Raw genomic sequence first — 115,343 nt, 5'->3', positions numbered from 1 at the left:
GCTTCCCTCACCTTCTACGTTGCCGAGGGCGGGTCCGGCATGCTCGATCCCGTGGCCATGGCCGAAGCCATCCAGGCTGATCTGAAGGCGGTCGGGCTCAATGCCCGGATCGAGACCTATGAGTGGAATACCTTTCTTTCCAACGTCAATCCGGGGCTCGCGGGCAAGGCCGACATGGCCGAGATGGCGTGGATGACCAACGACCCCGACACCTTGCCCTTCCTGGCACTGCGCAGCGATGCCATGCCGGAGACGGGCGGTTTTAATGCGGGCTATTACGCCAACGCCGAAGTCGATCGCCTGCTCGCCGAAGCCCGCCGGACGACCGACCCCGCAGCTCGCGGCGCCCTCTACAACCGGGTGCAGGCGATCATCCACGAGGATGCGCCTTGGGCCTTCATCGCCAACTGGAAGCAGAACGCCGTCGCCACGACGGCGATAGAGAATTTCGACCTGGAGCCGAGCTTCCTCATGCTCCTGCGCGGCGTCTCCAAGGGGTAGCTCCCCCGGCAACCGGCATCGGCGGGCGGCGCGCTCGCCGATGCCGGACTCCGTGCGCCCTCGGCCGACAAATCATCTGCCGCAACACAAGCAAAACCAAGCAGATCGGATTCTTTGAACGACTCTAAACTGGACTTTAAGAGTTGACTTTACACCGGCCCAAGTTCTAGCCCGAAACGACAGTCACGGGCTGACGGCTCGCCCCTGGCAATTTGGCAGAAGCCGGACAGGCGTTCGGCCAGAACTGGAGCACGACCATGAACTCTCTCCGCCCGATGGCCCGAACCGGCCTCGCCGCCCTTTCCGGCGTCTTCCTGCTGGCAGTTGCCCCGTCGGCCCTCGCCGCCGACGACGCGCCGGACAAGGCCGCGGTTCTCGCGAACTATTCCGACATCGCGCTTGCCGGCTATCAGGACGCGCTGGCTGCGGCGAAGACGCTCGACGAGGCGACCGACGCCCTGATCGCCGATCCCAGCGAAGCGACCCTGAAGGCCGCCCGTGACGCATGGCGCGCTGCCCGGCCGAGCTACCAGGAGACCGAGGCCTTCCGCTTCGGCAATCCGATTGTCGACGACTGGGAAGGCCGCGTGAATGCCTGGCCGCTGGACGAGGGGCTGATCGATTACGTCGCGGGCACCTACGGCACCGAGTCCGACGCGAACAATCTCTACACCGCCAACGTCATCGCCAACCCGTCGATCACCATCGGCGGCGAGACCATCGACGCCTCGACCATCACGCCCGAACTCCTTCAGGACAAGCTGCAGGAAGCCGGCGGCGTCGAGGCGAATGTCGCCACCGGCTACCATGCGGTCGAGTTTCTGCTCTGGGGCCAGGACCTGAACGGCACGGATGCCGGCGCCGGCGAGCGCCCGCACACCGATTTTGCCAGCGGCGACGACTGCACGGGCGGCAATTGCGACCGGCGCGGCCAGTATCTCGACGCGGCCACAGACCTGCTGGTCACCGATCTGGAAGAGATGGTCGGCAATTGGGAAGAGGACGGCGCGGCCCGCAAGGCTCTGCTCGATTCCCCCGAGAACGGCATTTCCGCGATCCTCACCGGCATGGGGTCGCTCTCCTATGGCGAACTGGCCGGCGAGCGCATGAAGCTCGGCCTGCTGCTGCACGATCCGGAGGAGGAGCATGACTGCTTCTCCGACAACACCCACATCTCGCACCTCCACGACGCCATCGGCATTCGCAACGTCTATACCGGCCGCTACGAGCGCACGGACGGAACGATTGTCGAGGGCCCGTCCGTTTCCGACCTCGTTGCCGCCAGCGCGCCGGAGATCGATCAGGAGCTGCGCGCCAAGCTCGACGCGACGGTGTCCGCGATGGAGACGATGGCCAAGGCGGCCGAGGACGGCGAGGCCTACGATCAGCAGATCGGCGAAGGCAACGACGAGGGCAACGCCCGCGTCCAGGCCGCGATCGACGGCCTGGTCGACCAGACCCGCGCCATCGAGCGTGCCGTCGCGGCGCTCGATCTGGGCAATGTCAGCATCGAGGGCTCCGACAGTCTGGACAACGTCAACGCCGTCTTCCAGTAAGCTGCAGCGCCACCGCCGGCGGCCCCAGGGATCGTCGGAGGTGGCCTTGACCGCGCCGACGAGACCCTTCGCCGCAGTGCGGCTGGCGCGATAATCGACAATACCGGGGCGCGGCGGGTTCGCCGCGTCGATATCGGGAGAGGCGAATGCGCTTCGCCGCAGGCATGGCAATCTTCGCGGCGGCGCTGACCGTGCCGCTGGCGCTTCCGATCGGCGCCGCCATCGGGCTGGACCGGCCGGTCCGCGATGACCTGACCCCGAAGGATCTGGCCCGTGTCCGGGTGGTCACGGCCCCGACCAGCGACTTCACCAGACCGGAAGATTTCGAGGCGATGCCCGGCGGTGGCGCGACCTCGACCAAGCTCGTCAATCGCGATTCCTTCAGCCAGGTGTCGGCCAACCAGACCTTCGCCGGCGAAGACCGCTTCAAGCTGGGCAATGCCCTTTTCCGCAAGCTCTGGGTGTCCTCGCCCTCCTCGACCGAGGCGTCCGATGGTCTCGGGCCGCTGTTCAATGCCCGCTCCTGCCAGAGCTGCCATATCAAGGACGGTCGCGGCCGCCCGCCCCGGCCCGGCGAAGACGCGGTCTCCATGTTCCTGCGCCTGTCGGTGCCCCCCTCGACGGAAGAAGAGCGCCGCAAGCTCGCCACGCACGAACTCAGCCGCATTCCCGAGCCAACCTATGGCGGCCAGTTCCAGACCTTCGCCACGCCGGGCCTGAAGCCCGAGGGCCGCGTCGTCATCGACTATGACGAGCGCGACGTCACCCTTGCCGACGGCACCAACGTCTCGCTGCGCCACCCGACCTATTCCGTCGCCGATCTCGCTTATGGGCCGATGGCCGGGAATGTCCTGATGTCGCCGCGGGTCGCCCCGCCGATGATCGGGCTCGGCCTCGTCGAGCAGATCGAGCCCGCCGACATCCTCGCCTTCGCCGACCCGAACGACTCCGATGGCGATGGTATTTCCGGCAAGCCGTCCATGGCGCGTGACCCGAAGACCGGCGAGCCGGTCCTCGCCCGCTTCGGCTGGAAGGCGACCATCCCAACCATAGAGACCCAGACGGCCGAAGCCTTTTCCGGCGACATCGGGATCTCGACACCGCTGGTCACCGATGCCTTCGGCGAATGCTCGATTGCCCAGACCGTCTGCCGCGACGCGCCCTCCGGCGTGCAGCCGCGCCTCGGCGAGGTGGAGGCGCCCGATCCGATCCTCGGGCTCGTCACCTTCTATTCGCAGAATCTCGCGGTCCCGGCCCGGCGCGACGTCGATGCGCCGGAGGTCCTGAAGGGCAAGCAGCTCTTCTACGATGCCGGCTGCGCCGCCTGCCACACGCCGAAATTCGTCACCTCGCGCAATGCCGAGGACAAGGCGCTGCGCTTCCAGCTGATCTGGCCCTATTCCGACTTCCTGCTGCACGACATGGGTGACGGCCTTGCTGACGGCCGCCCGGTGGGCGACGCGAACGGCAAAGAATGGCGCACCCCGCCTCTGTGGGGCATCGGGCTCACCGAGACCGTCAACGGCCACACGATGTTTCTGCACGACGGCCGCGCCCGCAATCTGACCGAAGCGATCCTGTGGCATGGCGGCGAAGGCCAGGCCGCGCGCGACGCCTATGCTGCGATGGACAAGGCCGACCGCGACGCGCTGCACGCTTTCCTGGAGTCCCTATGATCGCCTCTCTGTCCCGCCGCGCGCTTGTCGGCCTTGCGCTCCTGTTTGCCGGCGCCACGGCCTCGCACGGCCAGGAGGACGGCACGGCCGAGCCGTCCCGCGCGACGGAGGCCGAGAAACTGGCGGTCGTCGCCAACGCCATCGACGGCTTCATCCGGCCCGGCTATGCGCGATTCCACGACCACGCCGCGGCCGCCGCGAGCGCCATGGATAGTCTCTGCAGCGAACCGGGCGACACCACGCTGCAGGACGCCCGCGACCGCTTCGCCGATCTCGCGGCGAGCTGGTCGCGCATCGAGTTCGTCCGCTTCGGCCCGGTCATGGCCGACAACCGGCTGGAGAAGATCCTGTTCTTCCCCGACCGCCGCGGCATCGCCCTCCGCCAGATCCAGGGCATTCTCGGCGGCGAGGACGAGACAGCGACCACGCAGCAGCGCCTCGCCGACAAGTCGGTCGCCGTCCAGGGGCTGGGTGCGCTGGAATTCGTCCTGCACGGGACGGATGCCGAGACGCTCGCAACGGATCGGGGCGGCTTTCGCTGCATCTACGGCCGCGCCATCGCCCGCAACCTTTCCTCCATCGCCGGCGAACTCGACGCCGCCTGGTCCCCGGACGCTGGTATAGCCGCCCGCCTGACGGCGCCGGACGCCGCCGATCCGGCCTGGCGCAGCGCCGAGGATTCGCTGCAGGAAATCGTCGGCATCTTCATTCATGGCTTCGAGGCGATCCGCGACCTGCGGCTGCGCCCGGCAATGGGCGAAAGCGCCGAGGCTGCGAAGCCCAATCTCTTCCTGTTTCGTCGCTCCGAACTCGCGCTGGCGTCCCTGCGCGCCAATTTCGCCGGCATGAACGACCTTTTCGCCGCATCGAAGCTCGCTGCCCTCCTGCCCGCGCCGCAGGCCTATCTGGCAGATTCGATCCTGTTCGAATTCGCCAACGCCGACCGCACCCTGTCCGAACTCGCGCCGCCGCTGACGGACGTCGCAAGCGAACCCGACAAGCGTCAGGGGCTGACCTATCTCCTGATCGTCACCGACAGTTTGCAGAGCCAGTTCGCCGAACAGGTCTCGCCCATTCTCGGCCTGTCCGCCGGCTTCTCGGCCCTCGACGGCGATTGAGGGGCGCTCACGCCGAACCAACGCAGGCGCTGCCCATGGCAGGCGCCGGGAATTGTCTCATGTCCATCCGCCCGCATCCCGCCAGCCGCGGCATCCTTCTCGACCGTCGGCGCTTTCTCGCCGGTGCCGGAGCCGCCTTCGTCGGGGGCTTGACTGCCCGTTCTGCCGCTGCACTTGAGCGAACCGACGCCCTGTTCGGCGCCTCCTGCCGCCGGCCGGACGGCAGCTATGGCTGTGCGATCTTTTCCGAGCGCGGCGAGATCGTCTCGACCGTCTCCCTGCCCGATCGCGGCCACGACGTCGCCTACGATCCCGTCCGTCGCCGCGCGGTGGTCTTCGCCCGCCGCCCGCGCACCTTCGCCATCGTCTTCGATCCCGTCAGTGGCGAGACACTCCAGACCCTGACCTCGATCGAAGGCCGGCATTTCTTCGGCCACGGCTTCTTCTCGCCCGACGGCGCGCTGATGTACGCCACCGAAAACAACTACGACGCGGCGCACGGCGTGATCGGGGTCTACGACGTCGCGGCCGGCTACCGGCGCATCGGCGAGTTCGATTCCCACGGCATGGACACCCACGAGGCGCTGCTGATGCCCGACGGAGAGACCATCGTCGTCGCCAATGGCGGCATCGAGACCCACCCCGATTACGGCCGGCAGAAACTGAACCTTGCCACCATGGAGCCGTCCATCGCCTTCATCGATCGGCGCAGCGGCGACCTTCTCGACCGGCAGCTGCTGCCCTCGCATCTGCACAAGCTGTCGCTGCATCACATCGCCGTCGATGCGCAGCACCGGGTCTGGTTCGGCGGCCAGTATCAGGGCGCATCCGGCGACGCGCCGCCGCTGGTGGGCTTTGCCGAAGCCGGCAGGCCGTTGGCCCTCACCGCCATGCCGGAAACCGATCTCGCCGGCCTCGGCAATTATATCGGCTCGGTCGCCACCAGCCGCGACGGCGCCCGCGTCGCGGTCTCCTCGCCGGTCGGCAATACGATGCTGATCCTCGAGGCCGCCACGGGCGACATCCTCTCCCGCCATGCCCTGCGCGACGGCTGCGGCCTCGCCGCTGCCGGTTCCGGCTTCATGGCGACCAGCGGCGCCGGCGACATCGTCCGTCTCGAAGACGACGACACCCCGACCCGGGCCGACCTCGAATGGGACAACCACATCCTGACGCTTGACGCGGTGGGCTGACCCGGCGGACGATCCTCCTTCGCAATCAAGGAGGTCACGTCCATGTCCCTGCTCGTTCCCGTCATCCTCGGCTCGGTGCGCACCGAACGGCAGGGCATCAAGGCGGCGAAATTCGTCATCGCGAAGCTGCGCGAACGTGGGCACGAACCGGTGCTGGTCGACCCGATGGAGCTCGACCTGCCGCTCCTCGACAGGATGTACAAGGAATATCCGCGCGGCGAGGCACCGGAGAAGCTGGAGCGGCTGGCCGACCTCTATCGGCGGGCCGACGGCTTCGTCGTCGTCAGCGCCGAATACAACCAGTCGGTTCCGCCGGCGCTGAAGAACACGCTCGACTATTTTCTCGAGGAGTATTTCTGGCGCCCCTCGACGATCGTCTCCTATTCCGCCGGCCGGTTCGGCGGCGTCAGGGCGGCGATCGCGCTGCGCCCGATCCTCGCGGAAATGGGCATGCCCAGCCTGCCGTCGATCCTCGCCATTCCCTCCATCGGCAAGTCGCTGGGCGAGGACGGCGCCGCCACGGAGGACTGGATCGACCGCTCGGCTGCAAAATGGCTCGACGAATTCGAATGGTACGCCACGGCGCTGAAGGCCAAGCGCGAGGCCGACGGCACCCCGTCCTGAGCCAGGCCGGCAGTAACTTCCCCTCGTCATCGCACTCTGCCATGATCGCCCCGGATGCAGGGCCATGGTCGGGAGACGGACGATGCCGGGTCGGCTGACATTCTACCACAATCCACGCAGCCGGGCCGCGATGGTCCGGTGGATGCTCGAGGAAGTCGGCGCCGAGCACGACATCGTGCCGATCGATTTCGAAGCGGGCGACAATCGCCGCCCGGACTTCCTGACAATCAATCCCATGGGCAAGATCCCGGCGCTGGTGCTGGACGACGGCACCGTGATCACCGAGACGCCCGCCATCATCGCCTGGCTCGCCGATGCCTATCCCGCCGCCGGCCTCGCGCCCCGTCAGGACCGCCCCGAGCGCGGCAGCTATTATCGCTGGCTGTTCTTCGGCGGAAGCTGCTTCGAACCGGCGCTGACCGAGACGATGATGCGCAAGGATGCCGTCCCCCTGTCGAAATCCACCGTCGGGTGGGGCTGCTACAACGACGTGATCGACACGCTGGAAGCCGCATTGTCGCGCGGCCCCTACCTGCTGGGGGAGCATTTCTCCGCCGCCGATCTCTATATCGGCGCGCAATTGAGCTGGGCGGGCATGATCGGCGCACCCCGTATCGGCGACAGCACGCCCATCCAGGCCTATGTCGAGCGAGTCATCGACCGCGACGCCTTCCGGCGGTCGATGCGTCCGCTCTGACCCGTCTCACACCGCCGGAGCGCGGCTCGCCTCGGCCAGGAACGTCCAGACATAATCGGCGAAGGATCGCCAGCACTCGATCTCGAAGCGCTGTTCGCCGGTCCGCCACAACACAATCTCCGCCTTCGACAGCACCGTGCGGCTGCAGGCCCCGACCGGAAAACTGACCGGCCGGATATCCTGCGGACAGCCGGCGGCAACGACCGCTTCGGCGGCCGGCCCGTGGGCCACGATCGCGACATTGCGATGGGAAATATCGACCACGGCGATACCGGAGACCGCGACGAGCGACTCGGCCAAGGGCCCATCCGACGCGGCGAGGGATTCCGCCGCCTCGCTCTCGTCAATAATCAGCCATTCGTCCGGTCCGAGCCAGAGCGCCGATACGCCGCCCTGCCGGGCGCTCGTCTTCGGCCGCACGGGCAGTTCCAGGCCGAGCGCGGTACCGGCGACGGCGATGGCATCGCCCCTCGCCCGCAGGATCAGACGGCGGCGTGGCGCGGCCGGAACCAGCGTCACGCCGGGCCCGCTGGCCTGGCGACCGTCGAGCGGCGAGAGCCGCCGCGGCATGTCGCCGGTCCTGCCGGCCCCATGCGCCGGCGTTGCCCCCTTCGGTCCATCCGTCTGCGCATCAACCATGCAGTCGCTCCCCGTCCGGATCGAAGAACACCGGCTCCGTCACTTCCACCGCGATCGTCTCCGTAGGCATGGGCACGTAGAGGGTCTGGCCCACCAGCCTGCGCCCGTCCTTGACCATCGCCAGCGCGATGGACCGCCCCAGCGTCTGCGAGCGATAGGCCGAGGTCACATGGCCGAGCATCGTCATCGGCACGCGCTGGTTCAGGTCGGCAACGAGCTGCGCGCCCTCTTCCAGAACCGTCAGCGGATTGGCGGTCTTCAGGCCGACAAGCTGCTTGCGGCCCGGGCCCGAGAGGTCCGGTCGCTCCAGCCCGCGCTTGCCGACGAAATCCGCCTTCTTGCGCGACACCGCCCACGCCATGCCGGCGTCGGCCGGCGTTACCGTCCCGTCCGTCTCCTGGCCGACGATGATGTAGCCCTTCTCGGCCCGCAGCACATGCATGGCCTCGGTGCCGTAGGGCTCGACGCCCAGGCTGCGTCCCCGTTCGCGCAACGCATCCCAGACGCTGCGGCCGTAATCCGAAGGCACGTTGATCTCGAAGCCGAGCTCGCCGGTGAAGGACACCCGGAACAGCCGGCAGGGCAGACCCATGAAGCGGCATTCGGCGACGGACATATGCGCGAAGGCGTCCGGCCCGATGTCCAGCCCTTCGACGAAGGGCGCGATCAGGTCCCGCGCCCGCGGCCCCTGCACGGCGATCACCGCCCATTGCTCGCTGATCGAGCTTGTCCAGACTGCCATCTCCGGGAATTCGGTCTGGCGGTAATCCTCCATGAGGTTGAGCACGCGCGGCGCACCGCCCGTCGTCGTGGTGACGTGAAAGCGGTCCTCGGCGATCTTCGCAACGATGCCGTCGTCGATGATGAAGCCGGCCTCGTTCAGCATCAGCGCATAGCGGCACTTGCCCACGGCGAGCCGCGACAGCGGCGTCGCATACATCAGATCGAGAAACGCTCCCGCATCGGGGCCGACCAGTTCGATCTTGCCGAGCGTCGAGGCATCGAAGAGACCCGCCGCCTCGCGCACTGCGCGGCATTCGCGGTCCACCGCCGCGTGCTTGTCGGCGCCGCGCGGGAAATACCAGGCGCGCTTCCACATGCCGACATCCTCGAAGACCGCGCCGTCTGCCGCCGCGCTCTCGTGGATCGGCGTCTGCCGGGTCGGATCAAACAATGCCCCCTGTGCAAAGCCCGCAATGGTGCCGAAGGACACCGGCGTGAAGGGCGCGCGGAAGGTGGTCAGCCCCACCTCCGGCATTGGCCGGCTGAGTGTCTCGGCCGCGACCCCAAGCCCGTGAATGTTCGACGTCTTGCCCTGGTCAGTCGCCATCCCGGTGGTGGTGAAGCGCTTGATATGCTCGACCGACCGGAAACCCTCGGCGACCGCGAGACGGATGTCGCGGGCCGTCACGTCGTTCTGGAAGTCGACAAAGGCCTTCACGGCCTTGCCTGGACCGGCCGCCGGCGTCGCCCCGGCCATGCCGCCCCCGAACCCGGCCGCGCCGTCAACCGTGACCGACTCCGCCGCAGCGTCATCACCGCCAGCGGCGGCGCGACCGGCGCGGCGTGCGCCCGCAATGGTTTCGGCGAGATCGAACTGGCCGGCAGCCGCCCCGACGCTGACGCAGGCCTGCACCGGCTCGGAGGGCACATAGGCCTGCAGGTCGGCGTCGAAGGCGAGCTTGCCGCGCGATTGCGAGAACAGATGCACCGACGGCGTGAAGCCGCCCGACATCAGCAGCGCATCGCAGTCGAAGCTGCGATTGTCGTGGCCCGAGCGCAGCTCCTCGATGGTGATCCCGCGGATCCGGCGCCGGCCGCGTACGCTCTTCACGCCATAGCCGCAGAGCACCTCGATGCCCTCAGCCCGCGCTGCGCCCGTAAGACCCGCCCCCGGTTCGTCGCGCAGATCGACGATGGCCGGCACGTCCACACCGGCGCGCTTCAGATCCAGCGCCGTGGCATAGGCGGCGTCATGGGCTGTGAAGACGCAGACCCGCTCGCCCACCGCGACGCCGTAATGGTTGAGATAGAGCCGCGCCGCACCTGCCAGCATGATTCCCGGCCGGTCGTTGTCCGGAAACACCAGCGGCCGCTCGATGGAGCCGGTCGCCAGCACCACCTGTTTCGCCCGCACCTGCCACAGCCGCTCGCGCGGCAGGGCCGGGTCAGGCTGCGCCAGATGCTCGGTCACCTGTTCGCAGAGCGCGACCATGTTGTGATTGTAATAGCCGAAGGCGGTGGTGCGGGGCATCACCCGCACATTCGGCATCGCCGCGAGACGGGCCACCGCATCGGCGACCCAGTCCATCGCCGGCACGCCGTCGATCGTCGTGCCGCTTTCGGCCCGCAGCCAGCCGCCGAAACCGGCATTCTCGTCGCAGATCAGGACGCTTGCCCCGCTCGCGCCGGCCTCGAGCGCCGCGGCAAGACCCGCTGCGCCCCCGCCCGCAACGAGCACGTCCACATGCGCGAAGCGATTGGCGTAAGTGTCGGTGTCGGGCGCATCCGGCGCCCGGCCAAGCCCCGCGGCGGCCCGGATATAGGGCTCGTAGACCCGGTGCCAGAAGGTCTTCGGCCACATGAAGGTCTTGTAGTAGAAGCCCGCCGTCAGGAAGCGCGAGAACAGACCGTTGACGGCGCCGACATCGAAATCGAGCGACGGCCAGCGATTCTGGCTGACGGCCTCCAGCCCGTCATGGAGCGGCTGCATGGTGGCGCGGATATTGGGCGTGCGCCGTGCCGCGTCGCGGCGGATCTCGACCAGCGCATTGGGCTCCTCCGGCCCCGAGCCGACGATGCCGCGCGGCCGGTGATACTTGAACGAGCGGCCGGTCAGATGGATGCCGTTCGCCAGCAGCGCCGAGGCCAGCGTGTCGCCTTCGCGGCCCGCATAGCGCTGGTCGTCGAAGCTGAAGGCAATGCGCCGGGCATTGCCGAGACGGCCGGCCTCGGGAAGTCGCCGCGACGTCATTGGCCCGTCTCCCTGCCACCGACATTGAGCCCGTCGGCGCCGATGGTTGCCGGCGTGGCGCCCGCGCCGAGAGGATCGAGGGCAAGGCCATGCTCGGCGGCGATGTCCGGCTTCGGCTCGCCGGCCTTGTAGAAGGCGAGAAACCGGTCGGACACGGAATGCCGGGCGGCGTTGAAGAAGCGACCGCAGCCATGCACATGCCGCCAGCGCTCGAACACCACGCCGCGCGTGTTGGTGCGCAGATAAAGGGATTCCGCGACCGCCCGCCCGGCGTCGAGCTCCGCGGAGGGCCGCGCGATATGCGCTTCGCCGGCATGGCGGAACTCCGGTTCCGGCCGGTCGTCCTCGCAATAGGGGCAGTGGATCAGCAGCATCGTCCGCCTTTCCGCGCTAGTGGGCGACGGCGGCCGCGGCCGCCTCGTCGATGAAGCGCCCGGTCTCGTAGCGGTCGAGGCTGAAGGCGGCATTGATGGGATGCGGCTCGTCCCGCGCGATCGTGTGGGCGAAGACATGCCCGGAGCCCGGCGTCGCCTTGAAGCCGCCGGTGCCCCAGCCGCAATTGACGTAGAGCCCCGGCACGGGCGTCTTCGACAGGATCGGCGAGCGGTCCGGCGTCACGTCGACGATGCCGCCCCAGGTCCGCAGCATCCGCATGCGCCGGAAGATCGGGAACATCTCGGCGATCGCGTCGAGCGTGTGGTTGAAGATCGAGAGGCTGCCGGTCTGCGAATAGGACGGATACTGGTCGGTGCCCGCCCCGATCACCAGCTCGCCCTTGTCCGACTGGGAGACATAGGCGTGGACGGTGTTCGACATCACCACGCAGGGAAAGCACGGCTTCACCGGCTCGGAGACCACCGCCTGGAGCGGGAAGCTCTCGATCGGCATGCGCACGCCGGCCATGTCCATGACGACGGAGGTGTTGCCCGCCGCCACGACGCCGACCTTGCGGGCGCCGATGAAACCGCGCGAGGTCTCGACGCCCGCCACACGGCCGTCGGCGCTGCGCCGGATGCCGGTGACCGTGGTGTTCTGGAGGACATGCACGCCGCGGGCCGAGGCCGCGCGGGCATAGCCCCAGGCGACGGCGTCATGCCGGGCGGTGCCGCCGCGCCGTTGCAATGCGCCGCCGATCACCGGATAGCGCGTGTTCGTCGAGATGTTCAGCGGCGGGCAATAGGCCTTGCACTCGTCCGGCGTCAGCCATTCGTTGTCGACGCCGTTCAGCCGGTTGGCGTGAATGTGGCGCTGGGCGCCCTGCCGGTCGTGCTCGTTGTGCGACAGCATCAGGACGCCGCGGGGCGAGAACATGACGTTGTAATTGAGGTCCTGGGAGAGGCCCTCCCACAGATTGACCGCGTGGTCGTAGAGCGCGGCGGATTCGTCATAGAGATAGTTGGAGCGGATGATCGTGGTGTTGCGGCCGGTGTTGCCCCCGCCGAGCCAGCCCTTCTCGATCACCGCGATGTCGGTGATGCCGTGCTCCTTGGCGAGATAATAGGCCGTGGCCAGCCCATGGCCGCCGGCGCCGACGATGACCACGTCGTAGGTCTTGCGCGGTTCGGGCGAGGCCCATTGCTCGGTCCAGCCGGAATGGCTGCGCATCGCTTCGCGTGCCAGCGCAAAGGCCGAAAATCGTCGCATAATTCGCCCCGCATCCGAATGGCGCACGATCAAGGACACCGTCCGCCCGTCAGGTGTAGCGCCGCCCTGCCCGCTGGAGCAATGGCCGCACTCCTCATGTCTAGCGGGGATCGCGCCGCACCATGCTCCGATTGCGACGGCCGGTGACGCAGCGACGAAATGCCGGCGGCGACGGCGCGGGGTCCGCGATCGCCGCCGGCCCTGGCGCTCTTACATCACCGGTCGGCGGGACCGGCCGACGAAACCGCCGGCCGCGCCGACCAGCAGCCCGAGCAGCAATGCGACGAAGGCACCGAAGGAGGCGGAGGACACCACCTGCGCCGCCTCGGCCGCGGCGCGCCGGGCATCGCGCTGCGCCTCGTCGAAACGCTGCTGGAACGCCTGCAGCCGCTGGCGCGCCTGCGCCGTCGGGATGCCCGCTCCGTCGGCAATCGCCTGCACGGCGGCCGTGCGCTCGTCGGACGTGGCATCCTCGGCAAGTCCGGCGGCGATCGTCGTCACCGCGCCGGCAAGATCGACAGACCCGGCCGGCGCAGCGGGGCTCGCTACATTCGCCTCACCGTCGCCCGCCACGCCGTCTTCGCCGTCAGGTCCTGCGGCGTCGGTCGCCGCCTGCGGGGCCGGGGCGGCCGCCGCGCGATCGAGAAGCTGCGCGACCTCGCGGCGGATCGGATCGGGAAGCCCCGAATCCGATCGCGGTGCGGCCGTGGCGGCGGCCTGGGTCAGCCCCTGAATCGAGCTGCCGATCGCACCGAAGGCGCCGCCCACCACGGCCGAGGCACCGCTGGTCAGGAGAAACACCACCACCAGCGTGGAAGTGGCCCAGGTGATGACGCCGTGCAGAACTGCATCGGTTCGAGAGACGCTGCCGGACAGGCGGCCGGCAGTATAGGCGCCGACGAACAGGCCGATCAGGACCACCGCGATGGTCCACAGCCCCCCGGCGGACAGGAGCGCACCTGCATCCCCGGCGGCGGCAGCCTCGATGCTGGAAAGGCCGATGCCCAGGCCCAGCAGGCCGAGCATGAACTGCAGCGCCATCGCCAGCAGCGAACCCGCGACGATCGCCCCCCAGGAGATGCGCGGCAAGGCCTGTGCAGAGGCCGAAGCCATTGTCCGCTCGCGTCGAATGTCACTCATGTTATGTTGTGTCCCGCTCAGGTGGCCTAGGGTCAGTTTCGCAACCCTAGGCAATTTTGCACTGCACTTGAAGCAGCGAAGGCTGCGCGGGCGCATATACTCTTGGTGGATACGATATCCATCGTGAAATCGCGATTGCCTGCCGGCCCCTGTTCTGGGGCGGACACGGCGAGACCGATGCAACATGGCCGGAACACCGGCGGGTGGGCGAAAGGACGGAGAAACCAGGAATGAACGGATTTCCACGCAAGCTCGCCATCGGCCTCGCCGCCGGCCTCATCGCCGTATCGGCCACGGGATCTGCCGCGGCAAACAGCGATACGCCCCGGATCGCACTCGCCAACATCTACTATCTCGATACGTCCGGCGAGCCGGGCGACAGGACGGCGGAACATGCCGCACGGATCGCGCTGTTCGAATCGAAACTCGGCGAGGGCCTCGCCGACCGCGCTGCCTACGAGGTCGTCGCGCTGACCTGCGGCCAGCCCGAATGCAGCGTCGGCACGCTCAGTGTCGAAAAGGCGGTCGAGGCCGCGGCGGCGCTCGAGGTGGACTATCTCCTGCTCGGGGCCTTCCAGAAGGTCTCGACGCTTGTCGGCATGGGCCGCGTCGACATCATCGACATCGAGGATCGCAGGGACGTCTTCAGCCGCGTCCTCTCGTTTCGCGGCGACACCGACGAGGCCTTCGTCAGGGTCGCCGACTTCGTGGTGACGAATGTCTCCCAGGCCGATTTCGATGCCGCTGGCCCCGGTCCCGCCGGCGCTGCGAACCGCTGACGCGATTCGGCACGGCCAGTGTGGCCGGACGACCTCGACAAGAAGGCGATCATCTGCTATCGGCCAGCGCGCTTCGAAGCAACACGCTCCGCGGCACAGCTTTTCTCGTCCCTATACGGCCCGTCCACACTTCAGAAACGGAACACCCCTGTGCAGGTAGTTGTACGCGACAACAACGTCGACCAGGCGCTTCGCGCGCTCAAGAAGATGATGCAGCGCGAAGGAATCTTCCGCGAAATGAAGATGCGCGGCGCGTTCGAGAAGCCCTCCGAGAGGCGGGCCCGCGAGAAGGCCGAGGCGGTCCGCCGCAGCCGCAAGCTGGCCCGCAAGCAGGCCCAGCGCGAAGGCCTGCTGGCCGGCGGCCGCGTTCACTAAGCAGCCGTAATTTCGACCGTTTTGGCGATTCAAGTGCGGCGGCCGGCCTCCGGCCGCCGCCTTTCGTCGTTTGCGGCGCAACCGCATGCATGGCATAGGACAGTTCGGTTTGCCGTCGCGCGGGGCGAGCGTCCCAGGCGATCCGAACGTCCGAACCGTCTCTTGAGGAACAGTCCGTCGATGCCGCAGCTTTCCCACCCGATCGCCCTTCACCCGGCCGACCATTGCGCGCCGCATGAACCCGCCGGTCGCGCGGCTGGACTTCTGCGGGCAACCGCGGCGCTCGGGCTGATCGCGATTCTCTCCGCCTGCCAGACCGCCGACGGCCCCGCCGTGACCGCGATCGCGCTCGACCAGAACCAGGGTCTCGAGCAGAACCTGGCTTCGCTCAGCCAGACGGTGGACGCCAATCCGCGGGACCCCGAAGCCTACAATGTGCGCGGCACCGCCTATGGCCGCGCCGGCAACTACAAGGCCGCGATCGCCGATTTCACCATGGCGTTGCAGCTCGACCCGAATTTCCATCAGGCCTATGCCAACCGCGCGCTGGTCTACCGTCAGACCAACGAGCCGCTGAAGGCCGTCGAGGACTACAACGCCGCCCTGCGGATCAACCCGAACTACGATTCCGCCTATATCGGCCGTGGCAATGTCTACCGCGTGGCCGGTCGCAACCGCGAGGCGCTGGCCGACTTCCAGCGCGCCATCGACCTGAACACCACAGACCCGCGCGCCTATCACAATCGCGGCCTGCTCTATCAGAAGGACGGCCAGCACAAGCAGGCGATCGAGGACTTCTCGACGGCCATCTCGCTGCAGGCCAACGCCTCGGAGCCCTATTCGGGACGCGGCGTCTCCTATCTCGCCCTCGGCGACGAGGAGAATGCCTTCACCGACTTCAATACCGCCCTGAAGCTCGACGACACCAAGGCCGAGTACTGGACCAACCAGGCGCTGGTCTATGAGCGGCGCGGCGAGACCAAGCGCGCCTTCCAGTCCTATGCGCGCGGCGCGCAGATCGACCCTAAATACGTGCCGGCCAAGGACGGCATGGCCCGCACGCGCGGCGGCAACGCCGCCTGATCAATACGAAGCCCGGCCGCGCAAGCGGTCGGGCCGGCTCTCCCCGGCGATCGGGAGAGCGTCCGTGACCTCCGCGATCACGGCCATTTCAAAATGACATCATCCGTCACGGAACAGGAAGGCTCCTGCGCTGTTCTCCCCGGCGAACGGGACAGAACAATGCAAGGAATGCCCTTATGATTTCCAGAATTTCGAGCCTCGCCATCGCAGCCACGCTCGCCGCGGCACCGTTCGCCGCAACCTCCGCCCAGGCGGCAGAAGTGAAGGCCGGCGTGCTCGGCTGCCACAGCGACGGCGCGACGGGCTTCATCGTCGGATCCTCCGAGGATCTGGTCTGCGAGTTCACGCCGGCCGGTGACGGCCCCGTCGAGCTCTATGCCGCGACCCTCGACACCTTCGGCCTCGATGTCGGCGTCACCGGCCGCACGGTCATGACCTGGGCCGTCGTCACGGCCGACGGCTACACCTACCAGCCGAACGGCCTCCAGGGCACCTATGTCGGCGCCACGGCGGATGCCTCGACCATCGTCGGCGGCGGTGCCAACGTGCTCGTCGGCGGCGCGCAGGACAGCTATTCGCTGCAGCCGGTCAGCGTCCAGGCGCAGGAAGGCATTAACGCCGCGATCGGCGTGTCGAAGTTCACGCTGACGCCGGCCGAGCCGGTCGTCACCGAGCCGGCCACGGTCGCGGTTCCGGCCGTCCCGGCAGGCCCGGGCGAAGTCCGCCCGAAGTAAGCCGCCCGACCCACGGTCCAGAAACGGAAAAGGCCCTGCCGGCATCGCCGGCAGGGCCTTTTCACATGGGCAGAGCGAAGGGTCGCGAAGACCCTAGTCGTTCAGCGACTTGACGATGTCCTCGACCATCTTCTTGGCGTCCGAGAACAGCATCATCGTGTTGTCCTTGTAGAACAGCGTGTTGTCGATGCCGGCATAGCCGGAGCCGAGCGAGCGCTTGATGAACAGGCAGGTCTGCGCCTGGTCGACGTTCAGGATCGGCATGCCGTAGATCGGCGAGGCCTTGTCGTCGCGCGCCGCCGGGTTGGTCACGTCGTTGGCGCCGATGACGAAGGCGACGTCGGTCTGGGCAAACTCGGAGTTGATGTCCTCCAGCTCGAACACGTCGTCATAGGGCACGTTGGCTTCTGCCAGGAGCACGTTCATGTGCCCGGGCATGCGGCCCGCCACCGGATGGATGGCGTATTTCACCTCGACGCCCTCTTCCTTCAGCTTGTCGGCCATTTCGCGCAGCGCGTGCTGGGCCTGTGCCACCGCCATGCCGTAGCCCGGGACGATGATGACCCGGCCGGCATTCTTCATCAGATAGGCAGCGTCCTCTGCCGAGCCCTGCTTGACCGTGCGGTCGCCCAGATCGTCGGCCCCGGCCGGACCGCTCTCGCCGCCGAAGCCGCCGAGAATGACCGAGATGAACGACCGGTTCATGCCCTTGCACATGATGTAGGACAGGATGGCGCCGGACGAGCCGACCAGCGCACCGGTGATGATCAACGCCAGGTTCTGCAACGTGAAGCCGATGCCCGCGGCGGCCCAACCCGAATAGGAGTTGAGCATCGAGACGACCACCGGCATGTCGGCGCCGCCGATCGGCACGATCAGCAGCACGCCGAGCGCCAGCGCCACCAGGACGATCAGCCAGAACATCACGTGGCTCTCGGTCACGGCAAAGCCGATGACCAGCGCCACCATGACCACGCCGAGCGCGATGTTGATGAGATGGCGCGACGGCAGCATGATCGGCTTGCCGCTCATCCGGCCGTCGAGCTTCAGGAAGGCGATGATGGAGCCCGTGAAGGTAATCGCACCGATCGCCACGCCGATCGACATCTCGACCAGCGCCTGGCCGTGAATGGCGCCGACCGTGCCGATGCCGATGGCTTCCGGCGCATAGAGCGCCGCGGCGGCGACCATCACGGCGGCCAGACCGACCAGCGAGTGGAAGGCTGCGACGAGCTGCGGCATCGCCGTCATCGGAATGCGCTTGGCGACGATCGCGCCGCCGGCACCGCCGATGGCGATACCCAGCACGATCAGCACCAGGCTACCGAAGGACGGACCGGCCAGAAGCAGCGTGGTGACGATGGCAATGGCCATGCCGACCATGCCGAACATGTTGCCCTGACGACTGGTCGTCGGGTGGGAAAGGCCCCGCAGCGCGAGGATGAAGAGCACCCCCGAGACGAGGTACAGGAAGGCGGCGAAATTCTCTGTCATCGGTCGCTACCGCCTCACTTTTCTTTTTTCTTGTACATCGCCAGCATGCGCTGGGTGACGAGGAAGCCGCCGAAGATGTTCACCGACGCCAGGATCAGCGCGATGAAGCCGAAGGTCGTCGCGATGCCCGAGGCGGAGATGCCGACGGCGAGGATCGCGCCGACGATGATCACCGAGGAGATGGCGTTGGTGACCGACATCAGCGGCGTGTGCAGCGCCGGGGTCACCGACCAGACCACGTAGTAGCCGACGAAGATCGCCAGGACGAAGATCGCCAGGTGAAAGACGAAGGGATCGATGCCGGACACGGCATGGCCGACGGCGCCTGCCGCCTCGCCATAGCCTTCGCCGAGCATGCGTTCGACACCGGTGCGCGCGTCGCGGATGGCAACACTGGCATCGTTCAGACGCTGCAGCGTCGCCTGAGCGGTTTCCTCGGCCATTACGCCTCTCCCCCTTCGGTCTTCTCTGCCGCGTCACTTGCCGGCGTGGCAGGTGCGGCCGGCGCCTCGGCGGCGGCGAAGTTCGGATGCACGACCTTGCCGTCGCGGGTCAGCAGCGTCGCCTGCACCAGCTGATCGTCGAAGTCGATCTTCAGCGCCTTGGTTTCCTTGTCGATCATCGTCTCGAGGAAGGTCGCGAGGTTCTTGGCATAGAGCAGCGAGGCGCTCGCCGCGATGCGACCCGGGACGTTGAGATGGCCGATGATCTTGGCCGGCCCGACCTGCGTGACGGTGCCAGCTTCGGCACCCTCGATATTGCCGCCGCGCTCGACGGCGAGATCGACGAGCAGCGATCCCGGCTTCATCGATTCCACCATCGCACGGGTCACGAGGCGCGGTGCCGGCCGGCCCGGGATGAGTGCCGTGGTGATCACCACGTCCTGCTTGGAGATGTGCGATGCGACGAGCTCGGCCTGCTTGGCCTGATACTCCTTCGACATCTCCTTGGCGTAGCCGCCGGCAGTCTCGGCGGCCTTGAACTCGTCGTCCTCGACGGCGATGAACTTGCCGCCCAGGGACTCGACCTGCTCCTTCGCCGCCGGCCGCACGTCGGTGGCCGTGACGATGGCGCCGAGGCGCTTGGCGGTCGCGATGGCCTGCAGACCGGCAACGCCGGCGCCCATGACGAAGACGCGCGCGGCCGGAACTGTGCCCGCCGCAGTCATCATCATCGGAAAGGCCCGGTCGAACTCGGCCGCCGCGTCGATCACCGCCTGGTAGCCGGCGAGATTGGCCTGCGACGACAGGATGTCCATGGACTGGGCGCGGGTGATGCGCGGCATGAACTCCATGGCGAAGGCGAGGACGCCGGCCTCGGCCATGGCCTTGACCTCATCGTCGCGGCCATAGGGGTCCATCGCGGCAATGACCAGCGCGCCCGACTTGTATGACTTCAGCTCATCGGCCGACGGGCGGCGGACCTTCAGCACGACATCGGCGTCGCCGGCATCAGCGGTCGAACCGATGGTGGCGCCGGCGGCCTCGAAGGCCGCGTCGGTAATACGCGAATCGGCGCCCGCGCCGGTTTCCACGACGACCGTGGCGCCCAGACCGGTGAGTTTCTTCACCGTGTCGGGCGAGGCAGCGACACGGGGCTCGCCCGCCTCGCGCTCCTTTGGCACGAACAGTTTCAACGCGTAGGCCTCCCGGAATTGTATTCAGTCATGGGGCAGCCGGCGCGCGGATCGCACCGCTGGCTGCCCGAAGTCGCAACGATCGTCTCAGGCGACGAAGTAGGCGATCACCATGAGGGCGATGAAGGTGCCGAAACCGCCGATGAAGCCACCGCCGGCGAGCAGGCCGACGAGCATACCAAGCATGATCGCGATGACGGCGATCGAGCCCCACTTGGTCGCGACGAGGAAGCCCTCATAGGTCCGCTCGTGCTCGGGATAATCCATCTCGGCCGGATGATCGGTGTCGTAGGTCGGCAGGCCTGCCATTCGAAATTCTCCTGATCGTCAGTCGCTCGGCACATACACGATCCCGCCACAATGTGGCAATGGCAACCGCAATGCAGCATGATCATCCACCGATGCGAAAGCGACCCCTTCCACCTGCGACGGGCTCCGCAACCAAGCGACTGGCATACAAAAATGGCCGGCGCCCGAAGACGCCGGCCATGACGATCGCGGTTGCAATCGGCTGAGAGAGATCAGGCGACCTTGCGGTCCTCGTGACGCCCCTCTTCCACTTCTTCGATGATCTTGGCGACGAAGGCCGGGATGTCGCCCGGGTTGCGCGAGGTGATCAGCGCCTCGTGGACGACGACCTCCTGGTCGAGCCAGTTGCCGCCGGCGTTCTTCACGTCGGTCTTGATCGAGTTGTAGGAGGTGATGTCGCGGCCGCGCACGACGTCCGCCTCGATCAGCAGCCACGGTGCATGGCAGATCGCGGCGAGCGGCTTCTTGGAGTTGAAGAACTCGCGCACGAAGCTGACCACCTTCGGGTCGGCGCGCAGGGCGTCCGGGTTGATCTGGCCGCCCGGCAGGACCAGTGCGTCATAGTCGGTCACGCGCACTTCCGAGAGCGTCTTGTCGACCGTGATCTCCTTGTCCCAGTGATCCTGGTCCCAGCCCTTGATGGTGCCGGATTTCGAGGAGATCACATGAACCTCGGCGCCGGCTTCCTTCAGCTTGGCCAACGGTTCGGTCAGTTCCACCTGCTCGAAGCCGTCGGTGGCCAGAATGGCGATCTTGGATTCCTTGATGCTTGGCATGGTCGTGTCCCTTTCATTCGGCCGAGCGCCGACACGCCATCCTTGAGGGAAAGGCTGCGGACCGGCTCGGCGAGATGTGACGTTCCCCCACCAAACGGGGCCTGGGGCGCCAAGTTCCGCTACTCAACGATCCTGAACGTGTCCGGTGCGTTGAAGATCAGCGAACACGTCTTGGCGTGCAGCGATGTTCCCGCGATAAGCTGTAAGAGGAGGGGGCAGCCGCTGCCGGATTCGGCGGCCGTCCCGAACACGCCAATGCCAGGGGACCGGCCTTTGGGTTTCTCGGATCTCTCGCTGGTTCTGCAGATCGTCGCGGGCCTCGCGTCGCTGTGGGTCAGCTTCGCCTTCGTCGCCGTATGCTTCGTGAATATCCTCGAAGTCCGGCGCCGGCCGACGGCCGTGCCGCGGACGGCGCGCACGATACTGTCCCTGGCTCCGGTCTGGCTGTTCGCGCAGGGCTACATCGCCGCACTGGCCAAATGGTTCACCATCCGCAACGACATCAGCCTTCCGGCCGTCGGCGAACTGGTCCTCGCCCTGACGCCGGGCGTGAACGTCGTCTATGGCTGGGACTGGTTCGTCGACATCCTGTGGTTCAACGGCAAGCTGCTCGCCGCGCTCTTCGGCGGCGATTTCGGCTGAGGAGTTGAAGCGCCACCGGCCTGCTCACTCCGGATCCGGCAGATCGTCGATCGCCGCCACCGCATCGGCAAAGCCGAAGCCCGCCCGTACCATGGCGGCAACGTCGCGATCGCGGCGCTCGGCGCGGTTGCGCAGCCGGTGCGGACCCAGCCGCCGGCGCCGTGCATAGGCAAACGCCGCCTGCCGGTCGCTGGTCTCGTCGGCGGCGAGGAGTTCCTCCACCAGATCCCGCTCGACGCCCTTTTCCGACAGCTTGGCCGCGACCATGCGCTGCGAGGTGCCGCGCCGCCGCAGGCTGAGCACCCGCGCCTCGCCATAGGCGCGGTCATCGACCAGCTTCAGCTCGACGAACTTGGCGACCGTTTCGTCGATCTCGTCCGAAAACGCGCCCGCATCCTCGCCGCGTGCATGGGCGCGGCGCATCACCTTGCGCTCCAGCACCCGGCGCAGATTGGCGGTCGAGGAGGAATAGCGTTCCAGGTAATACGCCGCGGCCCGGAACAGCCATTCGCGCGTTATCGGCCGTGGCGGCTTGGGCGTATCGCCGGCAGTGTCGGCCCGTTTCGAGGTCATGGGGCCTTCTAGCCCTTGGCAAGCGGCAGCCGCAACGCCGCCGCTCGCTTGCTCCTCGCTCTATTCCGCCGCTTCCGCCATCCGTCCCGCATGGTCGAAGGCCGACAGCGCCGCCTCGCGCCTGGTCGCGGCCTCCGCGGCAAAGCGCCGACGCACCGGCCCGAAGCCCTTCAGCGTCTCCGGCCAGCGCGCCAGCGCCACCGCGGCGTCGTGATTGCCCGGCGAAAGCTCGGCCAGAATGCGATCGAGCGTTGCCTCGTACTGTGCCCGTTCCCCGCGCTCGGCCCGCCGCTCTGCGGTGCGCGCGAAGGGATCGAACAACGTGCCGCGCAGGCCCTTCATGGCCGCCAGCACCTTGAAGCCGGTCATCATCCAAGGCCCGAAGGCGCGTTTTTTCGCGCGCCCCTTCGGCCCGGTCTCGCCCATGATCGGCGGCGCGAGATGGAATTCCAGCCGGTCGTAGCCGTCGAAGCGGTCGGAGATCTGCGCCGCGAAGCTGCCGTCCGTGTAGAGCCGCGCGACCTCATATTCGTCCTTCACCGCCATCAGCCGGTAGAGCTGGCGGGCGACGGCGTCGGTCAGGTCGCTCCGGCAGGGCGCCATCCGCTGCTCGGCGGCCCGGACCGCATCGACGCGCCGGCGGTAGCGCTCGGCGAAGGCCACATCCTGATAGGCGGTCAGATCGGCAATGCGCCGTGCAATCGCCTCGTCCAGGGTCTCGGAGACGCGGCGATGTTCCAGCCGCTCATCGCCGCTGTCCTGCGCGACCGGCATGTTGGCAGGATCATGGGAGATGGCCCGGCCCCATTCGAAGGCCGAGAGATTGGCCGCCACCGCAACCCCGTTCATCTCCAGCGCCTTGCGGATCGCTGCGCGCGACACCGGCAACGCGCCGGTCTGATAGGCCATGCCCAGCATCAGCATGTTGGCGAAGATCGCGTCGCCGAACAGCGCCACAGCCAGTTGTTCGGCGTCGACGATATGCAGATGGTCGTCGCCTGCCGCCTCGCCCAGCGCCGAGATCAGTCGCCGCGTCGGGAAGGAGAAGTCCACATTGCGGGTGAACTCGCCCGACAGGGTCTCGTGGCTGTTGACGACGACCTCGGTCCGCCCCGCCGCGATGGTGGCGCGCACCTTGGCCGAGGCGGCGGTCACCATGTCGCAGCCGATCACCAGCCCGGCGTCGCCGGCCGCGATGCGGATCGACTTCAGCTCCGCCGGCGTGCGCGCGATCCGCACATGGCTCATCACCGCGCCGCCCTTCTGGGCAAGGCCGGCCATGTCGATGATCCCGGCGCCGCGTCCGTCGAGATGCGCCGCCATGCCGATGATCGCGCCGATCGTCACGACGCCGGTGCCGCCGACGCCGGTGATGACGATGCCCACCGGCTGATCGAGGTCGCGGGCCGCCGGCTCCGGCACCTCAGGAGCCTCGGCGCTCCTGCGCGCGCCCTTCTTCAACGCGCCGCCATGTACGGTGACGAAGGAGGGGCAGAAGCCTTCGAGGCAGGAGAAATCCTTGTTGCAGGCCGACTGGTCGATCTGGCGCTTGCGTCCGAACTCGGTCTCGACGGCGGTGATCGCCACGCAGTTGGACTGGACGCCGCAATCGCCGCAGCCCTCGCAGACCCGCTCGTTGATGACGACGCGCTTGTCCGGATCGGGAAACCTGCCGCGCTTGCGCCGGCGCCGCTTCTCGGCGGCACAGGTCTGGTCGTAGATCAGCACCGTCAGGCCCTCGACCTCGGCCAGATCGCGCTGCACGGCGTCGAGCTCGGATCGATGGTGGATGGTGATCCCCGCCGGCAGACCGGCATTGCCGCGGTGCTTCTCCGGCTCGTCGGAGACGATGGCGATCCGCTTCGCCCCCTCGCCGGCCACCTGCGCGGCGATCGAGGGTACCGTCAGCCCGCCCTCATGGGCCTGACCGCCGGTCATGGCGACGGCGTCGTTGTAGAGGATCTTGTAGGTGACGTTGGCGCCCGAGGCCGCCGCCGCCCGCAGCGCCAGCGCGCCCGAATGGTTGTAGGTGCCGTCGCCGAGATTCTGGAAGACGTGGCGACGCGACGAGAAATGATGCTCGCCGATCCAGTTGGCGCCCTCGCCGCCCATCTGGGTGTAGCCCTCGGTCGACCGGTCCATGGCCTGCGCCATGAAGTGGCAGCCGATGCCGGCATAGGCTCGCGCGCCTTCCGGCACATGCGTCGACGAGCTGTGCGGGCAGCCGGCGCAGAAATACGGCGTGCGCAACGCGATTTCGGATGTCGCCGCGGTGTGGCCGCACAGGGCTTCGAGGCTTGCCAGATGTCCCGCCAGCGCTTCGCTCGGGCTGCGCTCGACGACGCGCCGGCCGATCGCCACGGCGATGTCGTTGGCGTCGAGCGAGGCCTTCGGGGTGAACAGCGTCCCGCCCGCTTCGTCTGTCTTGCCGATCACCAGCGGCGCATTGGCCGTGCGGTAGAGGATCTCCTTGACCTGCCCTTCGACGAGCCCGCGCTTTTCCTCCACCACGATGATCCGGTCGAGCCCGGCGGCAAAGCGCCGCACGAAGTCCGGATCGAGCGGCCAGGGCAACGCCACCTTGCCGAGCCGGACGCCGAGATCGGCGGCCGCCACTTCGTCGATGCCGAGGCTCGCCAGCGCCTGCTCGACGTCCAGCCAGGACTTGCCAAGCGACAGGATGCCGGTCTTTGCCCCGCGCCCGCCGGAATGCACGATCCGGTCTAGGCGGTTCGCCGCGATGAACGCCCGCGCCGCCGGCAGGCGGAAATCGTGCAGCATCGCCTCCTGCTCCAGCGGATGGGCGGCGCGGCGGATGTTGAGCCCGCCCGGCGGCATGTCGATCTCGGGAAATTCGAACCGCAGGCCGGACGGGTCACAATGGATCGTGGCGGTCGATTCGATGTTGTCCTTCACGCACTTCATCGCCGTCCACAGGCCGGAGAAGCGCGACAGGGCGAATGCCGCGAGGCCGTAGTCGAGGATCTCCTGCACGCCGGCCGGATTGAAGATCGGGATCATCGCGTCGACGAAGGCGAACTCCGACTGGTGCGCCGTCGTCGAGGATTCGCAGGTGTGATCGTCGCCCATCAGCGCCAGCACGCCACCATTGCGCGAGGTGCCCGACAGATTGGCGTGGCGGAAGGCGTCGCCGGAGCGGTCGACGCCCGGCCCCTTGCCGTACCAGATGCCGAAGACGCCATCGTGGCGGCCCTCGCCGCGGATCTCCGCCTGCTGCGCGCCCCACAGGGCCGTCGCCGCCAGATCCTCGTTCAGCGCCGGCTCGAAGATGATGCCGTTCTTCGACAGCACCGGCTTGGCCCGGGCGAACTGCTGGTCGAGACCTCCCAGCGGCGAACCGCGATAGCCGGTGACATAGCCGGCCGTGTCGAGCCCGGCCCGGCGGTCCCGCGCCGCCTGCATCAGCGCCAGTCGGACGATCGCCTGGCTCCCCGACAGGAAGACGTCGCAGACGTCGAGATCGTACTTGTCGTCGAGCGAAACGGTGCGTGTGGTCATGGCGCGATGTCCTCCCCTGGCCGACATGCCGGCGAAGGATCGCCGACACGCTCCAAGCATTCTGCCTTGCTTACTGTTTTGCAGCCCGGCGCCGTCTCCGTCAAAGCCTTTCGGGATCATCCCGCAAGGGACCCGGCGGGGCTGCCCGCCAGCCGGCGAAAAGCCTGTTCGTCCGACATGGTATCACCGGGCGCGGCTCTTGCGCTGCTTCGGGATTTTCCTTAACGACGGGCGAATTCCCAGGCTTCGGGCAGACTGTCGGCGCAGCGCTTTCGAGCGGCTTCGCCCGTCGAACGCGTCGCGGGGACAGAAACGGGGGCGAACCGGGCCGAAGCTCACTTCACGGCGCGCCAGGGCACCATGGGGAGATCCGGCCGGATGTCAGCTCTTCTATCGTTTTCGCGCGGCGTCGATCGCGTCACCACCTTCGTCGGTCGGGGCGTCTCCTGGCTCGTCCTGCTGGTGGTGCTGGTCAGCGCCGGCAATGCGGTGATCCGCAAGCTCTTCGACATCTCGTCCAATGCCTGGCTCGAGCTGCAATGGTACCTGTTCGGCGCCATATTCATGCTCGCCGCGGCCTGGACGCTGCTGAAGAACGAACACATCCGCGTCGACATCGTCTCGAACATCCTGTCGAAGCCCACCCGCGACTGGATCGACTTTCTCGGCCACATCCTCGCATTGCTGCCCTTCACCGGCCTGATGATCTGGCTGCTGACCCCTTACGTCCTGCAGTCGTTCAATCGCGGCGAATATTCGCCGAATGCCGGCGGCCTGATCCTGTGGCCGGCCAAGGCGCTGCTGCTGGCGGGCTTCATTCTCCTGTTCCTGCAAGGGCTGTCCGAGCTGATCAAGCGCGGCGCGATCCTGTTCGGCGGGATGGAGGACACCACCCCCATGGCCTCCAGCCATGCCGAGCCGGTCGAGCTGGCGGCGCTCGCCCCCGACCGTCCGGAAGGCGGCACCGAACCTCCACCCCTTGATGACGACGCCCGCAACGGCGGTTCGGGAGCCATCCGATGATCGAGTTCGTCGCCCACAATCTGGCGCCGATCATGTTCGGCTCGCTGGTGATCTTCCTGCTGCTCGGCTACCCGGTGGCGTTCTCGCTGGCTGCCAACGGCCTGTTGTTCTTCATCATCGGCGTCGAACTGGCGCCGCTGTCGCCCGACATCAACCTGTTCTGGCCGCTGCTCGGCGCCCTGCCCGACCGCTTCTTCGGCGGCGTCATGGCCAACGAGACGCTGCTGGCGATCCCCTTCTTCACCTTCATGGGACTGATCCTCGAGCGTTCCGGCATGGCCGAGGACCTGCTCGACACGATCGGCCAGCTCTTCGGCCCGCTGCGGGGCGGCCTCGCCTATGCGGTGATCTTCGTCGGCGCGCTCCTGGCGGCCACCACCGGTGTCGTCGCCGCCTCGGTCATCGCCATGGGCCTGATCTCGCTGCCGATCATGCTGCGCTACGGCTACGACCGCCGGCTGGCCAGCGGCGTCATCGTCGCCTCCGGCACGCTGGCGCAGATCATTCCGCCGTCGCTGGTCCTGATCGTCCTCGCCGACCAGCTCGGCCGCTCGGTCGGCGACATGTATTCCGGCGCGCTGGTGCCGGCGCTGGTGCTGACGTCGCTCTATGTCGGCTACGTCTTCATCCTGACCATGCTGCGGCCCAATGTGGCGCCGGCCCTGCCGCCCGAGGCCCGCACGCTCGGCCGCGGCGTCACCTCCCTCGCCATCGCAGCGGCAGCCGCCGTCGTCATCGCCTATGGGATGACGGTCTATCTCGACGGCAAGGTCGCGCAGGGCGCCGGCATCTGGGGCGCAACGGTCGCGGTTCTGGCCGTCTACGTCGTGGCCGTCGCCAACAAGGCGCTCAAGCTGCCGCTGATGTCCTACCTCACCCAGCAGGTGATCATCGTCCTGATCCCGCCGCTGGCCCTGATCTTCCTTGTGCTGGGCACGATCTTCCTCGGCGTCGCCACGCCGACGGAGGGCGGCGCCATGGGCGCGGTCGGCGCGCTCATCCTCGCCTTTGGCAAGCGCAAGCTGAACCTGTCCCTGATGACCCAGGCGATGGAATCGACGACCAAGCTGTCGGCCTTCGTCCTGTTCATACTGATCGGCGCGCGCGTCTTCTCGCTGACCTTCTACGGCGTCAACGGCCATATCTGGGTCGAGGAACTCCTGACCTCGGTGCCCGGCGGCGAGACCGGCTTCCTGATCGTCGTCAACATCCTGGTCTTCTTCCTGGCGTTCTTCCTCGACTTCTTCGAGCTCGCCTTCATCATCGTGCCGCTGCTGGCGCCGGCGGCGGACAAGCTGGGCATCGACCTGATCTGGTTCGGCGTGCTGCTCGGGCTGAACATGCAGACCTCGTTCATGCATCCGCCCTTCGGCTTCGCGCTGTTCTACCTGCGCTCGGTCGCGGCCCGCGTGCCGTATCTGGACCGCATCACCGGCAAGCGCATGGAGCCGATCACCACGGGCCAAATCTACTGGGGCGCGGTGCCCTTCGTCTGCATCCAGATCATCATGGTCGCCCTGACGATCATGTTCCCGCAGATGGTCATGCGCTACAAGACCGAGGTCCCACAGATGGACCCGTCCGAGATCCGGCTGCAGATGCCGTCCTTCGACGGCGGCCTCGGCCTGCCGCCCTTGGGTGGCGCATCGGGAACCGGCGGAAATCAGCAGAACAACCCGCTCGGCCTGCCGCCCCTGGGCCTGCCGCCCATCGGTGAACCCGGCGCTCCGGCGGGTGGTCCGTCGGCCCCGGCACAGCCTGGCGCGACCGCTCCCGCCCAGCCGGCCTTCGGCCTGCCGCCACTGGACTTCAATTCCGGCCTTGGCGGCGGCCAGGCTCCGGCGACGGGCACCGCACCGGCAGCGCCCGCAGCCGAACCCGCAGCACCGGCCGCCCCGAGCGGCGAGCCCGCTCCGGTCGACCTGTCGCAGCCGCCGGTCATCCAGTAACCGGCGGCGCGTCATCCTCCGCGTTGGCGGAATGACGCTTCCGGCCGCTCCCGCTGCAGGCTAGTCTCGGCCCCAAACGGGCCGGGAGACACGCGCATGACGATCACGCCAGACCGGGCAACGGCCCTTGCCGCCGTCGCTATTCTCGCCCTTACGAGCAGCGCGCAGGCCAACGACACGACGGCCAATCTGGCGGCGGGCGGGCTGGTCTTCACCACCACCGACGCCATCGCCATGCAGCGCGAGGAGCTGTTCATCTCCGAGGAGCGCATTTCGGTGCGCTACGAGTTCGTGAACGCCGGGGCCGAACCGGTGACGACGACCGTCGCCTTCCCCATGCCCGATATCCGCATCGATCCCTATGGCGGCGACGTCTCCATCCCGTCGGGCGACCCGGACAACCCACTGGCCTTCTCGACCCGCGTCGACGGCGAGCCGGTCGCCATGCGCCTCGAGCAGAAGGTCTTCGTGGACGAACGCGACGTGACGGCGACGATGCGGCAACTGCGCCTGCCCCTCGCCCCGCAGGCAAGTTCGGCGCGCGACGCACTCGACGCACTGCCGCCCTCCGACCGCGCCATCGTGCTCGACCTCGGCATCGCGATCGAGGAAACCTACGATATCGGCCAGGGAATGGAGACGCATCTGGCGCCCGACTGGACGCTGCGCGCCACCTATCACTGGGAGCAGACCTTCGCCCCGGGCAGGACGATCGTCGAGCATGACTACGTCCCGTCGGTCGGTGGCGGCGTCGGCGCCATGCTGGGCCAGCCATGGGCCGGTCCCGACGATGTCGCCGCCCAGCGGGAGCGCTACTGCATCGACGACGACTTCATGGCCACCGTCGAGCGACGGACGCGGGCGGCCGGTCCCGATGCCATGCCCTTCCAGGAGCGCTGGATCGACTACATCCTGACGACGGGCGGCAACTGGGCGGAGCCGATCGGCGACTTCAGCATGGTCATCGACAAGGGCGCGCCGGAGAACCTCGTCAGCTTCTGCGCCACCGGCGTCACCAAGATCGCGCCGACCCGCTTCGAGGTCCGCAAGCGCGACTACACGCCGACGGAAGACCTGCACGTCCTGATCCTGATCCCCACCGGCCGCTGAATTTCGTCGAGGGCCAACGCAAAACGGCCCCGCGCGTCGCCGACGCCGGGGCCGTTTCATGGCGAAGTCTGCCGATGGTCAGGCGGCGGTGCGCAGACGGGCTTCGGCGGCCGGTACGACCGGTGCGGCCGGCGTCTCGGCGACCCGGCCCAGAATGCCGAGCTCGTAGGCGAGCGATGCCGCTTCCGCGCGGGCGCGGTCAAGGCCGGGCGCGACCTCGTCGGGCAGGGTGAAGATCGTGCCGCCATGCAGGAACGGCGCCTCGTAGGCGGCGCGCTGAACGAGACCGATCGGCAGGCGGCGGGTCTCGCTGGTGCCGATGATCGCCTCGACACTGCGGGCCACGCGGCTCGGGATCGCCGTCACGGCGCTGGCCACGAAGCAGCGGTCGCGGCCCTTGCGGCCGGTTCCGGCATCGGCCGCCAGAAGCTGGTCGGTCAGGAGCGCCGAATAGGCCGACAGCGGCGAGAACCGCACCGGGATCAGCGCATGATCGGCAAGACGCGCGCAAAGCCGGATCATCTCACCCTCGTCCCCGGCGTCGATGATCGCCGCGTCGCCGCGGCGGCGCGCCGCGCGAACGAGCTGCTCGATGACCAGCGGATCGTTGGTCCGCTCCACCGTGACCTTGGCGGGCAGGCCGGCCTGTGCCCAGGCGGCCAGATCGCCGTCCCGCGCGGCGTCGATGACGATGACCGGGATCTCGGCGGCCGCAGCGACGCCCGCGAGCGTCATGGCCAGGGTGGACGTGCCGGAGGTCTTCAGGGAGCCGACGGAAATGACAGGGATCATGGGAAAGCCTCGTAGCGGAACGCGAAGCGATCATTGTCCCGACATGGTTAACAGCCGGTTAACGGGCCGGCCGCGGCTTAATCATTCGGCAAGGAAAAGGCCCGGCGCGCTGACGCACCGGGCCTTCGGTCTCGGATCGGATCGTCAAGCGATCAGTTGCCCTGCGGCACCAGCGCACCTTCGCGCTGCTTGATCATCATGAAGGTGTCGAAGGTGTATTCGGCCACCTGCTGCCAGAGATAGGTATCGTTGCGATAAGCAACCATCGAATCGTAGATCTTCTTGAAGGCCGGGTTGCTGCCGTTGATCTCGGCATAGACCTCCTGCGTGGCGTCGAAGCTCGCCTGCATGATCTCCTGGCTGAACGGGCGCAGCTGCGCGCCGCTCTGGACCAACGTCTTCAGCGCCGTCGGATTCTTGTAGTCGTATTCCGACAGCATCTCGAGCGTGACGGCGCGCGACGCGGTGGCGAGGAGGCTCTTGTAGGCCTCGGGCAGCTTGTCGTACTCGGCCTTGTTGGAGAAGAAGCACAGCGCCAGGCTGCCTTCCCACCAGCCGGGATAATAGTAGAACGGCGCGACCTTGTAGAAGCCGAGCTTCTCGTCGTCATAGGGTCCGATCCACTCGGCGGCGTCGATGACGCCCTTTTCCAGCGACGGGTAGATGTCGCCGCCGGCGATCTGCTGCGGCACCACGCCGAGCTTCTGCAGCGCCTGACCGGCGAGACCCGCAATGCGCATCTTCAGGCCGTTGAGGTCCTGGACCGTGTTGATCTCCTTGCGGAACCAGCCGCCCATCTGCGTGCCGGTGTTGCCGCCCGGCAGATAGTGCAGGCCCTCGGTGTTGAAGAACTCGTTCAGCAGACCGAGGCCGCCGCCATAGTAGAGCCAGGCGTGCAGGCCGCGGGCGTTCAGCGTGAACGGCACGGTGGCGCCCAGCGCGTAGGTCGGGTCCTTGCCGACATAGTAATAGGATGCGGTGTGGCACATCTGGACGGTGCCGTCGCTGACCGCGTCGGCGGCCTGCAGGCCCGGCACGATCTCGCCGGCCGCGAAGACCTGGATGTCGAAATTGCCGTCGGTCGCCTCGCGCACGAACTTCGCCATGTCCTCAGCACCGCCATAGATGGTGTCGAGCGATTTCGGGAAGGACGAGGTGCAACGCCACTGCACCTTCGGCGTCGACTGCGCAATGGCCGGGGCTGCGAGCGAGCCGGCGCCGGCAACGCCCAGGGCGCCGACGGTGGAATTCCTGATGAACTTACGACGATCCATATCGAACAAGACCTTAGACTGCGCCAGGGGACACGGGGGTCCGGCGCTGGGGAGCGAACGTCTGGCCTCGGGCCGGCGCGAGCGGCCGTCCATGCCAGCACGACAATCCCGCCGGCGGGTGCCGACGGGCATTACGGTCGGACAACGGCCCGCCACGGCGGGTGCCATGGCGGGCCGTTGCCCGGAACCATCGATCGGCGCCGCCTCGGGCGGCACGCGACCTTTCGATCAGAGCGCGCCTTCGCGCTGCTTGACCATCATGAAGGTGTCGAAGGTGTATTCGGAGATCTGGCTCCACAGATAGGCGTCCCGCTTGAAGGCGTTCTGGCTCTCCAGAAGCTTGCGGTAATCCTCGTTCTCGGAGGCGATCTCCTCGTGGAGTTCCTGCGCGGCCGCGAAGCTCGCCTGCATGATCTCCTGGCTGAACGGACGCAGTTGAGCGCCACCCTCTGCCAGCCGCTTCAGGGCCAGCGGATTGCGATAGTCGTAGCTGGCCATCATCGAGCAGTTCACCGCCCGGCTGGCCGCGCTCAGCATCGCCTTGTAGCTGTCCGGCAGGCTGTTCCACTTGTCGGCATTGACCATCAGGTGCAGCGCGGCGCCACCTTCCCACCAGGCCGGATAGTAGTAGTAGGGCGCCACCCGGTAGAAGCCGAGCTTCTCGTCGTCATACGGACCGACGAACTCGACGGCGTCCAGCGTGCCCCGCTCCAGCGCGGCATAGATGTCGCCCGCCGCGATCTGCTGCGGCACGACGCCGAGCTTTTCCACCACGCGGCCGGCGAGACCGGCGATCCGCAGCTTCAGACCCTTCAGATCCTCGACGCTGTTGATTTCCTTGCGGTACCAGCCGCCCATCTGCGCGCCGGTATTGCCGGCCGGCATCGCATGGACGCCGCTCTTGGCGTAGAATTCGTTCAGCAGTTCGTTGCCGCCGCCCTCGTAGAACCAGGCGTTCTGCTGGCGTGCGTTCAGGCCGAACGGCACCGCCGTGCCGAAGGCGAAGGCCGGGTTCTTGCCGACGTAGTAGTAGGACGCGGTGTGGCCGAGTTCGACCGTGCCGCCCTGCACCGCGTCGAGCACCTGGCCGCCCGGCACGATCTCGCCGGCGGCGAAGAGCTGGATGTCGAACTGGCCGTCGCTGATCTCGCGCACATGGTTGGCGAGCGCTTCGGCCGTCCCGTACAGCGTGTCGAGCGACTTCGGGAAGGACGAGGTGAGGCGCCACTGGATCTGCGGGCGCTCCTGCGCGATGGCGGGAGCCGCGAGGCTCGACGCGCCAAGGCCGGCCACGCCGGCGCCGATCGCGCCCTTGGCCGCACCACCGATGAATTTGCGTCTGTCCATGAGATGCCTCCCCGAATGCAAGGCGCCGCCTCGTCGGCGGCGTGAATCCATGCTGGCCGGGTCCTCCCGCCAGCCGTCGCGCGGGATCGTAAGCATCGAGGATCAAAAGGCAAGCGCGCATCGCGATGCTCGGGTGCCCGGCCGGGAGAGCTGCCGGCAGGACGCCCCCGCCCCGCGCCTCAGCCCTGGAGCTGAAACGCCTCGAAACTGTGCAGCGCGTCCTCGATCGGCTGCGTGTGGCGAGACGGCTCACCCTCCCCCACCCAGCTCCATTGCTGCGTCAGCAGCCTGCCTTCGGTGCGGTCGGTCTTCAGGTCGATGGCCGCAACGATCCGGTCGCCGACGAGAACCGGCAGGGCGAAATAGCCGAGAACCCGCTTCTCCTTCGGAACATAGGCCTCGAAGCGGTGCTCGTAATCGAAGAACAGGGCCAGTCGCCGACGCTGGATGATCAGCGGGTCGAAGGGCGACAGCACATGGACCACCGGCGCGGTGGCCTCGGGGATCGTCGCCAGCGTCTCCGGCTCGGCCCAGTGCTCGACCTTGCCGGCGTCCTCGACCGCCACCGGGACCAGCTCCCGGCTGCGCACGCGCGCCGCGATCAGCTCGCGGATCGCCGGCTTGCGGGCCGCGGAAAGATGGCAGACAGAATCGAGGCTGACGAGACCCTGCGCCCGCAGCGCCCGATCCAGCATATAGGCGGCGACCTGGCGCTCGCTCGCCGGGCGCGGCCGCCGCTCCCAGCCGAAATGCCGGTCCATCAGCTCGTAGGTCTTCAGCATGCCGGTGCGCTCACTGACCGTCAGCGCGCCGGTGTAGAACGCCATCTGCAACGCCCGCTTCGACGGCTTGCGGCTGGCCCAGGCATGATCCTTCTCGACCAGAACGTCGTCCTCGATATCGCGGATCGACAACGGCCCCTCCTTGCGGATGAGCGTCAGCACCTTCTTCAGGTCGGCAGGGCTCACGCGCTCGAACCAGCGCGACGGCGCTTCCCGATGCCGTTTCATCTCCGGCAGGAAGAAGCGGATGTCGCGCGTCGGGACATAGGACAGGGCGTGCGTCCAGTATTCGAAGACGCTCTTGTCGAGGCTCTGGGCCCGGTGCAGATCCGCCCGGCGATAGCCGGGAATGCGGCTCCACAGGATGTGATGGTGGCAGCGCTCGATGACGTTGATCGTGTCGATCTGGACGTAGCCGAGATGCTCGACGGCGGCGCGGGTCGCGTCCGGCCCGTCGCCGAACGGCGCGGCGACGTCCAGCCGCTGGGCGCGCAGCCAGATCCGCCGGGCTTCGGCCTTGCTCAGGGAAACGGGCGGTCGGGAGGCAGGCGGCATGGGGCGTGTAGTCTCTCGGCAGGCAAAGCGGCGGCGCGGCAAGTCTAGCCTTCGCCAACGCCCCATTGCCAGCACGGTTGCCGCAGCCGGGCCACCCGGAAACCCGGCGTCATGGCCGGGTGGCGAGCCAGATGACATGGCGCGCACCGCGCTTTGTCTGCCGGGCCCGCACCTTGACCTCCTCGACCGCAAAGCCCGTGCGCTGCAGCCGCGTGGTGAAGCTGCTGTCGGGTCCCGACGACCAGACGGCGAGAACGCCGCCCGGCCGCAGCGCCGCATAGGTCCGCGCCAGGCCCTTGGTGTCGTAGAGCCTGTCGTTCTCGCGGCGCGTCAGCCCTTCGGGGCCGTTGTCGACATCCAGGAGAATCGCGTCGAAGGCTTCCTTCTTCGCGGCGATCAGCTCGCCGATGTCGCCCTGCGAGATCGACACGCGCGGATCGTCGAGGCAACCGTCGAACAGATCGGCCATCGGCCCCCGCGCCCAGGTCACGATCGCCGGAACGAGTTCCGAGACGGTCAGGCGGACCTTCGGCCCGGCGACGGCGAGCGCGGCGCGCAGGGTAAAGCCCATGCCGAGCCCGCCGATCAGCACATGCGCCTCGGGCCGGTCGGCGATCCGCTCCTGCGTCAGCGTCGCCAGCGCCTCCTCCGACCCGCTGAGACGGCTGTTCATCAATTCGATGGTGCCGACCATGATCGAATATTCGGCGCCGCGGCGCGACAGCTTCAGCTGGCCGCCAGCCGGCACCTCGGCCGTATCGAGACGTTCCCAGGGGATCATGCGTCACTCATCGTTCGGGCGGTCAAAGGGCTGTTCGTGCACGCGCGCTAGCACAGCCCAGCCGGTTTGGCGAAGGCCGATCAGGTGCCGCAGAAGGTCTGCGTCACCCGTTCCTCGGCCCGTGGCGCCTCGGCATAGGCGGCATGCTCGGGCTGGTCCTCATAGGGATTGGCCAGCACTGCCAGCAATTCCTCGAAGGGCGCGTAGTCCTGCCGCTCGACCGCCGCGACGATCGCCGCCTCGACGCGATGATTGCGCGGGATGAAGGCCGGATTGACCCGCCGCATGGCAGCGGCCCGCTCGCCGGCCGGCCGGGTCTCTTCGGACAGTCGCGCACGCCAGCGCGTCGCCCATTCGTCATAGGCCGCCGGATCGTCGAAGAGCGCCCGAACGCCGGCATCCGTGTCCTCGCTGTCCGCCGCATTGCAGAGGCGGCGGAAGGTCAGCGTGTAGTCGGCGGTATTCGCGGCCATGCGCTCCAGCAGGTCCTGCGCCAGTTCCAGATCGCCCTCGCGCGCTTCGCCGAGGCCGAGCTTCGCCTGGAGCCCGCCGACATAGGCGGCGTTGAAGCGGTCCGAGAAGCCGGACAGCGCGTCGCGCGCCTTGGCGATCGCCGCCTCCTCATCCGTGTCGATCAGCGGCAGCAGCGTCTCGGCAAGCCGCGTCAGGTTCCACAGCGCGATGCTCGGCTGGTTGGCATAGGCATAGCGGCCCTGCCGGTCGATGGCGCTGAAGACCGTGCCGGGATGATAGGCGTCGAGGAAGGCGCAGGGACCGTAATCGATGGTCTCGCCGGAGATCGCCATGTTGTCGGTGTTCATCACGCCGTGGATGAAGCCGAGATTGAGCCAGCGCGCCACCAGTTCGGCCTGCCGGCCGGCCACGGCCGCGATCAGCGCCAGATACGGGTCCTCGGCCTCCGCTGCTTCCGGGTAGTGGCGGGCTATCGCATGGGCGCTCAATTCCCGCAGCGCCGCCTCGTCGCCGCGGGCGGCGAAATACTGGAAGGTGCCGACCCTTATGTGGCTCGACGCCACCCGCGTCAGGACCGCGCCGGGCAGCAGCGTTTCGCGAAACACGCTCTCGCCCGTGGTCACGGCGGCGAGCGCCCGCGTTGTGGGAACGCCCAGCGCCGCCATCGCCTCGCTGACGATATATTCCCGCATCACCGGGCCGAGCGCCGCGCGCCCGTCGCCGCCGCGCGAAAACGGCGTGCGCCCCGCGCCCTTCAGCTGCAGATCGCGCCGCCGACCGGCCGTGTCGACCACCTCGCCCAGAAGGATCGCCCGGCCGTCGCCGAGCTGCGGCACGAAATGCCCGAACTGGTGTCCGGCATAGGCCATGGCGATCGGCTCGGCGCCCTCGGGCAGCCGCTTGCCGGCCAGCATGTCGACGCCCTCGGGCGTTTCCAGCATGTCGGCATCGATGCCGAGTTCGGCGGCCAGTGCGCGATTGACCTTGATGAGCTGCGGCGCGTCCACGACGGCCGGTGCAACCTGCGCGTAGAAGTCGGCCGGCAGACGGGCGTAACTGTTGTCGAAGGGGATCTGGGCGTTCACGGGGCCGCTCCGTGGTCTGGGCGATCACGGCGTCCGGCGGCGGCTGCAGTCTCGTTGCAGCACGCGGCACCTGCGCCGGTCACAAGATGGCGGCGCGATGTCGTCAGGATCATGCGCGCGCGTTATCCCGGACATGGCGTCCGCCCGGCCCGATTTCCAGACATCGCGTGGCCGGGCACAGATGATGTCGGCCATCCCCCATGGCATTGCCGGGCGCCGGCACATGCCGGGCCCGGCCATGATCACTGCATCGGCTACATCGTGCCGTTGCGCTGCTGGATCATCATGAAAGTGTCGAAGGTATATTCGCTGAGCTGCGCCCAGAGAAAGGCGTCCTTCTTGAAGGCCAGCTGGTTCTCGTAAATCTCCTTGAACTTCGGATTCTCGGCGGAGATTTCCGCATAGGTCTCCTTGGCCGCATCATAGGCCGCCTGCAGAATCTCCTGGCTGAACGGCCGCAGCTGCGCGCCCTGCTGCACCAGGCTCTTGATCGCTGCCGGATTCTTGTGGTCGTAGGACGCCATCATGTCGCAATTGGCCGCCTGGCAGGCGGCGCGCACGATCTCCTGATAGTGCTTGGGCAGGCCGTTCCACTTTTCCAGATTGATCATGGTGTGCAGCGCCGGGCCGCCTTCCCACCAGCCAGGATAATAATAGAACGGCGCGACCTTCACGAAGCCGAGCTTCTCGTCGTCATAGGGGCCGATCCATTCGGCGGCGTCGATGACCCCCTTCTCCAGCGACGGGTAGATGTCGCCGGCGGCGATCTGCTGCGGCACCACGCCGAGCTTCTCGATGATCTTGCCGCCCATTCCGCCGATCCGCATCTTCATGCCCTTGAGATCGTCGAGGGTGTTGATCTCCTTGCGGTACCAGCCACCCATCTGGACGCCGGTATTGCCGCAGGGCAGACCATAGAGACCCTCGGTCTCGAAGAACTCGTTCATCAGCCGCGTGCCGTCGCCGTAATAGAGCCAGGCGTTGGTCTGGCGCGCGTTGAGGCCGAAGGGTACCGCGGTAGCGAGCGCATAGACCGGGTTCTTGCCCCAGTAATAATAGGACGCCGTGTGGCACATCTCGGTGGTGCCGGAGGCGGCGGCATCGGCGGCTTGCAGCCCCGGCACGATCTCGCCCGAGGCGAAGACCTGCACGTCGAACTTGCCGTCCGATGCGCCCTTGATGAAGGCGGCCATTGTCTCGGCGGCGCCATAGATCGTGTCGAGCGACTTGGGAAAGGACGAAGTGCACCGCCAGGTCAGCTGCGGGCTTTCCTGCGCGATGGCCGGCGCCGCGAGCGTCGAGGCCGCGGCCGCGCCAAGGCCGGCACCGCCCGCCTTCTTGATGAAAGAACGACGATCCATATCATACCCTCCACTTATTGTTCACATCGCAGAACAATTCTGCCGACCGGAAGTCACGGCGATCACTCCTCCCGATCGCACCCGACATTTACTGATTAGCTTACTGCGGAGATCAGCGAAAGCACCGCGCGCGAAAGCTCATTCCGGCCCCGCCTTCGCAGCGTCACCGCCTGCGGCAGCACGGCATTCGACATTCGGCGGCGGTCACCTTATCTGCCGGGAAACCCTGTCGCCGAAGGCCCCTTCATGACCGCCTCCCCCATCCTCGTCGCCGTGCCCGCCGACGTTCGCAGCTTCGAGAACTACGACTGGCACGCCACGCCCGACACCTATCTGAAGGCACTGACGCGGGTTGCCGGCGCCACTCCGGTGATCGTGCCGGCCCTGTCCGGCGAATTCGACGTCGACGCCCTTCTGGGCCGCGTCGACGGGCTGCTGATGACCGGCTCGGCCTCCAATGTGCACCCCGATCGCTACGGCGTTCCGCCGAGCCGGGCCCACGAGCCCTTCGACCCGGCCCGCGACCGGCTGACCGAGGCGATGATCCGGGGGGCATTGGCGGCCGGCGTGCCGATGCTGTGCGTCTGCCGCGGGCACCAGGAACTCAACGTCGCCCTGGGCGGAACGCTGGCGACCGAGATCCAGGAACTGGATGGCCGCATGGATCATCGGGCAACGCCCAACAAGGACCAGCGCGAGCGCTATGCCACGCGCCATGCCGTGGCGGTGACGCCGGGCGGCGTGCTCGCCGGGATCGTCGGCAGTAACGAGATCCGCGTGAACTCGCTGCACCGGCAGGCGATCGACCGGCTGGCCGACGGCCTCACCGTCGAAGCGAGCGCCCCGGATGGTACCGTCGAGGCCGTCTCGGTCGAGGGCGCGAAGGCTTTCGCCCTCGGTGTCCAGTGGCACCCCGAATACTGGGCGGAAACGGACGCTGCCTCCACAGCGATCTTCAAGGCCTTCGGCGATGCCTGCCGCGCCCATGCGGCGCGACGCGCCGACGCGCCGCGATGAGCGAGCTGACCGTCTGGTACGATGGCGGCTGCCCGCTCTGCCGCCGCGAGATCGCGATGATGCGGCGGCTCGACACCGCGCAGGCGATCGACTTCATCGATGTCGATGATGCGAGCGCCGATTGCCCGATCGACCGCGGCGACCTGCTGGCAAGGTTCCACGCCCGCGAGGACGGCACGCTTCTGTCGGGCGCCGCCGCCTTCGCGGCCATGTGGCGCGCCATCCCGCGCCTGCGGCCCTTGGGCCTCGCCGCCCGCAACGGCGCCGTCCTCTGGGTGCTCGAACGCGCCTACCGGCAGTTCCTGCGGATCAGGCCGCGGCTGCAGGGGCTGGCCCGGCGCGCGGACAGTTCCGCCCGCATCTAGGACGGCACCGGGTCAGCCGCAGATGTCCGCCTTGCAATCGCGGAATTCGGCGCGGGCATCCTTCTTGCAGTCGCGCCGGTCGCGGCCTGTGAATGTCTCCTGACACGCATCGATCGCATCCCGCTTCATCTCGCGGCATGTCTTCCGGCATTCGCGAGTCAGCCCTCGCGCGCACCGGCGAGCCTGCCTGTTGCAATACCGCCATTCCGACCGTGACGTTGAGTCTCCGATGCATTCCATCACGCTGGGGCACGTTTGCGCGAATGCAGGCATACTCGACTGCGGCAGGATGAACATAAAAGCCAATAACGAGGCAATAAAATAAGTCTTCATTGCGAATATTCCCAATATTGATTGCAATACGGGAACACAGAGAGCGCAACACCGGAACGTCAACTGTTGATCAGGACGTTTTCCCTTGGGTCATAAAAGGCGCATATCGGGTTGACTTCACCTGATGTGCGCCAGACAGCCCGCCGTCAGGTCTGCTGCACGGTGTTTCACCTGAAAGACCCGTCGGATCACACGGTCTGCAGCGCACCGCCGAGCAGGAGCAGGCCGACCAGCATCAGGAACAGCGCGCCGGCGATTTCCAGGCCGGCCCCGATCCAGCGTCCGCGGGCTCCATCGCCGCCGAAGCGCAGCGCCGTGCCCTTGGCGAAAACGGCGAGGGAGGCGATGGCGGAAACGGTGATCGCAGTGCCCAGCGCCATGGCGAACACCGAGAGAATGCCGCCGAGATACAAGCCGTTGACCAGCCCGAAGGTCAGAACGACGATCGCGCCCGAACAGGGTCGCAGCCCCACGGCGATCACCGCGGACAGGGCCGAGCCCAATGTCATCCGGTCGTTCAGCGCCTTCGGATCGGGCATGTGGGACCGCCCGCACCCGCAGAGTTCCGCATCGTCGGTACAGATCTCCGCGGCAAATCCCGACGAGGCCGGCTGCATCAGCGGCGCCGATCGGGTCCGCTCGGGGGCCGCGAAGGCGAGGCCTCCGACCGCCCCGCCGCTTCGCGAGGCGGCGAAACCTCCGGGCGATGCAAATGCAAGCGCGCCGCCCGTCGGCCGCATCCGCCGCGCCAGCCCGACGAGCTTGCGGATCAAAAGCCACGCACCGAAGCCGGCGATCAGGGCATAGGAGGCGATCTCCAGAAGATCGGTCGCGTCGGTCATCGACACTGCGGTGCCGCGCAGCAGGAACCAGCCGGCGCCCACGACGACGATCGCCGAAATCGCCTGCACCAGCGACGAGGCGAAGGAGAGGACGATCCCGCGGCGCAATTGCACCTCGTTGGCCAGCATGTAGGCCGAGATCACCGCCTTGCCGTGTCCCGGGCCCGCGGCATGGAAGACGCCGTAGACGAAGGACAACCCGACGAGGAACGGCAACGCCGCGCCATCGGTCTTCAGCGCCACCAGCGCATGGCGCAGCGAGGTGAAGAACTGGCGCTGATAGACGGCGATCTCGGTGAAGATCGCGCCGAAGAAGCCGCCGGATGGCTGCGCCGTCACTTCGGCGCTGCCGATGCCGAGCGACGATTTGGCCAGCGCCGGATCCACCGCCATCGCGGCGAGGAGCACGGCGCAGAGGACGATCAGCTCGCGGCCGCGCACGACACCTCCACCCGCGTCGCCAGCGCCTGCGAGTAATTGATGCCGTCCTCGGGAATGCTCTCGTCGGGCCCGAGGCTCGCGACCGATTCCATCCATTCCTTGGCGGCGGCATCCTGGTCCGGCACGACCAGCTGCTTGGCGCAGCTCTTCGGCATGTCGATCATCAGGAAGTCGTCGGCGCTGGTGAAATCGAAGGCGACGAAGAAGGTCTCGTCGAAATTCGACACGGTCAGCTTCGACTTGGAGAGATCGACGGTTTCGGCGGCCGGCATCTCGAAGAACATCAGCAGCTGACCGTTCTCCCAGAGGGTGCGGATCTCGTCCGGCGGCGACATCGCCACCTTCTTTCCGTCGGCCTCGACGAAGGTGTAGAAATCCCACTCCGCGATGGATTCCTTCACGGTGTCGCCCACCGCGACGAGCTCGCCATCCTCGAGCTGACCATTGGCGTTGGTGTCGAAATCCACCAGCACCGACGAGGAGAAGAGTTCGTCCATGCGCCAGATGTTGCGGATCGCCCCAAGGTGTCCGTCCGGCGTGCCGACGATCTCGACATTGGCCTCGGCGAAGACATGCGGATGGGCAACAGCAATCGTCGGCGTCAGTGACACCGCCATCACTGCCAGCGCAGCAGCCAAACCTCGGTCGATCATCGCCATCCCTCGTGAAGTCCCGCCAACCAGAACAGGACAAGCATGGCCGAAATTTGAACCGGGAGGCTTTCGCGAAGCCGAAGCCGTTAGCGCAGGACGAGGACCTGGGCGCCGACATGCACCCGTTCGAACAAATCCTTCACGTCGGCATTGCGCATCCGGAAGCAGCCGGACGAGGCGGCGCTGCCGATCGAGTTCGGCGAATTGGTGCCATGGATGCGGTAGGCACCCCAGCCCAGATTGATCGCGCGCTCGCCCAGCGGGTTCTTCGGACCCGGCCCGATCGACTGCGGCAGCCGCGGGTTGCGCGCCCGCATCGAGGGCGTCGGCGTCCAGGTCGGATGCTCGCGCTTCTTCGACACCCAGCTCTTGCCGAACCATTGCTCGCTCGGCTTGCCGACGGCGATGTCGTAGACCAGCGCCCGGCCGCCTCCGGTCACCAGGTAGAGCTTGCGCTCCCCGGTCTTGACGATGATCGTGCCGGAATCGTGCTCGGCCGCGAAACTGATCTCGCGTGCCGCGCCGCCTGCAAGGCTGTAGGCGGGCGACGACGCGGTGGTGAGGACGACGGCCGCGAAGGCCGCGAGAAGGGCGCGGTTTTGCATGCCGCCAGACTAGGCCGACATCGCTGAATCTTCGGTAAAGGCCGCGGTGCTAGAGCCCCCTTGGGAATGGCCTCTCAACTGTCCGCCGTCAGGTCCGGTCGTCGCAGCTGAGGCCCTGCAGGCGCCGGGAATCGCACTTCTTGAACCAGTTGGCGAGGTAGTCGACGAACAGGCGGACGCGGGCCGGCAGATGCCGGCGATGCGGGAACACGGCATAGATGCCGGCCTCGCTCGGCATGTAGTCGTCGAGCACCGTCACCAGCCGGCCGCTTTCCAGATCGCGCCGGACGACGAAGGTCGGGCTGAGCGCCAGGCCGAGCCCGGCAATCGCCGCAGCCCGCACGGTCACCGGGCTGTTCGCGGTGAACTGGCCCGACACCGTCACCGGGATGGTTTCCTTGGTCTGCGGATCGCGGAAGACCCAGTTGGAGAACATCCGCGAATTGGAATCGATGACCGCCGGATAGCCGGCGATCTGCGAAGGGTGATTCGGCCGCCCGAGACGCTGCAGCAGTTCCGGGCTCGCCACGATGGCGAAGTCGAGCGAGGCCAGGCGGCGGGCGATCATCGCGGAATCGGCCAGGCGCGTCATGCGGATGGCGACGTCGAACCCTTCCTCCACCAGATTGACGAAGCTGTCGTCCAGGTGGATGTCGAGCCCGATATCGGGATGATCCTTGGCGAAGTCGACGAGGCTGAGGCCGAGCTCGGCGTCGCCGAAGGTGCGGGCCGCCGAGACCCGGATCGTCCCCTTGGCCTCGCCGGTCGCCTCGCGGGCCTCCTCGTTGAGGCTTTCCAGATCCGACAGGATCGCCGAGGCGCGCGACAGATAGACTTCGCCGGCGGCGGTCAGCGCGATCTGCCGCGTCGTGCGGTTGATCAGGAGCGCGCCGAGTTCGTCCTCCAGCTCACGGACATATTTCGACAGCAGCGCCTTGGATCGCCCGGTCTTGCGGGCCGCCGCCGAGAACCCCTCGTTCTCCACGACCGAGATGAAGGCGCGCATCCGCGTCAGAGTATCCATGGTGCACCTTCTGAAGGCTTGGCATCGCTGCTGCCGATCGGCGGCCGGCCCCCTTCCTTGATCGGACCGGACCAAAAATCAACTCCGGGAACTTTTTCCACTTGCATATGACGAATCCCGGGCATAGGTCTCGCCTTGCCCCAAGTCGCACGTGCCTGTGGGCGTCCCCCGGTCCTCGAATGCGAGGGTTGCCGGGACGGTACCTGGATCTGACGATCCAGTCGGTTTCGCTGCTGGCGAAATCGTGGACGCCTTGAAGCAACGACGGTCCGGGCCTTTCTGGTCTCTCCTGGTCTCCACCGCCGGGAAAACTGAAGAGGCACACCATCATTGCCTGAAGTGCGGCGGGTCCAAGCCCTCCAATCCATGGCAGACTTTACCCGGCAACGGCGCGTAGCGCTTGCAGCCGGTCATCGTCGCGTCTCGCAAGGGACCGCTGCGGCAGCCTTTCGGCGGCCATCGCGGGCCTGTGCGTGCGCACACCATCGATTGCCCGGTCCGTGACGGCCGGGACCATGGGAGAGACCCAATGGCCACGCAGCGCATCCTCGACTTCCTCGCCACCCGACGTCCGGACGGCCCCTGCCTCATCGTCGACCTCGACATCGTCGAGGACAATTTCAACGCCTTCCGCAAGGCGCTGCCGGACTCCGCGATCTTCTACGCCGTCAAGGCGAACCCGGCCCCCGAAGTGCTGAAGCTGCTCGCCGGTCTCGGCTCGAACTTCGACTGCGCGTCGGTGGCCGAGGTCGAGATGGCGCTGAACGCCGGCGCCACGCCGCGCCGCATCTCCTACGGCAACACCATCAAGAAGGAGCGCGACATCGCCCGCGCCCATCAGCTCGGTGTGTCGCTCTTCGCCGTCGATTGCGTCGAGGAAGTCGAGAAGGTCGCCCGTGCAGCGCCCGGCGCCCGCGTCTTTTGCCGCGTCCTGACCGATGGCGAGGGCGCCGAATGGCCGCTGTCGCGCAAGTTCGGCTGCGTTCCGGCCATGGCAATCGACGTGCTGGTCCACGCCAACGCCCTCGGCCTCGTCGCCACCGGCGTGTCCTTCCATGTTGGCTCGCAGCAGACCGACACTGGTGCCTGGGATGCGGCGATCGCCGATGCGCGCTTCGTCTTCGAGGCGCTGGCCGAGAAGGGCATCGTCCTGACCCTGGTCAACATGGGCGGCGGCTTTCCGACCCGCTATCTCAAGGACGTCCCGGCAGCCGCCGAATACGGCCGCGCGATCTTCGCCAGCCTGCGCAAGCATTTCGGCAACCGCCTGCCCGAGACGATCATCGAGCCGGGCCGCGGCATGGTCGGCGACGCCGGCGTGGTCAAGGCCGAGGTCGTGCTCGTGTCGAAGAAGTCCGACACCGACGCCAATCGCTGGGTCTATCTCGACATCGGCAAGTTCGGCGGCCTCGCCGAGACCATGGACGAGGCCATCCGCTACCCGATCGTCACCCGGCATGACGGCGGCGACACGGAGCCCTGCGTGATCGCCGGCCCGACCTGCGATTCGGCCGACGTCCTCTACGAGAAGACCCCCTACCCGCTGCCGCTCGCTCTGACGGTCGGGGACGAGGTGCTGATCGAGGGCACCGGCGCCTACACGACGACCTACGCCTCGGTCGCCTTCAACGGCTTCGAGCCGTTGCGGTCCTACGTGATCTGAGCGCCGCGATGATGCTCTCGACCCGACGACGGAGCCTGGAACTCCGAAGCTGACCCGGCGCTGCGGCGCCGGGGTTTCAACCCGCGTCGCCCGATCTCCGGCTCCGCTCCTGTTCGCCTCCTTCCATGTCGTGGGGGTCTTCATGTCCGCTTTTCCGCACGCCGCTGCCTTCGAGAATGCCGCCCGGCTGTTCGCCATCGGCGCCGAACAGCCCCACCAGATCGACGCGCGCGAGGCGCTTCTCGATCGGGCCATGGGTCCGGGTCGCACGCGCAAATCCTCGGAAGCGATCCGCCAGGGTCGCCTGCCGGCCGAAGGCCTCGCCTTCAGCGCCACCGCCGCGGACGGCGCGCTGATGGGCACGGTGCGCCTGTGGAACATCGAGGCCGGTGCCCGCGACGGCAGTCCCGTTCCGGCGCTCCTGCTCGGGCCGCTGGCGGTCGATCCCCAGCTGGCCGGAACCGGCATCGGGGCGGCGCTGATGCGCCACGCGATCGCCGAGGCGGCACGGCGCGGCCACGCCGCGATCCTCTTGGTCGGCGATCCGGAATATTACGCGCGTTTCGGCTTTTGCGCCGACGCCACCGCGACACTGGCCATGCCCGGCCCCTTCGAGCCGCGGCGTCTTCTGGCGCTCGAACTTGCGCAGGGGCATCTGCATGGTGCGTCCGGCATCGTCGCCCCGTCCGGTCGCCCGGCACTGCCGGCGCGCGCGAGCGGCCGGACGCCTCTTGCCGACGTGGCCTGAGGCCGCGCAGGCTTCCATCGCCTGAGCGAATTGTCGTTTGAAATGAGGCCTTTGCGTTCACGAGTTGCTTGTCCGACTATTGCGGAAATGCGATACGACAGAACGTAAGCGAAACAGATGGCGTTTCGGAGGGGCACCTTCCCTCGCGCCGGTTTCCGGTGCGCAGATTGGGCGGCATGGCGTTCGCAGATGAAGACCGGGTGGCCGCCCTCCTGGCCGAGAACGAAGCGCTGCGTCGCAGGCTCGACGAGCGCGAGTCCGGCGTCCAGCCGGAGCTCGATAGCGCCCGCGACGAGATCGCCGCGCTCAAGCGCACCCTGCATGGCACCGAATCCCGCTACCGCCTGATCGTCGAAAGCGCCGTCGATCACGCCATCATCGTCGCCGACCTCGATGGCGTGATCTCCACCTGGAACGACGCCGCGCAGCGGGTCCTCGGCTGGACCGAGGCTGACATGATCGGCCAGCCCATCGCCAGGATCTTCACGCCGGAAGACATCGAGGCCGGGGTCCCCGCCAAGGAAATGCGGCTGTCGCTGGAGCGCGGAAAGGCCCAGGACAATCGCTGGCATCTGCGTTCGGACGGAGGACGCTTCTTCGCCAGCGGCGAAATGATGCCGCTACTGGGCGATGACGACGCGCCGGCCGGCTTCCTCAAGATCCTGCGCGACAAGACCCGCGAAGTCGCCGAACGCGAGGAGCTGGAAGCCAGCCGCGAACGGCTGCGGCTCGCCCTGGAAGCCTCGGATCTCGTCGGCACCTGGGACTGGGACATCCCCGGCGACATCGTCTATGCCGATGCGCGCTTCACGCGGCTGTTCGGCCTCGACCCCGAACAGGGCGAAAGAGGGCTGCAGGTCCAGGACTTCATCGCCGGCATCCATCCCGAGGACCGCGAGCGGGTCGCAGCGGCGATCACCGTTGCAGTCGAGGAATGCGGCAGCTTCGCCCAAGAATACCGGACCGTCGATCTGAACGGTGACAGCCACTGGATCTTCGCCCGGGGGCGCTGCTTCGCCGACGCGCAGGGCCGCGCGGTCCGCCTGCCCGGAGCGATCGTCGACCGCACCGTCGAGCGCACACGCGAAATCCGCCAGGCCGCGCTCCTGCGACTGAGCGACGAGCTCACCCGCAGCGAGGGCGCCGGCAGCGCCACGCTGAAGGCCTTGCAGATCCTTGGCGAGACGCTCGGCGCGTGCCGGGTCGGCTATGCCACGGTCGATCCGCAGGACATGTCCGCCCGCATTCTCGGCGAGTGGACAGACCGGCGCACGCCGCCCCTGTCCGGGCGCTATCCGCTGGCCCATTACGGCCAGCAATTCCTCGACGAGCTGCATTCCGGCATCGTCGTCATCGAGGACACCGCCGACTATTCGCCGATCCCGGAACAGGCGGCAGCCTGGGCCGCCATCCAGGTGCGCTCGCTGGTCAACATTGCGGTCATCGAGAACCAGACGGTCAAGGTTCTGCTCTATCTGCACTCCGACACGCCGCGCCGCTGGGTCGAGGAAGAGATCGCCTTCATCCGGGAGGTTCTCAACCGGGCCTGGGCCTTCAGCCAGCGCCGGCGCGCCGAGCAGACGCTGATCGAGACCGAGACGCGGCTGCGGCTCGCACAGGAAGCGGCGCAGATCGGCACCTTCGACTTCGACGCCCGCACCGGCGCGCTGGTCTGGGACAACCGGTGCCGGGCGATCTTCGGCCTGTCGCCCGACGTGCCGGTGACCTACGAGACCAGCTTCCTGGAGGGGCTGCATCCCGAGGATCGCGCGCGCATTGCGGCCACCGTCGAACGGGTCCTCGACCCGGCCTCGAACGGCATCTTCGACGTCCTCTATCGCACGATCGGCCACGAGGACGGCGTCGTCCGTCACGTCAAGGCGAACGGCCAGACCATCGTCGAGAACGGAGCGACCACGCGCTTCGTCGGCGCCGTGCGCGACGTGACCGACGAGAAGGAAGCCGAGGAACGCCAGCTCCTTTTGACCCGGGAATTACAGCACCGTGTCAAGAACACCCTCGCCATGGTCAATGCGCTGGCCAACCAGACCCTGCGCCGCGCGGCGAATGTCCAGGACGGGCTGGCCGCCTTCTCGGCGCGGCTCATTGCCCTCGGCCATGCCCACGACATCCTGACCCAGACCAGCTGGACCTCGGCCCCGATCGCCGCCATCGTCGACAATTCGCTCAAGACCCATTCGGCCGACGACAACACCCGCATCGTCGCGTCCGGCCCCGATCTTCGGCTGACCGCACGCCAGAGCCTTGCCTTGGCGCTGGGTCTGCACGAGCTGGCGACCAATGCGATCAAATACGGCTCGCTGTCCAACGATACCGGGCGTGTGGCGATCGAATGGGAGCTGGCGCACCAGGCAGGACAGAAGCACCTCAGCTTCGTCTGGCGCGAGATGGACGGTCCTGTCGTCGAAAAGCCGGCCACCCGGGGCTTCGGTTCGCGGCTGATCGAACAGGCCATGGCCGCCGAGTTCGGCGGCGAGGTGACCATCGACTACAAGCCTGACGGTCTCGTCTGCACCATCTCTGCCGACATCAGCAGCGACATGGCCGAGGCCGACAGCCCCAACCTCATCTGACGGCGGGCGGCGGACGCAAGGCCGCGCCGCCGCTCCCGCCGATAGGTGAACTGCGTCCGGGATCAGCCGGCGATGTCGATGATTCCGGCTTCGCCGCCCTCGCTGCCGAAGGCCAGCCGCTCGCCCTTCGCGTCCCATGCCAGGGTCCGCACCGGGCTGGCGCCGCCACGGCGCAGCAGCGCTTCCTTGGCGTCGGCGAAACGCACCGCCAGCACCATGCCGTCGCCATAGCCGATCGCCATCATGTCCTCGGCCGGGTGACAGGCAACGGCGGTGACCATCGTGTCGCCGCGGGTGCCGAGTTCGAGCGGCGCCTTGCCCATGGGCCCGTCCTTGCCGGAGAACGGCCACAGGATCGCCGCCGGTGCGCCGGAGGTGGCCAGGAACTTGCCCTTGGCCGACCAGGACCAGTCCTTCACCTTGGAAGGATAGCCGGTCATCCGCATGTGCTTGCCGTCCTCGATCCGCCAGCCATGCAGGGCATTCTCCTGCATGGTGGTGACGAGGAAGCGTCCGTCCGGCGAGAAGTCGACGCCCAGATGGGCGCCCTTCCACTCCAGCGTGGCCGGTGCCGCACCGGTGGCGGGAAAGAACATCGAGGCGCCATCATAATGGGCGGTCGCCGCGCGCACCCCCTTGGGGGCGAAGGCGATGTCCTCGACGGTACGCTCGTGGCGGATTTCCTTCAGCTCGCCGGCGCCGAGCCGCACATAGGCGGTCTTGCCGGACGCGAAACCGACCGTGTTCTTCGGCCCGCCGGCCACCGCGTCGATCCATTTGCGACCGATGGAGGCGAGTTCCTCGACCGCGCCGTCGGCGGCGATGGCAAGCACCCGCCCATCCTCGCCGCCGGTCAGAAGACGCGGCGCATAGCGATCGAGCCGCGCGGTCAGGAGGCCGCCGGCATGGGCTTCCACCGTCCGGTCGCCGCCAGCCGGAAACCGCACCGTACCATCGGCGACCGCGAAGACCGCCTGGTCCTTCAGAAAGACCGCGGTCTCGACGAAGTCGCCGAAATCATAGGACGCGATGGACGGCATCAGGCATCGGCCCGCTGGCGGGCGGAACAGGCTTCGAACTCCGCCGACAATTCGTCGGCGTCGAGATTGCGGCCGATAAACACCAGCCGGCTCTCGCGCTTTTCGTCGTCGCGCCAAGGGCGCTGGTGGTCGCCCTCGACGATCATGTGGACGCCCTGCACGACATAGCGCTCCGGATCGTCCTCGAAGGCGATGATGCCCTTCAGCCGGAGGATGTTCGGACCCTGCTCCTGGGTGAGCGCCTGGATCCAGGGGAAGAACTTCTTCGGATCGAGCGTCGCGCCGCGCAGCGACACCGACGTCACGGTCACATCGTGCAGCTCGGCGACCTTGCCATGGTGATGATGGCCGTGATCGTGGCCCGCATGGTCGTGACCGGAATGATCATGCCCGTCGCCGTGGTGATGATGATGCCCGTGATCGTGATCATGGCCGCAATCCGGCCCGCAGGTCTCGTCGTGGACGTGTTCCGCTTCCGTCAGGAACTCCGGATCGGCGTCGAGCACGCGCTTTAGATCGAACGCCCCCTGCCCAAGGACACGCTTCAGATCGATGCCGGCGCGCTCGGTCCGGTGGATGACGGCGTAGGGGTTGATCGCCCGTACGGTCGCCTCGACCGCGGCCAGTTCGTCTGGGGTCACGAGATCGGTCTTGTTGAGCAGCACCACGTCGGCGAAGGCGATCTGGTCCTCGGCCTCGCGCGAATCCTTCAGCCGCAGCGGCAGGTGCTTGGCGTCGACCAGCGCGATCACCGCATCGAGCTGGGTCTTGGAGCGCACGTCCTCGTCCATGAAGAAGGTCTGCGCCACCGGCACCGGATCGGCGAGCCCCGTGGTCTCGACGATGATCGCGTCGAAGCGGCCCTTGCGCCGGGTCAGCCCTTCCACCACCCGCACGAGATCGCCGCGCACCGTGCAGCACACGCAGCCATTGTTCATCTCGTAGATTTCCTCGTCGGATTCGACGATCAGATCGTTGTCGATGCCGATCTCGCCGAATTCGTTGACGATGACGGCATAGCGCTTGCCGTGGTCTTCCGAGAGGATGCGGTTGAGGAGCGTCGTCTTGCCGGAGCCGAGATAGCCGGTGAGGACGGTCACGGGAATCTGGTCGGGCGTCACGCTGGGCGTATCGGACATGGAAGCTCTCCGTCTTGGGTCGGGCACGATATAGGCGCCACGCGGCGAGAATGCACGGGGGTGGTGAACGCCCGAAAGCAACTCCCCGCCGGCGGCGAAAATCAGACGAGCCGCGCCGTATCGAAGGCGAGGACATCGTCGAGAAGCGCGGTGAAGGCGTCGGCCTGATGCGCGGCGATGGCGGCGCCGATCTCGGCCGTCGCCAGACGGGCATCGCCGACGACGCCGGCCGGGTTGAGATCCTGGGCCATCCAGCCAAAGCCGATCCGGCCATGGGCCCTCAGATGGGCCGCCGAGCCGCCGAGCTCGTCCTGCAGCGAATCGAAAGCCGCGATCGCCTGCCGCCGGACCATGTCGGGGCGCAGATGCAGCATCAGCGCGGTCTCGACCGCACCGCCATGGATGCCCGAGGCGATCTCTTCCGGCGGCAGAAGGCCGTCGGGGTAGCCGAAGCGCAGCCAGGAGCAGGTCGCGACCAGAAGCCCGTGGCGACGGCGCAGTTCGAGGGCCGCCGTGTCCATCACCGGCGTGTTTCCGCCATGAGCGTTGACGATCACCAGCCGCCGGAACCCCGCGGCGGCCAGGCTCGCCCCGACGTCGATCAGCGCCGACGTCGCAGTCTGCCATTCATGACTGAGCGTGCCGGGAAAGGCCGCATGTTCGCAGGATTTGCCGATCCGCAATGTCGGCAGGAAGGTCACCGGCCGGTCTTCCGGCAGGCGCGCGATGACCGCCTCGACCATCGCATCGGCCAGCATCGCGTCGGTTCCGAGCGGCAGATGCGGCCCGTGCTGCTCGATGGCCGCGATCGGGACCACGGCGACGGCACCGGCCAGACCGGCGCCTTCGGCGCTCATCTCCGTCGTTGTCATCTCCTCGTAGCGACGCCGCATCATTCCTCCGCAAGGGTCGACAAGCCACCGCGCAGCGGCCAACAAGGTGGACAACATAGCGGGGCTTCGTCATTTTTGCCCCCGTGAAATCGGATCGGGGTTCCATGGCCAGCAAGAAAACCGGGAAGCGCTCCGTGACGACGCAGTTGAGCTTGGCGGCGCGCGGCGCCCGCACGGCCCTGTCCCAGCGCCTGGCGCTGCTCGACGTCTATCCCGGCCAGGATGCGGTCCTGCTGGCGATCGGCGAGGAAGACGGGATTTCCCTGCGCGATCTGGCCGAACGCCTGTCCGTACGCCCGCCGACGATCACCAAGACCGTGACCCGGCTGGCGGCGCAGGGCCTCGTCGAAAAGCGCCTCTCCAACAGCGACGGAAGGCAGAATCACGCCCACCTGACCGAACGCGGTGCGGCGCTCGTCGATGCGGTGGGCAAGTCCCGCAAGCGGGTCGAGCGTGATGCGCTGAAGGGATTTTCCAACAAGGAGCGCAAGACCCTGCGCAAGCTCCTCGAACGCGTCACCGCCAATCTCGGCAATGCCGCCCCGGCGCCTGCCGGCTCCAGCTCCACCGCCGAGGACGATGACTGACGCAACCATTCCGTCCTGCAACGACATCTGCGGGCTTTGCGTGGCGGCCAGTCTGGGCCATAGATCGACTGGGCGTCGGGAGGAGCCCGCGTAAGTGGCGCAAAAGGTCAAACTTTCGACGATTGCCGATTCGCTGGGCCTGTCGACGGCGACAGTCTCGCTGGCGCTGCGCGACAGTCCGCTGGTGGCCGAGGTCACCCGCGAACGGATCAAATGCGCGGCCCGCGAACTCGGCTACATCTACAATCGCCGCGCCGCCTCGCTGCGCACCTCGCGCTCGGGCATCGTCGGTGTCTGCGTCCACGACATCATGAACCCGTTCTTCGGCGAGATCCTGAAATCCGTCGAGAACGAGTTGGACCGGCAGCGCCAGACCTTCATCCTGTGCAATCACCATGACGACCTCGCCAAGCAGCGCTCCTTCGTCGACACGCTGCTGCAGCTGGGCGCCGACGGGCTGATCCTGTCGCCGGCGATCGGCACACCGGCCAGCGACATCCGCCTTCCCGAGGAGAATGACCTGCCGGTCACGCTGATCGCCCGCACCGTCGAGGGCTCGGGCGTCCTCGGCTTTCGCGGCGACGATTCCTACGGCATGGGGCTGGCGGTCGATCATCTGGTCGCCCTCGGCCATCGCCGCATCGCCATGATCGGCGGCACGGCGCTGACCTCGACCGGCCGCGATCGCGAGGCCGGATATCTGGCCGCGCTGGAGCGCGCCGGCATCGAATTTCGCCCCGAATGGCGGATCGAGGGACCGCGCAACCGTCATTCCGGCTTCGACGCGGCCGCGACATTTCTTCAGATCGAGAACCGCCCGACGGCCGCGGCCTGTTTCTCCGACCTCGTCGCCCTCGGCTTCATGTACGGCCTGTCGCGGGCCGGACTGCGTCCCGGCGTCGATATCGCGGTCACCGGCTATGACGACATCGACGAGGCGGCGATCGCCACCCCGCCGCTATGCACCGTGTCGAATGGCCAGAGCGAGGTCGGCCGCCGCGCCGCCGAAGCGCTGCTGGCTCGCCTGGCCGGCCAGCCCGCCGCCGACGAGACCATCCTCATTACCCCCGAGCTCCGTGTTCGCCAGTCCAGCGACTACAGCTGGCCCGACTGAGCCTGTCCGGGTTTCACCACACGAACGACAACACGCAGAAGAGGAAGCCTACATGTCAGACCTGTCCGCCGTTACCATCCTGGTCCCCGGCAAGATGAACCCCGATACGCTGGATACCCTGAAGGCGACGTTCGACGTGGAGCATCTCGCCGGCCGCAAGCTGGAGGATCTGTCGGAGGAGCGCCGTCAGGCGATCCGCGGCATCGCTCAGATGGGCCAGGTGCCCGCCGCGATGATCGACGCGCTTCCGAATCTCGAGCTGATCGCCAATTTCGGCGTCGGCTATGACGGCGTCGACACGGCCCATGCCACAAAGAAGGGCGTCGTCGTCACCAACACGCCGGAGGTCCTCACCGAGGAGGTTGCCGACATCACCCTCGCCCTCGTCCTGATGACGACGCGCGAACTCGGCGCCGCCGAACGGCACCTGCGCGAGGGCAAGTGGGAGAGCGAGGGCCCGTACCCGCTGACCCAGACGACCCTGCGCGGGCGCACGGCCGGCATCATGGGCCTCGGCCGCATCGGCCTTGCCATTGCCCGCCGTCTGGAAGGCTTCGACGTCAAGATCGAATACCACAACCGGTCGAAGCGCGACGACGTGGCCTATCCTTATCACGCCGACCTCCTGAGCCTGGCGAAGTCCGTCGACACGCTGATCGTGGCAGCCCCGGGCGGCGCGTCGACAGAGAAGGCGGTCAATGCCGAGGTCCTGAAGGCGCTCGGCTCCGACGGTATCCTGGTCAATATCGGCCGCGGCACCACCGTGGACGAGCCGGCGCTGATCGAGGCGCTGGAGAACGGCACGATCCGCGCCGCCGGCCTCGACGTCTTCGAGAAGGAGCCGCATGTGCCCGAGCGGCTGAAGGCGCTGCCGAACACCGTGCTCCTGCCGCATGTCGGCTCGGCCTCGCGCCACACCCGCGCCGAGATGGGCAAGCTGGTCGTCGGCAATCTGGTCGAATGGTTCTCGGGCCGCGCGCCGGTAACCCCGGTCTCCGAATCGGTCGAGGCCGGCATCGCCCGCAAGGGCTGAGCCATGCGGCACCGCACCCGTCGAAGGGTGCGGTGCCGAACCAGACCTGAACACATTCCTAAATTCGAGGGTGGTCATCAACCTTCGCTTAAGGTTGTTCGCATCATAATGGATCCTGACGAAGAAAAGGGCCCTCCATGAACTTCGCCGCAACCGCTCTTGGCGCCGGAATTGCCGCCGCCGTAGTCATCGCGCATCTGCAGGGTGCCCTGACGCCTGCGTCCGACGCCTTCACCGGAGCGACGGTCATCGACGCACGGCTCGATCCCATGACCACGGCCTCCATCGCGCCTGCCGCCAGCGACACGTCGCGTCCGGCCGCGATCCGGCTGATCGACCTGCGGAGCGGCGTGACCTGCAAGATGGCGACGCCCGAGAGCGCGGCACGGCATTTCGCGCCGGCGCCGATCGGCCCCGACTGCGCCGGCTCGCCCGATCTGCAGAATGTCGCCCTCTGGCGCTCCAGCAGCGACGGCTCGCTGGAACTGGCCGACAGCGATGGCCAGACGATTCTCCGCTTCATGCCCGGCGATGGCGTTCTCTACGAATCCATCTATCCGTCCGAGGCGATGGTGACGATCGTCCGTTCGCGCGGCTGACCGGAACGCGCCTTTCGCGCATTCCCGTCCATTTCGCTCCTGCTGAGCTCGCCCCGACTGGCGGGGCGCGCGCAGACGCACACGCACTAGAGCAGGCCGGCGACAGTTTTTGCTGCAATGCAGCATCGGGCCATTGAACCGGCCTGACCACCCTTCCATTTACCGCTCTGGCGAATGGTGATGTGAAGCACGATCCATTGGCCGCAGGAGGCCGGCGCGTGGGACGATCGAAGGATCGTCCGCCCCGTCCCTTCACGAAGCCACGCACCATCCGTGAGGCCTGGGGTCTCGATGGTGACGCGGCGCGGCAGCAAAGGATCGAGCCCATGCATATTCCCTCCCCGTCCGACATGGCGGAAGTCACGCGCCTGACCCGCAGCGGCCGCCTGCGCGAGGCGATGGCGCTGCTGCGCAAGGGCCAGGCGCCTGCATCCGACGCTGCGCACACGCCGGAGGCTTCGAATAGCGACACCGCCATGCCCGATCCCGGCGAAGTCGCCCGGTCCATGATGGGTGCGATGTTCGGCAACGCGCCGGATGCCGCGGCGTCGCCTACGGCCGCACCGGCACAGTCGCGTTTCCGCAGGGCCAGGGCCAAGCCTGCCCAGGACGATCCGCGCTTCCGCACGCGCCGCTACAGCGCCGTCGCCGGCAGCCGCGACTACAAGCTCTATGTCCCGGCCAGTCTTCCCACGGGCCCGGTGCCGCTGGTCGTGATGCTGCATGGCTGCACCCAGTCGCCGGACGATTTCGCCGCCGGGACCCGCATGAACGAACTGGCCGAAGAACAGGGCTTCCTCGTCGCCTATCCGGCCCAGTCCAAGGCGGCGAACGTCAAGAAGTGCTGGAACTGGTTCTCCGCTGCCGACCAGATGCGCGAACAGGGCGAACCGTCGCTCATCGCCGGCATCACCCGGGAGATCATGGCCGAGCATGCGGTGGATCCGGACCGGGTCTATGTGGCCGGCCTTTCCGCCGGCGGCGCTGCCGCGGCGATCATGGGCGCGGTCTATCCCGAACTCTACGCGGCCGTCGGCGTCCATTCGGGGCTGCCACGCGGCGCGGCTCGCGACATGGCCTCGGCCTTCGCCGCCATGCAGGGCGCGAATGTCGCGACGGTTCCGGTCTCCGGACAGGTGGTCCGCACCATCGTCTTCCATGGCGATGGCGACAAGACCGTGCATCCCGCCAATGCCGAGAGTGTCATCACGCAGGCCAGCGCTGGAAACCGCTTTACCGTCACAAACGAGGACGGCCGGGCCGCAGGCGATGTCGCCTGGCAGCGCACCCTCCATACCGACGCCGATGGTCGCGCCGTGCTGGAAAACTGGACGATCAGGGGCGCGGGCCATGCCTGGTCCGGCGGCAGTTCGGCCGGAACCTACACCGACCCGAACGGCCCCGATGCCAGCCGCGAAATGCTGCGGTTCTTCTTCGCCCGGACGGACTGATCAGCGATCTGCGACAACGGCACGGCGCATGTCTTCGAGACTGCGCCGTTGCCGTCCTGCAGCGTCGAAATTCTCCGGCGCCAGCCAGGCCTCGAAACCGGCGCGCAGCGCCGGCCATTCGCCGTCGAGGATCGAGAACCACGCGGTATCGCGGTTGCGTCCCTTGACGATCATGTGCTGGCGAAAGAGCCCCTCATGGGTGAAGCCGAGCCGCAGCGCGGCGCGCTTGGACGGCGCGTTGCCATCGTCGCATTTCCATTCGAAGCGCCGGTAGCCGAGTTCATCGAAAACCCGGCCCATCAAAAGGAAGAACGCTTCCGTCGCTGCGACCGTGCGCTTCAGCGACGGCGCCAGGCAGATATGGCCGATCTCGATCACGCCGTTCGGCCGGTCCATCCGCATCAGTGCGGCGACGCCCTCCGCCCTGCCGCTCGTCGCCGGCACTAGCGCATGGAACAGCATCTCCCCGAACAGATAGGTGCGGTTTGCCCATTCCGAGAACGCCGCCGCATTCGTGAAGGGCCCGTAGGGCAGGTAATCGTAGAGGGTTTCGTTGCCCGGTTGGCCGTAGGCGGCGAAGAGTTCGCCGAACCGACGGTCGTCGGTGATCGGCTCGACGGTCACCGATCGCCCGACCAGCGGCGTCGTTCCGGGCGCCGCCCGGCTCCCGTAGCTTGAAAGCGCACTCACCGGGCGGTCTCCTGATGGCTGCGCTCGCGGATGAACAGCAGCGTGCGGTCGCGGATCGTCTCGTCGTTCAGCGGCAGGGCCGTGGCAAAGGACGTGATCGCCCCGATATGATCGACGCCCGGATAGATGATCTCGGTGGCATCACCGCCCTGTGCGCGCACCTTGGTGGCCAGCGAGCGGGTGTTCTGCGGATTGACCGTGGTGTCGTCCTCGCCGGCGATCAGCAGCATCGGCGGCTCGTCACCATCGACGAAGTTCACCGGCTGGCTGGCCGAGCGGGTCTCCTGCGGGAAGATCTGCTTGTAGCGATCCTCGGTCAGCGGCAGGAAGTCGTAGGGTCCGGCAAGGCCGATGAAGCCGGCGAGCGTCTCGATCTCGGTGCCCTCGCGTGCCAGCCAGTCGCCATTGGTCGCCAGCAGGCCGGCGATCTCCGCTCCCGCCGAATGCCCCATCAGGAAGACCGGGTGCGCCCCGCCCGGCATGCCGTAGGCCCCGCCGCGCACCGTGGCGATCGCCCGCGCCGTGGCCTCGGCGGCGTCCTCGACGAAGCCGGGAAAGCGGACCTCGGGATAGAGCCTGTAGTCGGGGATCGCGACGATGATGCCGGCGCTGGCCAGCGACTGACCGACGAAGAGATAGGTCTCCTTGTCGCCCGAATCCCAGCTGCCGCCATAGAGGAAGACGACGAGCGGCGTCGTCTCGGTGACGGTCGCGGGAATGTAGAGGTCGTAGCGGCCGCGCTCGCCGCTGCCATAGGGAATGTCGCTGACGACGCCGTAGCCGTCGCCGCTGGTCGCCGCGTTGAGAACGGCCGCACACCCGGACAGGGCCAGCCCAACCGCAAGCGACAGAAGAATCGCGGCGCGCCGCGGCCAGCGAGACGGCAATGCACGAAGGAACAGGTCAGCTCTCATGACGCCGTGATGTAGCGCCGCGCCCGACCGCAGCAATCCTGCCATCGGGTTGAATTGATTGAACTTCCTTAATTCTCGGCAAGATGGGTGCCGATCCGCTCCAAGGACGCTGCGGCTTCGTTCAGCGTTTCCACGAAACGCGCCCGTTCGGCCTTCAGGCTATCCTCGTTCTCGCCCGACTGCGCCGCGTTCGCGGCAATACCGGATTCCAGCTCGGCGATCCGCCGCCTTGCTTCCGCCAGTTCGTCCATCGCCATGATCGCGGCCATGACGGTCAGCCGCAGATCGCCGATCTGTCCGAAACTGTCGCGCAGTCCGGCAATCTTGCGGTCCACCTCCTTCGCCAGCTCGGTCAGATGGGCTTCCTCGCCATCACCGCAGGCCATGCGATAGGTCTTGTCGTCGATGGTCACGACCACCTGGGGCATGCGACGCTCTCCCGCTTAAGCCGATTTGTGCCGGTCGAGGACGGAGCGCACGCGCTCCATCGCATCGACCAGACGCCGCGAGACGTCCCGGTTGGCGCGGTCCAGCCGTTCGCCACGCGCCAGCGCCGTGTCCAGCTCCTTCGCCAGCCGGCCCCGGTCGGCGGTCATGCGCTGGATCTCGACCGCGGCGTCGCGCACCGCGGCCTCCCGCTCACGGCGCAGCTCGACCAGATCGTCCAGACGTTGGATCGCGGTTCGAAGGCGCTGTTGCGCCGCCTCGAAACCCTCCTCGGCCGACATGGCTCCATCTCCCCTCGCGACCGGACAGGCCGGTCCCCAAACGCATTTCCATCATGTTCCGCCGTCCCTTGCCGGCGAATGTCCATGTGGAGCACTAAACCATTGCCGCCAAAAGTGCAGGCGATTTTCGGGCGGTGCAATCTCTTCGTCCCGCGCTTTCGCAGCCACCCGCCTGGCGAATGGCATCACCCGACCGGCGCGGCTGCGGCGCGATCTGCGACTTTGCCTTTGTTGACAGCACGATGCCCGTATGATGTTTGCCGCCGGTCTCGGCACCGCCGGAACGCCCAGCTTCCAAGCGCTACCGGAGCAGAACATGACGTCACCCGACACGCACCGCGACATGGCGAATGCCATCCGCTTCCTGTCGGCCGACGCCGTGGAAGCGGCGAATTCCGGCCATCCCGGCCTGCCCATGGGCGCGGCCGACATCGCCACCGTCCTGTTCTCGCGATTCCTGACCTTCGATCCGCGCGCCCCCCACTGGGCCGACCGCGACCGCTTCGTCTTCTCGGCCGGCCACGGCTCGATGCTGCTCTACAGCCTGCTCTATCTGCTCGGCTATGACGGCGTCGGCATCGACGATCTCAAGGCCTTCCGCCAGCTCGGCTCGAAGACCGCCGGCCATCCCGAATACAAGCATTGCGAGGGCATCGAGACGACCACCGGCCCGCTCGGCCAGGGTCTCGGCAACGCCGTCGGCATGGCGCTTGCCGAGCGGATCATGAACGCCCGCTTCGGCGATGCGATCGTCGACCACCGCACCTATGTGCTCGCCGGCGACGGCTGCCTGATGGAGGGCCTCAGCCAGGAATCCATTGCGCTTGCCGGCCATCTGCGCCTGTCGAAGCTGATCGTCCTGTGGGACGACAACGGCATCACCATCGATGGCGACGTCGCCCTGTCGGATTCCACCGACCAGATGGCCCGCTTTGCCGCCTGCAACTGGAACACCCTGCGCTGCGACGGCCACGACCCGGAAGCCATTGCCGAGGCGATCACCGCCGCGCAAGGCAGCGACCGCCCGACCCTGATCGCCTGCAAGACCACCATCGGCCATGGTGCGCCCACCAAGGCCGGCAGTGCCAAGGCCCATGGCGCGCCGCTCGGCGCCGATGAGATCGCCCAGATGCGCGAGGCGCTCGGCTGGGAGCACGCGCCGTTCGAGATTCCCGCGGCGATCCTCGATCGCTGGCGCCTCGCCGGCCTGCGCTCGTCGACCCACCGAAAGGAATGGGAGCGTCGCTTCGCCGAGATCGACGCCGAGACCCGCGGCGAGTTCGAGCGCCGGGTCCGCGGCGACCTGCCCAGCGGCTTTACCCAGGCGCTGCAGCGCTGCAAGCGACGCTTCAACGAGGAGCGGCCGGAGATCGCCACCCGCAAGGCGTCGGAACTGGCGCTCGAGGTTCTCAACGCCGTCGTCGTCGAGACCATCGGCGGCTCGGCCGATCTCACCGGGTCCAACAACACCCGCACCAGCCAGACCGAAGCGATCGTGCCCGGCGACTATGCCGGCCGCTACGTCCATTACGGCATCCGCGAACACGGCATGGCCGCCGCGATGAACGGCCTCGCCCTGCATGGCGGCATCATTCCCTATGGCGGCACCTTCCTCGTCTTCTCCGACTATGCCCGCGGCGCCATGCGCCTGTCGGCCCTGATGGGCCTGCGGGTCGTCTATGTGCTGACCCATGATTCCATCGGGCTCGGCGAGGACGGCCCCACCCACCAGCCGGTCGAGCATCTGGCCTCGCTGCGCGCCATGCCGAACATGCAGGTGTTCCGCCCGGCCGACGCGGTGGAAACGCTGGAATGCTGGCAGCTCGCGCTGGAATCGCGCGATGCGCCGTCGGTGCTCGCCCTCAGCCGCCAGAACCTGCCGACCCTCCGGCTCGACCAGCACGACGAGAACAAGAGCGCCCGCGGCGCCTACGAGATCAGCTCGACCTCGGGCGACGCCGAGGTCACGATCTATGCCACCGGCTCGGAGGTCCAGATCGCGCTGGCCGCCAGCACCATCCTGGAAGCAGACGGCATCCCCACCCGCGTCGTCTCCGTGCCCTGCTTCGAGCTGTTCGACAGGCAGAGCCCGGAATATCGCAGCGCCATGCTCGACAATGGCGGCCTGAAGGTCGCCATCGAGGCCGGCGTGCGGCAGGGCTGGGATCATTTCGTCGGCCGCAACGGCATCTTCATCGGCATGGACGGCTTCGGCGCCTCGGGCCCCGCGTCCGAACTCTACGAGCATTTCGGCATCACCACCGAGGCGGTGGTCGCGGCCGTGCGTGCGCGCCTGGCCCCGGAGCCCGAGGAAAGCTGACGCTTTCCGTCATCACGGAAAGTCATCCGGACCATAAGAATTGCTGACCGCCGGCAATATTGATCCCGGCCGCCCGCTTCTGTAGAGGCCATGGCGAACGAGATGCCCGGCGGGTACGGCCGCGCGCCACCACAGGAGACGGATCATGACAGTTCGCGTTGCAATCAATGGCTTCGGCCGCATCGGCCGCAATGTGCTGCGTGCCATCATCGAATCCGGCCGCACCGACATCGAGGTCGTCGGCATCAACGATCTCGGCCCGGTCGAGACCAATGCGCATCTGATCCGCTTCGACAGCGTCCATGGCCGCTTCCCGGGCACCGTCACGGTCGATGGCAACACCATCGACGTCGGCCGCGGCCCGATCCGCGTGACCGCCGAGCGCGACCCGAAGAACCTGCCCTGGAAGGAACTCGGCGTCGACATCGCGCTCGAGTGCACCGGCATCTTCACCGATCCCGCCAAGGCCTCGGCCCATCTGGAGGCCGGCGCGAAGAAGGTGCTGATCTCCGGCCCCCTCTCCGGCACGGCCGGCGCCGAGAAGACCATCGTCTACGGCGTCAACCACGACACGCTGACCGCCGACGACACGATCGTCTCCAACGCCTCCTGCACGACCAACTGCCTGGCCCCGGTCGCCAAGGTCCTCAACGACGCCATCGGCATCGACAAGGGCTTCATGACGACGATCCATTCCTATACCGGCGACCAGCCGACGCTCGACACCATGCACAAGGATCTCTACCGCGGCCGCGCCGCCGCCCTGTCGATGATCCCGACCTCGACCGGTGCCGCCAAGGCCGTCGCGCTGGTGATGCCCGAGCTCAAGGGTCGCCTCGACGGCGTTGCCATCCGCGTCCCGACCCCCAATGTCTCGGTCGTCGACTTCAACTTCATCGCCAAGCGCGAGACCACCGTCGAGGAAGTGCAGAACGCCATCCGCACCGCCGCCGACGGCCCGCTGAAGAACATTCTCGGCTACACCGACGCCCCGAACGTCTCGTGCGACTTCAACCACGACCCGCATTCCTCGGTCTTCCACATGGACCAGACCAAGGTCATGGACGGCACCTTCGTGCGCATCCTGTCCTGGTACGACAACGAATGGGGCTTCTCCAACCGCATGTCCGACACCGCCATCGCGCTCGCCAACGCGGGCTGAGCGAGGCGGGTCGCGACCGGCGATGAGTGTGCGGGGCTGTCCTGACGGGCGGCCCCGCTTTCACGTCCCGGCCCGGCCCGTCCGGTCTCGCACAGGCCGCCGGAGCAGCGCCAACGGGACGGATTCGCGGCGGATATATTACTCTTGCTTGGATGTTTCTGTGCGCAGCTGCGCAATTAAGCAGCAATGGCGCGGATTTATACTATTCAGGGCGGGCGACTTAACCACGGATGTGGGAAACCAAGTTTTCCGTTGACGCCACAGCCGACCGCCGTATGGTGCGCGGCCAGCTACGGAATTCCGGATCGGCGCGGAGGTTGCGCACCGGATGTCATTGCTCGCGAAAGTGGGTTTCGTAGACGACACAAGACGCTCAGGGAGAAGCAACTTGCTCAATACAACTATTAAGGCCCTTCTGACCGGCGCGGCATTTGCCGTTCTGTCCACGGGCGCCATGGCGCAGGAAGTCGCGCTGAAGTTCCAGTCGAGCGATCCGGCCGGCGATGCGAACTACCAGCTCTACAAGGAATGGGCTGACGGCGTCAGCGAGGAGACGGGTGGCAAGGTTTCCATCGAGCTCCTGCCGGTCGGCGCAGTCGTCGACTTCCAGGAAACCCTCGACGCGGTCGGCGCCGGCATCCTCGACGGCCACATCACCGACACCTCCTATTTCGCCGGCAAGGACGCGGCCTTCGGCCTGATCGCCAACCCGGTCGGCGCATGGTCGGACCCGCAGCAGATGCTGAAGTTCCTCAACGAGGGCGGCGGCAAGGAGCTGATGAACGAGCTGGTCGAGCCCTATGGCACGCACTTCTTCGGCGGCACCACCCCGGGCCTGGAAGCCTTCGTTTCGTCGGTCCCGCTCGAGGGCGTCAATGACCTGAAGGGTCTGAAGCTGCGCGCTCCGGCCGGTCTCGTGCAGAACATCTTCGCGGCCGCTGGCGCCTCGCCGGTGAACCTGCCGACCTCGGAAGTCTTCACCGCCCTCGACAAGGGCGTCGTCGACGCGGCCGACTACAGCGTCTTCCACGTCAACCAGGCGCAGGGCCTCAACGAGATCGCCAAGCACCCGGTCTTCCCGGGCTTCCACTCCATGCCGCTCATCGAGTTCTCGATGAACAAGCAGAAGTGGGATGCGCTGTCCGAGGACGTCCAGAAGACCCTCGAGGAATCCGTGGTCGAGCTGGCACAGCGCCAGAACGCCGCGCTGGCCGACAAGAACAGCAAGGCTGTCGAGGAAGCCAAGGCGCAGGGCGCCACGATCCACGACTGGTCCGACGAGGAGCGTGCGAAGTTCCGCAAGATCGCCATCGGCGAGTGGGAGAAGCAGGCCAGCCAGTCCGAGAACGCGCAGAAGGTGTACGACACCCTAACGACGTATCTCGAGAAGGAAGGCCTTCTCGCCGCACAGTAAGCAGACCGAGTATGACCGGCGGACGGGGCAGCGCGCCCCGTCCGCCTTTTTTTCCTCACCAAGGACGATCCGAGCATGACTCGTGACCCCATTGCCGTGGACGGACGCGATCCGGACCTCAGCGCCACCAGCGAAGGCACCGGAGACACCACGCCCGAGGCGGGGTTTCTCGGGCGCAGCATCGAGCGAGTCGGCATCATCTTTGCCGCAGCCATCGTCCTTGCGGCGGCCATTCTGCTGTTCGAAATCTTCATGCGCTACGCGCTCGACAGCCCCACCAACTGGGTGCACGAGCTGAGCATCTTCCTGTGCGCCATCGCCTTCATCTACGGCGGCCTGTTCTGCGCCGCCCGCGACAGCCACATCCGTGTCGTGCTGATCTATGACGCGCTCGGCCCTCGCCTGCGCACCATTTTCGACGTGATCATCTACGTCATCAGCGCGATCTCGGCGGCCTTCTTCGCCTGGGCCTCCTGGCTCATGGTCAAGGGTTCGTTCTGGACCCCGAGCGGCGCTTTCCACATGGAAGGCACCGGGTCCGCCTGGAACCCGCCGACCCCCGCCCTTCTGAAGGGCTTTCTGTTCATCGTCATGATCATTCTGGCCGTCCAGTTCGTGGTGCTGGCCGTCAATCATGCTCGTCGCGCGCGGCGCGGTTCCAAGCAGGACGCATAAATGGCCGAAATTCTCGACCTCGGCATCAATCTCAAGGCGCTTGGCATCGGCTACGGCACCCTGGTGATGTTCCTCATGCTGTTCGGGTTGCTCCTGACCGGCATGCCGCTCGCCTTCGTCACGCTTCTCGTGGCGCTGATCTTCGCTCTCGGCTGGTTCGGTCCGATGGCGGTGCCGCTGATCACCAGCCGGGTGTTCAGCTTCGTCTCGTCCTTCATCTTCGTCTCGGTGCCGATGTTCGTCCTGATGGCGGCGATCCTCGATCGATCCGGCATCGCGCGCGACCTGTTCGACGCCATGAAGCTGATCTCCAACCGCATTCGCGGCGGCGTGGCGATCCAGACCATCTTCGTGGCCGTCATCCTGGCGGCAATGAGCGGCATCATCGGCGGCGAGATCGTGCTGCTGGGCCTTCTGGCGCTGCCGCAGATGCTGCGTCTGGGCTACGACCGCAGTCTGTCGATCGGTGTCGTCTGCGCGGGTGGCGCGCTCGGCACGATGATCCCGCCGTCGATCGTCCTGATCGTCTACGGCCTGGCGGCCAACGTCTCGATCGGCGCGCTGTTCACCGCGTCCTTCCTGCCGGGCGTGATGCTGGCCAGCTTCTACGTGCTCTACATCCTCTTCCGGGCGTATTTCACCACGGGCGCCGTGCCGGATCCCGATCCGGAGATCATCCCGCTGTCGCAGAAGATCTCGCTGCTCAAGGGCCTGATCCTGCCGCTTCTGGTCGTCACCTTCGTGCTCGGCTCGATCTATGGCGGCATCGCCTCGGTCACCGAAGCATCGGCCATCGGCGTCGGCGGCGTGCTGCTCGCCACTATCGTGCGCGGCGAGTTCACCTTCGAGCTGCTGCGCGGCGCGGCCATGCAGACGCTGGCCACCGTCGGCATGATCGTCTGGATCGGCATCGGCGCCAGCGCCATCGTCGGCGTGTTCAACCTGATGGGCGGCATCGACTTCGTGTCGTCGCTGATCATCGGCATCTCGGACGAGCCGCTCTACGTGCTCCTGTTCATGATGCTGATCCTGTTCGTGCTCGGCATGTTCCTCGACTGGGTCGGCATCGCGCTGCTGACGCTGCCGATCTTCGTGCCGATCATCGTCGAGCTGGGCTACGATCCGATCTGGTTCGGTGTCCTGTTCTGCATGAACATGCAGGTGTCGTTCCTGTCGCCGCCCTTCGGCCCGGCCGCCTTCTATCTGAAGAGCGTCGCGCCGCCGGAGATCTCGCTCGGCGACATCTTCAAGGCCCTGCTGCCGTTCATCGCGCTGCAGATCCTGGCGCTTGCCGTGCTGATCATGTTCCCGGGCATCACCGGGCGCTAGACCGCAGCACAGGCCTGCAAGGCATTGAGGCCGGTCCGCCATCTTGGCGGGCCGGCCTTTTTCATGTGACGGCAACCATCTTCGCCGAACCCGGCGCCCGTTCGGCGCCCTGGCGAACATTTTGGACGTCAGGGTGGCCGTGCGAGTGGATACTGGCGGCAGGCCGGCTATATGCTGGCCTTCGTGGCCCTGCGGCCGCCGGCGGCGCGGCGTTCAGCCCCGGAGGCGACGCGCGGGCTCAGCCCTCGTGAGAAGGACTGCCGATCCCGCCGATGCTCGAATCGCTTTACCTCGTCATTCTCGTCGGCACCGTCCTCATCCTGCTGGCCGCGTTTTCCAGCCTCCTCGCCTTCCGCTTCGGCGCACCCCTCCTGCTCCTGTTCCTGTCGATCGGTCTTCTGACCGGCGTCGACGGGCTGGGCATCGACTTCGACAATGCCGACCTCGCCTATTTCGTTGGCACGCTGGCGCTGGCGATCATCCTGTTCGATTCCGGTTTCGGCACGTCCCTGCAATCCTTCCGCCAGGCTGCGGTGCCGGCGGTCATGCTGGCGACGGTCGGCGTCCTCATCACCGCGATCCTGTTCGGTTTCGCGGCATCATGGCTCCTGGGCCTCCCGATCCTCGAAGGCATGCTGCTCGGCGCCATCGTCGGCTCGACCGACGCGGCGGCCGTGTTCTTTCTCCTGCGCGTCGGCGGCATCACCATCCGCGAGCGCGTCCGTTCGCTGCTGGAGATCGAATCCGGCACCAACGATCCGATGGCGATCTTCCTGACCATCGCGCTCGTCGAGCTGCTGTCGTCGGGCACGGGACTGGACGAACTCGGCGCGGACGTCTTTCTCGGCTTCGTGCGCCAGATGGGGCTCGGCGTGGCCTTCGGCTTTGCCGGTGGCTGGCTGATCCGCACGCTGGTCTCGAAGCTGGCGATCGATCGCGGTCTCCTGCCGATCTTCACCCTCGCTCTCGCCATGCTGGTCTTCGCCGCAACGGGAGCCGTGGATGGCTCGGGCTTCCTGGCCGTCTATATCGCCGGTCTCTATGCGGCCAATAGCGGCCTGCGCAGCGCCCCCAGCCTGAAGCGCTTCCAGGACGGGCTGACCTGGCTCGCGCAGATCGTCATGTTCCTGATCCTCGGCCTGCTGGCGACGCCGTCGGAGTTCGGCGCCATCCTCCTGCCGGCCATCGCGCTGGCGGCCTTCCTGATCTTCGTCGCGCGGCCCTTCGCGGTCTGGCTCTGTCTCCTGCCCTTCGATTTCCAGCGCCGCGAAGGCGCCTTCATCTCCTGGGTCGGCCTGCGCGGTGCGGTCTCGATCCTGCTCGCCATCGTGCCGCTGATCGGCGGCCTCGACGAGGCGCGGCTGTTCTTCAACACCGCCTTCATCATCGTCCTCGCCTCGCTGCTCGTGCAGGGCTGGACGCTGGGCCTCGTCGCGCGCCGCCTCGGCCTCGTCGTGCCGCCGCGGATCGGGCCGATCGAGAAGGTCGAGCTCGAACTGCCGGGCACCGCCAATCATGAGCTCCTGTCCTACCGTGTCGTCCCCGACAGCCCGGTGGCCCGCGGTGAGCGCATTCCGCGCTGGGCCCGCCCCTCGCTGGTCATTCGCGACGGCCAGTCCATGCGCTATCAATATGCCGGGCGGCTGCGGGCCGGCGACTACGTCTATCTCTTCATCTCCCAGCGCTATCCGCCGCTGCTCGACCGGCTCTTCGCCAGCCCCGCGCGGGTGAGCCCGGACGATGCCGAGTTCTTCGGCGAGTTCACCGTCGATCCCGCCTCGCCGGCCAGCGGCCTTGCCGTCGCCTATGGTGCCCGCGTCTCGGACGCCGAGGCGGACCTGTCGATCTCGCAGATGATGATCGCGCGGCTCGGTGGCCGCGCCGAATATGGCGACCGGGTCACGGTCCGGCCGGTGGAACTGATCGTCCGCGAGGTCGGCGTCGACGGCAACGTCGTCAGTGCCGGCCTGTCGCTGGAGCCCGAAGGCGGGCGCGGTGGCCAGATCCCGCTCTTCCTCAATCTCCGCGATCTCCTGGCACTGGCGCACAAGGTGCTGGGCCGACGCAGGGCGGACTGAGGGCTAGGGGCGAAAACCGGCCGCTGGCGCGCCAACGCCGTTGCCCTCGCTCGGCCTCCCGCGCTACATCGCCTTCGGCGCCCGCGGCACGGCCCGGACGCTTTCGACGGGGCACCCGCTTATCGACGGGACGCGGACGGTCCGCCAGGATCGCTGGCGTCCTTCTGGCCTGATCCGGCGCCCCTCGGCGTGTTTCCATGAGGAGAACCACCATGACGCAGTTCAAGACGCTCGACGATGCCGACGTCACCGGCAAGCGCGTATTGCTGCGGGTCGACCTGAACGTGCCGATCAAGGATGGCGAGGTCGGCGACCGCACCCGCATCGAGCGAATCCTGCCGACCATCCGCGAGATCGCCGACAAGGGCGGCCGCGTCATCCTTCTCGCCCATTTCGGCCGCCCCAAGGGACAGCCGAACCCCGACATGTCGCTGGAGCCGCTGGCACCCGTCCTGTCGCAGATGCTCGGCACGCCCGTCGGCTTTGCCGATGATTGCGTCGGCCCCGTCGCTGCCGGCATCGTCGCGGCCTTGAAGGACGGCAATGTCGTCCTCCTCGAGAACACCCGCTTCCATGCCGGTGAGGAGACGAACGACGAGGACTTCGCCAGCCAGCTCGCCTCGCTCGGCGACATCTTCGTCAACGATGCCTTCTCGGCCGCCCATCGCGCCCATGCCTCCACCGAGGGTCTGGCGCGCCATCTGCCGTCCTATGCCGGCCGCACCATGCAGGCCGAGCTGGAAGCGCTGGAAAAGGGCCTCGGCAATCCCGAACGCCCGGTGGTGGCCGTGGTCGGCGGCGCCAAGGTCTCGACCAAGATCGACCTCCTCAGCAATCTGGTGACGCGTGTCGATGCGCTGGTCATCGGCGGCGGCATGGCCAACACCTTCCTCGCCGCGCAGGGGATCGATGTCGGAAAATCGCTCTGCGAGCATGATCTGGCCGACACCGCCCGGTCGATCCTGAACGCGGCGAAGTCCGCCGGCTGCGAGATCGTCCTGCCGGTGGATGCGGTCGTTGCCCGCGAGTTCAAGGCCGGCGCCGCCAACGAGACCGTCGCCGTCGATGCCGTACCCGCCGATGCGATGATCCTCGATGCCGGCCCGAAGACCGTCGACCTGGTCTCCGGCTGGCTCGACAAGGCGAAGACGCTGGTCTGGAACGGCCCGCTCGGCGCCTTCGAGATCGAGCCCTTCGATGCCGCCACCATGGCGGCCGCCCGCCATGCCGCCCGTCGTACGAAGGCCGGCGACCTCGTCTCGGTCGCCGGCGGCGGCGATACCGTCGCGGCGCTCAACCAGGCCGGTGTCGCCGACAATTTCACCTATGTCTCGACCGCCGGCGGCGCCTTCCTGGAATGGATGGAAGGCAAGCCCCTGCCCGGCGTCGAAGTGCTGAAGGCCTGATCTGACCCTCGCCGCGGCGGTGAGCCGTTGCGGCGGGTCCGTCTCGGACCCATCCTGACCCGTTATCGACTTCACAACACGACGGAGCCGCCGCATGGCCATTGGCGACGCCTTCCTCTCCTGGCTCCTGTTTCCCGTCTATGTCTGGCAGGGCCTCGGCGTGCGCCAGCGCGTCGAGCGCATGGTGCCGCCAGCCGGCCGCCACAGCGGTCTCTGCGGAACGTCCTCCGGGACAGACGTCCCGATCCGCCTGCTGGTCATCGGCGACAGCTCGGCCGCCGGTGTGGGCGTGGACGTGATCGAGGACAGCCTGGCGCCGAAACTTGCCGAGCGGCTCTACGCCTTGTCCGGTCGGGACGTCTTCTGGCGCGCTGCCGGCTCCAATTCCGCCGTCTCGGCGGACATCCGCGACCACGTGGTGCCGCATTTGGATGAGCCCTTCACCCATATCGTCCTGATGATCGGCACCAACGATGCCAAGAACTTCCACGGCGCCCTGCGCTTCAAGAAGGCGTTCGGCACCCTGCTCTACGCCCTCAAGGCCAAATGGCCGGACGCCCGCATCGTCTGGTCGCCGCCCGTCGATTTCGAGAGGGTCCCGGCGCTGCCCCGCGGCCTTGCCACGGTGCTGGAACTGCGCGCCCGCATCGTGCGCCGCATGGGCGCGCGCCTCTGCGCCGAGCGCGGCGCGATCTCGGCCACCACCCTGCCCCGTGTCGAACCCGCCGGCTTCTCGCGCGACGGCTTCCATGCCTCGATCGAGGGCTACGCCTATGTGGCCAACCATCTGGTGACCTATGTCGTCGGCGATGCAGCTGCGTGGGGCTCCGGTGCCTCGGCCGGTTCAACCGAGACCGCGTCGGACTGAACGGCAGATCACGCCCTCAGAAGTGCGCGCTGCCATGCGCGATCGGTCCTGCCCTCAGGCATCGACGCTTTCGGGTCGCGGCCCGGCATGCTCCTCCAGCTTCTCCATGGTCAGGATCACCCGCAGGCCTTCCGGGCTGATCTGTCGCTGGATACCTGCATTCAGGCGGCTGGCCATGGCGTCGAGCATCACCGAGCCGAAGCCGGTATGTTGCGCCTGATCGACATCATCGCCCGTCGGCGGCTCGGTCGGCGTTTCCGCCCACACCATCCGCACCGCGCCATCGCCGGCCGCCGACCAGCGAACCTCCAGGACGCCGCCGCTCCCGCGCAGCGCGCCGTATTTGGCCGCATTGGTCGCCAGTTCGTAGAGGATCAGGCCAAGCGGCGTGACGGAGGACGAGGAAACCGTCACCGGGTCGCCCTCGATGGTCAGCTTCACCTCGTCGATCCCCGCATAGGGCTTCAGAACGCTGGTCACGATCCCGGCGAGCTGGGTTTCGCGGGCGCTCTGCGTATCGGCATGGGCCCGGGCCAGCGCGTTGATCCGCCCGCGCGCCTCGTCCGCCGCCTCCATGGGGGTGGTGGCATGCTTGGCCGCAAGCGTGACCAGCGAGGCGGTGATGGCGAAGAGGTTCTTCACCCGGTGATCGAGCTCGTGGGTCAGCATCTCGGCATTGCCATGGGCCTTTTCGAGCCCGCGATTGGCCACTTCCAGTTCCTCGGTGCGCTCCTCGACGCGGCGCTCCAGCACACGGCCAGCCTCGCGCAGCTGTTCGGTCAGCGTCTCGTTCTCGCGCCGATAGTCCCGTAGCCAGCTCGTCGCCCGGCGCATCGCCTGCCGGGTCCCCGCCAGCTCCTTGGTCCACATGGACGGCAGCGGGATATCCCCGAAATCGCCCTCGGATATGCGCTCCGCCTGGGACGCCAGGGCGCCGAGGGGCCGCGTCAGGGCCCGTGCGAGGAGCACGCCAAGCAGCGCGGTCAGTGCCGCCACGCCCGCGACCACGGCAATACCGATGTTGCGGACGCTGTGGATCGGTCCGAGAATGTCGCTCTCCGGCAGGTAGGTGACCACCGCCCAGGGGGTCCGCGACCCGGCCAGCCGCTTGACCGCGCCGCGCCAGTTCTCCCCGTTGGCCTCGAAACGGGTGAGCCGCGTCTCGCCCGGTTTCACGCTGGCGAGCCCGCCTGGCAGGGTGCTGACCGCCTGGGCCAGTGCCGGATCGTCGATTTCCCAGACCCGGGCAAAGCGCTGCCCGCCGGAGACGTCCTCGGCCAGCAGGAAGGAGGAGTCGCGGTGGGCGATCACTTCGCCCGACTGCGAGACGATTGCCGCGGACCCGCGCTCGCCGATCCTCAGCCCGTCCAGGAATTTCGACAGCGCATGGATCTCGATGTCGATGCCGACCGCCCCGCGCATGCCCAGCCGATCGTCCGCCCGCACCGGTGTCGCCACCGTGATCCCCGGCCGCTGCGACGAGAAGAAGATGTAGGGGTCCGTCCAGACCACCTCTCGGCTCATCGACGCCTTCACGTACCAGGGCCGCGTGCGCGGATCGTAGGTATCGGCATCGTCGCGGCGCCGCGATACCGGCCGCAGATCCTCCGTCAGATAGACCAGCTCCACCGTCCGGGTCGGTTGCGTCGCGATCCGCTTCACCCGGTACTGGGCGCCCTCCACGGTGGTGTCGCGGCTGACATAGATGAACGAGCCATCGGCGGCACCGTAGAAGATGCCGGCGAAATCGATGCGCGAGCGCAGGATTTCGTAGAAATAGCGCTCCAGCGCCGGACGGTCCGACGTGCCGAGGACCGGGCTTTCGGCCAGACGCTGGGACAGCGCCGCCGCGTCGTCCGCAGGGTTGAGGAAGTTCTGGGTGAAGGTGGTGGTGTCGTCCGCGACCCGCTGCGTCAGCTGTTCGGCATAGGACAGGAGTACGTTCTGCGACGCGAAATAAGTCAGCGCCAGGATCGCCAGCAGGGCAACGACCTGCAGCGCGACGAGCGTCGACGTCAAAACCGTTCGAAAGGACCACATGCCGTTTTGTCCCCCCCACCCCAATGGCAGGACAGGGGCAAGTTTGAACGCACCGGCCACGATCCACAACCCGCCTGCCTGACGGACATGACAGCGTTCCGACGCGCGCGCCATGCCGGAAGCGCTGGCACCAAGTGCAGCCCGAGCAGCACCGGACCTCGTCGAAGACAAGCGGATGACCCCGCGCCGGTCAGGGCGAGAACACGGACGCTAAGCCGATGATATAGAACCTCTATCGCGGCCGATCCGATAGTCATCGAAAAGATACGAATATCGCGGCGCGTGGACAAGACAATATCGCATCAGCAAATTTTCAGAGCGCTGCGGAGCCCCGGATGCATCTGCGAAGCTTGCAATCGCCGATAAATTTGCGGGACGCCGATCAATGGTTCGCGATCAATCGCTTATCGATGACGCGGGCCGGATATTACTCGCTGAACGGACATCGTTTCGCGCCACAACGGTTATAACCATTTGCGTCCCGTGGTATGTGCAGTGCGTCATGGCACCGCAATCGACAGGAGACGACATTTGCACGATTCCGTCAGCACGATTCATGCCTCACACGCCCTTGAGGGCGATCCGGACAAGCTGAACGATTATTACGCCGGCTGGGCCGGCCGCTACGACAAGGATGTCGGCGACCAGGACTATGGCTGTCCGCGCGTCGTCGCCTCGACCGCCCTGCTCGTGGCCGAGGCCTATCTCAACAAGGCACCCGGCGAGGTGTCGGTTCTCGACGCGGGCTGCGGAACCGGCCTTGCCGGCGAGGAACTGCGCAAGCGCGGCTTTCGCCATGTCGACGGCTTCGACCTGTCCAACGAGATGGTCGACATCGCGGCGAAGACCGGCGTCTACGGCAAGCTCGCCGGCGGCATCGACCTCAACGAGGATCACGAGAACCCGCTCGAGCAGCAATACGACATCATCGTCTGCGCCGGCGTCTTCACCCTCGGCCATGTCGAACCCCGGGCCCTGACCCGGATGGCGCGATATCTCAAGGCCGACGGCCTGATGGTGATCTCGACCCGCAACAGCTATCTCGACGCGTCCGACTACGCCGCCGTCAGCAGGCAGTTGGAGGAAGAGGGCCTCGTCAGACTGGTGATGGAGATCCCCAACGCCCGCTACATCGCCGAGGAAGGCGCGCATTACTGGATCTACGGCCGCGGTCCGCGGGCCTGAGGCCGTCGGCCGAACTGAACGCATGAGGGCGCCCCTGCACTGGCCGGAGCGCCCTTTTTCTTCAGGCCAGAGCCCGGTCCACGCAAGCCCGCTCTATTCGGCCTCGTCCTCATAGCCGACCAGATGCAGCGGCCGGGCGCGCGTCTGGCGCAGTTCGCACCAGCGCACCAGCGCCTCCTCGCGGCCATGGGTGACCCAGACCTCCTGCGGCCCGATCTCGTCGATCGTCTCGGTCAATTCGTCCCAGTCGCAATGGTCCGAAATGATCAGCGGCAGTTCCACGCCGCGCTGCCGGGCGCGCTGGCGCACCCGCATCCAGCCCGACGCGAAGCACGAGACCGGATCGGGAAACCGCCGGGCCCATTTGTCCGCAAAGGCCGAGGGCGGCCCCACCACCACCGTCCCGGCAAAGGCCGCCTTCGCCGTGCCCGCCTTGGCGTCGACAGTCGCGGGGCGCAATTCACCGAGGTCGATGCCTTCGCTCTGGTAGAAGTCGCAGAGCTTCTTCAGCGCGCCGTGGATGTAGATCGGGGCGTCGTAGCCCGCATCGCGCAGATGTTTGATCACCCGCTGCGCCTTGCCCAGCGCATAGGCGCCGACCAGATGCGCGCGCTCGGGAAACTGCGCCACGGAGGTCAGCAGCTTGTCCACCTCCCCCGCCGTGTCCGGATGGCGGAAGACCGGCAAGGCGAAGGTCGCCTCGGTGATGAAGACGTCGCAGGGCACCGGCTCAAAGCCGGCGCAGGTCGGATCGGCACGCCGCTTGTAGTCGCCGGACGCCACGATGGTCAGCCCCTTGTGAGACACCGCGATCTGCGCCGAACCCAGCACATGGCCGGCCGGGTGAAACGTCACGTCGACATCGCAGATGCGGACCGTCTCGCCGATCGCCGCCTCCTGCCGTTCGACGCAGAACTCCTCGCCGTAGCGCACGGCCATGATCGCCAGAGTCTGGCGGGTCGCCATGACCTTGGTGTGGCCGGAGCGGGCATGGTCGGCATGGCCATGGGTGATCAGGGCCCGCTCGACCGGGCGCACCGGATCGATGAAGAAATCGCCCGGCGGGCAGTAGAGCCCCTCCGGCGTCGGTCGCAGCAATTCGTCGGGACGCATGCGAAATTCCTCGTGGCGATGCTGCAGTGTCGGCGGCGCCGGCAAAGCCAAATCGCCGGGCGCGCATCGTGGTTCCTTTCGCAGCGCAACAGATTATGCTGGAAAGAGCGATCCGCCACCATTCGAGTCCGACCGATGCTGACCATCATTCCCGAATCCGACGCCGTCATCGCCTTCGAGATCGACGGGCGCATCGACAAGGACGACGTCGAACGCGTCATCGCCGTCGTCGACACCAAGCTCACCGAACGGCCCGGCGCGCTGTCGATCCTGGTCATCGTGCGCGAGGTCGGCATGTTCACCCCGGCGGCGATCGCCCGCGACCTGCAATATTCTCTCGGCCGTTTTCGCGACCTGTCGCGCTTCCGCCGCGTCGCGGTGGTCACCGACAAGAGCTGGGTGCGCTCGCTGGTCGGGCTGCAGGACCTCGCCATGCCCCTGGTCGACATCAAGGCCTTTGCACTCGCGGACGATGACATCGCCCGTCTCTGGGTGAAGAACGGCAACCCCGCGGCGACCTTCTGAGCCATGACGTCAGGTTTCGGACGCTGGTCGGCAACGGCCACCCACCATTCGCCGCTCGAGGATGCGCAGGGCATCCTGACCGGCGCCCTCATGGTCACGATCGGCCTGTCGATCCTGGCCCATCTCGGCTTCGTCACCGGCGGCACGGCCGGCCTGGCGCTGATCGTCTCCTACGCCACCGGCTGGAACGTCGGTATCGTGTTCTTCCTGATCAATCTGCCCTTCTACGGCCTGGCGATCACCCGCCTCGGCTGGGCCTTCACCATCAAGACCTTCCTCGCCGTCGCCTGCCTGTCCGTACTAACGGCGTTGCAGCCGGAATATTTCACGCTCGGCGCGGTGAACCCGCTCGTCGGCGCCGTGCTCGGCGGCGTCCTGATCGGCTACGGGCTTCTCGCCCTCTACCGCCATCGGGCCAGCCTTGGCGGCGTCGGCATCCTGGCGATCTACCTGCAGGACCGGCTGGGCTGGAAGGCGGGGCTGACGCAGCTCGCCGTCGATCTGGTGATCCTGGTCCTGTCCTTCGCCGTCGCCGACCCGGTCGCCATCGTCTATTCGATCATCGGCGCCTTGGTGCTGAACCTGTGGCTCGCCGTCAATCACCGGCCTGACCGCTACATCGCCGCCTGACGCGAACTATTGCCATCGCGGGAGTCGACGGCGGCCACCAGCTCCTCACGCTCGCGCGGCAGGTAAACGGCGTGGTCCGTGCCAGGTCCGCCATTCTCCGCCTCCAGCCGAACCACGGCCTTCAGCATCGTCTCGCGCAGGCGGCACTGCATCGTCCAGCCGGTGGAGGGATCGGAGGCCGCCGCGAGGAACCAGACCAGCATGCCGGAACGGTCCTGGTCGACCACATAAACGTCGGCCGTCTCCCGGTTGATGACGTCATCGTCGTTCTGGACGAACTCCTGGAAGGCCTCGCGCAGCCGGTCGACATCGGCCCGGTGGTCGAGCCGCAGCGCCACGATCTTGGTGATGCTGGAATCCTGCTTGGTCCAGTTCTCGAAGGTGTGGGAGACCAGCTCGTTGACCGGCACGATCAGCCGCCGGTTGTCCCAGGTCTGAAGCTGAATGTAGGTGAAGTTGATCTTCTCCACGTAGCACCACTGGTCGTCATAGAGCACCGCGTCGCCGATGCGGGCGGTCTTGGCCAGCGCGATCTGCAGGCTCGCCATGATGTTGGCCAGCACCGAGCGGGCGGCGAAGGCGAGCACCAGGCCGATCACCCCGGCCGAGGCCAGCAGCGAGAAACCGAGGGACTCGAACGCATTCGTCTGGATCAGCACCAGCGACACGCCGGCGCCCAGCGCCAGCACGATGGCGACGCGCCGGGCCGCCGAGATGTTGGTGTAGAGATCGCGCTGCTCGGCCGCTTCGGAATCGCCGAGCGCCTCGACGTTGCGCTGAACGACGCGGTCGAGGACGGCATCGACGATCCGCACGCCGATCATGGCCAGCGCGATGACGAACAGGGTCGATTGCAACGGCGTCAGGAACCGGTTCACCGCCCCGGAGAAGGTGAACAGCAGCGTGTTCACCAGCGAGAAGGTGCCGACGCAAGCCATCAGCGCGACCGGCATCTGGATGGAGTCGAGGATCCGCCGGGCGATGCGTGAGGGCTGCCGCCACTTCACCCGGCCGACCCAGGCATGAACCAGGAAGGCGGCGCCGATGGCGATCAGGAGAACCAGCGGCAGCGCCACCACCTCCCACCAGGCCAGCGTCCAGAAGGCGCGTTCCCGCAAAAAGCCCGGCAGCGACTGCTCGAACCGGGTCGGCCCATAGATTTCATGGAGGGCCAGAATGTTGCCGACGGTCTGCCGGGAGAACAGCCAGACCGGCTCTCCATCCGCAGGCTTGACCCGCGCGATCCGCACCGAGACCGGCCGATCCGGCAGTTCGAGGATCGCCAGCCGGATGTTGCGCCGTGGCTCTCCGGCCATCGGGTTCTCTGCCGCGACGTTGGTCGCCATCGCGTCGGGCCGGTCCGACAGATCGCCCCAGTCGAGCCACATGCCGTTCTCGGCGATGTCGAACATCCGCTTCGCCAGCACCGGTCCCATCTCGGCCTGCAGCGCCGGGTCGATGTCGGAAAGGTCCAGCATATGGGCCGCCATCTCCCAGTTCCGGGCATTGGCGGCGGCGACGAAGCTCTCCATCATCCCCTGCGGGGTCTCGTGACCGATATAGGCCTCGGCCGGGGGCAGCCCGCTGTTCAGCGTGTCGATCTCGTAGTAACGGGTCGGCGCACTGTCCTGCGCGGCGGCACCGGTCAGCGTCGCGAGAAGGATGAAGAAGACGGCAAGCAAGCGCATCGGCGGGCCCGGAATGAGGGTTCGTGGTCGAGAAGTCTGCCTAACTAGGCAGCCGGGCCCCTTCGCCTAGCTTAGCAATTGCAGCAATGGCGATCCGGCACGCCGGAGCCCCTCCGCGAAACCGGTCCGCGGACGGATGCGGCCCATGAAACAAGGCAGCGCATTTCCATGACAGCGACCATCTGGCTGACCGTTGCGGCAATGATCGCCTTTGCCGGCAACTCGCTGCTGGCGCGCCTTGCTCTCGCCGACGGCGCCATCGACGCGGCGGGCTTCACCGGCCTGCGGCTTCTCTCCGGCGCGCTGGTTCTGGCGTTCATCCTCCTGAAGGCGCGGGGCCACACACCGGTGCGCTGGCGCACGCTGGAAGGGAGCTGGGCGTCCGCACTGGCGCTCTTCATCTACGCCCTCGCCTTTTCCCTTGCCTATCTGAAGCTCGGCGCCGCCGTCGGTGCGCTGATCCTCTTCGCCGCGGTGCAGGCCTCGATGATCGGCTGGGGTCTCGTCCGGGGCGAGCGGCCCGGCACCCGCGAGGCGCTGGGTCTCGTCGTGGCGGCCGGGGCCTTCGTCTGGTGGCTGGTCCCCGGCCTTACCCGGCCCGATCCGCTCGGCACCGCGCTGATGATCGTCTCTGGCATCGCCTGGGGCGTCTATTCGCTGCGCGGTCGGGGCGCGGCCGACGCGACCCGCGCCACCGCCGGCAATTTCATCCGCACCGTTCCTTTAGCTCTTCCGCTCGTTGCGCTCTCGCTGTTCCAGGCGGGCATCGGCGGCGCCGGCGTCCTCATTGCCATCGTCTCGGGCGCCGTCACCTCCGGTCTCGGCTATGTCCTGTGGTACCGGGCGCTGAAGGGCCTGACGGCACTGTCGGCGGCCATCGTGCAATTGTCCGTGCCGATCATCGCCGCCCTGGGCGGCGTCCTGTTCCTCTCCGAGGATCTCGGCCTGCGCTTCGTCATCGCGGCCGGCCTCGTTCTCGGCGGCATCGCCTTCGCGCTTTCGACACGCCGACGCTGAGACGGGACATCGGCGGGACGCGACACTATCTGAAGCGCTGTGACCGTTAGACCCGACCCCTTCCTGCCCGGCTCCGCGCCGTTCCCCCTGCCCGCGCCGTTCCTGGAATGGTTCGCGCGCAATGGCTGGAGCCCGCGTCCGCACCAGCTCGACCTCCTGGCCCGCGCCGAATCCGGCGCGTCGTCGCTGCTGATCGCGCCGACCGGGGCCGGCAAGACGCTGGCGGGCTTCCTGCCGTCCCTCGTCGATCTGCACCGCCGCGGCCGGCCGAAGCCCGGCACGCGGCCCTATGGCGTCCACACGCTCTACATCTCGCCGCTGAAGGCACTGGCCACCGACATCGCCCGCAACCTGGAAAAGCCCGTCACCGAGATCGGCCTGAAAGTGACCCTGGAGACCCGCACCGGCGACACCTCGCAGGTCCGCCGCCAACGCCAGAAACTGAAGCCGCCGGACATCCTCCTGACGACGCCCGAGCAGATCGCCCTGCTGATCGCCGGCAAGGATGCGCGCGGCTTCTTTTCGGACCTGCGCTACGTCATCTTCGACGAGCTGCATTCGCTTGTCACCTCCAAGCGCGGGCACCTTCTGTCGCTCGGCCTCGCACGCCTGCGCATGCTGCGCCCGGACATCCAGACCATCGGCCTGTCGGCGACCGTGTCCGAGCCCGACGATCTGCGCCGCTGGCTGGTCTCGCAGGCGCCCGGCGGCGGCGTGGAGGAAATCGCGGACGCGGACGGCGTCCTGCCGGACGTCGCCCCAGACGCCGATCCTCGCCTGTCGGAGCTGATCACCGTCGCCGGTGGCGCCAAGCCGGAGATCACCATCCTGAAATCCTCCGAACGTGTGCCCTGGCAGGGGCACACGTCGCGCTACGCCATGCCGGAGATCTACGAGGCGATAAAGGCCCACAAGACGACGCTGCTCTTCGTGAACACCCGCTTCCAGGCCGAGATGCTGTTCCAGGAGCTGTGGCGGATCAATGACGAGACGCTGCCGATCGCGCTGCATCACGGCTCGCTGGATGTCGGGCAGCGGCGCAAGGTCGAGGCCGCCATGGCCGCCAACCAGCTGCGCGCCGTCGTCGCCACCTCGACGCTCGATCTCGGCATCGACTGGGGCGATGTCGACCTTGTCGTGCATGTCGGCGCGCCGAAGGGCGCCTCGCGTCTTGCCCAGCGGATCGGCCGCTCCAACCACCGCATGGACGAGCCGTCCAAGGCGATCCTCGTGCCGGCCAACCGCTTCGAGGTGCTCGAATGCCAGGCCGCACTCGACGCCAACTATCTCGGCGCGCAGGACACCCCCGCCATGCGCGACGGGGCGCTCGACGTCCTCGCCCAGCATGTCCTCGGCATGGCGGTGGCCGAACCGTTCCGGGCCGACGACCTCTATGCCGAGGTCACCACCGCCGCGCCCTATGCGAGCCTCGATCGCGAGACCTTCGACCGGGTGGTCGACTTCGTCGCCACCGGCGGCTACGCGCTTCGGGTCTACGAGCGCTACGCCAAGATCGTCCTCACCGAGGACGGCACCTGGCGGGTCAGCCATCCGCGCATCGCCCAGCAATACCGCATGAATGCCGGCACGATCCTCGACGCGCCATCGCTGCAGGTTCGGCTGATCCGGCGTCGCACCAAGAGTGCCATCGCCCGCGGCGGGCCGATCCTCGGCAAGATCGAGGAGGGCTTCGTCGAGGCGCTGGCGCCGGGCGACACCTTCTCCTTTTCCGGGCAGGTGCTGCGCTTCGAGACGATTCACGAGAACCAGTGCCTCGTCACCAAGGCGGTGTCGGAGGATTCCAAGATTCCTACCTATGCCGGCGGCAAGTTCCCACTGACGATCTTTCTGGCGGCGCAGGTCCGGGCCATGCTGGCCGACCCGACGCGCTGGGGCGAACTGCCCGAGCAGGTGTCGGATTGGCTTGCCATCCAGCAGCGCAAGTCGCTGATCCCCGGCCCTGACGAGCTGCTGATCGAGACCTTTCCGAACGGCAAGCGCTTCTTCCTCGTCGCCTATCCTTTCGAGGGGCGGCTGGCGCACCAGACCCTCGGCATGCTGCTGACCCGCCGGCTGGAGCGGGCCCGTGCCAAGCCGCTCGGCTTCGTCGCCACCGACTATGCCATCTCGATCTGGGGCCGCGGCGACATGGGCGCGATGATCGCCGACGGCCGCCTGTCCCTCGATGCGCTGTTCGACGAGGACATGCTGGGCGACGATCTGGAAGCCTGGATGGCCGATTCCTGGCTGCTCAAGCGGACCTTCCGGCAATGCGCGGTGATCTCGGGCCTGATCGAGAAGCGTCATCCGGGTCAGGAAAAGACCGGCCGCCAGGTCACCGTCTCGGCCGATCTGGTCTACGACGTGCTGCGCGCCCACGAGCCGGATCACATCCTGATGCGCGCCACCTGGGCCGACGCCGCGACGGGCCTTCTGGACGTCTCGCGGGTGTCGGACCTACTCGGCCGGATCAAGCACCACATCGTCCACAAGGACCTCGACCGGGTCTCGCCGCTGGCCGTGCCGATCATGCTGCAGATCGGCCGTGAGAGCGTCATGGGCGAGGCGCGCGACGACCTTCTGGCCGAGGCTGCGGAAGAGGAACTCGTCCGCGCCGCCCTCGACTGAGCCGCGGCGCTGGCGATTCCGGCTAGGTCCGGATCTCGTCGGTCCAGACCTTGAAGCCCGTCAGCGTGTTCGGCCCGAAAGTATGGGTCAGCGGCACGTCGGAAGCGTCGCGCCCCTGCGCGATCAGGACGCGTCCCCAACGGGGCGCGTTGTTGCGCGGATCGAAGGTCCACCAGCGGCCCCCGAGATAGACCTCCATCCAGGCGGCGAAATCCATCTCCCCATGGGGCGGCGCCAGCCCGATGTCGCTGATATAGCCGGTGCAGTAGCGGGTCGGGATGTTCATCGCCCGGCACATGGCGACGGCGAGATGGGTGTAGTCGCGGCACACCCCCACCCGCTCCGAATAGGTTTCGGCCGCGGTGCGTGTCGGCCGGGAATATTCGTAGCCGAAGCGCACATGGTTGTGGACGAAGTCGCAGATCGCCTGCACCCGCGGCCAACCGAGCGGCGTGTTGCCGAACAGCCGCCACGCTTCCTCCGACAGGAGATCGGTCTCGCAGTAGCGGCTGCCGAGGAGAAACAGCAGCGTATCGGCCGGCAGATCCTCGACGGCGTGTTGCACGGCGTCGAGGCCGACCGGATCGGACAGGCCGTCGTCGTGAATGATCCCGTCCGTGCCGAGCGTGAACGCCCCGGCGGGCGCGACCAGCCGGTTGCACCAATTGCCGAAACTGTCGCGGTAGTTCTCGATGTTCACCGATGGCGTGGTGACCAGATGGTCAGGCCGCTCGAGCGACCCGGCGCGCGAATAATGAACGTTGAGATTGATGATCATCGGCGTCGGCATCGGGAACTGGTAATTCAGTTCGCAGCCCAGTCGAATGCGCATGCGCGCCCCTTTTCCCGAGCCTTGCCCACCCCGTTCCGCCCGGCCACGGCGGCGACGGTCTTCAGCTGTTGCAGGCCGCACTGCCATGCAGCAGGACGCCGGACCCGGCGCCTCCGGCGGGGGCTCGGCCAACCTCTTCGGACCCTAGGCGCTCGCCAGGGGTTTGGCGAGGCATCGTTATTGCGGCGGGCAGCCAGCTCGGCCTAGCGGAACATCAGCACCGGCCGCAGGCAGGAGCGGACGATCTCGCTGGTGGTCGAGCCGATGAAATAGCTGCGGATGCGCGAATGGCCGTATGCACCCATGACGATCAGATCGATCTCGTCGCGCTCGACATGGGCGGCGATGACGGCGTCGGGCTCGCCCTTTTCCAGGATGCCGGTGGCGTCGTAGCCGGCAGCGTTCAGCGTCTCCACGGCCCGGTCGAGCCGGGGATCGCTTGTCTTGTCGGAGACCATCAGGAGTTCGCAGGCTGCGCCTTTGAGAAGCGGGCTGGCGACCAGATGGTCCAGCGCCTTGGCAACGCTCGGACCGCCGTCGAAGGCGACGAGGAAGCGCTTGACCGGCCGGAACGCCCGGGCGCTGACCAGCACCGGGCGTGTCGCACCGCGCAGGACGCGCTCCAGATTGGAGCCGAGATGCAGCTTGGCGAAATCGGCCGCCTCGCCGCGCTTGCCGATGACCAGCAGCTCCGCGCCGCTTTCCTGCTCGCGAACCGTATCCACCAGATCGCCCGACAGGAGCCGTTCCGAGACGGTCTCGACGCCGCGGTCGCGCAGCCGCGCGGCGCCTTCCGAGAGCACCAGCCGGCCGCGCTTGCGGGCCAGCCGGCCCTTCTGCTCGTCGAACTCGGCCAGTTCCTTCAGAAGCTGCTCGCGCTCGCCGAGATCGAGGCTGCCGGAATAGTCCGCCGGCGCCGACGCCGTGTCGCGCCGCCCGATGACGTGCAGGAGATCGACCTCGGCCGACAGCCGTTCCGCCGCCCAGGCGGCGTTGTCGCAGACACTCTGCGAATATTGCGAACCGTCGACGAGTGCCAGGATCTTGGTCATCTGGGTCCTCCCTTGCGCGGCGAGTGTTCTCGCCTGTCCTTCCGACGCGACCCGCAGGGCGGCCCCCGTCACAGTGACGGGAACCGGCCGGGTTCGCCCGCTTCCATGGGTATTAGTGGCCCGGGGCCGTGTCCAGCGCGCCCGGCTTGTCGGCGACGCCGAGCCGGTCGACCAGGGTCGTGCTGGCCTCGTTCATGCCCAGCACCTCGACCTCGGTGCCCTCGCGTCGGAACTTGATCACAGCGCGGTCGAGCGCGCCGACCCCCGACAGGTCCCAGATATGGGCCCGCGAGACGTCGATGATCACCTTGTCGAGGGCTTCCTTGAAGTCGAAGGCGGCGGCGAAGTCCTCCGCCGAGGCGAAGAACACCTGCCCGATCACACGGTAGGTCCGCTCGCGGCCATCGCCCGACAGGGTCGAGGTGACCGAGAAGATCTGCGCCACCTTGGAGGCGAAGAAGATGCCCGAGAGCATCACGCCGACAATGACGCCGATGGCGAGATTGTGCGTCCACACGACCGTGATGACGGTCGCCAGCATGACGATCGACGAGCGCCGCGGATGGGTCTTCAGATTGACGATGGATTCCCAGGAGAAGGTACCGATCGACACCATGATCATGATGGCGACCAGCGCCGCCATCGGGATCACCGCCACCCAGTCGCCGAGAACGACGATCAGGAACAGAAGCGTGACGCCGGCGAAGAAGCAGGACAGCCGCCCACGGCCGCCCGATTTCACGTTGATCACCGACTGGCCGATCATCGCGCAGCCCGCCATGCCGCCGAAGAAGCCGGTGACGGTGTTGGCGATGCCCTGGCCGTAGCATTCCTGGTTCTTGTTCGAACCGGTGTCGGTCAGATCGTCCACCACCTGGGCCGTCATCAGCGACTCCAGCAGGCCGACCACCGCGATGCCCGCCGAATAGGGCAGGATGATCTGCAGCGTCTCGAGCGTGAACGGCACGTCCGGGATGAAGAAGGTCGGCAGCGAGGACGGCAGGTCACCCATATCGCCGACGACGCGCAGGTCGAGGCCGAAGGTCAGCGACAGCGCGGTCAGGACGACGATCGTCACCAGCGGCGACGGCACCGCCGTGGTGATGCGCGGCAGCAGGTAGATGATGGCCAGACCCAGCGCGACCATGGCGTAGGTGATCGACGGCACCCCGACGAGTTCGGGGATCTGCGCCATGAAGATCAGGATCGCCAGGGCGTTGACGAAGCCGGTCATCACCGAGCGCGAGACGAAGCGCATAGCGTTGCCGAGCTTCAGGACGCCCGCCAGCAGCTGCAGCAGTCCGGCGAGGATCGTCGCGGCAAAGAGATACTGCAGGCCGTGATCGGCCACCAGCGTGATCATCAGGACGGCCGTGGCCGCCGTCGCGGCCGAAATCATGCCCGGTCGGCCGCCGAAGATCGAGGTGAGGACGGCGATCGAGAAGGAGGCGTAGAGGCCGACCTTCGGGTCGACGCCGGCGATGATCGAGAAGGCGATGGCCTCGGGGATCAGGGCGAGCGCCACGACGAGACCGGACAACAGGTCGCCGCGGATATTGCCAAGCCAGTCGGCGGAAAGGGTGCGAGTCGAGAACATCGGCTCCAGGAACATCTGCACGTCGTGCGCCTACAGTGGCCCCGGCGATGCCGGCCATGCGTGATCTGCACGAAATGTGATTGGCCGAGGGATAGGCGCCCGGCATAGCCACCTGCCGGGGCAGGTCCATGTTGCGGCGCAAACATCGCCGATTGCGGCGGGCAAATCAACCCGCGACGAAATCCGCCTTGCCTTTGCCGGAATGCTCGGCTCCATAGAACGAAACGCGAATCAAACGGCAAAACGGGACCTTGCGGATGAATGCGCTGGCGCGGCGGCTGCGGCAGACGGAGTGCGACGGCGTGGAGATGTCCCTCGCCGGCGCGCGGATCGTGTGCGATCCGTCCGGCGTCCTCTATGCCCCGGATGAACGCCTGCTGATCGTCTCCGACCTGCATCTGGAAAAGGGCGCCGCCTTTGCCCGGCGCGGCATGATGCTGCCGCCCTACGACACCGCCGCGACCCTGACGCTGCTGGAGGCGGCCCTGACGCGCTACGCCCCGCAGCGGGTCATCAGCCTCGGCGATTCCTTCCACGACCGGACCGGCGCGGCGTTGATGCCGGAAGCCTCCCGCGAGACGCTGCGCCGGCTGATGGCGGGCCGTGACTGGATCTGGATTTCCGGCAATCACGACCCCGAGCCGCCGGCCTTCGTCGGGGGCGAGACCCGCGAGGAGATCGCGGTCGGGCCCTGGACCTTCCGGCACGAGCCCAGCGCCGCCTATCGCGCCGGCGAGGTCGCCGGCCACCTGCATCCGGTCGCCCGCGTCGCCAATGGCGCGCGCTCGACCCGCGGCGCCTGCTTTGCCAGCGACGGATCGCGCATGATCATGCCGTCCTTCGGTGTGACGACCGGCGGCCTCAACGTCCTCGACAGGGCCTTTCAAGGCCTGTTCGATCTGGCGACGGCCAAGGCCTATGTGATCGGCCTGACCCGCATCTACCCGATCGGCTTTCGCTCGCTCAGCCCCGGATAGGGCTTTAGAAGGTCGAGGCGAAGGCGACGATCTGGCAGAGGACCACGACGATCGTCAGCACCAGCCGCAGCCGGCCGAACCAGTCCGGCAGCGCGCGGTGGCGCGCCGCCAACACATCCCAGACCCCGACCAGCGCGAAGGCGATGGCGAAGCCGGCGAACATCCACGGCGTCGGGACGAACAGCAGCGCCCAGCCGACCAGCGACGCCAGCACGGACAGAACGAGGATGTGGCGCTGGCCCTCGTCGCGCCACAGCGCCGCGCCCCAGCGAATGCCGCCGAGAAAGGCGAGGATCGTCGCCGAATAGCCCGACAGCGCGAGGACCAGCTGCGGATAGGCGATGAAGGCGCGGCCCGCATAGGCAAGCGCCGCGGTCATCGCCACGAAGGGGATCAGCCCCGCCAGACCGAGGATCCACGCGGTCTTGTGGGTGATGTCCGTTGCCGCCAGCGCCGCGTCGGAGGTCGGCGCGTCGCCGTGTCGATCGATATCCGTCATGCCGATCCAACTAGGTCAGGAAGGGGAAAAGCGTAAAGCGCCGGCCGCGTATCAGTCCCGCTTGAACACGACGCGGCCGAACCAGCCCATGAAGATCGCCAGCGCGACGGCGAACAGCCCATAGAGAAACGCGTAATTGCGGGCGAAATCGTCGACCACCGCCTCGAAGCCGGTCTTGATGACCAGCAGCGGCTCGCTGCTCTGGCGGATGAAGACGCCGTTGCGAAACAGGAAGGCACGGACCGTGTGATTGCCCACCGGCAGATCGGCCGGCAGTTGCAGATCGGCGCGGAACAGGGTGGCGCTGACGAATTCGACGCTGCCGATCGTCTGGTTGTAGAGGCCGCGCTCGCGGCGGATCCGGCGCAGCGCGGTCGCATATTCGTCGCGGTTGGGCACCAGCGCCGGAGCATCGTCGGTCGGCGCCGAGATCACCAGGCTTTCCGGCTCCGGGAACACGTGCGAGCGGCCGCCCTCGCTGGTGCTCAGCCGCAGATCGTCGATGCCCATGGAGAGGCTGACCCGGAAGCTCTCGCGGGTGATGTCGCTGAGCGGGCGCGTCGAGGCCAGTGCGTAGGAGGCCGGCGCGATGTCGAAGGTCTCCGATCCGCGATTGATCCACAGGCCGAGCGTGCGTTCCTTCTTGCGCACCACCACCGGCTGGCGCGGACCGACCAGCGAGACGACGATGTCGTAGCGCTGCTGGCGCAGGATCCGGGCATCGGCATTGTCGAGCGCGCCGAAGATGACCAGCCGGGTGCCGGAAAAGTCGGAGGTGATGCCGATGCGGTCGGTGGAGAGCCCGATCTCGAAGGTTTCCAGCGCCTGCCCCGCCACGGGACCGGGCACGGCCACCATCAGGGCGCATGCCGCGACGAGGCCGGTCAAGCGTTGCCCCGCAAACCGGCGGCAGCGATCGAGAAGGGAGGAGACGGCCGCCCTCATCCGATCTCTCCGCTCGGCATGCTCGTGGAATAGGGCTCGGTCGGCGTCGACACCAGCTCGAAGCCGAGCCGCAGGGCGACCGCCAGAACGAGCAGCGCCAGCAATGCCCGCAACTGGTCGCCGCGCAGCTTGCGGCCGGCCTCGGCCCCGAACTGCGCGCCGATCACGCCGCCGAGCATCAGGAAGAAGGCCAGCACCACGTCGATCGTGTGATTGGTCGAGGCCTGCAGCACGGTGGTCACGGCCGCGGTGAAGATGATCTGGAACAGCGAGGTGCCGATGACGACGTTGGTCGGCACCCGCAGGAGATAGATCAGCGCGGGCACCATGATGAAGCCGCCGCCGACGCCCATGATGCCGGCCAGCGTGCCGATCAGGAAGCCGATGCCCAGCACCGGAATGACCGAGACGAACAGCTTGGAGCGCTGGAAGCGCATCTTCAGCGGCAGGCCGTGGATCCAGTTGTGCTTGCCGGAGCGGCGGATTTCGCCCGACCCGCCGCTCGAGCGCCGAAGCGACTGGATGCTCTCGACCAGCATCAGCCCGCCGACGCCGCCCAGAAACACCACGTAGAGAAGCGACACGACCAGATCGAGCTGTCCGATCCGCCTGAGCAGCGTGAACAGGGCGACACCCGCCGCCGAGCCCGCCGTACCGCCGATCAGCAGCACCGTGCCGAGCTTCAGATCGACCGTGCCGCGCTTGTAGTGGGCGAGCGCCCCGGAGAAGGACGACGCGATCACCTGGTTGGCGCCGGTGGCCACGGCCACCGCCGGGGGGATGTTGTAGAAGATGAGCAGCGGGGTGATCAGAAAGCCGCCCCCGACCCCGAACAGGCCCGACAGGAATCCCACGGCGGCGCCCATCCCGAACAGGACGACCAGATTGACCGAAAGTTCCGCGATCGGGAGATAGAGGTTCACGTGCGGTCCGGCTCAAGGGGTTGATGGAGCCAAGGAAAAGGGGGCCGAACCGTCTTGGCCCGAACCCCCTTGCCTGTCAAATCCGCGATGTCGGCGACGCGCCCCGCAGCACGGTGTCTCAGCCGTCCTTGCGCGCCAGCAGGGCCCGGATCAGCGTCTCGTCGATGCTGCCGTCCGCGGTCAGCCCGGCTTCCTTCTGGAAGGCCTTGATGGCGGCCGTGGTCTGCTGGCCGACGACGCCGTCCGGCTCCCCCGGCTCGTAGCCGAGCTTGATCAGGATAGCCTGGATGTTGCGGATCGCCCGCTTCATGTCGATGGACGAGGTCTGCATCGGTGCGGTGCTGTCGGCCCAGTCGGCCGGAACGTCCACGGTGTTCACCGCCTCGTCGCGCGGCTTCGGCGTGAAGCCCGCGACCTTCTCTTCCGCCGACTTCAGCCGTTCCGGCGTCAGCGACTTGGCAACCTCGTCGCGCTTGCGACCGGCATCCTCGTCGCCGGCCGTGGCGACGATCGAGAACCATTTGAAGGATTCCGTCAGGTCCTGGTCGACGCCGGCCCCTCGGGCATAAAGAATGCCGAGATTGTACTGGCTGTCGGTCATGCCGTATTCGGCGGCCTTTTCGAACCACTGCGCCGCCAGCTTCGGCTCCGACTTGCCGTCGACCCCGGTGGCGAACAGCACCGCCAGATTGTGCATGGCGCGCACGTTGCCCTGCTCGGCGGCCTTGAGATACCAGTCGCGCGCCGCGATCGTGTCGCGCTCGACCCCGTTGCCCTTCTCGTAGAGCGTGCCGAGGCTGTACTGGGCCGGCGCGAAGCCGCGCTCGGCGGAACTGGCGAACCATTCAGCCGCGACCGCCGGCTTCGGCTCCGAGTCGCGGCCTTCCATCAGCCGCAGGCCGATCTCGAAGATCGCCTTGGGGTCGCCGGCTTCTGCCGCATCGGTCAGGGCCGCATTGCCGATACCGTCCGGGATCGGCGGAACCGGGCCGACCGAGCTCATGGCCGCAGCGGCCCCGGCATTGGCGACGTCGGCGCCGCTGGTGGGGGTGAAGCCGGCAGCGCCCGGTGCGCCCGACAGGGAACGGCTGATCAGCGTGTCGGCGGCCTTGGCCGGCGTCGCCGTCGCAACCTCGTCGTCGATCGCACGCGGTCCGGCCGGTGTCGGCGACAGCGCCGCGGGCGACATCAGGGCATCGCTGCCATCGGTGCCGGCCTCGGCGGTGCGCGTGTCGTCCGATCCGGCGCTCGCGGGCGCCGTGCCATCGGTCCGGTCGGCAGCCGCAGACGCCGCAGGCGCGGCCGCCTCAGGGGTACTGTCCGCGACGAGCGGTGTCGTGGTCGCCTGCTCAACGAGAATTTCGGGCTGGCTGGTGTCGGCGACCAGTTCGTCGCCATCGGATGGCGCGTTCAGCGCCTGGCCGAGCGGCAGCGCCATCAGTGCCAGGAGCACCGCGCCGATCGCCATGAGGATCGGCTTGCGCCGGCGCGCGATGAAATCGGTGACGCCCCCGCCGCGCTCGTCGCTGTCATCGGCCTCGCCGGAGCGCAGGCCCTCGGCTTCGGAGGCGGCGGCCATGGCGGCGCGCCGCGCGGCGGCGATGAAGTCGGCGCGGCCGCCCTCGTCCGCCTCGCCGGTCTGGCCAGCCTGCTGGGCCCGCACCCGCTGCAGCAGCGCGGCGATGTCCGGCGTGCCGGAGCCGATGGCGAGCGGCCGGTTGGCCTCGTCGGATTCGAAGATGTCGGCAGCGTCCAGCGACGGGGCCTCGACCGGCGGCACCGGGCTCGACACCGCGTCACGGTTCCCCGGGAACTCGGCGACCATGACCTCCGGGTCGTCCCCCTGCCGTGCCGCGTCGGCACGTCCGGTGACGGCATCGGCATCGACCGCTGCCCTGCCGGCACCGAGCTTGCGGCCGAGAAGTCCGCGCAGGCCACGCGGCGCCTGCGGTTCGGCGGCAGCGGCGACCTTCGGCTCGGCCTGGACGAAGCGCGCCTCGCCGGCGGCGGCGCCCGCGCCGTCCTCGCCGCGATCCCTGCGCTGCATCTCGTTGTCGATGGTGTCGATCCGCTCGACCAGCCGGATCAGCGTCGCATGGACCGTCTTGTAGAATTCCTGCGACTGCTCGCCGGTCTGGCGGGAGAAGGCTTCCAGCGAACGCAGGTCCTCGGACAGCTGCGCCACATGCCGGCCCTGGCGCAGATCGCCGGATTCCATCATCTGGCGGATCGCCTCGTCGGCGGCGGCGCGGGCGGAAACGACGATGGCGTCGCGGTTCTCGTCCAGCCGGCGCTCGATGTCGGCCAGGCGCTCGTCGAGTTCCGGATCGATCATGGCACCGGACATGCCGCCCTCGCCGATCTGGTCCGACAGGCGGGCGATCTGGGCGCCCAGCGAACGCACCATCTCGTCATTGACGCGCGAGGCGGAGGTGGTCTCGATCTGCTCGGCCAGCGTCTGCAGCCGGTTCTCGATGGCGACCGCTTCGAGGGACGATCCCTCGCTGGCATTGAGGAGATGCTCGAGCCGCGTCGAGAAGCGCTCGATCCGCTCCGCCAGATCGGCGGCGGCGGTTCCGTCGGCGAGCGATTCGATCCGGTCGGACAATTCGCCGATGCGGCCGGACAGCAACTGGGTATCGCCCTCTTCGGCGAGGTGGTCGACGCGGGCGGTCAGGCTCTGCAGCCGGGCCTCGATCCGCTCGACCGGGCTCATGTCGATCGCCGGCGTCCGGCTCGCCGCCGCGACGATGGCGCGGGAGATCTCGTCGAGACGCTCCTCGAGCTGGGCGAAATGATCGAGTTCGAATTCGTCCTGCTGCTGCTTGGCGATCGCCTCGATGCCGACGGCCAGCGCGTGTACCCGCTGCTCCAGTGGGGCGATGGCCAGCGTCTCGGGCAGCTTGGCAAGCGCGGCCTCGAGCTGCTCCATGCGGCCCGACATCGCCTCGATCTTGCCTTCGATCTCGCGCGAGGCGAACTTGTCCTCCAGCGCGTCCCAGCGCTCCTCGACGGCCCGCATCGACTTTTCGGACGCCAGCGTCTCCAGCTTGCCGCGCAGACCGTTGATCTCGGTCTTGAGCATGTCGGAAATGCCGCCCTCGGCAAACTCCTGGAACACCGCCGTGTGGCGCGCCTCGAACTCGTCCAGCCGGCGCTCGACCGACTTGACGTGATCCTCGCTGGCGAGCGACCCGAGCGACACGCGGATGCGCTCCAGCTCGTCCTTCAGGTCGCGGCGGGCCCGGGTGTCCTCTTCGGCCCGGTCGCTGAATTCGGTGCCGACCGCGTCCCAGCGCCGGCCGAGATCCTTCACGGTCTCCTCGCGGGCCATCTCGCCGACGAGCGAGCGCATGGCTTCCAGCTCCTTGCGCAGCGACTGCACGGCTTCGCGATCGGCGCCGCCATCGGCCATCCGCGACAGCCCGTCATCGACCCGGGCGATCTCGGCGTCGATCGTCTCGGCGCTGGCGCGGTCGGCGATCATGGTGCGCAGGTCGTCGAAGGCGTGCCGCATGTCGTCGAATCGCGACTTCAGGCTGCGGTCCATGTCGGCGCGCAGTTCGGTGCGCAGACGCTCGAGGTCGCGGGAGATATCGGAGCCCGGTGCCGCGTCGCGGGTCTGGCGGCGGGGAGCCGGCGCGGCCGCCGCCGCACCGTCGCGCACGTCGCCGTTTTCGCGGTCGAGCATCTGCTGGCGCATGACGATCTGCGACACAGCTTCGGAGAGTGTCGGCCGGTTCGGCCGCTGGCCGTCGGCGGACTTGGCGACGGATTTCAGGCGGGTTGCGGTCCGCGGAGCAGCCGCGGGCTCCGCCGCGACGTCGGCGACAGGTCGCGGCGCCGCCTTGGCGGAACTCATCTGGGTCAAACGGAGTTCTAGTTCTTCCAGGGTACGGCTGAGCGTATCGAGGGACGAATCGTCGCGGGGCGATCCACCTTGCGCCAATTTCGACTTCTTCTCGGCCATATCACATTCCCGATCGGCTTGAGCCTCGCTGGGCCGGCTCCGGTGCCTGCTGGTGTCTGGAGCAAATTCGTCCAACAGGGTTAATTGCGGGTTAACCCCATTACCGCTTTGTTAGTGAATAACACCGGAAGCCGACCCGAGGCTGGACCGTCAATTGACGCTACGTCTTGTAACAGCCTCAATTCGCGCGTTATTCGCCGCACAATGGCCTATGTAGCCGAAACAGGATGAGTCGCCGGCCCTCGGGTGCGAGCCGTTCAAACGAATGCGCAGTTACGGAATTCAAGACATGACCAATCTGAAGCTCGCCGAACGCGAAGACGACACGACGTCGATCGACATCGGCTTTCTGCTCAACCTCGACGATCAGGCGGCGACCGATAAGGAGCTGTTCAAGATCGGCGACCTGTCGAAGGAATTCGGCGTCACGCTGCGCACCCTCCGCTTCTACGAGGATCGCGGTCTTCTGGCGCCCGAGCGCCGCGGCACCACGCGCCTCTACAGCCGTCACGACCGGACCCGGCTGCGGCTGATCCTGCTCGCCAAGACGCTGGGCTTCTCGCTGACCGAAGCCAAGCAGATGATCGAGATCTATCATCAGCCCAACGGCAAGCGGAAACAGCTCGAGGTCGTGCTGGAGCGCTTCGAGGAGCAGCAGGAGATCCTGCAGGACCAGAAGCGCGAGATCGAGGATTCGATCCACGCCATGGACGTCTCCATCAACTATGTCCGCGCCCGGCTGAACGAAGTCACCGACTGATTATCCGGCGGGCGCGTCTGACGATGCGCCCGCCGCTTCCCTGCCCGGTCAGGCCGCCGCCGCGCTTCGCGCCGCCGCATCAGCCCTGGTCCCGGCTTCGCGCACGCCGCGCGTTTCCTCGCCGCTCTCCATATCCCCTTCCGCGACATCGCGCGTGTCACCCACCCATGCGACATCATGGGGGTCCGTCGCCGTCGATCAGCCGTTGACGTTTACGTCAAAGTTAGCGATAAGCCGCCGACGCTCGAGACGGAGGAATCGCATGCCGACCTACCAGGCCCCCACCGAAGACACGCTGTTCGTCCTGAACGACCTGCTCGGCTTCGACCGCTACAACAATCTTCCCGGTTTTGCGGACGCGTCGCCCGACGTCGTCGAAGCAATCCTCGGCGAGGCCGGCCGCGTCGCCAGCGAAGTGCTGCAGCCGCTGAACCGGGTCGGCGATCTCGAGGGCTGCACCCGCGCCGCCGACGGTTCGGTGACGACGCCCAAGGGCTTCAAGGCCGCCTACGACACCTTTCGCGAAGCCGGCTGGGGCAGCCTGCCCTTCGATCCCGAATATGGCGGCCAGGGCCTGCCGCACACGCTCGCCACCGCCGTGTCGGAATACATGTCCTCGGCCAACATGGCCTTCGCCATGTATCCGGGCCTGACCGCCGGCGCGATCGCCGCGATCTCGGTTCACGGCTCGAACGAGCAGAAGCAGACCTACCTGCCGAAGATGATCGAGGGCTCGTGGACCGGCACCATGAACCTGACGGAGCCGCATTGCGGCACCGATCTCGGCCTCTTGCGCACCAAGGCGGTGCCGCAGGATGACGGCAGCTACCGCATCTCCGGCCAGAAGATCTTCATCTCCGCCGGCGAACACGACATGGCCGACAACATCGTCCATCTGGTCCTCGCCCGCATCGAGGGCGCGCCGGAGGGCGTGAAGGGCATCTCGCTCTTCATCGTACCGAAATTCGTCCTCGACGCCGACGGCAATCCGGGCGAGCGCAACGGCGTCGTCTGCGGTTCGCTCGAAGAGAAGATGGGCATCCACGGCAACGCCACCTGCGTCATGAACTACGACGACGCGACCGGCTACCTCATCGGCGAGGCCGACAAGGGCCTGCGCGCCATGTTCACGATGATGAACGAGGCGCGGCTCGGCGTCGGCGTCCAGGGCCTGGCGATCTCGGAAGTCGCCTACCAGAACGCCGTCACCTATGCCCGCGAACGCATCCAGGGCCGCTCGCTCGCCGGCGCCAAGGCACCGGAGAAGAAGGCGGACCCGATCATCGTCCATCCGGACATCCGCCGCATCCTGATGACCATCCGGTCGATCAACGAGGCCGGCCGGGCGCTGGTCCTGTGGACCGCGCTGAAGGGCGACCTGTCGCATCGCGCCGAGGAGGAGAAGGATCGCCAGGCCGCCGACGACTGGATGGGCCTGATGACCCCGGTCATCAAGGGTGTCCTGACCGACAAGGGCTTCGACAACGCCGTGATGGCCCAGCAGGTCTATGGCGGCCACGGCTATATCGGCGAATGGGGCATGGAGCAGTTCGTCCGCGACGCCCGCATTGCCCAGATCTACGAGGGCGCCAACGGCATCCAGGCGCTCGACCTCGTCGGCCGCAAGCTCGGCCTGAACGGTGGCCGCGCGGTGCAGTCCTTCTTCGCCGAGGTCGGCCAGTTCTGCGAGGAGAACCGCGCCAACGAGGCGATGGCGCCCTTCACCAAGGCGCTGAAGAAAGGTCTGAACGACCTGCAGCAGGCTACCATGTGGCTGATGCAGAACGCCATGGCCAAACCCGACAACGCCGGCGCCGCCTCGACCGACTACATGCATCTCTTCGGCCTCGTCGCCATGGGGTACATGTGGGGCCGCATGGCCAAGGTCGCGCAGGAAAAGATCGCCGCCGGCGCCAATGGCCGCTCGGAGTTCATGGAGAAGAAGCTCCTGACCGCGCGCTTCTACATGGAGCGGGTGATGCCGGAGAGCGCCGCCCATCTGGCGCGCATCTCCACCGGCGCCGATTCCATGATGGCGATGGACGCCGACGCCTTCTAGGCGGCGACCGCCCGGGAGGGCGTCCGGCAGCGGCGGCCATTGCCTTGGCGCTGCCGGGTGGCCATGTCGGAGGCGACCGGACACTGCACCCGTCGCGCCCTGGCGACGGGCCGACCCGGCCCAAACGGCCGGGTCCATGAGGATTTCATCGCGGCATACGGCGCGCCGCCCGCAGGCGGCCTGGGCGCGCGGAACACGGAGGAACATCAATGACCGAAGCCTATATCTACGATCACGTCCGCACGCCCCGCGGCCGCGGCAAGAAGGACGGCGCGCTGCATGAGGTGCCCGCCGTGCGCCTCGGCGCCAAGGTTCTGGAAGCCCTGCGCGACCGCAACGGCATCGACACCCGCACCGTCGACGACATCATCTTCGGCTGCGTCGATCCGGTCGGCGAGGCCGGCTCGGTGATCCCGCGCGCCAGCGCCTTCGAGGCCGGCTACGACTTCGCCGCTCCGGGCATGCAGATCTCGCGCTTCTGCGCCTCCGGTCTCGACGCGGTGAATCTCGGCGCCGCCAAGATCGCCCAGGGCGCCGAGGACATCGTCATCGCCGGCGGCGTGGAATCCATGTCGCGGGTCGGCATGGGCATGTCCGGCGGCGCCTGGATCATGGATCCGTCCGTGGGCATTCCGTCCTATTTCATGCCGCAGGGCGTCTCGGCCGACCTGATCGCCACCAAATACGGCTTTTCGCGCGACGACGTCGACGCCTATGCCGTCGAGAGCCAGAAGCGTGCCGGCAAGGCTTGGGAAGAGGGCCGCTTTGCCAAGTCCGTCGTCCCGGTCAAGGACCAGAACGGTCTGACCATCCTCGACCGTGACGAGCACATGCGCCCGTCCACCGACATGCAGTCGCTCGGCAGCCTCAACGCCTCCTTCGCCATGCATGGCGAGATGGGCGGCTACGACGCCGTCGGCATCCAGGCCCATCCCGAGATCGAGGGGGTCAATCACGTCCATCACGCCGGCAATTCCTCCGGCATCGTCGATGGCGCCGGCGCCGTCCTGCTCGGCTCCAAGGCCGGCGGCGAGGCCCTCGGCGTCAAGCCGCGCGCCCGCATCAAGGCCTTCGCCAATATCGGCTCCGATCCGGCGCTGATGCTCACCGGCCCGGTCGACGTGACGGAAAAGCTCCTGAAGCGCGCCGGCATGACCATCGGCGACATCGACCTGTTCGAGCTGAACGAAGCCTTCGCGGCCGTCGTCCTGCGCTACATGCAGGCCTTCGACATCGACCATGACAAGATCAACGTGAATGGCGGCGCCATCGCCATGGGCCATCCGCTCGGCGCCACCGGCGCGATGATCTTCGGCACGGTGCTCGACGAGCTCGAGCGTCAGGGCAAGCAGACCGCGCTGGTCACCCTGTGCATCGGCGCCGGCATGGGCACCGCCACGATCATCGAGCGGGTCTGAGGCGACATGCTGCCGGGGCTGGGGTCAGGCGACGTGCTGGACACCGATCTCATGCGGATGCACCGCGAGCGCCGGCAGCGTCTCGAAGGCCGGCTTGGCGAAGTAGTAGCCCTGGAACAGGGTGACGCCAGCCGCCTTCAGCGCCGCGAACTCGGCCGCCGTCTCGACGCCCTCGGCCAGCACCGTGATGTCGAGCTCGCGGGCGACAAACAGGGTCGCCGCGAGGATCGCCTGGCGGGCGCGGCTGGTGTCGATGCCGCGCACGAGATGCATGTCGATCTTGATCAGGTCGGGCTGGAAATCGGCGAGGAGGCCCAGCCCGGCATAGCCGGCGCCGAAATCGTCGAGGGCCGTGATGAAGCCCATCTTGCGGTACTCGGCGATGATGTTCTGCAGATGCGCGACGTCGGTCATCTGCTCGCTCTCGGTGAACTCGAACATGATCGAGGTCAGCGGGAAGCTGCTCTTGCGGGCGGCCGCAAGGGTCGCGCGCAGGCAGGCGGACGGCTCGTAGACGGCGTTGGGCAGGAAGTTGATCGACAGATGCGGCAGCTCGCCGGCGGGGAACAGCTGCGACGCCAGCGAGATCGCCTTCACCCGGCAGGCCTGGTCGAAGCGGTATTTCTGGTCGGCCGAGACCTGCGACAGAATGTTGTAGGCGCCCTCCCCGTTGAGGCCCCGCACCAGGGCCTCGTAGCCCCAGACCCGCTCCGACGCGATGTCGAGGATGGGCTGGAAGGCCATGGAGAACTGGAAGTCCAGCGGGCGGGAAGTCTGGCAGCCGGGGCAGGCGGTTTCGGACATGGGCAGCAACTCGTCGGTGCGTATGAAGGCCCGTATTGTAAGGGTCGAGTGGTTTAACAACCCTGAAAGTTTCACACCCCTGCCGGTGGCAACGCCTTGGCGGGACATGGAAAATGATAGACGGCAAGCGTCCGATCTGGGAGCGAATTGATGAACAGCGAGAACTTCACCATCGAGATCGACGGCGACGGCCTGGCCCTTGTCACTTGGGACATGCCCGGTCGCTCGATGAACGTCTTCACCCAGGAGGTCACGGGTGAGTTCGACGCAATGGTCGACGAGATGGTCGCCGACGCGGCGGTCAAGGGCGTCGTCATCACCTCCGGCAAGACCGGCTCCTTCACCGGCGGCGCCGACCTGAAGATGCTCTCCGGCATGTTCGAGAGCTTCGAGGCGAAGAAGCGCGAGAACCCCGACGAGGCGATCCGCGAGCTCTTCGACGGCGCCGGCCGCATGTCCTGGATCTGGCGCAAGCTGGAGACCTGCGGCAAGCCCTTCGTCGCGGCGATCAACGGCACCTGCATGGGCGGCGGCTTCGAACTGGCGCTCGCTTGCCACGGCCGTGTCGCCACCACCAGCGCCAAGATGGGCCTGCCCGAGGTCAAGGTCGGCATCTTCCCCGGCGCCGGCGGCACCCAGCGCGTACCGCGTCTGACTGACACCCAGAGCGCCCTGCAGATGCTGCTCAAGGGCTCCACCCTGACCGCCGACAAGGCCAAGGGCATGAAGCTGATCGACGCGGTCGTGTCGCAGGACGAGCTCGTCGCCACGGCCAAGGAGATGCTGAAGTCGGGCCTCTCGGCGGTGAAGCCGTGGGACCAGAAGGGCTTCAAGCTGCCCTCCGGCCCGGTCTACTCGCCGCAGGGTGCACAGGTCTGGCCGGCGGTCGCCTCGCTCTACCGCAAGGAGACCAACGACAATTATCCCGGTGCCCGCGCCATCGTGAAATGCGTCTATGAGGGACTTCTCGTCCCCATGGACACCGCGCTGACCATCGAGCAGCGCTACTTCACCGAGGTCCTGCAGACGACCGAGGCGGCGATGATGATCCGCTCGCTCTTCGTCTCCATGCAGGAACTCAACAAAGGCGCCCGCCGGCCGAAGAACGTGCCAGCCAGCGATCTGAAGACGGTCGGCATCATCGGCGCCGGCTTCATGGGCGCCGGCATCGCCTATGTCGCGGCCCAGGGCGGCCTCGACGTCGTCCTCATCGACCGCGACCAGGAGGCCACCGACAAGGGCAAGGCGCATTCGCGCAAGCTGATGGAAGGCCTCGTCTCCAAGGGCCGCGCCACCAAGGAACAGGCCGAGGCCGTGCTGGCGAAGATCACCGCCACGCCGGACTATGACGCTCTGAAGAATGCCGACCTCGTCGTCGAGGCAGTGTTCGAGGACCGCGACGTGAAGGCCGAGGTGACGAAGAAGGTCGCCGCCGTCCTGCGCAAGGATGCGATCTACGCGTCCAACACCTCCACCATCCCGATCACCAGCCTGGCCGAGGCCTTCGAGGACCAGGAGCGCTTCATCGGCATCCACTTCTTCTCGCCGGTCGACCGGATGATGCTGACCGAGGTGATCCTCGGCGAGAAGACCGGCGACAAGGCCCTGGCCGTCGCGCTGGACTTTGTGCGGGCCATCAAGAAGACGCCGATCGTCGTCAACGATACCCGCGGCTTCTTCGCCAATCGCTGCGTGCTCCGCTACATGTCGGAAGCCTACGACATGCTGGTCGAGGGCGTGCCCCCGGCGATGATCGAGAATGCCGCCAAGTTCGCCGGCATGCCGGTCGGCCCGCTCGCCCTCAACGACGAGACCGCGGTCGATCTGTCGCTGAAGATCATGAAGGCGACCATGCGCGACATGGGCGAGGATTCGGTCGATCCGCGCCACTTCAAGCTGGTCGAGCAGATGAACGGCGACGGCCGGCTCGGCCGCAAGGCGGGCAAGGGCTTCTACGACTATCCGGCCAAGCCCGCCAAGAAGTCGCTGTGGCCCGGCCTGAAGGACATGTTCGAGCAGCAGCCGGCCGACCAGATCGACTTCGAGGAGCTCAAGCAACGCTTCCTCGCCACCATGGCGCTGGAAGCGGCGCGCACCATGGAGGAAGGCGTCGTCGTCGACCCGCGCGAGGCCGATGTCGGCTCGATTCTCGGCTTCGGCTACGCGCCCTATACCGGCGGCACGATCAGCTACATCGACGGCATGGGCACCAAGGCCTTCGTCGCGCTCTGCGAGAAGCTGGCCGCCAAGCATGGCGAGCGCTTCGAGCCGACGCCGCTGCTGCGCGAGATGGCGAAGACCGGTGAAACCTTCTACGGGCGCTTCCCGCCGGAAGGCTCGAAGGCCGAAGCCGCCTGATCAGGCTTCCTGCAAGGCCAGCCAGACATGGGGGAGGACCGGAACCGGTTCTCCCCCTTTTTCTTGCGCGCGAGCGGCGAATGCTTTTCATTCAGTGACGAAACGGTTTGCAACGCCGAACGGCCATAATTTAAAGCTTTAAGACAAGACGAGGGACGTTCGCACCGACGCGCCAGCCATGGCGCGCAGAAATTTGCGGCAGGCGCGCCCCGGAGCTGCCATCGGCGCCCGGCGCGGCACGCGGCCGACGAGGAGAAGCAGGATGACGAGGGGGCCGCGCAATCGACATCGGCCGAGCGAGGAGGCGATCCGCAGGCGCCTCGTCGAGCGTCGTTCGGATTACGATCGCCGGCAGGCCGATACTGGCTGGGTCGACCGTCTGGTCCAGGGCAGGCAGCCGAGCGGACGGCTGTCGAACCGCGGCCGGCCGCCCGGCTTCTTCACCCGCCTGCGGCGGCGGCCCATCACCGCCTATATTCTGGCGACGATCGCCTCGGTGGCCATCGTCGCCGCGCTGACGCCGACGCTCCTGCGCACGAGCACTCCGGCCGGCAACGCCCCGCAGGTCTCGCAGTCGACGCCCGCGGCATCCGACGACGCGGCCATCGCCCGGCGCATGGCCGATGCCATGACGCCGGTGGCCGAACGGGTCGCCTCGGCCGAGACCGGCGGTCGCCTGCGCCCCGCCATCGCCGCGATGCCCGAAACCGTCGCCCGCCCCCCGGCCATGAGCGAGGCCGCCGTGGCCGCAGCACTTAATCTGCGCCTGCCGCCGGATGCGGCCCAACTTATCGCAGCCGTCGAGAATCCCGATTATCTGAGCACGACCGGCAGCGTCGGCCCGATCATCGCCGACGCCGACAGCATCGAACCGCCACGCCCCGGCGCGATCGATCTGGACACCGTCGCGCCGCTCGGGCCGATCGTCCCGCAGGTCCCGACAGCGCAGACGCCGCCGTCGACCGATTCCGCCCCCCTCACCGTCGAGGAAGCCCTGCGCGGCACCACCCCCGCGGTCCCTGTCGACGGCGCCCCCGCGCAGGAGGAGCTCGCGGCCGCACAGCCTGAGGACGGCCCGGGCGGCATCGTCACGGCCAGCGTCAACATGCGGGCCAAGCCGGAGAACAACGCGACCATCGTCGCCGTCCTGGAAAAGGGCATGGCGGTCACCGTCATCGCCTGCACCTCCTGGTGCGAGGTCTCGGCGAATGGCCAGCGCGGCTTCGTCTTCCGCGATTTCGTCGACCAGCGCGGCTGATAGGCCAGCCCATGCCCGGTCACGGGCATGGCGACCATTGGCAATGCGGCCCCGGCCTCAGCAGATGGTGACGTTGACGGCGAGCCCGCCCATCGCGGTTTCCTTGTACTTCTCGCTCATGTCGTTGCCGGTCTGGCGCATCGTCTCGATGACATTGTCCAGCGAGACGAAATGCGTGCCGTCGCCTTTCAGGGCCAGGCGCGCGGCGTTGATCGCCTTCACCGCGCCCATCGTGTTGCGCTCGATGCAGGGGATCTGCACGAGCCCGCCGATCGGGTCGCAGGTCAGGCCGAGATTGTGCTCCATGGCGATCTCGGCGGCGTTCTCCACCTGTCGCGGCGTCCCGCCGAGGACGGCGCAAAGACCGGCCGCCGCCATCGAGCAGGCGACGCCAACCTCGCCCTGGCAGCCCATCTCGGCCGCCGAGATCGAGGCGTTCTGCTTGTAGAGCGCACCGATCGCCGCGGATGTCGCCATGAAGGTGATGACGCCGTCGTCCGTCGCGCCGTGCACGAAGCGCTCGTAATAGGCCAGCACCGCCGGGATGACGCCGGCCGCCCCGTTGGTCGGCGCGGTGACGACCCGGCCGCCGGCGGCGTTCTCCTCGTTCACGGCCAGCGCGTAGAGATTGACCCAGTCGAGCGTCGTCAGCGGATCGCGCAGCGCCTTTTCCGGCTTTCGCAGAAGCTCGTTGTGGAGCTGCTTGGCCCTCCGACGCACGTTCAGCCCGCCCGGCAGGATGCCGTCCATCCGGCAGCCGCGCTCGATGGAATCGAGCATCGCATCGCGAATGCCCAGAATGCCGTCGCGGATCTCGGCCCGCGAGCGCCAGGTCTCCTCGTTGGCGAGCACCGCCTCCCCGATCGACAGGCCATGCGCCTCGCACAGCGCCAGAAGCTCGTCGCCGGAGCTGAATTCGTAGGGTGCGCGGGCATTGGTCAGCACCGGTGTCTCTCCGGCAGCGTCTTCTGCCGACATCACGAAACCGCCGCCAACGGAGTAATAGTCCGCCCTGTCGATCTCCCGGTCCGCCGCGTCGAAGGCGGTGAAGCGCATGCCGTTGGAATGGTGCGGCAGCCGCTCGCGCTTCAGGAAGATCAATTCCTCGCCGTCGCGAAACGGCACGCGTTGGCCGCGGTCGAGCTGCAGCTCGCCCTTGTCGCGGATATAGGCGAACAGGTCCTCCGCATCGTCGGGGTCGAGCGTGTCGGGCTGCAGGCCGGCCAGGCCGAGCATCACCGCCTTGTCGGTGCCGTGGCCCGTGCCGGTGAGCGCCAGCGAACCGTAGAGATGCACGACGACCCGCGCCGTCTCGCCCTTCAGCCCGCGATCGTCGAGCCGGTCGAGAAAGCGGCGCGCCGCCCACATCGGCCCCACCGTGTGGGACGATGACGGCCCGATCCCGATCTTGAACAGCTCGAACAGGCTGATGGACATGCGGCCTCCCCCTCAACCTCGCAAAAAGAGACTGCTTTGGCCGGCCATGCAAGCCGTCAGGCGGGATGCTTGTGCTTGCGCCGGAACAGGCCGCGCTTCTCCGCCGTGGGGGCGGGATCGCGCCGCGAGCTCTTGCCCAGCGTGTCGGCGACCCGGGCGCCGCGTTCACCGATCGGCCTGGGCGGGTCGTTTACCGTGTCGTGCGCCGTCTGGTGCTCCATCTCGGCATTGATCTCGGCGCCGATGATGAAGATCAGCGAGGAAATCCACACCCACATCATGAAGCCGATGACGGCGCCGAGCGAGCCGTACATGGCGTTGTAATTGGCGAAGTTCTGCAGGTACCAGGAGAAGCCGAGCGAGGCGAGCAGCCAGACGACGGCCGCCAGGAGCGCGCCCGAGACCACCCATTTCCAGCGGGCGCGCCGGCGGCTGGGCCCATACCGATAGATCATCGCGATGGCGACGACGATCAGCCCGAAGACCACCGGCCAGCGCATCGCCGCAATCATCATCTCCGAAAAGCTCTGCAGGCCGAAGACGGCCATGACCACCGGAACGACGCCGACGGTGACGATCAGCACGATGCCGATGAAGATCGCGCCGAGGGTGAAGCAGAAAGCGACGAGGTTCAGCTTGAAGAAGCTGCGCTGCTCGCGCTCGCCATAGGCGACGTTCATCGCCTCGAACAGGGTCTTGATGCCGTTGTTGGCGCTCCACAGCGCAAACAGCAGGCCGCTGACGAAGCCCAGCGACAGCGACGAGGAATCCTGGCTCACCAGGCGCGCCAGCTGCGATTCCAGGAGCTCGGTGCCGGCCGTCGGCAGGAACTGGCCGATGAAGGCGATATGTTCGCCGATCGAGACCGGGTCGGCGACGAAGCCGTAGAGCGAGACGAAGACGGCGAAGGCCGGAAACAGCGCCAGCAGCAGGTAGAAGGTCGCGCCGGCGGCGATCAGCATGACGCGATCGTCGAAGAACGAGGCGTAGATGCGCAGGCTGATGTCCTTCCACCCCTTCCAGGGGATCGACATCGGTCCGCCGGCGCTGCGGCCGCGCCCCGGCTCGCTGGCCCGGCGGCGGGTTTCCTCGCTGGTATGCGCCGCGAACTTCAGATCCATGCCGTCATTCCGTCCCTGCCATCGCATGCCGCCGCGATACGCCGCGCGTCGGCAGCCCCGTCCATAAGGCTGGAAGAGCATATGGCACCAACCATGGCCGCTGCCCAGCGGCGCACGGACGCGCAAAGGCAGACCTAGCTGCTTCCGAAGAATTTGACGCTACGATATGGACAGCGGCACGATGGCGCTTTAAGACCGGTCAGAGGTATTTATTCCTCTGACGCAGACCGGGCTTCGCACACGATGTTTTCCCATGACCGGATATGGCTGGCGATCGACGCCCTGGCGACCCGCCACCGGATGTCGCCCTCCGGCCTCGCCCGGCGCGCCGGCCTCGATCCGACGACCTTCAACAAGTCCAAGCGCAATGCCAGTGACGGACGCCCGCGCTGGCCCTCGACCGAATCCATCGCCAAGGTCATCGCCGCGACCGACACCAGCATCGAGGAATTCGCCGCGCTGATGCGCGGCGAAACGCCGGGCGGTCCCCGCTCGCCCAGCCCCGCCATGAGCGTGCCGCTGCTCGGCTTTGCCGAGGCCGGTGGCGGCGGCTTCTTCGACGATTCCGGATTTCCGGCCGGCCAGGGCTGGGACGAGATCGCCCTGCCCTCGACCGGCGACGAGACGGTCTATGCCCTCGAGGTATCGGGCCAGTCGATGATGCCGCTCTACCGCGATGGCGACATCCTCATCGTCTCCCCGGCCGCCGCCGTCCGGCGCGGTGACCGGGTCGTGGTGCGCACCCGCGAAGGCGAGGTGATGGCCAAGATCCTGCAGCGCCAGACCAGCCGCACCATCGAGCTGGCGTCGACCAATCCGGATTTCCCCGACCGCCAGTTCCAGATGGACGAGGTGGAATGGATGGCGCGCATCCTGTGGGCCAGCCAGTGATCCTGCAGCCGCGTCCCGGCGGCGGGACGAGCCGGCCCTGCGCGGGATCGGCGGTCGTCGGCGCGTGATCCGCACACTGCTCGCAGCCCTCGGCCTTGCGGCGCTGGCCGCTCTCCTCTTTTGGCTGTTGCCGTCCCCCGACGAACTGCAGGAGCCGGCCCGCATTGTCCCGTCGGCGGCGGAGCAATCGGCCGAACCGGCAGCGCCCTCCGCTCCCGGGGCGCCCGAGCCGGCACGCGCCCCGAACGACGACGGCCTAGCGCCCCGCCTCGGCCGGAACGTCACGCCCGACGGCATCACCAGCGGCCCCGCGACGGACGGCCCGCTGCGCCGCCTGCCGCCGCGCGCGCCCGACCCGTCGCCGCAGCAAGCCACCGAGCCCGAAAACGCCGAAACCCGGCAGATCCTGTTGCCCCGCCCGATCGCGCGCGACACCGCGCATCTCACAATCGGCCGCGGCACGATCGCCCTGCCCGGCATCGCCGCGCTCCCGCTGGAACGCAGTTGCGGCGAGGGCGCGAACGCCTGGCCCTGCGGCATGCGGGCGCGCACAGAGCTGCGCAATTACCTGCGCTCGCGCTCGATCCGCTGCGAGGTCCCGGAGGATTTCGGCGAGCGCGACGAGACAATCACCAGCGCCTGCACGCTGCGCGGCGACGATGTCGGGGCATGGATCGTGCGCAATGGCTGGGCCGAGGCGGCGCCCGGCGGTCCCTATCAGGACGCCGAGGCCGAAGCCCGGCGCGAGAAGCGCGGCATCTGGCGATAGACGGCGGCGAACGCCCGCCACCGGTTTGTTCGCGTGGGGACGGGGCCGGGCGTCAGGCGCCCGAAGCCAGCCGGCCTTCCAGTGCGTCGCGGATCAGGGCGCGGGTTTCAGCAAGGCCGTAAAGCGCCGCGAAGGAGCCGAAACGCGGACCTTTTTCCTGTCCGATCAGGATCTGGTAGAGCGCCTGGAACCACTCGCCGGAGACGCCCGGCCCGCCCTGCGGCCCCGACTTCTTGTGGTCCTGATACCGCTCGATCGGCCGGGCGACGTCCAGCAGCGCGTTCTGGATCGCCTCGCCATCGGCATCGGCCGGCAGCGCCGCAAAGGCGGCATCGAGCGATTCCAGCGCCTCGCGCTCGACCGCGTCAGGGGCCCGGAACGTCTTCGCCGGCCGGACGAAATCCTCGTAATAGCGCAGCGCATAGCCGACGAGCTGGTCGAGTTCGGGATCGGTCTCGGCGGTCACCCCCGGCGCGTAGCGGGTGATGAAGCCCCACAGGGTCGACGCATTCGACGCGTTGGAGGCCGAAACGAGGTTGATCAGCATGGCGAAGGGCACCGGCACGCCCTTGGCCGGCGGCGTTCCGTTGTGGATGTGCCAGACCGGGTTCTGCAACTGCTGGCGCAGTTCCTGGCGCTGATAGGCGGAGACGAACTGGTAGTAGTCGTCCACCGCCTTCGGGATCACGTCGAAGAACAGCCGCTTGGCCGCGCGCGGCTTGCCGAACATGTAGAAGGCCAGGCTCTGCGGCGAGGCATAGGACAGCCATTCGTCGATGGTCAGGCCGTTGCCCTTCGACTTGGAGATCTTCTGCCCGCTCTGGTCGAGGAAGAGTTCGTAATTGAACCCCTCCGGCGGCGCCGAGCCCATCGCCCGGCAGATCTTCGACGACAAGGTGACGGAATCGATCAGGTCCTTGCCGGCCATCTCGTAGTCGACGCCGAGCGCCGCCCAGCGCATGGCCCAGTCGGCCTTCCACTGGCACTTCACTGCGCCGCCGGTCACCGTGGTCTCGATCCGCTCGCCGGTCTCCGGGTCGAGATAGGCGATCATGCCGCGCTCGACGTCGCGTTCGACGGTCGGCACCTGCAGGACGATGCCGGTGCGCGGATGGATCGGCAGGAAGGGCGAATAGGTCGCCTGCCGCTCGGCACCGAGCGTCGGCAGGATGATCGCCCGCACCTCGTCATAGGCGGCGAGCATCTTCAGAAGCGTCGCGTCGAAGCGGCCGGAGGCGTAGTAGTCGGTGGCCGAGGCGAATTCGTAGTCGAAGCCGAACCGGTCGAGAAAGGCCCGCAACCGCGCATTGTTGTGGGCGGCAAAGCTCGGATAATCGTCGGAGAACGGGTCGGGCACCCGCGACAGCGGCTTGCCGATATGGGTCGCCAGCATCTCGCGGTTCGGCACGTTGTCCGGCACCTTGCGCAGGCCGTCCATGTCGTCGGAGAAGCACAGGAGCCGCGTCGGCACCGCGCCGTCGGTCAAGACCGTGAAGGCGTGGCGGACCATCGAGGTCCGCGCGACCTCGCCGAAGGTGCCGATATGCGGCAGCCCCGACGGGCCGTAGCCGGTCTGGAACAGGACTTCCGCCGGCATGCCGCTCTTCTCGAAGCGCTTCAGGAGCTTGCGCGCTTCCTCGAAGGGCCAGGCATTCGACGCCATGGCTTCGGTCCGCAAGAGATCGACGTCGACGGTGTCCGGCTGCGGGCTCGGCATGAAGGCATTCCTCGAAAATCCGGGTCCCGGGCGTCCGCGCGCACTGCGAAGGGGACGCGCAGATTGCCGGGGGACCGTCAGGTGCCGCCCGGTCTAGAAAGAAGCCGGCGGCGCGTCAACAAAAGCCGCCCGCGCCGAATGACGGCTTGTTGCAGCCGCCCCGGGTGCATAGCTTGCCGAGGGTAGCCCTGAAGCAAGGAAGGCAGACAATGTCGGATCTCGGACCGCGCGAAGCCCTGGTTCATCTCATGGTGTCGATGGCCGCGGCGGATGGCGCGATCAGCGACCACGAGCTGCGGGAACTGCAGGCCATCCTCGACACTCTGCCGGTCTTCGAAGGTTTCGACCGGGGCCGGCTGAACGGCATTTCCGAGCGCTGCAGCCATATTCTCGAACAGGAAGACGGGCTGCAGACGATCATCGACAACCTGATGTCGGCGCTGCCGCAAAAGCTGTACGAAACGGCCTATGCGCTGGCGATCGAGGTTGCCGCCTCCGACGTCCACGCCAGCCAGCCGGAACTGCGCTTCCTGGAAATGCTGCGCGACGCCTTCGAGCTCGACCGGCTGACCGCGGGCGCGATCGAGCATTCCGCCCGGGTGCGCTACCGGCGCCTCTAGCGGCGCGCCGTCAAAAGGCGCTGACCGGGAAGTAGCGCAGCAGCAATTCGGAAAACCGCTTGCTCTCGACGAGCTGGCCGATCGCGTAGTCGAAGGCCCGGGCGAGTTCCTCGTCCTTCGGCGCCACGGCGATCGACAGTCCTTCGCCCAGAAAGCGGTCCGACAGGAACGGTCCGCCGGAGAACCCGCAGCAATCCTCGGCGGCGTTGCTCTCCAGCCAGAAGGACAGGCCGACGCCGTCGCCGAAATGGGCGGCGACCTCGCCCTTGCGCAAAGCGGCAAGTCCGTCGTCGCGGGTAGGATACAGCCGCCGGTCAATCTGCGGAAAGAAGCTGCGCAGCATGGCCGCATGGGCGCCGCCCTCGGCAACGCCCACCGGCTTGCCGGCCAACGTGTCGGCGACCGGCTCCTTCACCGGCGCCTCCTTGGTGGTCACGAAGCGTGCCGGGTACCGGAAATAGGGTTCGGTGAAGGCGAGCTCGCGCCGGGTGTCGGGGGTCATCGACAGGCCGGCAACGATCGCCTCGCCGTCGCCGCGCTGAAGTGCGGGCACCAGGTCGCGAAACGCCATCGCCTCGATCTGACAGCGCGGCAGGATATCCAGCTCCTCGCAGATCGCCCGGACGAGATCGACATTGAACCCCGCCAGCCGGCCACGCCGGTCGAGGAAGTTGAACGGCGGGTAGTTGGTCGTCGTCAGGAAGCGGATGCGCGTGCGCGCGCCGAGATCGGGCTTGGTCATGCGCTGGCGCTGGTCGAAGAAATTCGGCGTCGCCACCTGGGCCTTCACGGTTGCGGCGCCGGTCACCACATCCCCGAGGAATCCAGCGGCGGACACGAGTATTCCAACCAGCAACAACCCTGACGCGAAACATACCCGCATAGATTTCTTTCCCTTGCGTCATCACTCGCGCACGATGCAACCGGGTGCCGGCCGGCGCCCCGGCACTTCATCCTGGAGCGGGTCGTTTGCGTGCGTGACGATCAGACCGATCCTCGAACGGCTTATGCGGCGGGACCTTATGGCCCGCAACCGGCCATACGCAAGAATGCCCGCTTCACGCGTCCGAAACCGCTCGATACTCCGTTGCAACCGCCGGGCGGCGCCCGCTTCGCCGGAGGCGTCACCGGCCGCGTGATCGCCCGGCTGGGCCTGACCGCGGAAGCCCTCGGACGCGCCCGCCGCGCGGCAGCCGAGAACCGGACCGACCTCGCCGCCGAACTGATCGCCGGCCGGCACGTGACCGCCGATCGCCTCACACGCCTGATGGCGGAGGCGCTGGATCTGCCCCACGAGCCCATCGGCCCGGACGAGCGGATCATCGGCCTTCGCGATCTCCAGCCTGCCGGGTCTCCGCGCCTTCTGAAGACTTGCGGCGCGGATCTGGAGACCAAGCTGTTCCTGCGCCCGCGCCTTGAAGATCTCGACCGGGTCGCCGCACTGCTCGCCCTGCAGCCGGACGTCCGACGCAGAGCGCGCTTGACCACTGAGGCCGACATCGGCGCGGCCCTGGCGTCCCGCAGCGCCGCGCGGCGCATAGAGGATGCCACGCTCAGCCTCGCCCGGAGCGCGCCGCGCCACTCGGCCCGGACCGTCGTCGAGGCCGGCCAGGCAGCGATACTGGCCTTTGCCGCCTGCGCCGTTCTCGCCGCCTTCGCTATGGCCCCGTCCGCAACCGCTGCGGTCCTGCATCCGCTGTTCGGCATCGCCTTTGCCGCCTGTCTCGCCATCCGCATCGTCGCGGCGCTGCCGGCCCCTCCCAAGCCCAAGCCGAACGCGGATATGGAGACAGGCCCCCTGCCCGTCTATTCGGTCCTCGTCGCGCTGTATCAGGAGACGGGGGTGATCGAGCGCCTCGTTGCGTCCCTGTCGCGTCTCGACTGGCCAACCAGCCGCATCGAGATCAAGCTGGTCTGCGAAGCCGACGATCCGGCGACCATCGCCGAGGCGCGCCGCGCCACGGCCGGACTGCCGCAGTTCGAGATCGTCGCCGTGCCGCCCGGCGAGCCGCGCACCAAGCCGAAGGCGCTGAACTTCGTCCTGCCGCTCTGCCGCGGCGAGTTCATCGCGCTCTACGACGCCGAGGACGAGCCGGACCCCGGCCAGTTGCGCGAGGCCTTCCACAGCTTCCGGAGCGGCCCCGGTGACCTCGCCTGCCTGCAGGCGCCGCTCGTCGTGCGCAACGGCCAGCAGAACTGGCTGGCCGGCCTGTTCGCGCTGGAATATGCGGCGCTGTTCCGGCGGCTGCTGCCGTGGCTTGCGCGCCATCGCCTGCCGATGCCGCTGGGCGGCACCTCGAACCATTTCCGCCGCCATTGCCTGACGGCGGTGGGCGGGTGGGATTCCCACAATGTCACCGAGGACGCCGATCTCGGCATGCGGCTGTATCGCGAAGGCTGGGCGATCGGCACGCTGACACGGCCGACGCTGGAAGATGCCCCCGAGCGCTGGCCGGTCTGGTATCGCCAACGCACGCGCTGGACGAAGGGGTGGCTGCAGACCTGGTTGGTCCACATGCGTCAGCCGCTCAGGCTGTGGCGCGAACTCGGCCCGGTTAGCTTCGCGGTGTTCCAGATGCTGTTCGTCGGCATGCTGGCCTCGGCGCTGATCCAGCCGGTGTTTCTCGTTCTGGTGCTGTCGACACTGGTGTCGGCGCTGAATCACGGCCTGCCCAGCGGCCTCGCCGGCCTGATCTTCGCGCTCGACCTGTTCAACGCGACCGGCGGCTTCATCGCCTTTATCGCGCTGTCACTGCCGGCGCTGCAGCGGGAGGAACGCGCCGCCTTGCCGAAATATTACGCGCTCGTTCATCTCTACTGGCTGCTGATCGCGCTCGCGTCGCTGCGCGCGGTGGTCCAACTCGCGCGCGATCCCCACCGCTGGGAGAAGACCCATCACGATATCCGCGCCCGGGCCGACCTCTGCGACCAGCGCTACCGCACCGAACCGCATTTCAGCGCCAGCTAGGCGTCTCTGCCCCTGCGTGTGAAAGGTCCCGTGGGCGGGCCTCTCTCAACGCAAGACGGGCGGCCATACCGACCACCCGTCTCTTGAAAGTCGCCTGCGCCGACCCGGCGGTCGCACCGCCGGATGGCGTCAGTGCCCCTTGAGGCCATCCCGCAGGCGCTGAGCCTGGATGGCTGCGCGGGCATACTGTTCCCAGGCGGAGCGGACAGCCATCAGATTGACGTTCATTGCCTCGGCAAGGCTTTCGAGTTCATCGAGCTTGGCCGCGCTCTTGGTGAACTTTCCGGCCAGATCGCCGCTCACGTCGCCCTTGCGCGCGCTTTCGATCATCCCGGCGAGACTGCGGCCGTGTTCCTCGATCTCCGGCAGGATCCGCGTCAGCGCCTGGTTCAGGCGGAGCCGTTCGGCTTCCGCCGTCTCGAGCTGGGGACGTAGCTGCTCCATCAGCCGCGCCGCGTTGCGGCATTCGCGGCCGTGCCGGTCGAGATCATGGCCGAGCCCGGTGAAACCACCCTCGATGCGGCGCGGCAACCGCGGCACCGGTTCGTCCATAATCAGCGGCGGTCCCGACAGCACATTCGACGCCGCACTCGGCTTGTCGCTGCGATCAGCGAAGTCTCTCGACAGTTCCTCGGTGAGAAAGTCGCTCATATCTGGGGTGGTATCCTTGGCTGCCGTCATCGTGGACATGCTATTCTCCCGCAATGCCGCTGGATTGCTTGTTGATGATTAAATATGCACGGCTGCGAGCGGCCGGCCACCGTTTTGTTAACGGATGGTTAAGACTTGCAGGCGCTTAGCCCTCGAAGATGACGCAACGACCTCTCGGGGACGCCCTGCGACATTCCCCGTTATCCCCACTTGTCCACCGGAAACTGCAGGCCGCCCCGCAGTCATCCGGCGATTCCCCATGCTAGGCTCGCGCCATGAAGGACAGACGCGATTCCCGTTCCGTGCCGGTCACGGCAGCGCCGCTGACAGCGGCGACGATCGACCACCTCGAAGCCTGCGCGAGCGGGCTTTGGGAGCATGCGCGGGATTTCGACCGCTGGGGCCTGGCGCTCGACGCCGAGGCGACCCGCAGCCAGGCGATCGCCTGCCGCGTCGAGGCGATCATCGCCCGCGCCACGGCCGGAGCGACGGATCATCTGCAGGCGTCCTGACCCGACTGGCCGAGGCCGCGATCGTCTCGCCTGAGACTGTTTACGACGAATCCAGTTTAGCCGGTCTTCGCCGCGCAATGCGCAGCGGAGCGAGGGGCGCAGGCGAGTCGCGGCCGTGTCACCGTGTTTCCCGCACCCGCGCCCGTACCCACGATCGGCACCGCACCAACACCGCGCGGCTCCGCGGCTTATAGCCTGCTCTACCCCACGTTGCTCTTCAGCACCTTCCCGCGGCCCCAACCAAGCGTGCCAACGACCCGGCATGGTCGGGCCGTCTGAACGTCACTGGCGGAACATAGGCAGTGCCAGGCCCCGGTCAGACGCACAGCGTCGCGGGCACCGGTCAGCCCTCTTCCATCTCCCGCTGCACACTGCCGCCGAGACGCCCTGCGGCCCCGGCCCGACCCCCTCGCGTGACGCGCTCCCGCGCCGAGCGATAGCCGGCAATGCATTCCGCGAACACCACTCCTGATGGGGATAAGGCTCTGTTAAGCAACCGGAACCTATATCGTTAAACATAACTAAGCCCGCCTTACGAGGCCCTCCACATGATCAGTATACGGACCAACGGCGCCGCGATGACGGCGCTTGCCAACCTGCGTTTGCTGCAATCTGCATCGGACGCGAATCAGACTGCGATGGCCACGGGCTACCGGGTCGGCTCGGCCGCCGACAATGCGTCCTACTGGTCGATCGCGACCGGCATGCGTTCGGACGTCAAGGCGCTTGGTGCCGTCGCCGACGCGCTGGGCCTTGGCTCGGCCACGACCGACGTCGCCTACACGTCAATGGTGCAGGTCGGCGACATGCTGGCTGACATCAAGGAGCGGCTGGTGGTCGCCATGGAGCCCGGCGTCGACCGCCAGAAGGTGCAGGCCGAGATCAGCCAGCTTCAGGCCGCGATCGTCGCCACCTCCCAGGCCGCGAGCTTCTCCGGCCAGAACTGGCTCCAGACCAACGTGCCCGACATCTACGAGACGCCGGTGGACCGCCGCTCGACCATGCTGGTCGCCTCGCTGTCGCGATCCAGCACGTCGGGGCTGTCGGTCGGCACGATCGGCGTCGATCTGCAGAAGACGTCCCTGTTCAACGTCGATGGCGGCGGCATGCTGCAGCCCGATCCCCGCAGCCCCAGGAACATTGGTGGCTTGCGTTCGATCGCCGCCGTCTATCCGCCGTCCTATACCCCATCCAACACCGCCAGCTCGGTCGACCGCACCTTCACATTCAGCGGTCCGGTGACCTTCGGCCTCAGCGACACGATGACCTTCACCATGACGGTCGACGCCGACAACCCCGGCACCCCGGGCCTGCCCGGCCCCTATGATCTTGGCCAGGACATCTCCGTCGTCATCGACCGGGCCCTCGTCGACGCCACGACCGGACGGACCGACGGCGTGGTCGCGGACTACCACGAGATGATCCAGGTCCTCGACGCGGCGATCACGGGCAATGAAGTCTCGGTCGGCCATGTCACCGTCTGGAATTCCACGACGCAGACATACGATCTCGTCCCGAACGCCATCAACTTCCGTGACCGCGAGACCAGCGGAAAGCCGGGCGCCTCCTTCGCCATCAAGGATTTCGCCACCACGGCCTCCGGCACGGGCGGTCTTGGCAACACCGCAACGATCTATGGCGAGCGCGCCTCGACCGTCACGCTGGATTTCCAGCCCTTCCGCATCTACCGGGACGTCGAGGTCTCATACTCGCTGACCGCCAACAGCGTTTCGCGGTCCTATCTGATCGACCGCGATCTCGTGGACCGGGTGCTGGGCACCGACGACGGTTGGGTGAACACGGCCGCGGACATGCACGCCATCCTGACGGATCTGAACGACATTCCGGACCTGCTGATCGAGGAGACGGCCGGCGATATCGTCCTGCGCCTCGATCCCGCAGCCAATCGTGAGGCGGGCACCAAGTCACGCATGGTTGTCAGCGGGCTGCAGGTGAACATCGAGCCCCTCACCGCGATCGGCATTCTCGACGTGGACGTGGCCGCCAATCCGAACGCGATCGAGGACTATCTGCAGCAGGTCGACACCATGCAGCAGCGCGTCGTGTCAGGGGCTGCCGTCCTCGGCGCCATCAGCAAGCGGCTGGAGATGCAGACGGAGTTCACCCGGACTGTCACGCAGACGCTGGAACAGGGCATCTCGCGGCTGGTCGACGCGGACATGGAAGAGACCTCGACCCGCTACCGTGCGCTCGAGGCCCAGCGCCAGCTTGCCGTGCAGAGCCTGTCGCTTGCCAATTCGACCCCGGACATCGCCCTCAGCCTGTTCAGATAACCGACGACGCCGGCACCCGACATCCCGAGACGCCAGCCCTCGCGGCTGGCGTTTTGCGTCGCGCGACCCGCTTCATGCGCTCGACGTCCGAAACGACTGCGAAAAAGCAGCCGGCAAGGCCGGAACGATACCGGGACAGGCGCTGATGGGGTTGGAGCGGGCGATGGGGGTCGAACCCACGACATCAAGCTTGGGAAGCTTGCGTTCTACCACTGAACTACGCCCGCGCAGGCGGGACAATGCTCGCCGGACGCTGCCGCGTCAAGATGATTTGCCAGGGCCCCGTGCGATCATCGACGCAAAGCCGCCGGCCCGATGGGCCGGCACCGTGCCCCGGCTTGCAGAGGTTGCCTGGCGCGGCAACGGAGCGAGCGCTAGCTGCGCAGCGCGACGGCCTCGCGGGCGAGTGCGGTGATCGCGTCCCAGTCGCCCGCCTCGACCGCAGCCTTGGGCGCGACCCAGGAGCCGCCGACACAGATGACGTTCGGCAGGGCCAGATAGTCGCGGACATTCTTCATCGAGATGCCGCCGGTCGGGCAGAAGCGCAGGCTCGGAAACACCGGCGAAATCGACTTGAGGAACGCAGCCCCGCCGATCTGTTCGGCCGGGAAGAACTTCAGCACCTCGTAGCCCTCTTCCAGCATCGCCATCAGCTCGCTCGGCGTCGCCGATCCTGGCAGCATCGGCGCTTCGGACGAGCGCGCGGCGTCGAGCAGCTCCATGGTCGCCCCCGGCGACACGATGAACTGCGCGCCGGCCTTGGTTGCGCGGTCGAACTGGCGGGGGGTGAGAACGGTGCCGGCGCCGCACAGCGTCTCCGGGACCTCACTGGCGATCGCCATGATCGCTTCCAGCGCGGCCGGGGTGCGCAGGGTCACCTCGATCGCCTTCAGGCCGCCGGCGGCCAGCGCACGGGCCAGCGCGACGCCCTCGGCGGCGGATTCCACGGCGACCACCGGAACCACCGGCTGCGCGCTCAGCATTTCCAGAAGTCGCTTGCTGTTCTGAGCCATGATGTCTTCCCCGAACCGTACCGCTGTCTTAACGGCGCTCTACAGCATCGCTTCGCCAAGGGAAATGGTTCGGGTCGAAAACCTCGCCGCGGAGACGATCCGCCGGCGCATGACCGCGCTCATGGCAGCCGCGGCGAACGGGCCTTCGCAAAGGCCGTGTCGCTTACCAGCCGCCGTTGAAGGTGCGGTAGAAGATGTGCTTGCCGATCTTGTCGACCCGCTCCATCGCGCCGGCCCAGCGGGGGCGGACGTAATTGGCGTGGTAATGGGTCGCGGAGCCGACCTCGTTGATCCAGATCTCGCCGCGCGTGACCTGTTCGGCGATGCGCTTGGCCTTGGCCCAGGAGCCGCTGTCGGACACGCGGTCGCGCGCGCCGTCGCAGGCAAAGGAGAACTGGCAGCGATTGCGCCAGTTCTTGTTCTGGTAGACGACACCGCAGATCGTGTTCGGGAAGGCCGGGTTGCGGACGCGGTTGAGGATGACCTGCGCCACGGCGGCCTGCCCCATGGTGCTCTCGCCGCGCGCCTCGAAATAGAGGCCGTTGGCAAGGCAGCTCTGCTCCTTCTTCGACATGGTCTCCGCCGGCAGCGGCGTTGCTGCCCAGGCATGGTCCTTGTCGCCGATCGGCGGGATGAAGGCTTCCGGCGTATCCTTGAGGATCGTCTCGAACAGCGAGGAGGTCCGTGCGCTGCCTGTCGACGGCGCGTAACCAAGGGCATTGGTGTCGCCGGCCGAGGGCTTCAGCGAGGCCAGCATGATCTTGTCGTTCGGCGTCAGCGTCTTGGCGCCCGGAATCTTCGGCGGGCCCTGAAGCTGGAAGTTCATGGCGACGGTGATCGCCTCCTTGGTCGTCTGGGTGACCTTGGAGAAGGCGGTGCGGATGCGCTCCTGGCCACCGACGACGCGCGATCCGAGCAGCGACTGGCGCTCGAGGATCGAACCGGCGGAGAAGCCGCGCGGCGGCAGGTTGCTGGCCGGAACGAGGGACAGGACGCGGGCGCCCTTGTCCTCTCGCATGATCCGGGTTTCCTCAGGCGTGACGATCGCCGCCTCGACCCGCGGCGCGGCGACGGCTTCCATTCCCTCGGGCAGCTTCAGCCCGGCCGGGATCGGCTCGCGCAGATCGGATCC

98 protein-coding genes, 1 tRNA gene and 1 other annotated feature (2 of these 100 running past the window's edge) are annotated in these 115,343 nt (G+C 67.4%); of the genes, 50 read left to right on the top strand and 49 right to left on the bottom strand.

Annotated features, from left to right (window positions below):
• From J3367_RS01725 to J3367_RS01695, 7 genes are all read left to right on the top strand, one after another.
• Positions 1-501, top strand: partial view of an ABC transporter substrate-binding protein gene (locus J3367_RS01725; protein ID WP_024349021.1) — the end only. It extends 1,053 nt beyond the left edge of the window; the window shows 501 of its 1,554 coding nt (coding positions 1,054-1,554); the start codon falls outside the window, past its left edge; the stop codon is at positions 499-501.
• A gap of 257 nt (positions 502-758) precedes the next feature.
• Entirely contained in the window at positions 759-2,057 is a 1,299-nt protein-coding gene (locus J3367_RS01720; protein ID WP_081651791.1) for an imelysin family protein, read from the top strand.
• Positions 2,058-2,203: 146 nt separating this feature from the next.
• Complete coding sequence (locus J3367_RS01715; RefSeq protein WP_024349023.1) at positions 2,204-3,733, top strand: di-heme oxidoredictase family protein; 1,530 nt, start codon at positions 2,204-2,206, stop codon at positions 3,731-3,733.
• Positions 3,730-4,851, top strand: coding sequence for an imelysin family protein (locus tag J3367_RS01710; RefSeq protein ID WP_421460079.1), 1,122 nt, complete (start codon positions 3,730-3,732; stop codon positions 4,849-4,851). The genes J3367_RS01715 and J3367_RS01710 overlap by 4 nt, the downstream gene beginning before the upstream one ends.
• Positions 4,852-4,910: 59 nt before the next feature.
• Positions 4,911-6,044 (top strand): DUF1513 domain-containing protein, encoded by a 1,134-nt coding sequence (locus J3367_RS01705; protein ID WP_024349025.1) that lies wholly within the window; start codon positions 4,911-4,913, stop codon positions 6,042-6,044.
• Positions 6,045-6,086: 42 nt separating this feature from the next.
• On the top strand, positions 6,087-6,668 hold the full coding sequence (locus J3367_RS01700; protein WP_024349026.1) for an NADPH-dependent FMN reductase: 582 nt from the start codon (positions 6,087-6,089) through the stop codon (positions 6,666-6,668).
• A gap of 82 nt (positions 6,669-6,750) precedes the next feature.
• Positions 6,751-7,365 carry a glutathione S-transferase family protein gene (locus tag J3367_RS01695; RefSeq protein WP_024349027.1) on the top strand — a complete coding sequence of 205 codons (615 nt, stop codon included), beginning with the start codon at positions 6,751-6,753 and terminating at the stop codon, positions 7,363-7,365.
• Positions 7,366-7,371: 6 nt separating this feature from the next.
• On the opposite strand, the gene J3367_RS01690 is transcribed toward J3367_RS01695, so the two are convergent.
• The 5 genes from J3367_RS01690 to J3367_RS01670 form a co-directional block, all read right to left on the bottom strand.
• Positions 7,372-7,935: a sarcosine oxidase subunit gamma gene (locus J3367_RS01690; protein WP_024349028.1), complete on the bottom strand. Its 564-nt coding sequence runs from the start codon at positions 7,933-7,935 to the stop codon at positions 7,372-7,374.
• Positions 7,936-7,996: 61 nt separating this feature from the next.
• Positions 7,997-10,978, bottom strand: a complete 2,982-nt coding sequence (locus J3367_RS01685; RefSeq protein ID WP_024349029.1) for a sarcosine oxidase subunit alpha family protein — start codon at positions 10,976-10,978, stop codon at positions 7,997-7,999.
• Positions 10,975-11,352, bottom strand: a complete 378-nt coding sequence (locus J3367_RS01680) for a sarcosine oxidase subunit delta (protein WP_024349030.1) — start codon at positions 11,350-11,352, stop codon at positions 10,975-10,977. The genes J3367_RS01685 and J3367_RS01680 overlap by 4 nt, the downstream gene beginning before the upstream one ends.
• Before the next feature lie 16 nt (positions 11,353-11,368).
• Complete coding sequence (locus tag J3367_RS01675) at positions 11,369-12,622, bottom strand: sarcosine oxidase subunit beta family protein (protein WP_024349031.1); 1,254 nt, start codon at positions 12,620-12,622, stop codon at positions 11,369-11,371.
• A 210-nt stretch (positions 12,623-12,832) separates the two neighbouring features.
• The gene (locus J3367_RS01670; protein WP_155898365.1) at positions 12,833-13,762 is read right to left on the bottom strand and encodes a hypothetical protein; all 930 of its coding nucleotides are present in this window, start codon (positions 13,760-13,762) and stop codon (positions 12,833-12,835) included.
• Positions 13,763-13,992: 230 nt separating this feature from the next.
• Here J3367_RS01670 and J3367_RS01665 point away from each other — a divergent pair, with 230 nt between their 5' ends.
• The 4 genes from J3367_RS01665 to J3367_RS01650 all read left to right on the top strand — a co-directional run bounded on the left by J3367_RS01665 (position 13,993) and on the right by J3367_RS01650 (position 16,733).
• The gene (locus J3367_RS01665; RefSeq protein ID WP_024349033.1) at positions 13,993-14,541 is read left to right on the top strand and encodes a DUF2380 domain-containing protein; all 549 of its coding nucleotides are present in this window, start codon (positions 13,993-13,995) and stop codon (positions 14,539-14,541) included.
• A gap of 150 nt (positions 14,542-14,691) precedes the next feature.
• On the top strand, positions 14,692-14,916 hold the full coding sequence (gene rpsU / locus J3367_RS01660; RefSeq protein WP_421460319.1) for a 30S ribosomal protein S21: 225 nt from the start codon (positions 14,692-14,694) through the stop codon (positions 14,914-14,916).
• Positions 14,917-15,096: 180 nt separating this feature from the next.
• Positions 15,097-15,999: a tetratricopeptide repeat protein gene (locus tag J3367_RS01655; protein ID WP_228238072.1), complete on the top strand. Its 903-nt coding sequence runs from the start codon at positions 15,097-15,099 to the stop codon at positions 15,997-15,999.
• A 176-nt stretch (positions 16,000-16,175) separates the two neighbouring features.
• Positions 16,176-16,733 (top strand): DUF992 domain-containing protein, encoded by a 558-nt coding sequence (locus tag J3367_RS01650; protein WP_024349034.1) that lies wholly within the window; start codon positions 16,176-16,178, stop codon positions 16,731-16,733.
• Between the two features lie 93 nt (positions 16,734-16,826).
• On the opposite strand, the gene J3367_RS01645 is transcribed toward J3367_RS01650, so the two are convergent.
• The 5 genes from J3367_RS01645 to J3367_RS01625 form a co-directional block, all read right to left on the bottom strand.
• The gene (locus J3367_RS01645; protein ID WP_024349035.1) at positions 16,827-18,227 is read right to left on the bottom strand and encodes an NAD(P)(+) transhydrogenase (Re/Si-specific) subunit beta; all 1,401 of its coding nucleotides are present in this window, start codon (positions 18,225-18,227) and stop codon (positions 16,827-16,829) included.
• Between the two features lie 14 nt (positions 18,228-18,241).
• Positions 18,242-18,670, bottom strand: coding sequence for an NAD(P) transhydrogenase subunit alpha (locus J3367_RS01640; RefSeq protein ID WP_024349036.1), 429 nt, complete (start codon positions 18,668-18,670; stop codon positions 18,242-18,244).
• The gene (locus J3367_RS01635; protein WP_024349037.1) at positions 18,670-19,863 is read right to left on the bottom strand and encodes a Re/Si-specific NAD(P)(+) transhydrogenase subunit alpha; all 1,194 of its coding nucleotides are present in this window, start codon (positions 19,861-19,863) and stop codon (positions 18,670-18,672) included. Before J3367_RS01635 ends, J3367_RS01640 begins: the two co-directional genes overlap by 1 nt.
• Before the next feature lie 87 nt (positions 19,864-19,950).
• Positions 19,951-20,172, bottom strand: a complete 222-nt coding sequence (locus J3367_RS01630) for an aa3-type cytochrome c oxidase subunit IV (RefSeq protein WP_024349038.1) — start codon at positions 20,170-20,172, stop codon at positions 19,951-19,953.
• Positions 20,173-20,384: 212 nt separating this feature from the next.
• On the bottom strand, positions 20,385-20,948 hold the full coding sequence (locus J3367_RS01625; protein ID WP_024349039.1) for a type 1 glutamine amidotransferase domain-containing protein: 564 nt from the start codon (positions 20,946-20,948) through the stop codon (positions 20,385-20,387).
• Positions 20,949-21,221: 273 nt separating this feature from the next.
• Here J3367_RS01625 and J3367_RS01620 point away from each other — a divergent pair, with 273 nt between their 5' ends.
• Positions 21,222-21,590, top strand: coding sequence for a hypothetical protein (locus J3367_RS01620; RefSeq protein WP_024349040.1), 369 nt, complete (start codon positions 21,222-21,224; stop codon positions 21,588-21,590).
• A 24-nt stretch (positions 21,591-21,614) separates the two neighbouring features.
• Here J3367_RS01620 and J3367_RS01615 read toward each other — a convergent pair whose 3' ends face one another.
• On the bottom strand, positions 21,615-22,163 hold the full coding sequence (locus tag J3367_RS01615; RefSeq protein ID WP_024349041.1) for a regulatory protein RecX: 549 nt from the start codon (positions 22,161-22,163) through the stop codon (positions 21,615-21,617).
• A gap of 60 nt (positions 22,164-22,223) precedes the next feature.
• Complete coding sequence (locus tag J3367_RS01610) at positions 22,224-25,682, bottom strand: indolepyruvate ferredoxin oxidoreductase family protein (RefSeq protein WP_024349042.1); 3,459 nt, start codon at positions 25,680-25,682, stop codon at positions 22,224-22,226.
• 378 nt (positions 25,683-26,060) lie between these two features.
• Between J3367_RS01610 and J3367_RS01605 the strand changes: the two genes are divergently transcribed.
• The 3 genes from J3367_RS01605 (at position 26,061) to J3367_RS01595 (ending at position 29,764) form a co-directional block, all read left to right on the top strand.
• A complete protein-coding gene (locus J3367_RS01605) occupies positions 26,061-26,705 on the top strand; it encodes a TRAP transporter small permease subunit (protein WP_421460071.1) in 645 nt (214 codons plus the stop codon).
• Positions 26,702-28,654 (top strand): TRAP transporter large permease, encoded by a 1,953-nt coding sequence (locus J3367_RS01600; RefSeq protein WP_024349044.1) that lies wholly within the window; start codon positions 26,702-26,704, stop codon positions 28,652-28,654. Before J3367_RS01605 ends, J3367_RS01600 begins: the two co-directional genes overlap by 4 nt.
• A gap of 96 nt (positions 28,655-28,750) precedes the next feature.
• Entirely contained in the window at positions 28,751-29,764 is a 1,014-nt protein-coding gene (locus J3367_RS01595) for a DUF4424 domain-containing protein (protein ID WP_024349045.1), read from the top strand.
• Between the two features lie 78 nt (positions 29,765-29,842).
• Here J3367_RS01595 and J3367_RS01590 read toward each other — a convergent pair whose 3' ends face one another.
• The 7 genes from J3367_RS01590 to J3367_RS01560 all read right to left on the bottom strand — a co-directional run bounded on the left by J3367_RS01590 (position 29,843) and on the right by J3367_RS01560 (position 38,215).
• A complete protein-coding gene (locus tag J3367_RS01590) occupies positions 29,843-30,556 on the bottom strand; it encodes a hypothetical protein (protein WP_024349046.1) in 714 nt (237 codons plus the stop codon).
• A gap of 152 nt (positions 30,557-30,708) precedes the next feature.
• Positions 30,709-31,830: a TRAP transporter substrate-binding protein gene (locus tag J3367_RS01585; RefSeq protein ID WP_024349047.1), complete on the bottom strand. Its 1,122-nt coding sequence runs from the start codon at positions 31,828-31,830 to the stop codon at positions 30,709-30,711.
• A 228-nt stretch (positions 31,831-32,058) separates the two neighbouring features.
• Positions 32,059-33,177, bottom strand: coding sequence for a TRAP transporter substrate-binding protein (locus tag J3367_RS01580; protein WP_024349048.1), 1,119 nt, complete (start codon positions 33,175-33,177; stop codon positions 32,059-32,061).
• Between the two features lie 179 nt (positions 33,178-33,356).
• The gene (locus tag J3367_RS01575; protein ID WP_024349049.1) at positions 33,357-34,514 is read right to left on the bottom strand and encodes a winged helix-turn-helix domain-containing protein; all 1,158 of its coding nucleotides are present in this window, start codon (positions 34,512-34,514) and stop codon (positions 33,357-33,359) included.
• Between the two features lie 109 nt (positions 34,515-34,623).
• Positions 34,624-35,295 carry a spermidine synthase gene (locus tag J3367_RS01570; RefSeq protein WP_024349050.1) on the bottom strand — a complete coding sequence of 224 codons (672 nt, stop codon included), beginning with the start codon at positions 35,293-35,295 and terminating at the stop codon, positions 34,624-34,626.
• Positions 35,296-35,375: 80 nt separating this feature from the next.
• Entirely contained in the window at positions 35,376-36,854 is a 1,479-nt protein-coding gene (locus J3367_RS01565) for a protein adenylyltransferase SelO (protein WP_024349051.1), read from the bottom strand.
• A gap of 254 nt (positions 36,855-37,108) precedes the next feature.
• Entirely contained in the window at positions 37,109-38,215 is a 1,107-nt protein-coding gene (locus J3367_RS01560) for a TRAP transporter substrate-binding protein (RefSeq protein ID WP_024349052.1), read from the bottom strand.
• Positions 38,216-38,461: 246 nt separating this feature from the next.
• Here J3367_RS01560 and J3367_RS01555 point away from each other — a divergent pair, with 246 nt between their 5' ends.
• Together J3367_RS01555 and J3367_RS01550 are read left to right on the top strand one after the other, a co-directional pair.
• Positions 38,462-39,232: a gamma-glutamyl-gamma-aminobutyrate hydrolase family protein gene (locus tag J3367_RS01555; protein WP_024349053.1), complete on the top strand. Its 771-nt coding sequence runs from the start codon at positions 38,462-38,464 to the stop codon at positions 39,230-39,232.
• On the top strand, positions 39,229-39,597 hold the full coding sequence (locus J3367_RS01550; protein ID WP_024349054.1) for a thiol-disulfide oxidoreductase DCC family protein: 369 nt from the start codon (positions 39,229-39,231) through the stop codon (positions 39,595-39,597). Before J3367_RS01555 ends, J3367_RS01550 begins: the two co-directional genes overlap by 4 nt.
• A gap of 521 nt (positions 39,598-40,118) precedes the next feature.
• Here the strand turns inward: J3367_RS01550 and J3367_RS01545 are convergent.
• The 4 genes from J3367_RS01545 to J3367_RS01530 form a co-directional block, all read right to left on the bottom strand.
• Entirely contained in the window at positions 40,119-41,165 is a 1,047-nt protein-coding gene (locus J3367_RS01545; protein WP_051141507.1) for a nickel/cobalt transporter, read from the bottom strand.
• 29 nt (positions 41,166-41,194) lie between these two features.
• Positions 41,195-41,866: a DUF1007 family protein gene (locus tag J3367_RS01540; RefSeq protein ID WP_024349056.1), complete on the bottom strand. Its 672-nt coding sequence runs from the start codon at positions 41,864-41,866 to the stop codon at positions 41,195-41,197.
• Positions 41,867-41,952: 86 nt separating this feature from the next.
• A complete protein-coding gene (locus tag J3367_RS01535; RefSeq protein WP_024349057.1) occupies positions 41,953-42,471 on the bottom strand; it encodes a L,D-transpeptidase in 519 nt (172 codons plus the stop codon).
• Between the two features lie 88 nt (positions 42,472-42,559).
• Positions 42,560-43,495 (bottom strand): LysR family transcriptional regulator, encoded by a 936-nt coding sequence (locus J3367_RS01530; RefSeq protein ID WP_024349058.1) that lies wholly within the window; start codon positions 43,493-43,495, stop codon positions 42,560-42,562.
• 529 nt (positions 43,496-44,024) lie between these two features.
• Here J3367_RS01530 and J3367_RS01525 point away from each other — a divergent pair.
• The 3 genes from J3367_RS01525 to J3367_RS01515 all read left to right on the top strand — a co-directional run bounded on the left by J3367_RS01525 (position 44,025) and on the right by J3367_RS01515 (position 48,500).
• Positions 44,025-45,158 (top strand): type III PLP-dependent enzyme, encoded by a 1,134-nt coding sequence (locus J3367_RS01525; protein WP_024349059.1) that lies wholly within the window; start codon positions 44,025-44,027, stop codon positions 45,156-45,158.
• Positions 45,159-45,300: 142 nt separating this feature from the next.
• Positions 45,301-45,906 carry a GNAT family N-acetyltransferase gene (locus tag J3367_RS01520; protein WP_035694537.1) on the top strand — a complete coding sequence of 202 codons (606 nt, stop codon included), beginning with the start codon at positions 45,301-45,303 and terminating at the stop codon, positions 45,904-45,906.
• A gap of 176 nt (positions 45,907-46,082) precedes the next feature.
• Entirely contained in the window at positions 46,083-48,500 is a 2,418-nt protein-coding gene (locus J3367_RS01515; RefSeq protein ID WP_024349061.1) for a PAS domain-containing sensor histidine kinase, read from the top strand.
• 62 nt (positions 48,501-48,562) lie between these two features.
• Here J3367_RS01515 and J3367_RS01510 read toward each other — a convergent pair whose 3' ends face one another.
• From J3367_RS01510 to J3367_RS01500, 3 genes are all read right to left on the bottom strand, one after another.
• Entirely contained in the window at positions 48,563-49,540 is a 978-nt protein-coding gene (locus J3367_RS01510) for a WD40 repeat domain-containing protein (RefSeq protein ID WP_024349062.1), read from the bottom strand.
• On the bottom strand, positions 49,540-50,679 hold the full coding sequence (locus J3367_RS01505; protein WP_024349063.1) for a CobW family GTP-binding protein: 1,140 nt from the start codon (positions 50,677-50,679) through the stop codon (positions 49,540-49,542). The genes J3367_RS01510 and J3367_RS01505 overlap by 1 nt, the downstream gene beginning before the upstream one ends.
• A gap of 101 nt (positions 50,680-50,780) precedes the next feature.
• Positions 50,781-51,572 (bottom strand): creatininase family protein, encoded by a 792-nt coding sequence (locus tag J3367_RS01500; protein ID WP_306302716.1) that lies wholly within the window; start codon positions 51,570-51,572, stop codon positions 50,781-50,783.
• 134 nt (positions 51,573-51,706) lie between these two features.
• Between J3367_RS01500 and J3367_RS01495 the strand changes: the two genes are divergently transcribed.
• From J3367_RS01495 to J3367_RS01475, 5 genes are all read left to right on the top strand, one after another.
• A complete protein-coding gene (locus J3367_RS01495) occupies positions 51,707-52,159 on the top strand; it encodes a MarR family winged helix-turn-helix transcriptional regulator (RefSeq protein WP_421460062.1) in 453 nt (150 codons plus the stop codon).
• A gap of 94 nt (positions 52,160-52,253) precedes the next feature.
• Complete coding sequence (locus J3367_RS01490) at positions 52,254-53,273, top strand: LacI family DNA-binding transcriptional regulator (RefSeq protein WP_024349066.1); 1,020 nt, start codon at positions 52,254-52,256, stop codon at positions 53,271-53,273.
• 52 nt (positions 53,274-53,325) lie between these two features.
• Positions 53,326-54,306, top strand: coding sequence for a 2-hydroxyacid dehydrogenase (locus J3367_RS01485; RefSeq protein WP_024349067.1), 981 nt, complete (start codon positions 53,326-53,328; stop codon positions 54,304-54,306).
• Positions 54,307-54,443: 137 nt separating this feature from the next.
• A complete protein-coding gene (locus J3367_RS01480; RefSeq protein ID WP_024349068.1) occupies positions 54,444-54,905 on the top strand; it encodes a hypothetical protein in 462 nt (153 codons plus the stop codon).
• 326 nt (positions 54,906-55,231) lie between these two features.
• Entirely contained in the window at positions 55,232-56,356 is a 1,125-nt protein-coding gene (locus J3367_RS01475; protein ID WP_024349069.1) for an alpha/beta hydrolase family esterase, read from the top strand.
• On the opposite strand, the gene J3367_RS01470 is transcribed toward J3367_RS01475, so the two are convergent.
• The 4 genes from J3367_RS01470 to J3367_RS01455 form a co-directional block, all read right to left on the bottom strand.
• A complete protein-coding gene (locus J3367_RS01470; protein WP_421460059.1) occupies positions 56,357-57,046 on the bottom strand; it encodes a GNAT family N-acetyltransferase in 690 nt (229 codons plus the stop codon).
• Positions 57,043-57,960: an alpha/beta hydrolase gene (locus J3367_RS01465; protein ID WP_244495396.1), complete on the bottom strand. Its 918-nt coding sequence runs from the start codon at positions 57,958-57,960 to the stop codon at positions 57,043-57,045. Before J3367_RS01465 ends, J3367_RS01470 begins: the two co-directional genes overlap by 4 nt.
• A gap of 68 nt (positions 57,961-58,028) precedes the next feature.
• A complete protein-coding gene (locus tag J3367_RS01460) occupies positions 58,029-58,388 on the bottom strand; it encodes a cell division protein ZapA (RefSeq protein ID WP_024349072.1) in 360 nt (119 codons plus the stop codon).
• 15 nt (positions 58,389-58,403) lie between these two features.
• Complete coding sequence (locus J3367_RS01455; RefSeq protein WP_421460055.1) at positions 58,404-58,688, bottom strand: DUF4164 domain-containing protein; 285 nt, start codon at positions 58,686-58,688, stop codon at positions 58,404-58,406.
• 316 nt (positions 58,689-59,004) lie between these two features.
• Here J3367_RS01455 and tkt point away from each other — a divergent pair, with 316 nt between their 5' ends.
• The 8 genes from tkt to J3367_RS01415 all read left to right on the top strand — a co-directional run bounded on the left by tkt (position 59,005) and on the right by J3367_RS01415 (position 69,940).
• Positions 59,005-61,008, top strand: a complete 2,004-nt coding sequence (tkt, locus tag J3367_RS01450) for a transketolase (RefSeq protein WP_024349074.1) — start codon at positions 59,005-59,007, stop codon at positions 61,006-61,008.
• A gap of 145 nt (positions 61,009-61,153) precedes the next feature.
• A complete protein-coding gene (gene gap, locus J3367_RS01445) occupies positions 61,154-62,170 on the top strand; it encodes a type I glyceraldehyde-3-phosphate dehydrogenase (RefSeq protein WP_024349075.1) in 1,017 nt (338 codons plus the stop codon).
• Positions 62,171-62,558: 388 nt separating this feature from the next.
• A complete protein-coding gene (locus J3367_RS01440; protein WP_024349076.1) occupies positions 62,559-63,584 on the top strand; it encodes a TRAP transporter substrate-binding protein in 1,026 nt (341 codons plus the stop codon).
• A gap of 75 nt (positions 63,585-63,659) precedes the next feature.
• Entirely contained in the window at positions 63,660-64,259 is a 600-nt protein-coding gene (locus J3367_RS01435) for a TRAP transporter small permease subunit (protein WP_024349077.1), read from the top strand.
• Entirely contained in the window at positions 64,260-65,588 is a 1,329-nt protein-coding gene (locus tag J3367_RS01430; protein ID WP_024349078.1) for a TRAP transporter large permease, read from the top strand.
• A gap of 272 nt (positions 65,589-65,860) precedes the next feature.
• Complete coding sequence (locus J3367_RS01425) at positions 65,861-67,666, top strand: potassium/proton antiporter (RefSeq protein WP_024349079.1); 1,806 nt, start codon at positions 65,861-65,863, stop codon at positions 67,664-67,666.
• 212 nt (positions 67,667-67,878) lie between these two features.
• On the top strand, positions 67,879-69,072 hold the full coding sequence (locus J3367_RS01420; protein WP_024349080.1) for a phosphoglycerate kinase: 1,194 nt from the start codon (positions 67,879-67,881) through the stop codon (positions 69,070-69,072).
• A gap of 94 nt (positions 69,073-69,166) precedes the next feature.
• Positions 69,167-69,940, top strand: coding sequence for an SGNH/GDSL hydrolase family protein (locus J3367_RS01415; protein ID WP_024349081.1), 774 nt, complete (start codon positions 69,167-69,169; stop codon positions 69,938-69,940).
• A gap of 54 nt (positions 69,941-69,994) precedes the next feature.
• On the opposite strand, the gene J3367_RS01410 is transcribed toward J3367_RS01415, so the two are convergent.
• On the bottom strand, positions 69,995-71,980 hold the full coding sequence (locus J3367_RS01410; protein ID WP_162142643.1) for a sensor histidine kinase: 1,986 nt from the start codon (positions 71,978-71,980) through the stop codon (positions 69,995-69,997).
• Positions 71,981-72,511: 531 nt separating this feature from the next.
• On the opposite strand from J3367_RS01410, the gene J3367_RS01405 reads away from it, so the two are divergent.
• Complete coding sequence (locus J3367_RS01405) at positions 72,512-73,165, top strand: class I SAM-dependent DNA methyltransferase (RefSeq protein ID WP_024349083.1); 654 nt, start codon at positions 72,512-72,514, stop codon at positions 73,163-73,165.
• Positions 73,166-73,258: 93 nt separating this feature from the next.
• Here the strand turns inward: J3367_RS01405 and J3367_RS01400 are convergent, their stop codons facing one another.
• Complete coding sequence (locus J3367_RS01400; protein WP_024349084.1) at positions 73,259-74,278, bottom strand: ligase-associated DNA damage response exonuclease; 1,020 nt, start codon at positions 74,276-74,278, stop codon at positions 73,259-73,261.
• 135 nt (positions 74,279-74,413) lie between these two features.
• Here J3367_RS01400 and J3367_RS01395 point away from each other — a divergent pair, with 135 nt between their 5' ends.
• Both J3367_RS01395 and J3367_RS01390 read left to right on the top strand, forming a co-directional pair.
• The gene (locus J3367_RS01395) at positions 74,414-74,803 is read left to right on the top strand and encodes an STAS/SEC14 domain-containing protein (RefSeq protein ID WP_024349085.1); all 390 of its coding nucleotides are present in this window, start codon (positions 74,414-74,416) and stop codon (positions 74,801-74,803) included.
• 3 nt (positions 74,804-74,806) lie between these two features.
• Entirely contained in the window at positions 74,807-75,433 is a 627-nt protein-coding gene (locus J3367_RS01390; protein ID WP_024349086.1) for a YitT family protein, read from the top strand.
• On the opposite strand, the gene J3367_RS01385 is transcribed toward J3367_RS01390, so the two are convergent.
• Positions 75,418-77,121 carry a mechanosensitive ion channel family protein gene (locus J3367_RS01385; RefSeq protein WP_024349087.1) on the bottom strand — a complete coding sequence of 568 codons (1,704 nt, stop codon included), beginning with the start codon at positions 77,119-77,121 and terminating at the stop codon, positions 75,418-75,420. The two genes, J3367_RS01390 and J3367_RS01385, sit on opposite strands and share 16 nt — an antisense overlap.
• 168 nt (positions 77,122-77,289) lie before the next feature.
• On the opposite strand from J3367_RS01385, the gene J3367_RS01380 reads away from it, so the two are divergent.
• Both J3367_RS01380 and J3367_RS01375 read left to right on the top strand, forming a co-directional pair.
• Entirely contained in the window at positions 77,290-78,138 is an 849-nt protein-coding gene (locus tag J3367_RS01380; protein ID WP_024349088.1) for a DMT family transporter, read from the top strand.
• Between the two features lie 39 nt (positions 78,139-78,177).
• The gene (locus J3367_RS01375; RefSeq protein ID WP_024349089.1) at positions 78,178-80,766 is read left to right on the top strand and encodes a ligase-associated DNA damage response DEXH box helicase; all 2,589 of its coding nucleotides are present in this window, start codon (positions 78,178-78,180) and stop codon (positions 80,764-80,766) included.
• Positions 80,767-80,788: 22 nt separating this feature from the next.
• Here J3367_RS01375 and J3367_RS01370 read toward each other — a convergent pair whose 3' ends face one another.
• The 3 genes from J3367_RS01370 to J3367_RS01360 form a co-directional block, all read right to left on the bottom strand.
• Positions 80,789-81,598, bottom strand: coding sequence for a transglutaminase-like domain-containing protein (locus J3367_RS01370; RefSeq protein WP_024349090.1), 810 nt, complete (start codon positions 81,596-81,598; stop codon positions 80,789-80,791).
• A 203-nt stretch (positions 81,599-81,801) separates the two neighbouring features.
• The gene (locus tag J3367_RS01365; RefSeq protein ID WP_024349091.1) at positions 81,802-82,650 is read right to left on the bottom strand and encodes a universal stress protein; all 849 of its coding nucleotides are present in this window, start codon (positions 82,648-82,650) and stop codon (positions 81,802-81,804) included.
• Positions 82,651-82,762: 112 nt separating this feature from the next.
• Positions 82,763-84,247 carry a SulP family inorganic anion transporter gene (locus J3367_RS01360; RefSeq protein ID WP_024349092.1) on the bottom strand — a complete coding sequence of 495 codons (1,485 nt, stop codon included), beginning with the start codon at positions 84,245-84,247 and terminating at the stop codon, positions 82,763-82,765.
• Positions 84,248-84,325: 78 nt separating this feature from the next.
• Positions 84,326-84,378 (bottom strand) — a sequence feature (sul1 is cis-regulatory element that is thought to sense ions involved in sulfur or methionine metabolism; They are found in Alphaproteobacteria).
• Between the two features lie 126 nt (positions 84,379-84,504).
• On the opposite strand from J3367_RS01360, the gene pdeM reads away from it, so the two are divergent.
• A complete protein-coding gene (gene pdeM, locus J3367_RS01355) occupies positions 84,505-85,224 on the top strand; it encodes a ligase-associated DNA damage response endonuclease PdeM (RefSeq protein ID WP_024349093.1) in 720 nt (239 codons plus the stop codon).
• Positions 85,225-85,228: 4 nt separating this feature from the next.
• Here pdeM and J3367_RS01350 read toward each other — a convergent pair whose 3' ends face one another.
• The 4 genes from J3367_RS01350 to J3367_RS01335 form a co-directional block, all read right to left on the bottom strand.
• Positions 85,229-85,723 (bottom strand): DUF3429 domain-containing protein, encoded by a 495-nt coding sequence (locus J3367_RS01350; RefSeq protein WP_024349094.1) that lies wholly within the window; start codon positions 85,721-85,723, stop codon positions 85,229-85,231.
• Positions 85,724-85,774: 51 nt separating this feature from the next.
• The gene (locus tag J3367_RS01345) at positions 85,775-86,611 is read right to left on the bottom strand and encodes a TIGR02186 family protein (protein ID WP_230785494.1); all 837 of its coding nucleotides are present in this window, start codon (positions 86,609-86,611) and stop codon (positions 85,775-85,777) included.
• Positions 86,612-86,664: 53 nt separating this feature from the next.
• The gene (locus J3367_RS01340; RefSeq protein WP_024349096.1) at positions 86,665-87,591 is read right to left on the bottom strand and encodes a sulfite exporter TauE/SafE family protein; all 927 of its coding nucleotides are present in this window, start codon (positions 87,589-87,591) and stop codon (positions 86,665-86,667) included.
• Between the two features lie 118 nt (positions 87,592-87,709).
• Entirely contained in the window at positions 87,710-91,453 is a 3,744-nt protein-coding gene (locus tag J3367_RS01335; RefSeq protein ID WP_024349097.1) for a peptidoglycan-binding protein, read from the bottom strand.
• Positions 91,454-91,850: 397 nt separating this feature from the next.
• Here J3367_RS01335 and J3367_RS01330 point away from each other — a divergent pair, with 397 nt between their 5' ends.
• The 3 genes from J3367_RS01330 (at position 91,851) to J3367_RS01320 (ending at position 95,798) form a co-directional block, all read left to right on the top strand.
• Positions 91,851-92,321 carry a MerR family transcriptional regulator gene (locus tag J3367_RS01330; RefSeq protein WP_035694435.1) on the top strand — a complete coding sequence of 157 codons (471 nt, stop codon included), beginning with the start codon at positions 91,851-91,853 and terminating at the stop codon, positions 92,319-92,321.
• A gap of 262 nt (positions 92,322-92,583) precedes the next feature.
• A complete protein-coding gene (locus J3367_RS01325) occupies positions 92,584-94,380 on the top strand; it encodes an acyl-CoA dehydrogenase C-terminal domain-containing protein (RefSeq protein ID WP_421460042.1) in 1,797 nt (598 codons plus the stop codon).
• 209 nt (positions 94,381-94,589) lie between these two features.
• Entirely contained in the window at positions 94,590-95,798 is a 1,209-nt protein-coding gene (locus tag J3367_RS01320; RefSeq protein WP_024349100.1) for an acetyl-CoA C-acetyltransferase, read from the top strand.
• Positions 95,799-95,822: 24 nt separating this feature from the next.
• Here J3367_RS01320 and J3367_RS01315 read toward each other — a convergent pair whose 3' ends face one another.
• The gene (locus J3367_RS01315; protein WP_024349101.1) at positions 95,823-96,602 is read right to left on the bottom strand and encodes an EAL domain-containing protein; all 780 of its coding nucleotides are present in this window, start codon (positions 96,600-96,602) and stop codon (positions 95,823-95,825) included.
• 150 nt (positions 96,603-96,752) lie between these two features.
• Between J3367_RS01315 and J3367_RS01310 the strand changes: the two genes are divergently transcribed.
• Both J3367_RS01310 and J3367_RS01305 read left to right on the top strand, forming a co-directional pair.
• The gene (locus J3367_RS01310; protein WP_024349102.1) at positions 96,753-98,960 is read left to right on the top strand and encodes an FAD-dependent oxidoreductase; all 2,208 of its coding nucleotides are present in this window, start codon (positions 96,753-96,755) and stop codon (positions 98,958-98,960) included.
• Between the two features lie 262 nt (positions 98,961-99,222).
• Positions 99,223-100,218, top strand: a complete 996-nt coding sequence (locus J3367_RS01305; RefSeq protein ID WP_024349103.1) for an SH3 domain-containing protein — start codon at positions 99,223-99,225, stop codon at positions 100,216-100,218.
• A 57-nt stretch (positions 100,219-100,275) separates the two neighbouring features.
• On the opposite strand, the gene J3367_RS01300 is transcribed toward J3367_RS01305, so the two are convergent.
• On the bottom strand, positions 100,276-101,655 hold the full coding sequence (locus J3367_RS01300) for an L-serine ammonia-lyase (RefSeq protein ID WP_024349104.1): 1,380 nt from the start codon (positions 101,653-101,655) through the stop codon (positions 100,276-100,278).
• A gap of 56 nt (positions 101,656-101,711) precedes the next feature.
• Complete coding sequence (locus J3367_RS01295; RefSeq protein WP_024349105.1) at positions 101,712-102,776, bottom strand: YihY/virulence factor BrkB family protein; 1,065 nt, start codon at positions 102,774-102,776, stop codon at positions 101,712-101,714.
• A 243-nt stretch (positions 102,777-103,019) separates the two neighbouring features.
• Here J3367_RS01295 and J3367_RS01290 point away from each other — a divergent pair, with 243 nt between their 5' ends.
• Entirely contained in the window at positions 103,020-103,667 is a 648-nt protein-coding gene (locus tag J3367_RS01290) for a LexA family transcriptional regulator (protein ID WP_024349106.1), read from the top strand.
• A gap of 64 nt (positions 103,668-103,731) precedes the next feature.
• Entirely contained in the window at positions 103,732-104,436 is a 705-nt protein-coding gene (locus J3367_RS01285; protein WP_024349107.1) for a thermonuclease family protein, read from the top strand.
• A gap of 52 nt (positions 104,437-104,488) precedes the next feature.
• On the opposite strand, the gene J3367_RS01280 is transcribed toward J3367_RS01285, so the two are convergent.
• Positions 104,489-106,153: a lysine--tRNA ligase gene (locus J3367_RS01280; RefSeq protein WP_024349108.1), complete on the bottom strand. Its 1,665-nt coding sequence runs from the start codon at positions 106,151-106,153 to the stop codon at positions 104,489-104,491.
• Between the two features lie 209 nt (positions 106,154-106,362).
• Between J3367_RS01280 and J3367_RS01275 the strand changes: the two genes are divergently transcribed.
• Positions 106,363-106,773 carry a tellurite resistance TerB family protein gene (locus J3367_RS01275; RefSeq protein ID WP_024349109.1) on the top strand — a complete coding sequence of 137 codons (411 nt, stop codon included), beginning with the start codon at positions 106,363-106,365 and terminating at the stop codon, positions 106,771-106,773.
• Between the two features lie 10 nt (positions 106,774-106,783).
• On the opposite strand, the gene J3367_RS01270 is transcribed toward J3367_RS01275, so the two are convergent.
• Positions 106,784-107,611: a transporter substrate-binding domain-containing protein gene (locus J3367_RS01270; protein ID WP_244495395.1), complete on the bottom strand. Its 828-nt coding sequence runs from the start codon at positions 107,609-107,611 to the stop codon at positions 106,784-106,786.
• 249 nt (positions 107,612-107,860) lie between these two features.
• On the opposite strand from J3367_RS01270, the gene J3367_RS01265 reads away from it, so the two are divergent.
• Complete coding sequence (locus J3367_RS01265) at positions 107,861-109,741, top strand: glycosyltransferase (protein WP_024349111.1); 1,881 nt, start codon at positions 107,861-107,863, stop codon at positions 109,739-109,741.
• 129 nt (positions 109,742-109,870) lie between these two features.
• Here J3367_RS01265 and J3367_RS01260 read toward each other — a convergent pair whose 3' ends face one another.
• Positions 109,871-110,431, bottom strand: a complete 561-nt coding sequence (locus tag J3367_RS01260) for a hypothetical protein (protein ID WP_228238186.1) — start codon at positions 110,429-110,431, stop codon at positions 109,871-109,873.
• 236 nt (positions 110,432-110,667) lie between these two features.
• On the opposite strand from J3367_RS01260, the gene J3367_RS01255 reads away from it, so the two are divergent.
• On the top strand, positions 110,668-110,904 hold the full coding sequence (locus J3367_RS01255) for a hypothetical protein (protein ID WP_024349113.1): 237 nt from the start codon (positions 110,668-110,670) through the stop codon (positions 110,902-110,904).
• A 548-nt stretch (positions 110,905-111,452) separates the two neighbouring features.
• On the top strand, positions 111,453-113,198 hold the full coding sequence (locus J3367_RS01250; RefSeq protein WP_024349114.1) for a flagellin: 1,746 nt from the start codon (positions 111,453-111,455) through the stop codon (positions 113,196-113,198).
• A gap of 152 nt (positions 113,199-113,350) precedes the next feature.
• On the opposite strand, the gene J3367_RS01245 is transcribed toward J3367_RS01250, so the two are convergent.
• From J3367_RS01245 to J3367_RS01235, 3 genes are all read right to left on the bottom strand, one after another.
• Positions 113,351-113,425: transfer RNA gene (locus J3367_RS01245), tRNA-Gly, on the bottom strand.
• A gap of 147 nt (positions 113,426-113,572) precedes the next feature.
• The gene (locus J3367_RS01240; protein ID WP_009208474.1) at positions 113,573-114,211 is read right to left on the bottom strand and encodes a 2-dehydro-3-deoxy-phosphogluconate aldolase; all 639 of its coding nucleotides are present in this window, start codon (positions 114,209-114,211) and stop codon (positions 113,573-113,575) included.
• A gap of 163 nt (positions 114,212-114,374) precedes the next feature.
• On the bottom strand, positions 114,375-115,343 hold the 3' portion of the coding sequence (locus J3367_RS01235; protein ID WP_024349115.1) for a cell wall hydrolase. It continues 240 nt past the right edge of the window; 969 of the gene's 1,209 nt are visible here — the last part of the coding sequence; its start codon lies beyond the right edge, outside the window; the stop codon is at positions 114,375-114,377.

Origin of the sequence: Aurantimonas sp. NFXS3 (genome assembly GCF_049132005.1) — a bacterium.
GTDB classification, from domain to species: Bacteria; Pseudomonadota; Alphaproteobacteria; order Rhizobiales; family Rhizobiaceae; genus Aurantimonas; species Aurantimonas coralicida.
Note: the sequence above shows the minus strand (reverse complement) of the source record. Positions and strands in the feature narration are given on the sequence as shown.

What these genes read in the sequence shown, in the direction of transcription:
- J3367_RS01420 (WP_024349080.1), top strand. Translation starts at nt 67,879, where the DNA reads ATGACGCAGTTCAAGACGCTCGACGATGCCGACGTCACCGGCAAGCGC.
- J3367_RS01475 (WP_024349069.1), top strand. Translation starts at nt 55,232, where the DNA reads ATGCATATTCCCTCCCCGTCCGACATGGCGGAAGTCACGCGCCTGACC.
- J3367_RS01525 (WP_024349059.1), top strand. Translation starts at nt 44,025, where the DNA reads ATGGCCACGCAGCGCATCCTCGACTTCCTCGCCACCCGACGTCCGGAC.
- J3367_RS01605 (WP_421460071.1), top strand. Translation starts at nt 26,061, where the DNA reads ATGTCAGCTCTTCTATCGTTTTCGCGCGGCGTCGATCGCGTCACCACC.
- J3367_RS01480 (WP_024349068.1), top strand. Translation starts at nt 54,444, where the DNA reads ATGAACTTCGCCGCAACCGCTCTTGGCGCCGGAATTGCCGCCGCCGTA.
- J3367_RS01535 (WP_024349057.1), bottom strand. Translation starts at nt 42,471, where the DNA reads ATGCAAAACCGCGCCCTTCTCGCGGCCTTCGCGGCCGTCGTCCTCACC.
- J3367_RS01665 (WP_024349033.1), top strand. Translation starts at nt 13,993, where the DNA reads ATGAACGGATTTCCACGCAAGCTCGCCATCGGCCTCGCCGCCGGCCTC.
- J3367_RS01305 (WP_024349103.1), top strand. Translation starts at nt 99,223, where the DNA reads ATGACGAGGGGGCCGCGCAATCGACATCGGCCGAGCGAGGAGGCGATC.
- tkt (WP_024349074.1), top strand. Translation starts at nt 59,005, where the DNA reads ATGACGTCACCCGACACGCACCGCGACATGGCGAATGCCATCCGCTTC.
- J3367_RS01680 (WP_024349030.1), bottom strand. Translation starts at nt 11,352, where the DNA reads ATGCTGCTGATCCACTGCCCCTATTGCGAGGACGACCGGCCGGAACCG.
- J3367_RS01360 (WP_024349092.1), bottom strand. Translation starts at nt 84,247, where the DNA reads ATGTTCTCGACTCGCACCCTTTCCGCCGACTGGCTTGGCAATATCCGC.
- J3367_RS01455 (WP_421460055.1), bottom strand. Translation starts at nt 58,688, where the DNA reads ATGTCGGCCGAGGAGGGTTTCGAGGCGGCGCAACAGCGCCTTCGAACC.
- J3367_RS01385 (WP_024349087.1), bottom strand. Translation starts at nt 77,121, where the DNA reads ATGCGCTTGCTTGCCGTCTTCTTCATCCTTCTCGCGACGCTGACCGGT.
- J3367_RS01710 (WP_421460079.1), top strand. Translation starts at nt 3,730, where the DNA reads ATGATCGCCTCTCTGTCCCGCCGCGCGCTTGTCGGCCTTGCGCTCCTG.
- J3367_RS01250 (WP_024349114.1), top strand. Translation starts at nt 111,453, where the DNA reads ATGATCAGTATACGGACCAACGGCGCCGCGATGACGGCGCTTGCCAAC.
- J3367_RS01380 (WP_024349088.1), top strand. Translation starts at nt 77,290, where the DNA reads ATGACAGCGACCATCTGGCTGACCGTTGCGGCAATGATCGCCTTTGCC.
- J3367_RS01700 (WP_024349026.1), top strand. Translation starts at nt 6,087, where the DNA reads ATGTCCCTGCTCGTTCCCGTCATCCTCGGCTCGGTGCGCACCGAACGG.
- J3367_RS01290 (WP_024349106.1), top strand. Translation starts at nt 103,020, where the DNA reads ATGTTTTCCCATGACCGGATATGGCTGGCGATCGACGCCCTGGCGACC.
- J3367_RS01255 (WP_024349113.1), top strand. Translation starts at nt 110,668, where the DNA reads ATGAAGGACAGACGCGATTCCCGTTCCGTGCCGGTCACGGCAGCGCCG.
- J3367_RS01580 (WP_024349048.1), bottom strand. Translation starts at nt 33,177, where the DNA reads ATGGACAGACGCAAATTCATCGGTGGTGCGGCCAAGGGCGCGATCGGC.
- J3367_RS01240 (WP_009208474.1), bottom strand. Translation starts at nt 114,211, where the DNA reads ATGGCTCAGAACAGCAAGCGACTTCTGGAAATGCTGAGCGCGCAGCCG.
- J3367_RS01365 (WP_024349091.1), bottom strand. Translation starts at nt 82,650, where the DNA reads ATGACCAAGATCCTGGCACTCGTCGACGGTTCGCAATATTCGCAGAGT.
- J3367_RS01625 (WP_024349039.1), bottom strand. Translation starts at nt 20,948, where the DNA reads ATGCCAAGCATCAAGGAATCCAAGATCGCCATTCTGGCCACCGACGGC.
- J3367_RS01300 (WP_024349104.1), bottom strand. Translation starts at nt 101,655, where the DNA reads ATGTCCATCAGCCTGTTCGAGCTGTTCAAGATCGGGATCGGGCCGTCA.
- J3367_RS01595 (WP_024349045.1), top strand. Translation starts at nt 28,751, where the DNA reads ATGACGATCACGCCAGACCGGGCAACGGCCCTTGCCGCCGTCGCTATT.
- J3367_RS01335 (WP_024349097.1), bottom strand. Translation starts at nt 91,453, where the DNA reads ATGAGTTCCGCCAAGGCGGCGCCGCGACCTGTCGCCGACGTCGCGGCG.
- J3367_RS01530 (WP_024349058.1), bottom strand. Translation starts at nt 43,495, where the DNA reads ATGGATACTCTGACGCGGATGCGCGCCTTCATCTCGGTCGTGGAGAAC.
- J3367_RS01645 (WP_024349035.1), bottom strand. Translation starts at nt 18,227, where the DNA reads ATGACAGAGAATTTCGCCGCCTTCCTGTACCTCGTCTCGGGGGTGCTC.
- J3367_RS01670 (WP_155898365.1), bottom strand. Translation starts at nt 13,762, where the DNA reads ATGAGTGACATTCGACGCGAGCGGACAATGGCTTCGGCCTCTGCACAG.
- J3367_RS01540 (WP_024349056.1), bottom strand. Translation starts at nt 41,866, where the DNA reads ATGATCGACCGAGGTTTGGCTGCTGCGCTGGCAGTGATGGCGGTGTCA.
- J3367_RS01520 (WP_035694537.1), top strand. Translation starts at nt 45,301, where the DNA reads ATGTCCGCTTTTCCGCACGCCGCTGCCTTCGAGAATGCCGCCCGGCTG.
- J3367_RS01650 (WP_024349034.1), top strand. Translation starts at nt 16,176, where the DNA reads ATGATTTCCAGAATTTCGAGCCTCGCCATCGCAGCCACGCTCGCCGCG.
- J3367_RS01600 (WP_024349044.1), top strand. Translation starts at nt 26,702, where the DNA reads ATGATCGAGTTCGTCGCCCACAATCTGGCGCCGATCATGTTCGGCTCG.
- J3367_RS01610 (WP_024349042.1), bottom strand. Translation starts at nt 25,682, where the DNA reads ATGACCACACGCACCGTTTCGCTCGACGACAAGTACGATCTCGACGTC.
- J3367_RS01465 (WP_244495396.1), bottom strand. Translation starts at nt 57,960, where the DNA reads ATGAGAGCTGACCTGTTCCTTCGTGCATTGCCGTCTCGCTGGCCGCGG.
- J3367_RS01350 (WP_024349094.1), bottom strand. Translation starts at nt 85,723, where the DNA reads ATGACGGATATCGATCGACACGGCGACGCGCCGACCTCCGACGCGGCG.
- J3367_RS01310 (WP_024349102.1), top strand. Translation starts at nt 96,753, where the DNA reads ATGAACAGCGAGAACTTCACCATCGAGATCGACGGCGACGGCCTGGCC.
- J3367_RS01410 (WP_162142643.1), bottom strand. Translation starts at nt 71,980, where the DNA reads ATGTGGTCCTTTCGAACGGTTTTGACGTCGACGCTCGTCGCGCTGCAG.
- J3367_RS01705 (WP_024349025.1), top strand. Translation starts at nt 4,911, where the DNA reads ATGTCCATCCGCCCGCATCCCGCCAGCCGCGGCATCCTTCTCGACCGT.
- J3367_RS01510 (WP_024349062.1), bottom strand. Translation starts at nt 49,540, where the DNA reads ATGCCGTCCATCGCGTCCTATGATTTCGGCGACTTCGTCGAGACCGCG.
- J3367_RS01280 (WP_024349108.1), bottom strand. Translation starts at nt 106,153, where the DNA reads ATGCCGAGCCCGCAGCCGGACACCGTCGACGTCGATCTCTTGCGGACC.
- J3367_RS01315 (WP_024349101.1), bottom strand. Translation starts at nt 96,602, where the DNA reads ATGTCCGAAACCGCCTGCCCCGGCTGCCAGACTTCCCGCCCGCTGGAC.
- J3367_RS01515 (WP_024349061.1), top strand. Translation starts at nt 46,083, where the DNA reads ATGGCGTTCGCAGATGAAGACCGGGTGGCCGCCCTCCTGGCCGAGAAC.
- J3367_RS01400 (WP_024349084.1), bottom strand. Translation starts at nt 74,278, where the DNA reads ATGCGTCCCGACGAATTGCTGCGACCGACGCCGGAGGGGCTCTACTGC.
- J3367_RS01585 (WP_024349047.1), bottom strand. Translation starts at nt 31,830, where the DNA reads ATGGATCGTCGTAAGTTCATCAGGAATTCCACCGTCGGCGCCCTGGGC.
- J3367_RS01390 (WP_024349086.1), top strand. Translation starts at nt 74,807, where the DNA reads ATGACGTCAGGTTTCGGACGCTGGTCGGCAACGGCCACCCACCATTCG.
- J3367_RS01590 (WP_024349046.1), bottom strand. Translation starts at nt 30,556, where the DNA reads ATGATCCCTGTCATTTCCGTCGGCTCCCTGAAGACCTCCGGCACGTCC.
- J3367_RS01260 (WP_228238186.1), bottom strand. Translation starts at nt 110,431, where the DNA reads ATGTCCACGATGACGGCAGCCAAGGATACCACCCCAGATATGAGCGAC.
- pdeM (WP_024349093.1), top strand. Translation starts at nt 84,505, where the DNA reads ATGAATGCGCTGGCGCGGCGGCTGCGGCAGACGGAGTGCGACGGCGTG.
- J3367_RS01630 (WP_024349038.1), bottom strand. Translation starts at nt 20,172, where the DNA reads ATGGCAGGCCTGCCGACCTACGACACCGATCATCCGGCCGAGATGGAT.
- gap (WP_024349075.1), top strand. Translation starts at nt 61,154, where the DNA reads ATGACAGTTCGCGTTGCAATCAATGGCTTCGGCCGCATCGGCCGCAAT.
- J3367_RS01570 (WP_024349050.1), bottom strand. Translation starts at nt 35,295, where the DNA reads ATGATCCCCTGGGAACGTCTCGATACGGCCGAGGTGCCGGCTGGCGGC.
- J3367_RS01425 (WP_024349079.1), top strand. Translation starts at nt 65,861, where the DNA reads ATGCTCGAATCGCTTTACCTCGTCATTCTCGTCGGCACCGTCCTCATC.
- J3367_RS01275 (WP_024349109.1), top strand. Translation starts at nt 106,363, where the DNA reads ATGTCGGATCTCGGACCGCGCGAAGCCCTGGTTCATCTCATGGTGTCG.
- J3367_RS01720 (WP_081651791.1), top strand. Translation starts at nt 759, where the DNA reads ATGAACTCTCTCCGCCCGATGGCCCGAACCGGCCTCGCCGCCCTTTCC.
- J3367_RS01545 (WP_051141507.1), bottom strand. Translation starts at nt 41,165, where the DNA reads ATGGCGGTGGATCCGGCGCTGGCCAAATCGTCGCTCGGCATCGGCAGC.
- J3367_RS01295 (WP_024349105.1), bottom strand. Translation starts at nt 102,776, where the DNA reads ATGGATCTGAAGTTCGCGGCGCATACCAGCGAGGAAACCCGCCGCCGG.
- J3367_RS01685 (WP_024349029.1), bottom strand. Translation starts at nt 10,978, where the DNA reads ATGACGTCGCGGCGACTTCCCGAGGCCGGCCGTCTCGGCAATGCCCGG.
- J3367_RS01690 (WP_024349028.1), bottom strand. Translation starts at nt 7,935, where the DNA reads ATGCCGCGGCGGCTCTCGCCGCTCGACGGTCGCCAGGCCAGCGGGCCC.
- J3367_RS01485 (WP_024349067.1), top strand. Translation starts at nt 53,326, where the DNA reads ATGTCAGACCTGTCCGCCGTTACCATCCTGGTCCCCGGCAAGATGAAC.
- J3367_RS01695 (WP_024349027.1), top strand. Translation starts at nt 6,751, where the DNA reads ATGCCGGGTCGGCTGACATTCTACCACAATCCACGCAGCCGGGCCGCG.
- J3367_RS01715 (WP_024349023.1), top strand. Translation starts at nt 2,204, where the DNA reads ATGCGCTTCGCCGCAGGCATGGCAATCTTCGCGGCGGCGCTGACCGTG.
- J3367_RS01500 (WP_306302716.1), bottom strand. Translation starts at nt 51,572, where the DNA reads ATGCGGCGTCGCTACGAGGAGATGACAACGACGGAGATGAGCGCCGAA.
- J3367_RS01460 (WP_024349072.1), bottom strand. Translation starts at nt 58,388, where the DNA reads ATGCCCCAGGTGGTCGTGACCATCGACGACAAGACCTATCGCATGGCC.
- J3367_RS01575 (WP_024349049.1), bottom strand. Translation starts at nt 34,514, where the DNA reads ATGCCGCCTGCCTCCCGACCGCCCGTTTCCCTGAGCAAGGCCGAAGCC.
- J3367_RS01675 (WP_024349031.1), bottom strand. Translation starts at nt 12,622, where the DNA reads ATGCGACGATTTTCGGCCTTTGCGCTGGCACGCGAAGCGATGCGCAGC.
- J3367_RS01395 (WP_024349085.1), top strand. Translation starts at nt 74,414, where the DNA reads ATGCTGACCATCATTCCCGAATCCGACGCCGTCATCGCCTTCGAGATC.
- J3367_RS01435 (WP_024349077.1), top strand. Translation starts at nt 63,660, where the DNA reads ATGACTCGTGACCCCATTGCCGTGGACGGACGCGATCCGGACCTCAGC.
- J3367_RS01325 (WP_421460042.1), top strand. Translation starts at nt 92,584, where the DNA reads ATGCCGACCTACCAGGCCCCCACCGAAGACACGCTGTTCGTCCTGAAC.
- J3367_RS01560 (WP_024349052.1), bottom strand. Translation starts at nt 38,215, where the DNA reads ATGGATCGTCGTTCTTTCATCAAGAAGGCGGGCGGTGCCGGCCTTGGC.
- J3367_RS01555 (WP_024349053.1), top strand. Translation starts at nt 38,462, where the DNA reads ATGACCGCCTCCCCCATCCTCGTCGCCGTGCCCGCCGACGTTCGCAGC.
- J3367_RS01615 (WP_024349041.1), bottom strand. Translation starts at nt 22,163, where the DNA reads ATGACCTCGAAACGGGCCGACACTGCCGGCGATACGCCCAAGCCGCCA.
- J3367_RS01330 (WP_035694435.1), top strand. Translation starts at nt 91,851, where the DNA reads ATGACCAATCTGAAGCTCGCCGAACGCGAAGACGACACGACGTCGATC.
- J3367_RS01550 (WP_024349054.1), top strand. Translation starts at nt 39,229, where the DNA reads ATGAGCGAGCTGACCGTCTGGTACGATGGCGGCTGCCCGCTCTGCCGC.
- J3367_RS01415 (WP_024349081.1), top strand. Translation starts at nt 69,167, where the DNA reads ATGGCCATTGGCGACGCCTTCCTCTCCTGGCTCCTGTTTCCCGTCTAT.
- J3367_RS01655 (WP_228238072.1), top strand. Translation starts at nt 15,097, where the DNA reads ATGCCGCAGCTTTCCCACCCGATCGCCCTTCACCCGGCCGACCATTGC.
- J3367_RS01370 (WP_024349090.1), bottom strand. Translation starts at nt 81,598, where the DNA reads ATGCGCATTCGACTGGGCTGCGAACTGAATTACCAGTTCCCGATGCCG.
- J3367_RS01430 (WP_024349078.1), top strand. Translation starts at nt 64,260, where the DNA reads ATGGCCGAAATTCTCGACCTCGGCATCAATCTCAAGGCGCTTGGCATC.
- J3367_RS01640 (WP_024349036.1), bottom strand. Translation starts at nt 18,670, where the DNA reads ATGGCCGAGGAAACCGCTCAGGCGACGCTGCAGCGTCTGAACGATGCC.
- J3367_RS01320 (WP_024349100.1), top strand. Translation starts at nt 94,590, where the DNA reads ATGACCGAAGCCTATATCTACGATCACGTCCGCACGCCCCGCGGCCGC.
- J3367_RS01505 (WP_024349063.1), bottom strand. Translation starts at nt 50,679, where the DNA reads ATGTCCGATACGCCCAGCGTGACGCCCGACCAGATTCCCGTGACCGTC.